92 protein-coding genes, 4 tRNA genes, 1 other RNA gene and 1 pseudogene are annotated in these 106,727 nt (G+C 39.6%); 21 read left to right on the forward strand and 77 right to left on the reverse strand.

Annotated elements, in window-relative coordinates; translation table 11 throughout:
• Positions 1-140: 140 nt before the first annotated feature.
• Positions 141-3,257, reverse strand: a complete 3,117-nt coding sequence (locus tag AAAY30_RS02570; protein WP_499215622.1) for an alpha-amylase family glycosyl hydrolase — start codon at positions 3,255-3,257, stop codon at positions 141-143.
• Between the two features lie 850 nt (positions 3,258-4,107).
• On the opposite strand from AAAY30_RS02570, the gene AAAY30_RS02575 reads away from it, so the two are divergent.
• The 4 genes from AAAY30_RS02575 to AAAY30_RS02590 all read left to right on the forward strand — a co-directional run bounded on the left by AAAY30_RS02575 (position 4,108) and on the right by AAAY30_RS02590 (position 7,739).
• Complete coding sequence (locus tag AAAY30_RS02575) at positions 4,108-5,175, forward strand: hypothetical protein (protein WP_499215621.1); 1,068 nt, start codon at positions 4,108-4,110, stop codon at positions 5,173-5,175.
• Between the two features lie 44 nt (positions 5,176-5,219).
• Positions 5,220-5,549 carry a hypothetical protein gene (locus AAAY30_RS02580; protein ID WP_195410267.1) on the forward strand — a complete coding sequence of 110 codons (330 nt, stop codon included), beginning with the start codon at positions 5,220-5,222 and terminating at the stop codon, positions 5,547-5,549.
• 568 nt (positions 5,550-6,117) lie between these two features.
• Complete coding sequence (locus AAAY30_RS02585; protein ID WP_195410268.1) at positions 6,118-6,420, forward strand: RHS repeat-associated core domain-containing protein; 303 nt, start codon at positions 6,118-6,120, stop codon at positions 6,418-6,420.
• A 785-nt stretch (positions 6,421-7,205) separates the two neighbouring features.
• The gene (locus AAAY30_RS02590) at positions 7,206-7,739 is read left to right on the forward strand and encodes a hypothetical protein (protein WP_486967818.1); all 534 of its coding nucleotides are present in this window, start codon (positions 7,206-7,208) and stop codon (positions 7,737-7,739) included.
• 467 nt (positions 7,740-8,206) lie between these two features.
• Here the strand turns inward: AAAY30_RS02590 and AAAY30_RS02595 are convergent.
• The 7 genes from AAAY30_RS02595 to AAAY30_RS02625 form a co-directional block, all read right to left on the reverse strand.
• Positions 8,207-8,296, reverse strand: a tRNA-Ser gene (locus tag AAAY30_RS02595).
• 32 nt (positions 8,297-8,328) lie between these two features.
• Positions 8,329-8,417, reverse strand: a tRNA-Ser gene (locus AAAY30_RS02600).
• A 133-nt stretch (positions 8,418-8,550) separates the two neighbouring features.
• Positions 8,551-8,639: transfer RNA gene (locus AAAY30_RS02605), tRNA-Ser, on the reverse strand.
• A 104-nt stretch (positions 8,640-8,743) separates the two neighbouring features.
• Positions 8,744-9,370: an epoxyqueuosine reductase QueH gene (locus AAAY30_RS02610; protein WP_499215620.1), complete on the reverse strand. Its 627-nt coding sequence runs from the start codon at positions 9,368-9,370 to the stop codon at positions 8,744-8,746.
• A 9-nt stretch (positions 9,371-9,379) separates the two neighbouring features.
• Positions 9,380-10,039: an HAD family hydrolase gene (locus tag AAAY30_RS02615; RefSeq protein ID WP_022235119.1), complete on the reverse strand. Its 660-nt coding sequence runs from the start codon at positions 10,037-10,039 to the stop codon at positions 9,380-9,382.
• Between the two features lies 1 nt (position 10,040).
• Positions 10,041-10,631 (reverse strand): cyclase family protein, encoded by a 591-nt coding sequence (locus tag AAAY30_RS02620; RefSeq protein WP_195410273.1) that lies wholly within the window; start codon positions 10,629-10,631, stop codon positions 10,041-10,043.
• A 108-nt stretch (positions 10,632-10,739) separates the two neighbouring features.
• Positions 10,740-11,912, reverse strand: a complete 1,173-nt coding sequence (locus tag AAAY30_RS02625; protein WP_195410274.1) for an NAD(P)-dependent malic enzyme — start codon at positions 11,910-11,912, stop codon at positions 10,740-10,742.
• 119 nt (positions 11,913-12,031) lie between these two features.
• Here AAAY30_RS02625 and rnpB point away from each other — a divergent pair.
• Positions 12,032-12,378: RNase P RNA component class A (gene rnpB, locus AAAY30_RS02630), an RNA gene on the forward strand.
• Between the two features lie 401 nt (positions 12,379-12,779).
• On the opposite strand, the gene AAAY30_RS02635 is transcribed toward rnpB, so the two are convergent.
• The 6 genes from AAAY30_RS02635 to feoB all read right to left on the reverse strand — a co-directional run bounded on the left by AAAY30_RS02635 (position 12,780) and on the right by feoB (position 18,238).
• The gene (locus tag AAAY30_RS02635) at positions 12,780-13,139 is read right to left on the reverse strand and encodes a helix-turn-helix domain-containing protein (protein ID WP_302601778.1); all 360 of its coding nucleotides are present in this window, start codon (positions 13,137-13,139) and stop codon (positions 12,780-12,782) included.
• A 166-nt stretch (positions 13,140-13,305) separates the two neighbouring features.
• Positions 13,306-14,661 (reverse strand): sodium-dependent transporter, encoded by a 1,356-nt coding sequence (locus AAAY30_RS02640; protein WP_195410275.1) that lies wholly within the window; start codon positions 14,659-14,661, stop codon positions 13,306-13,308.
• 86 nt (positions 14,662-14,747) lie between these two features.
• The gene (locus AAAY30_RS02645) at positions 14,748-15,059 is read right to left on the reverse strand and encodes a DUF5131 family protein (protein WP_195410276.1); all 312 of its coding nucleotides are present in this window, start codon (positions 15,057-15,059) and stop codon (positions 14,748-14,750) included.
• Between the two features lie 17 nt (positions 15,060-15,076).
• Positions 15,077-15,547, reverse strand: a complete 471-nt coding sequence (locus AAAY30_RS02650) for a flavodoxin (protein ID WP_249376840.1) — start codon at positions 15,545-15,547, stop codon at positions 15,077-15,079.
• Positions 15,548-15,700: 153 nt separating this feature from the next.
• Entirely contained in the window at positions 15,701-15,841 is a 141-nt protein-coding gene (locus AAAY30_RS02655) for a FeoB-associated Cys-rich membrane protein (protein WP_117704606.1), read from the reverse strand.
• A 12-nt stretch (positions 15,842-15,853) separates the two neighbouring features.
• Positions 15,854-18,238, reverse strand: coding sequence for a ferrous iron transport protein B (gene feoB / locus AAAY30_RS02660; RefSeq protein ID WP_252559682.1), 2,385 nt, complete (start codon positions 18,236-18,238; stop codon positions 15,854-15,856).
• Positions 18,239-18,417: 179 nt separating this feature from the next.
• On the opposite strand from feoB, the gene AAAY30_RS02665 reads away from it, so the two are divergent.
• A complete protein-coding gene (locus AAAY30_RS02665; RefSeq protein WP_499215619.1) occupies positions 18,418-19,800 on the forward strand; it encodes an MATE family efflux transporter in 1,383 nt (460 codons plus the stop codon).
• 150 nt (positions 19,801-19,950) lie between these two features.
• On the opposite strand, the gene AAAY30_RS02670 is transcribed toward AAAY30_RS02665, so the two are convergent.
• The 7 genes from AAAY30_RS02670 to AAAY30_RS02700 form a co-directional block, all read right to left on the reverse strand.
• On the reverse strand, positions 19,951-20,481 hold the full coding sequence (locus AAAY30_RS02670) for an HdeD family acid-resistance protein (RefSeq protein ID WP_294665933.1): 531 nt from the start codon (positions 20,479-20,481) through the stop codon (positions 19,951-19,953).
• A gap of 2 nt (positions 20,482-20,483) precedes the next feature.
• Positions 20,484-20,780 (reverse strand): hypothetical protein, encoded by a 297-nt coding sequence (locus AAAY30_RS02675; protein ID WP_195410280.1) that lies wholly within the window; start codon positions 20,778-20,780, stop codon positions 20,484-20,486.
• 7 nt (positions 20,781-20,787) lie between these two features.
• Entirely contained in the window at positions 20,788-21,399 is a 612-nt protein-coding gene (locus AAAY30_RS02680) for a hypothetical protein (RefSeq protein WP_337781999.1), read from the reverse strand.
• Positions 21,400-21,441: 42 nt separating this feature from the next.
• Positions 21,442-21,945 carry a hypothetical protein gene (locus tag AAAY30_RS02685; RefSeq protein WP_337781998.1) on the reverse strand — a complete coding sequence of 168 codons (504 nt, stop codon included), beginning with the start codon at positions 21,943-21,945 and terminating at the stop codon, positions 21,442-21,444.
• Positions 21,935-22,171 (reverse strand): hypothetical protein, encoded by a 237-nt coding sequence (locus AAAY30_RS02690; protein ID WP_499215618.1) that lies wholly within the window; start codon positions 22,169-22,171, stop codon positions 21,935-21,937. The genes AAAY30_RS02685 and AAAY30_RS02690 overlap by 11 nt, the downstream gene beginning before the upstream one ends.
• On the reverse strand, positions 22,155-22,739 hold the full coding sequence (locus AAAY30_RS02695; RefSeq protein WP_499215617.1) for a DUF6935 domain-containing protein: 585 nt from the start codon (positions 22,737-22,739) through the stop codon (positions 22,155-22,157). Before AAAY30_RS02695 ends, AAAY30_RS02690 begins: the two co-directional genes overlap by 17 nt.
• Positions 22,740-22,856: 117 nt before the next feature.
• Positions 22,857-27,641: a phosphatidylinositol-specific phospholipase C domain-containing protein gene (locus AAAY30_RS02700; RefSeq protein WP_499215616.1), complete on the reverse strand. Its 4,785-nt coding sequence runs from the start codon at positions 27,639-27,641 to the stop codon at positions 22,857-22,859.
• A gap of 180 nt (positions 27,642-27,821) precedes the next feature.
• Between AAAY30_RS02700 and AAAY30_RS02705 the strand changes: the two genes are divergently transcribed.
• Positions 27,822-28,535, forward strand: coding sequence for a LytR/AlgR family response regulator transcription factor (locus AAAY30_RS02705; protein ID WP_186934841.1), 714 nt, complete (start codon positions 27,822-27,824; stop codon positions 28,533-28,535).
• A 13-nt stretch (positions 28,536-28,548) separates the two neighbouring features.
• A complete protein-coding gene (locus tag AAAY30_RS02710) occupies positions 28,549-29,856 on the forward strand; it encodes a sensor histidine kinase (RefSeq protein ID WP_499215637.1) in 1,308 nt (435 codons plus the stop codon).
• 163 nt (positions 29,857-30,019) lie between these two features.
• Here the strand turns inward: AAAY30_RS02710 and AAAY30_RS02715 are convergent.
• The 3 genes and pseudogenes from AAAY30_RS02715 to AAAY30_RS02725 all read right to left on the reverse strand — a co-directional run bounded on the left by AAAY30_RS02715 (position 30,020) and on the right by AAAY30_RS02725 (position 34,161).
• Positions 30,020-31,323, reverse strand: a pseudogene (locus tag AAAY30_RS02715) (recombinase family protein).
• A gap of 162 nt (positions 31,324-31,485) precedes the next feature.
• Entirely contained in the window at positions 31,486-33,963 is a 2,478-nt protein-coding gene (locus AAAY30_RS02720; RefSeq protein WP_337781993.1) for a UvrD-helicase domain-containing protein, read from the reverse strand.
• Between the two features lie 12 nt (positions 33,964-33,975).
• The gene (locus AAAY30_RS02725; RefSeq protein ID WP_302484072.1) at positions 33,976-34,161 is read right to left on the reverse strand and encodes a helix-turn-helix domain-containing protein; all 186 of its coding nucleotides are present in this window, start codon (positions 34,159-34,161) and stop codon (positions 33,976-33,978) included.
• A 327-nt stretch (positions 34,162-34,488) separates the two neighbouring features.
• Here AAAY30_RS02725 and AAAY30_RS02730 point away from each other — a divergent pair, with 327 nt between their 5' ends.
• Positions 34,489-34,815 carry a hypothetical protein gene (locus AAAY30_RS02730; RefSeq protein ID WP_302484071.1) on the forward strand — a complete coding sequence of 109 codons (327 nt, stop codon included), beginning with the start codon at positions 34,489-34,491 and terminating at the stop codon, positions 34,813-34,815.
• Here the strand turns inward: AAAY30_RS02730 and AAAY30_RS02735 are convergent.
• From AAAY30_RS02735 to AAAY30_RS02755, 5 genes are all read right to left on the reverse strand, one after another.
• Positions 34,801-35,097: a TnpV protein gene (locus AAAY30_RS02735; protein ID WP_302484070.1), complete on the reverse strand. Its 297-nt coding sequence runs from the start codon at positions 35,095-35,097 to the stop codon at positions 34,801-34,803. The genes AAAY30_RS02730 and AAAY30_RS02735 overlap by 15 nt on opposite strands.
• Positions 35,098-35,211: 114 nt before the next feature.
• Positions 35,212-35,298 (reverse strand) — tRNA-Leu (locus AAAY30_RS02740).
• A 660-nt stretch (positions 35,299-35,958) separates the two neighbouring features.
• On the reverse strand, positions 35,959-36,588 hold the full coding sequence (gene upp, locus AAAY30_RS02745) for a uracil phosphoribosyltransferase (protein ID WP_370744007.1): 630 nt from the start codon (positions 36,586-36,588) through the stop codon (positions 35,959-35,961).
• 83 nt (positions 36,589-36,671) lie between these two features.
• Positions 36,672-38,231, reverse strand: coding sequence for a glycoside hydrolase family 32 protein (locus AAAY30_RS02750; RefSeq protein ID WP_337781720.1), 1,560 nt, complete (start codon positions 38,229-38,231; stop codon positions 36,672-36,674).
• A 116-nt stretch (positions 38,232-38,347) separates the two neighbouring features.
• Positions 38,348-40,930 (reverse strand): NYN domain-containing protein, encoded by a 2,583-nt coding sequence (locus tag AAAY30_RS02755; protein WP_418331499.1) that lies wholly within the window; start codon positions 40,928-40,930, stop codon positions 38,348-38,350.
• A gap of 452 nt (positions 40,931-41,382) precedes the next feature.
• Between AAAY30_RS02755 and AAAY30_RS02760 the strand changes: the two genes are divergently transcribed.
• Complete coding sequence (locus AAAY30_RS02760) at positions 41,383-41,595, forward strand: hypothetical protein (RefSeq protein ID WP_022235137.1); 213 nt, start codon at positions 41,383-41,385, stop codon at positions 41,593-41,595.
• On the opposite strand, the gene AAAY30_RS02765 is transcribed toward AAAY30_RS02760, so the two are convergent.
• Together AAAY30_RS02765 and AAAY30_RS02770 are read right to left on the reverse strand one after the other, a co-directional pair.
• A complete protein-coding gene (locus AAAY30_RS02765; protein WP_412609006.1) occupies positions 41,590-42,489 on the reverse strand; it encodes an RluA family pseudouridine synthase in 900 nt (299 codons plus the stop codon). The genes AAAY30_RS02760 and AAAY30_RS02765 overlap by 6 nt on opposite strands.
• Entirely contained in the window at positions 42,482-42,766 is a 285-nt protein-coding gene (locus AAAY30_RS02770) for a DUF1294 domain-containing protein (protein WP_499215615.1), read from the reverse strand. Before AAAY30_RS02770 ends, AAAY30_RS02765 begins: the two co-directional genes overlap by 8 nt.
• Positions 42,767-42,792: 26 nt before the next feature.
• Here AAAY30_RS02770 and AAAY30_RS02775 point away from each other — a divergent pair, with 26 nt between their 5' ends.
• On the forward strand, positions 42,793-44,067 hold the full coding sequence (locus tag AAAY30_RS02775; protein WP_499215614.1) for a glycoside hydrolase family 10-like protein: 1,275 nt from the start codon (positions 42,793-42,795) through the stop codon (positions 44,065-44,067).
• On the opposite strand, the gene mtaB is transcribed toward AAAY30_RS02775, so the two are convergent.
• Positions 44,043-45,335 carry a tRNA (N(6)-L-threonylcarbamoyladenosine(37)-C(2))-methylthiotransferase MtaB gene (gene mtaB, locus AAAY30_RS02780; RefSeq protein ID WP_499215613.1) on the reverse strand — a complete coding sequence of 431 codons (1,293 nt, stop codon included), beginning with the start codon at positions 45,333-45,335 and terminating at the stop codon, positions 44,043-44,045. The genes AAAY30_RS02775 and mtaB overlap by 25 nt on opposite strands.
• A 120-nt stretch (positions 45,336-45,455) precedes the next feature.
• On the opposite strand from mtaB, the gene AAAY30_RS02785 reads away from it, so the two are divergent.
• The gene (locus AAAY30_RS02785; RefSeq protein ID WP_022235142.1) at positions 45,456-45,692 is read left to right on the forward strand and encodes a hypothetical protein; all 237 of its coding nucleotides are present in this window, start codon (positions 45,456-45,458) and stop codon (positions 45,690-45,692) included.
• 55 nt (positions 45,693-45,747) lie between these two features.
• Here AAAY30_RS02785 and hisE read toward each other — a convergent pair whose 3' ends face one another.
• From hisE to AAAY30_RS02925, 28 genes are all read right to left on the reverse strand, one after another.
• Positions 45,748-46,080, reverse strand: a complete 333-nt coding sequence (hisE, locus tag AAAY30_RS02790) for a phosphoribosyl-ATP diphosphatase (RefSeq protein ID WP_022235143.1) — start codon at positions 46,078-46,080, stop codon at positions 45,748-45,750.
• A 20-nt stretch (positions 46,081-46,100) separates the two neighbouring features.
• Positions 46,101-46,427 carry a phosphoribosyl-AMP cyclohydrolase gene (gene hisI / locus AAAY30_RS02795; RefSeq protein ID WP_302484066.1) on the reverse strand — a complete coding sequence of 109 codons (327 nt, stop codon included), beginning with the start codon at positions 46,425-46,427 and terminating at the stop codon, positions 46,101-46,103.
• A gap of 10 nt (positions 46,428-46,437) precedes the next feature.
• Positions 46,438-47,157: a 1-(5-phosphoribosyl)-5-[(5-phosphoribosylamino)methylideneamino]imidazole-4-carboxamide isomerase gene (gene hisA / locus AAAY30_RS02800; RefSeq protein WP_022235145.1), complete on the reverse strand. Its 720-nt coding sequence runs from the start codon at positions 47,155-47,157 to the stop codon at positions 46,438-46,440.
• Positions 47,158-47,736: an imidazoleglycerol-phosphate dehydratase HisB gene (gene hisB / locus AAAY30_RS02805; protein ID WP_186934855.1), complete on the reverse strand. Its 579-nt coding sequence runs from the start codon at positions 47,734-47,736 to the stop codon at positions 47,158-47,160.
• A 181-nt stretch (positions 47,737-47,917) separates the two neighbouring features.
• Positions 47,918-49,219: a histidinol dehydrogenase gene (gene hisD, locus AAAY30_RS02810; protein WP_337781715.1), complete on the reverse strand. Its 1,302-nt coding sequence runs from the start codon at positions 49,217-49,219 to the stop codon at positions 47,918-47,920.
• Positions 49,216-49,845 (reverse strand): ATP phosphoribosyltransferase, encoded by a 630-nt coding sequence (gene hisG / locus AAAY30_RS02815; RefSeq protein ID WP_022235148.1) that lies wholly within the window; start codon positions 49,843-49,845, stop codon positions 49,216-49,218. Before hisG ends, hisD begins: the two co-directional genes overlap by 4 nt.
• A 19-nt stretch (positions 49,846-49,864) precedes the next feature.
• Positions 49,865-51,034, reverse strand: a complete 1,170-nt coding sequence (gene hisZ / locus AAAY30_RS02820; protein ID WP_419563717.1) for an ATP phosphoribosyltransferase regulatory subunit — start codon at positions 51,032-51,034, stop codon at positions 49,865-49,867.
• Positions 51,035-51,171: 137 nt separating this feature from the next.
• Complete coding sequence (locus AAAY30_RS02825; RefSeq protein ID WP_337781713.1) at positions 51,172-52,500, reverse strand: AI-2E family transporter; 1,329 nt, start codon at positions 52,498-52,500, stop codon at positions 51,172-51,174.
• A gap of 15 nt (positions 52,501-52,515) precedes the next feature.
• A complete protein-coding gene (locus AAAY30_RS02830; RefSeq protein WP_499215612.1) occupies positions 52,516-56,886 on the reverse strand; it encodes a PolC-type DNA polymerase III in 4,371 nt (1,456 codons plus the stop codon).
• A 17-nt stretch (positions 56,887-56,903) separates the two neighbouring features.
• Positions 56,904-57,947 (reverse strand): flavodoxin-dependent (E)-4-hydroxy-3-methylbut-2-enyl-diphosphate synthase, encoded by a 1,044-nt coding sequence (ispG, locus tag AAAY30_RS02835; protein WP_337781711.1) that lies wholly within the window; start codon positions 57,945-57,947, stop codon positions 56,904-56,906.
• Between the two features lie 16 nt (positions 57,948-57,963).
• Positions 57,964-59,337 carry an RIP metalloprotease RseP gene (gene rseP / locus AAAY30_RS02840; protein ID WP_178586776.1) on the reverse strand — a complete coding sequence of 458 codons (1,374 nt, stop codon included), beginning with the start codon at positions 59,335-59,337 and terminating at the stop codon, positions 57,964-57,966.
• A gap of 42 nt (positions 59,338-59,379) precedes the next feature.
• The gene (locus AAAY30_RS02845) at positions 59,380-60,531 is read right to left on the reverse strand and encodes a 1-deoxy-D-xylulose-5-phosphate reductoisomerase (RefSeq protein WP_302685562.1); all 1,152 of its coding nucleotides are present in this window, start codon (positions 60,529-60,531) and stop codon (positions 59,380-59,382) included.
• A gap of 3 nt (positions 60,532-60,534) precedes the next feature.
• A complete protein-coding gene (locus tag AAAY30_RS02850) occupies positions 60,535-61,365 on the reverse strand; it encodes a phosphatidate cytidylyltransferase (protein ID WP_186934862.1) in 831 nt (276 codons plus the stop codon).
• Positions 61,366-61,384: 19 nt separating this feature from the next.
• Positions 61,385-62,128 (reverse strand): undecaprenyl pyrophosphate synthase, encoded by a 744-nt coding sequence (gene uppS, locus AAAY30_RS02855; protein WP_302685563.1) that lies wholly within the window; start codon positions 62,126-62,128, stop codon positions 61,385-61,387.
• 1 nt (position 62,129) lies between these two features.
• Entirely contained in the window at positions 62,130-62,684 is a 555-nt protein-coding gene (gene frr / locus AAAY30_RS02860; RefSeq protein ID WP_302685564.1) for a ribosome recycling factor, read from the reverse strand.
• A gap of 31 nt (positions 62,685-62,715) precedes the next feature.
• A complete protein-coding gene (gene pyrH / locus AAAY30_RS02865; protein ID WP_022235158.1) occupies positions 62,716-63,429 on the reverse strand; it encodes a UMP kinase in 714 nt (237 codons plus the stop codon).
• Positions 63,430-63,527: 98 nt separating this feature from the next.
• On the reverse strand, positions 63,528-63,986 hold the full coding sequence (locus AAAY30_RS02870) for a YaiI/YqxD family protein (protein ID WP_022235159.1): 459 nt from the start codon (positions 63,984-63,986) through the stop codon (positions 63,528-63,530).
• 113 nt (positions 63,987-64,099) lie between these two features.
• On the reverse strand, positions 64,100-65,443 hold the full coding sequence (locus AAAY30_RS02875; RefSeq protein WP_368483792.1) for a peptidylprolyl isomerase: 1,344 nt from the start codon (positions 65,441-65,443) through the stop codon (positions 64,100-64,102).
• A gap of 281 nt (positions 65,444-65,724) precedes the next feature.
• Positions 65,725-66,141, reverse strand: coding sequence for a hypothetical protein (locus AAAY30_RS02880; protein ID WP_022235161.1), 417 nt, complete (start codon positions 66,139-66,141; stop codon positions 65,725-65,727).
• A 40-nt stretch (positions 66,142-66,181) separates the two neighbouring features.
• Positions 66,182-67,519: a glucose-6-phosphate isomerase gene (locus AAAY30_RS02885; RefSeq protein ID WP_022235162.1), complete on the reverse strand. Its 1,338-nt coding sequence runs from the start codon at positions 67,517-67,519 to the stop codon at positions 66,182-66,184.
• 149 nt (positions 67,520-67,668) lie between these two features.
• Entirely contained in the window at positions 67,669-68,817 is a 1,149-nt protein-coding gene (locus AAAY30_RS02890) for a D-alanyl-D-alanine carboxypeptidase family protein (protein ID WP_499215611.1), read from the reverse strand.
• A gap of 56 nt (positions 68,818-68,873) precedes the next feature.
• Positions 68,874-69,374: a zinc-ribbon domain-containing protein gene (locus AAAY30_RS02895; RefSeq protein WP_022235164.1), complete on the reverse strand. Its 501-nt coding sequence runs from the start codon at positions 69,372-69,374 to the stop codon at positions 68,874-68,876.
• A gap of 81 nt (positions 69,375-69,455) precedes the next feature.
• Positions 69,456-69,923, reverse strand: coding sequence for a 2-C-methyl-D-erythritol 2,4-cyclodiphosphate synthase (ispF, locus tag AAAY30_RS02900; protein WP_022235165.1), 468 nt, complete (start codon positions 69,921-69,923; stop codon positions 69,456-69,458).
• Between the two features lie 15 nt (positions 69,924-69,938).
• Positions 69,939-70,646 (reverse strand): 2-C-methyl-D-erythritol 4-phosphate cytidylyltransferase, encoded by a 708-nt coding sequence (gene ispD, locus AAAY30_RS02905; RefSeq protein ID WP_302484057.1) that lies wholly within the window; start codon positions 70,644-70,646, stop codon positions 69,939-69,941.
• A gap of 24 nt (positions 70,647-70,670) precedes the next feature.
• Positions 70,671-71,942 carry an O-acetylhomoserine aminocarboxypropyltransferase/cysteine synthase family protein gene (locus AAAY30_RS02910; protein WP_294656099.1) on the reverse strand — a complete coding sequence of 424 codons (1,272 nt, stop codon included), beginning with the start codon at positions 71,940-71,942 and terminating at the stop codon, positions 70,671-70,673.
• A gap of 24 nt (positions 71,943-71,966) precedes the next feature.
• Positions 71,967-72,482, reverse strand: coding sequence for a hypothetical protein (locus tag AAAY30_RS02915; RefSeq protein WP_302488271.1), 516 nt, complete (start codon positions 72,480-72,482; stop codon positions 71,967-71,969).
• Between the two features lie 226 nt (positions 72,483-72,708).
• Positions 72,709-75,918 carry a leucine-rich repeat protein gene (locus AAAY30_RS02920; RefSeq protein WP_302488270.1) on the reverse strand — a complete coding sequence of 1,070 codons (3,210 nt, stop codon included), beginning with the start codon at positions 75,916-75,918 and terminating at the stop codon, positions 72,709-72,711.
• Positions 75,919-75,951: 33 nt separating this feature from the next.
• The gene (locus AAAY30_RS02925; protein ID WP_302488269.1) at positions 75,952-77,157 is read right to left on the reverse strand and encodes a leucine-rich repeat protein; all 1,206 of its coding nucleotides are present in this window, start codon (positions 77,155-77,157) and stop codon (positions 75,952-75,954) included.
• A gap of 116 nt (positions 77,158-77,273) precedes the next feature.
• On the opposite strand from AAAY30_RS02925, the gene AAAY30_RS02930 reads away from it, so the two are divergent.
• A complete protein-coding gene (locus AAAY30_RS02930) occupies positions 77,274-77,489 on the forward strand; it encodes a helix-turn-helix domain-containing protein (RefSeq protein WP_249376836.1) in 216 nt (71 codons plus the stop codon).
• A 292-nt stretch (positions 77,490-77,781) separates the two neighbouring features.
• Here AAAY30_RS02930 and AAAY30_RS02935 read toward each other — a convergent pair whose 3' ends face one another.
• The 7 genes from AAAY30_RS02935 to murD form a co-directional block, all read right to left on the reverse strand.
• A complete protein-coding gene (locus AAAY30_RS02935) occupies positions 77,782-78,354 on the reverse strand; it encodes a dipicolinate synthase subunit B (protein ID WP_022235170.1) in 573 nt (190 codons plus the stop codon).
• The gene (gene dpsA, locus AAAY30_RS02940; RefSeq protein WP_294663371.1) at positions 78,351-79,226 is read right to left on the reverse strand and encodes a dipicolinate synthase subunit DpsA; all 876 of its coding nucleotides are present in this window, start codon (positions 79,224-79,226) and stop codon (positions 78,351-78,353) included. The genes AAAY30_RS02935 and dpsA overlap by 4 nt, the downstream gene beginning before the upstream one ends.
• Positions 79,227-79,342: 116 nt before the next feature.
• Entirely contained in the window at positions 79,343-80,608 is a 1,266-nt protein-coding gene (locus AAAY30_RS02945) for a methionine gamma-lyase family protein (protein WP_022235172.1), read from the reverse strand.
• Between the two features lie 6 nt (positions 80,609-80,614).
• Entirely contained in the window at positions 80,615-81,391 is a 777-nt protein-coding gene (locus tag AAAY30_RS02950) for a GNAT family N-acetyltransferase (protein WP_295057197.1), read from the reverse strand.
• Between the two features lie 18 nt (positions 81,392-81,409).
• The gene (locus tag AAAY30_RS02955) at positions 81,410-82,441 is read right to left on the reverse strand and encodes a M42 family metallopeptidase (protein WP_499215610.1); all 1,032 of its coding nucleotides are present in this window, start codon (positions 82,439-82,441) and stop codon (positions 81,410-81,412) included.
• A complete protein-coding gene (locus tag AAAY30_RS02960; protein WP_499215609.1) occupies positions 82,434-83,456 on the reverse strand; it encodes a M20/M25/M40 family metallo-hydrolase in 1,023 nt (340 codons plus the stop codon). Before AAAY30_RS02960 ends, AAAY30_RS02955 begins: the two co-directional genes overlap by 8 nt.
• A 7-nt stretch (positions 83,457-83,463) precedes the next feature.
• Positions 83,464-84,855, reverse strand: a complete 1,392-nt coding sequence (gene murD / locus AAAY30_RS02965) for a UDP-N-acetylmuramoyl-L-alanine--D-glutamate ligase (protein WP_186934873.1) — start codon at positions 84,853-84,855, stop codon at positions 83,464-83,466.
• Positions 84,856-85,048: 193 nt separating this feature from the next.
• Here murD and AAAY30_RS02970 point away from each other — a divergent pair, with 193 nt between their 5' ends.
• Together AAAY30_RS02970 and pdxR are read left to right on the forward strand one after the other, a co-directional pair.
• Positions 85,049-85,807, forward strand: a complete 759-nt coding sequence (locus tag AAAY30_RS02970; RefSeq protein WP_186934874.1) for an SDR family NAD(P)-dependent oxidoreductase — start codon at positions 85,049-85,051, stop codon at positions 85,805-85,807.
• 38 nt (positions 85,808-85,845) lie between these two features.
• Positions 85,846-87,294, forward strand: coding sequence for a MocR-like pyridoxine biosynthesis transcription factor PdxR (pdxR, locus tag AAAY30_RS02975; RefSeq protein ID WP_499215608.1), 1,449 nt, complete (start codon positions 85,846-85,848; stop codon positions 87,292-87,294).
• A 123-nt stretch (positions 87,295-87,417) separates the two neighbouring features.
• On the opposite strand, the gene AAAY30_RS02980 is transcribed toward pdxR, so the two are convergent.
• Positions 87,418-87,678: a helix-turn-helix domain-containing protein gene (locus tag AAAY30_RS02980; RefSeq protein ID WP_022235179.1), complete on the reverse strand. Its 261-nt coding sequence runs from the start codon at positions 87,676-87,678 to the stop codon at positions 87,418-87,420.
• A 434-nt stretch (positions 87,679-88,112) separates the two neighbouring features.
• Here AAAY30_RS02980 and dinB point away from each other — a divergent pair, with 434 nt between their 5' ends.
• From dinB to AAAY30_RS02995, 3 genes are read left to right on the forward strand one after another with little or no spacing between them, the layout of a single operon-like run.
• Complete coding sequence (gene dinB / locus AAAY30_RS02985; RefSeq protein ID WP_302190752.1) at positions 88,113-89,387, forward strand: DNA polymerase IV; 1,275 nt, start codon at positions 88,113-88,115, stop codon at positions 89,385-89,387.
• 23 nt (positions 89,388-89,410) lie between these two features.
• On the forward strand, positions 89,411-89,650 hold the full coding sequence (locus tag AAAY30_RS02990; RefSeq protein ID WP_337566325.1) for a hypothetical protein: 240 nt from the start codon (positions 89,411-89,413) through the stop codon (positions 89,648-89,650).
• An 8-nt stretch (positions 89,651-89,658) separates the two neighbouring features.
• A complete protein-coding gene (locus tag AAAY30_RS02995) occupies positions 89,659-90,543 on the forward strand; it encodes an SPL family radical SAM protein (protein WP_249376754.1) in 885 nt (294 codons plus the stop codon).
• 91 nt (positions 90,544-90,634) lie between these two features.
• Here the strand turns inward: AAAY30_RS02995 and AAAY30_RS03000 are convergent, their stop codons facing one another.
• The 9 genes from AAAY30_RS03000 to AAAY30_RS03040 form a co-directional block, all read right to left on the reverse strand.
• On the reverse strand, positions 90,635-91,126 hold the full coding sequence (locus tag AAAY30_RS03000; RefSeq protein WP_249376753.1) for a DUF2798 domain-containing protein: 492 nt from the start codon (positions 91,124-91,126) through the stop codon (positions 90,635-90,637).
• A gap of 310 nt (positions 91,127-91,436) precedes the next feature.
• On the reverse strand, positions 91,437-94,265 hold the full coding sequence (gene uvrA, locus AAAY30_RS03005; RefSeq protein ID WP_499215607.1) for an excinuclease ABC subunit UvrA: 2,829 nt from the start codon (positions 94,263-94,265) through the stop codon (positions 91,437-91,439).
• 64 nt (positions 94,266-94,329) lie between these two features.
• Positions 94,330-96,291, reverse strand: coding sequence for an ATP-dependent zinc metalloprotease FtsH (gene ftsH / locus AAAY30_RS03010; RefSeq protein ID WP_499222342.1), 1,962 nt, complete (start codon positions 96,289-96,291; stop codon positions 94,330-94,332).
• 91 nt (positions 96,292-96,382) lie between these two features.
• On the reverse strand, positions 96,383-96,928 hold the full coding sequence (hpt, locus tag AAAY30_RS03015; protein WP_022235186.1) for a hypoxanthine phosphoribosyltransferase: 546 nt from the start codon (positions 96,926-96,928) through the stop codon (positions 96,383-96,385).
• Positions 96,921-98,264, reverse strand: a complete 1,344-nt coding sequence (gene tilS, locus AAAY30_RS03020) for a tRNA lysidine(34) synthetase TilS (RefSeq protein ID WP_337781704.1) — start codon at positions 98,262-98,264, stop codon at positions 96,921-96,923. The genes hpt and tilS overlap by 8 nt, the downstream gene beginning before the upstream one ends.
• Entirely contained in the window at positions 98,257-99,624 is a 1,368-nt protein-coding gene (gene dnaB / locus AAAY30_RS03025) for a replicative DNA helicase (protein WP_022235188.1), read from the reverse strand. The genes tilS and dnaB overlap by 8 nt, the downstream gene beginning before the upstream one ends.
• Positions 99,625-99,656: 32 nt before the next feature.
• Positions 99,657-100,103 carry a 50S ribosomal protein L9 gene (gene rplI, locus AAAY30_RS03030; protein WP_022235189.1) on the reverse strand — a complete coding sequence of 149 codons (447 nt, stop codon included), beginning with the start codon at positions 100,101-100,103 and terminating at the stop codon, positions 99,657-99,659.
• A gap of 18 nt (positions 100,104-100,121) precedes the next feature.
• On the reverse strand, positions 100,122-102,074 hold the full coding sequence (locus tag AAAY30_RS03035) for a GGDEF domain-containing protein (protein WP_412122282.1): 1,953 nt from the start codon (positions 102,072-102,074) through the stop codon (positions 100,122-100,124).
• Between the two features lie 29 nt (positions 102,075-102,103).
• The gene (locus AAAY30_RS03040; protein WP_022234885.1) at positions 102,104-103,987 is read right to left on the reverse strand and encodes a ribonuclease J; all 1,884 of its coding nucleotides are present in this window, start codon (positions 103,985-103,987) and stop codon (positions 102,104-102,106) included.
• Positions 103,988-104,496: 509 nt separating this feature from the next.
• On the opposite strand from AAAY30_RS03040, the gene rnhA reads away from it, so the two are divergent.
• The 3 genes from rnhA to nifU are packed head-to-tail and all read left to right on the forward strand — an operon-like array spanning position 104,497 to position 106,626.
• Positions 104,497-104,940: a ribonuclease HI gene (gene rnhA / locus AAAY30_RS03045; RefSeq protein ID WP_499215606.1), complete on the forward strand. Its 444-nt coding sequence runs from the start codon at positions 104,497-104,499 to the stop codon at positions 104,938-104,940.
• Positions 104,941-104,982: 42 nt separating this feature from the next.
• Complete coding sequence (nifS, locus tag AAAY30_RS03050; RefSeq protein ID WP_022234883.1) at positions 104,983-106,182, forward strand: cysteine desulfurase NifS; 1,200 nt, start codon at positions 104,983-104,985, stop codon at positions 106,180-106,182.
• Positions 106,183-106,197: 15 nt separating this feature from the next.
• Complete coding sequence (nifU, locus tag AAAY30_RS03055; protein ID WP_022234882.1) at positions 106,198-106,626, forward strand: Fe-S cluster assembly scaffold protein NifU; 429 nt, start codon at positions 106,198-106,200, stop codon at positions 106,624-106,626.
• The last annotated feature ends 101 nt before the right edge of the window (positions 106,627-106,727 follow it).

A 106,727-nucleotide genomic window follows, 5' to 3' on the forward strand; every position in this document is an offset into this window, starting at 1 on the left:
ATCTAACTTTTATAATTGCTTGATAAAGCAATCAGCCAAACCATAATTTACCACAACTTTTGATAAAAAACCAAAATTTTCACATAAAAATGCGAGCATACTTTTGGTATGCCCGCAAAATTAGAATTTAAACTTTAAAATCACTCTTCGTAAGTGCCTGACCAAGCCTGTGCTTTTCCGTCGTAAAGATTTTTACCTTCTACAACCTTTACATTCTTAGTCTTTTTAACCCAAGTGCTTTCTGTATTCTTAAAAAGGAAACTTTCTGTACCCGGATAAATAGGTTCGGGAAGTTCGTATTTCCAGATGTCTGTGCCCTCAATTTGAGTCATTTTATATGCCTCTTCGTAAAGACCGTTGCCCCAACCGTAAATATAAACTTCTCCCCACTTTGTTTTTGAATTATCAAAATATACTACATCAAGTGTCCATTCGGGAGCCTCTTCTTTTACATACGGACCGACTGTTGCTGTTGCTTTGTCTGTTGCTTCATCAACGCTTTCAAGGTTGTAGCAATTGTTTGTGCTGCTTACAGTTGCTGACCAAGCGTTGTATACAGGGCCTGAACTTGACGCCTTTGTCATTTCGTCAACCATATCTAATGCTCTGTAGAAAGTAACACTTGTAAGTGTGTTTGCTACCTCTGCCTTAAATACATTCGGATAATCGTCGGTATCCTGCTCAAGCAGATAAGACTTCTTTGTATTGTTATCAAAAGCATAGAGATTTGTACCCATTGATGTCATCCAAGGAAGCTGTGTCTTTAAGTAAAGTGTGTAAGTAGAAGGTGCGGGAGCAGTTGTCGGCTGTGTAGAAGGCTTGGTTGCCTCTGTAGGTTTTGCAGGCTGTGTAGGCTGTGTAGGTTGTTCAGCCTTATAAACTTCGCCTGTTTTGCCTGTGTCCTCTCTAATACCGGAAATATATCTCTGGATCATTGTTACATCTCTGATATCTACAACACCGTCAGCTGTAACATCGCTCAATGCATATATAAGCTGTGACGGCTTTACGGACTCTGCAACAATAAACTGGAGTGAGGTTACATCCTGAACATTAAATTTTCCGTCTGTGTTTACATCGCCGTATTTATATGTTTTGTCGCCTCTTGTAACTTCGGTTGCAGGCTGTGATTCAACTGTAGGTACAAGTGTTGTTTCTTCCCATGAAGTTGTCTTTGTAAGACCGAAAATTCTAGAAGTTCCTTTTAATTTAAGGCCTTTTTCCGACGGATACTGACGAGGAGCAGAGTTTACATTTGAGCTGTCGCAGAAGATAACTCTTGTGTTTGCAGAGTGTGCAAGGTCAAAATTTGACTCAGACTCGTTTTCATCTGCATCTGTTGCAATACAGGTTGTAGGAATTTCTGCATAGTAATAACCTGTTGCCTTATCATAGTTCATCTTTGTACCCGGCCAGTTTGATGCCTTATAAGTTTCTTCCTTTGAAGATTCCTCGTCATAGATGTAAACATAGTAAGGAGCTTTCCATTTTGAGCTTGTTTCTCTTTTTTCAGAAGCAAAGAATACATACACACCTGAACTTGCAGATTTCTGCTTGGTATATTTGTAAGTAGTGGTTGTTGTATTTTTGCCGTCTGTTGCTGTAAGAGTAAGGTGGATTGTTTCGCCGTAAGCGTAGTCTGAACCTACTCTGATTGCAATGTCACCTGTGTAAGTTACAGGCTTAGAATTGTCAATGCAGTATGTACCTGATACTGCGTTGTCAAGACCGAGGTTGATTGTAATTGTGTCACCCTTGAAATCACCGCTCTCTACAGAACAAGTATTTCTCGGAGTTGTTGTGCCGTTGTAAACAACAGCTACACCTGTTGAACCGATATTACCTGTAAGAACGCCGTTAGCTACAGTGAATTTAGCGCCTGAAACTGTATCTGTGTAAGTACCGTTTGCAAGGCCTGTGCCTGAAATACTTACAGACTTTTCGTTGCCGTCGCAGTTAGCAAGAACTACACCGCTTGTGCCTCTTGCAACATAAGCTACATTGTCAACGGCTCCGAGTTTTTCACTCTGACCAACAAAGAGGTTATGGAATTTATTAATTTCAGAAACAGCTGTGCTCTTATAAGTTATATCGCCTGCTGCCTCACCCATTAACGATGCACCCGGACGGGCAAAGTAAAGAGAAGTAGCGTCTTTTCTTGCGGCTATGATAGCCCATGCTTTAGTGATGTTTTCGTCAGATACTTTAGAGGTATTGCTGATACCGCCTGCACCCGAATCGCCCTCGTATGTATCGTGCGACTCTGCCCAAAGAACTACATCGGAAGCGTCAACGCCTGACTTGTAGCTTGAGTTTGCGGCATTTGATGCCTTGCCTTTTACCACATTTGCGAGTACAGAGTCACCAGTTTTGTTATCTGTTACATTAATGTACTTTGTGTAAGAACTGTAACTTCTGCCGGAACCGCAGTTGTTAAGAATCTCACCGTAAATATAAAGATTGTCGCCTGTTTTTGCTTTGTAATATGAGCCTGCAGACTCTGTAATGTTCTTCCAATAATCAGAAGCATAGTCACCGTCATCGGGAGTTTCAATGTGTTTTGCCGCATCAAAACGGAAACCGTCAACACCGCAGTCGATACATTCCTTAAGGAGTGAGATAACCTTATCCTGAACAACTTTGCTGTTTGTTTTGAGGTCAGGGCAGGAAGTAACATGTCCCTGAACTACATTTTTTACACTGCTGTCTGATGCAACAATATCGTTGTTACGGAAGAAAGCACTTGCATTGTCGTAAATTTCAGGATCATATGTTTTAACCTGTGAGCTTACAACATTAGGTGTATCTTCGCTTTCATTGCCCATATGGTTAGAAACAATGTCGCAAATAATTTTTACACCGTACTTTTCAGCCTCTGTACAAAGGTCTTTGAGTTCGTCTTTTGTACCGAACCATGCGTTTTTAGCTACAGAAAGGCTTACAGGCTGATAAAGTTTCCACCACTGACCTGTAACATCTCTTGATGTTGAGTAGTCTTTCGGCTGCTGAACAGGTGAAGTCTGAACTGTAGAATAACCGGCTGCTGCAATTGCAGGCAGGTTTTCCTTAATTGTTTTGTATGACCAGTTAAAAGCGTGTAAAATTACGCCGTCCTGAACATTTCTTTGCAGATTATTGTCCGCTGCGGAAACCGCATTATCATTTTCAACTGCGGATGCGGTCAATGCCATTGCAGATGCAGAAGAAACGATAGTTGCCGCAAGCACAATGCTTGTCAGCTTTTTAAGTTTACTCATAAACGAAATCCGTCCTTTCCAATTATTTGATTTCCTTTTAATTATACCAAAATACTCCACAAAAATATATGTTTTATTTTAACAAATTAACCGCAGTATTTTTAGTTATTATAACAAAGAAACGCTTTATTATATACGCAAGAAACAAGCATAGTAAATAACTTTATTTTTTATTTGAATCGGGCAAAAAATTCGGCTCACTCCGCAAGTTTCTCGTGGTAGTTATTTCTTGTCTGTTTGTATTCTTATTTTACTCTCCGTACATTTTCAAATGAAGTGCAGAGCAGAAATAGATGGTAAAACCCACAAAGCCGAGATTACAGTAAACTAATAACTATTTGGTATATATAAATGAAAGCACGGATTAATATGAAATTTAAAAGAGTTTGCATAGCATTGATAATATAAAAAGGCTTGTGAAAAAATTAGATGTAAGCTATGATCATCTGTTTTTGCAGTTTCAAGATTAGAAAACAGAAAAAAGATAAATGAAATTGTGAACGATAAAATAAGATTTTAAAAGGCTGTTACAAAATTTGTAGCAGCCTAAAATATTGCACAATTAAAACAATAATACATAGTGTAATAAGATGAATTTATGCAAAATAATTAATTGTTGTTGCGTATTTATCTTTTATATGGTAGAATTATGCTGAGGTTAAATATGGAAATGTTACTGGTAAATTTCACGGAACCGTTAATAAACAAATTATTACGAATACAGCCTTATCTGTGTTTTGGCAGAATAAATTAAATTGTAGCTGTTATGAATTTGATATATTAAAAGTTTCAGAGTAATTAATACATAATGATTACTGTATTTGTAAATTTCTAAGGAGAAAGTGATATTATGAAAGTAAAAAAGAAATTGTCGCCGTTACTCATATGTTTAATTATATTATCTGCTTTACTTTTGGTTATTGCTTTTTTTGTTCTGACCAAAGAAAAAGTTGACCTTAAACAAGATAGCGATACTTCGTACTATAACAGCTATGAATACGGTTGTAACAGTATGCGTATTTATAACGGTAAAAGGTTTCCTATGTCAGATGATTATATGGTATATAAGGACGGCAATTTATATGTAAAAGACCCTATGTATTATAGGGCTGATATTTATTATTCTGACAGAAAAGAAAATGTTTCAACTTCAATTACTTCGCAAAGAATAGAGAATATTGAAGTTTATTGCGATGACGGCAGTTTGTATATGGAAAATCACGCAACACAAGAAAAGCAAAAATTAGATGAACAAAGCCAAATCCTTTTCTTTGATGGCGACAGGGTTTTATATTCAGTTGACAAAAAGAAACTTGTAATTGTTGATGCTAAGAATATAAACGACAGGAAAGAAATAGATTATATCGGTGAAATATTCTATATTTCTATAAACAGCAATACACTTAATGTTATTACAAAAAATGAATACAAATATGAAATTTTTCAATATGATGTGGATACATATTTGCAGAAATCACACTTCGAACATAGTACATTGAGTAACTTGGACGAGCCGGCTATTATTAATGATTACTTTTTATATTGCTGCAAAGATCTGATAAACACTTCTGAAGAATGTACTTTCTTAAAATACAATTTAAAAACCGGAGTAATATCACGAGCAGCCTTACATAATTATGTTCAATCAGTTACTTACAATAATAATAAAATTTATTTTTCGGCTGAAAAGTCAGAGTGGAATATAGTAAGAACAACCGTTGAGGATGAAAATAACGGTTTGTGGGAGGTCGATATAGAAACCGGAACTAAAAAGAAGCTTTCTGACGAATGTGTATTTGACGATTTGCTTGCAACAGAAAATTATCTTTATTGCTACAGAAAAGACTATTTACTGCCACGAGGAATGGATAACGCTCGGTATAAGGGATATATTTTAAAGCAAATTCCAATTAATTAGCAAAAATTTAATATTGTAATTGTGATTATAAAAAGTTAATAAAAATGTATTCTTGGTCAAATGCCAATAATCTAAAATTCACTTGCTACGAAAACGGTAAACGCATAGTAATTTATGATGTTTGTCAAATAGCCCGTGATTATAGGACTGGCAATGAATGGCTTAATGATTTACATATTACTAATTACGAATTAAATAGAGAATATGATTTAGATAGTTATAATTGTGTTCAATCTTCAATGGATATATTACTTCAAGGAACCTTTAGTAGTGAAAGTAAAAAATACAAGGATAAAATCAAAAGTATATATGGTAATGTATTTAAGCTTGATTTTTATCCCAATAAAGTTTACAACAAATTAATTGATTGTTAAAAGTTTAGAGGTGTTAAATATGATGCATTACATATACACTCCGATTATTACACTGTTTTTTATAATCGTTATAGCATTTTTGGAAACAATTTTAGCAAATTGCGTATCTGTATATATAATTAATTCCAAATTACCAAAGCCACTTCTAAGTAGTGAATACAATAATACAATTTGGAAAATTTTAGGCTGTTGCTTTTTAGCAGAATCGATTTCAATGGTTATTCTTTCGATATTATTTCCTTTAATTTTAGGTGAATCCATTAAATATGCAGTACAAAATTCCGTTATACTACTTATATATATGATAACAACAGGAACTAACTATTCAAATTTACAGAGTATATTATTTACTATTTCGACCATATTTTTATCATCTGTAATAATATTCTTACTTTGCAGATTTTTTATATTTAAAAATCTTGATTTATTAGAAAAAAAGAAACGATATTCATTACTTATTGCAATTATGTCGGCTCCATATTTTTTGTTAATTCCGTTCGGAAATATTTTGAATTTTATTATTATGATATTATATGGCGTGTAAAAACTTTAAATTATTGACTCTGATATGACTAAAGCACATACCTCGGACTGTGATCTTGCAAATATAAATCCGTTCCGTTATCGAGGATATGTGTATGACAGTGAAACCGGTTTGTATTATCTCAAGAGCCGTTACTATGACCCGGTTACAGGCAGATTTTTAAATGCAGATATGTATTGTGACACTCAATCAAATATCTTTGGAACAAATATGTTTGCATACTGCAACAATAACCCTGTAAATCAAAGAGACCCTGAGGGTACAGATGCTTATTGGGTACAATTCGGTAATGCGGTTAGATTATTTGATACTTCAATTACGAATTAAAAGGACTTTAAAAGTGAAGGTGATTTTACTATGGATATAATTTTATATATATATTACCGGTTTTTCTCATAGTTTTGCTTTTGCCAAAATATTTTATGGTACTGTTGGCAAAATGCGTGGATAACGCTTTGTTTAGAGAAAAAATAATTGATAAAGAAATCAGGAGAAAACTTTACCGCAATGGAGTGTTTGCTGATCTAATAGCATCTTTTAGTATGATTGTGATTGGCTTTATTCAGAACATAATTGAGTCCCCAAGCTATTACTTTACAGATTTAGAAGACTATTTTGAGTGTTTTAATCTTAATGTTTTTTCATTTTTTAACGCACCTTTTTACTCCAGCCAAAGTATGTTTAAAGGTTCTTTTCTTTTTATTTTAGTGACAATTATAATATCAGCTCTAATCAGTCTGTATTTTGATTATTTTACAATTTTCAGAAACCCGGATCTAACAAAAAAGCAAAAAACTTGTACTCTGATTATTTTTGTGTTAATGACTGCTCCATACTATTTCCTGATTTCTCCTACTTTATTTTATAATTGATATATATAATAAAATCCTTTTTATAAATACAATTTGATAACCGGAGGTTTTTCACGAATAGTTGAACATAATTATCTTACTAAGAGCAGAGAAAAACAAGGTTATGATGAAGAAGATATATTTACACTAATGATGATTTATGCTTCCAAATATGGTTTTGATGAAAGGTTGAACCTTTTGGAAACGCTGATTAAATATAAGCCATACAAAAAGCTAAAATCAAATTAAGTAGGTGATTTAATGAATATTACATTTATGGTAGTAACAGTATTTTTATTTTTCTTTGGATTAATATTTTTAGGCAAGCTTATAATTTCCGGCTATGTTACATACCTCCTTTCGGTTAAGTTTGGCGATGAATACATAACTTCTCAGATGAAGAGAGATACCTATATATTTGGCATTGTGGCTGACTTAGCAGCGATTGGCATTGTTTCTTTAGTTTTAATAATTTTAAGCAATACTACAAATATCTCTGTAATTGAAATTGATGGTATAACATTTCTGCAGTATTACTTCTGTCTGTTCATCTATGCCATTTATCCTCAATATTCATACTTGGGCGATGACAATCAAGCATTTGCTGAGAGCTTTTACATTATTCTTGCCTTGATTGCGGTTTCTCTCATAGCAAGCTGTATTATGTATTACTTTTTCGTGTTCAGAAAATCCGAATTAAGCAAGCCAAAAAAATTCTATTCGGTTTTTATTTTAACTATTACAACCGCACCGTATTATTTCCTATTTTCATTTGCAAGTTTTGGAAACTTATAAGTCATAGAACAGTAGATTAATATCAGCGGATAATAGTTGGTATAAGGAATATTGTTTAAAGCAAATTCCAATTAATTAGCAAAAATTACAACTTAAAATCAAAAATTCAACTAAGAAAAGGCTGCTACAAAATTTGTAGCAGCCTTTAATACTATGATAATAATTAAAACCCGACTTTTCTACATAAAGTCTAAAAGTGTGATACAATACAAAATAATGTGAGCCTGTCAAAAGTGTGAAGGAATAGAGATAAAAAGACTCTATTCGAGCCAACTTGTGAAAGTTCGCATAAAACCGCCAATAGAACAATCACCCTGTTGGGAGATAGTGTGACATAGACTGTAGAGTATGAAAGCGTTATTCACCTACACCTGTTCATTGTCGAGGAAAGTTTTTCCTGAACGCCAAAAAACAATTATTAGTTAATAAAAAGGATAGTCTGAAGTATAAAACCTCAGACTATCCTTTGGCGGAGGACAAGGGATTTGAACCCTCGCGCCGCGTTAGCGACCTACTCCCTTAGCAGGGGAGCCTCTTAACCACTTGAGTAATCCTCCGTGTAGTTAAACTACAAAAAATATTGAATAAATGGCGGAGAGAAAGGGATTCGAACCCTTGGTCCCTTGCGGGATCACTAGTTTTCAAGACTAGCTCCTTAAACCACTCGGACATCTCTCCGTATTGAATATTATCACAACTCAACGATATTTATTATATCACTTTGTGATATATTTGTCAACAGTTAAAATAAATTTTTATATAAAATATTTTAAACCGTATATATAAAGCGATAAGAAAATCGGCAATCAAGTGGCGGAGAGAAAGGGATTCGAACCCTTGGTCCCTTGCGGGATCACTAGTTTTCAAGACTAGCTCCTTAAACCACTCGGACATCTCTCCGTATTGCCGATTATCTTACGCAACGATATATTTTATACCATTTTTTCAGCCGTTTGTCAAGATTTTTTTGAATTTTTTTCAAACTTTTTCAAAATTCTGTAAATTTATTCTTTTTCCGCCGCCTCACGCTTTGAAAAAACACAGCCGCAGTAATTCTGTCTGTACAAATTATGCTCGGCAGAAAGTACGATTGAGCGTTTGTAACCCTCTTTTTTCTTAAAATCACTGTTTAACCACTTTAAATCGTAAACATCAGCGAAACGCTCGCCTATTTGATTCAGTAACGGTGCGTTTTTCAGCGGACTTATCGTCAAAGTGGTTGTAAAGTAATCGAAATTCATTTCCCGGGCAATGCGGGCGGTCTTTTCAAGGCGCAGTTCAAAGCATTTTTTACACCTTTCCCCTCCCTCGGGTTCGTTTTCAAGACCTTTTACGGCAGAAAAATATTCTAAAGGAGAATATTCGCCCTCAATAATATTTACGGGATACTTAAAATTCATTTCGGAAATAAAGCGTTTTTCTTCGTTTAATCTGTGCTGATATTCAGCCCTTTCAGAAATATTGGGATTATAAAAGAAAACCGTGATTTTAAAATACTGCGACAAATACTCAAGACAATAGCTTGAACAAGGCGCACAACAGACATGCAAAAGCAGTGTCGGAACAGTATTTGTCTTTTGAAGATTTGAGATTATTCCGTCAAGGATTTTCTGATAATTTACCTTGTTCATCGTTCGTCCTTATTTCTGTGCCAAAATCATATTCAAAAGTTCGTCGGCGGTTGCGGCAACCTGCGGAGCGCCTGCCTCCGTAAGCTCTTTCCTGCCTCTGAATCCCCATTCAACGCCAAGCATACTTACGCCTGCATTCTTTGCGGTGAACACATCAACATCGCTGTCGCCGATATAAATACACTCGCTCTGCTTTACATTGTGCTTGCTCAAAATTGCGTTTAAAGCCTCGCCGTCGGGTTTGCACTTATATTCCTTTTTGTTGCCCCAAGCCTCGGTGAACTTATGGTTCGGGAACACTTTTGCAAGGATAGCGCCTACAAATTCATCGGGTTTGTTTGAAAGTACGGCCGTCATAATGCCGTTTTTGTCGAGCTGCTCCAAAAGTTCGGTACAGCCCTTGTACTCGGCTGTATGGTCGTTGCTGTGAGCGCCGTAGTAAGTGTTAAATCCGTTCATAACCGTATCAAAAAGTGCCTTATCTTCGCTTTTCTCGCCCATTGCACGCTTTACAAGCATTTCTCTGCCGTTGCCTACAAAATGATTGTAATTCTCCATAGGATGTACAGGCAAGCCTGCCTGCTTAAGTCCCTCATTGGTGGCAATACCAAGGTCAACAAGAGAATTTACAAGTGTGCCGTCCAAATCAAATACTACCATTTTTACCATATCAAAGACCTCTTTCCTGTTCAAACAAAATTGCACGGCAAGGTGCCGCCTCCAGACCGCCAAGCTTAATAGGAAATGCAAAAAGCTCATAGTCGCCGTCTGCTATATCCGATAAATCAAGGTTTTCCAAAATCGCAATGCCTGCATTTGCAAGGATTTTGTGCGTTTCGTTCTCGTCATATTCGGGTGCGATTGACTGTGCGTCCGTGCCAATCATAACCACGTCGCTGTCAGCGAGCACTCTGGCGGCAAAAGCAGACACAAAAGCCTTGCAGTTGCCGTGCAAAAGCAGTTTCTTACGGCTGTGCGCAAGAATTTTGTCCATATCTTCGCCCGTAAGAATACCGTTGACCGTGACTACCGTACATTTGCCCGTAAAGGTATTAAGGCGCATTTTGGATATAGAACTGCCGTCGCTCGAAAAATGCAGAGGAGCGTCAATATGAGTGCCTGTGTGGGTGCTCATACTAATGGCAGAAAGATTGTAATCATCGCCGTTTTCAATACTTTTTATTCTGTTTACCTCGGTCTGCGGGTCACCCTCGTAGACCTTGCTTGTGAGAATATCCCTTGAAATATCGTGAATTATCAAGCTATGCACCAACTTTTTGTCTTAATACATCTATTATACTATATAATTACAAAAAATTCAAATACAAAAGGGACTGCCTTTCGACAGCCCCGTAAATTTATACATTTATCAAATTCTTGCAACGCCTGTTTCAATAGCGGCTTTTTTAACAGCCTCGGCAACAGTCTTACCGATTCTCTTATCGAAAGCCTCGGGAAGAATGTAGTCGGCATTAAGCTCACTGTCGCTTACGAGTGAAGCGATTGCAAATGAAGCGGCAACTTTCATCTCTTCGTTGATGTCGCTTGCACGGCAATCAAGAGCACCTCTGAAAATGCCCGGGAAAGCGAGAACATTGTTAATCTGGTTCGGAAAGTCACTTCTGCCTGTACCTACAACGGCAGCGCCTGCTTTCTTGGCAAGGTCAGGCATAATTTCAGGAGTAGGATTAGCCATAGCAAAGAGGATTGGGTCTTTTGCCATAGAAGCAACCATTTCTTCGCTTACACAGCCTGCGGCTGAAATACCGAGAAATACATCTGCGCCCTTCATAGCGTCTGCGAGTGTGCCTGTCATATGCTCAAGGTTAGTAATCTCTGCCATTTCACGCTTAACGGCATTAAGTCTTTCGTCACCCTTGCAGATGATACCCTTACTGTCGCAAAGAGTAATGTTCTTAACGCCCATATTGAGGAGGTGCTTGGCAATGGCAATGCCTGCTGCGCCTGCGCCGTTCATAACAACCTTTATGTCCTCAAACTTTTTGCCTACAAGCTTTAAAGAATTGATAAGTCCTGCGGCAACGATTACGGCTGTACCGTGCTGGTCATCGTGGAAAATCGGAATATCGCACTTTTCCTTAAGCTTTTTCTCAATTTCAAAGCAACGGGGAGCGGCAATATCCTCAAGGTTAATACCGCCGAATGAACCGCTGATAAGGTAAATTGCATTTACGATTTCGTCAACATCTTTACTTCTTACGCAGATAGGAAATGCGTCAACATCGCCGAACTCTTTAAAGAGAGCGCATTTGCCCTCCATAACAGGCATACCTGCCTCGGGGCCGATGTCGCCAAGACCGAGAACCGCTGTACCGTCTGTTACTACTGCAACAAGATTGTTTCTTCTTGTAAGCTCAAAAGACTTGTCGTAATCTTTCTGAATTTCAAGGCAAGGCTCGGCAACACCCGGTGTATATGCAAGAGATAAATCCTCGGCATTAGAAATAGGAACTCGTGATACTACCTCGATTTTACCGTTCCATTCGTAATGCTTTTCGAGTGATTTCTGTCTTATGTCCATTATAAACTCTCCTTTGTTACAAATCTTTATTTATTATAAACTGAAAAATCGGATATATCAAGCTATTTTATGAAAATTTAAGTTGACATTTTGCAAAAAATCATATAGTATTATAGATATGAGTGTATTGAACAGCTGCGGGAAATTGCCGAAAGGCGTTTTGCGAGGAAAGTCCGGGCTTCACAGAGCAAAAATAACGGCTAACGGCCGCCGGAGGCGACTCCAGGGATAGTGCAACAGAAAATTACCGCCACTTTTGTGGTAAGGATGGAAAGGTGAGGTAAGAGCTCACCGGAGATAGCGAGAGTTATCTGCCGTGTAAACCCTATTTGAAGCAACACCGTGGTAGGACATTATACGCTTGCTCGGCGTGTCCTTAGGAGGTGGCATTGAGCAGTTCCGGCAACGGGCTGCCAAGATAGATAGCTGTTCACGACAGAACCCGGCTTACAGATACAGTCATATTTTTTAAAGACTGCTGCATTTTTGCAGTGGTTTTTATTTTTTTGCTTTTTGCGTTCTGTTCTGAATGTCAGCATTAGTAAATTATGGTTTAGCGGAGTGTCGGTCGGGCATTGAAATTTAGCTAACGCTAAATTATCCTCCAAAAAACAAAAAAGTTTACTCGATTTTTTCAAAAATAATGCTTTTCAGCATATAAAATTCACTGTTATATTGCAGTAAAAATACTTAAACGGAGAAAATACAAAAAGCACTCACAATCGGCGACCGACTGCGAATGTTCGGTTAGTATTTTTTAATAAGTTTTCTTTATTTAGTTTTATTAGGGTTCAGATTATGAAGCAGGCAGGTGCAAAAATAAAGCGGTTATCCTCAATATTTTAAGCACCCTACTGCATTGATTTTTTAAGGTTGAGCGTTTCTCTTTGTAAAATAATCCACAAGATTTGCTCTTGCAAAACCTTCGTTGTAAAAATTCGGGTTGAGTTCATATATAAAAGAAGTGTTCTGCTCCTTGCCGAATTTGCTCGCACGAAAGCCGCCGGACTTTGAGATAATCTCTCTGTCCTCAAGTTTTCGCACACACTTGCGTACTGTATTGTCTGACATTGCGCAAGCTGTTGCAATTGTATGAATAGACGGATAGCAAATGCCTGTATCGTCACTGCAACGCACAAGATAGCTTAAAACGGCAAGCTCGGACGGAGTGAGCATAAGGCAGAAAACCTCGTTTGGTAATGTAAAAAAGTTTTTAATGTTTTTCAAAATATCACCTCAATTACATTGCAAAAAAGGTAAAAGTTGCACTAATTGCAATAATTTTTCTGAAAATATTTTTGAAAATTTTAGAATTACGGTTTAACTAACTGTTTAGACAAAAAAATCTCCCGATACGCAAGATTAATGCAATATCGGGAGATTTGATTTTAAATTATTTTATAAAGCCCTGTACAAGTACAATAAGCACAAGAATCGGGAGTACGAATTGGAAATAAGGCTTTAAAAATCTTGCAAATTTCATACCCTTGCCTGTATTACATTCAGTAAGGTAATTGTCAAATCCCCAACCGAATTTTGTAACGCAGAACAGCAGATAAATAAGCGAGCCGACAGGCAACAAAATATTGCTTACAAGGAAGTCCTCCATACCGAGAACATTCTGACCAAACAGCTCAAAACCGCTCCAAATATTAAATCCGAAAACGCAAGGCAGGCTTGCAATCAGAATTATAACGGCGTTGATAATCACTGATTTTGTGCGGCTGATTTTGAACATATCAATGCAGAACGAAATAATATTTTCAAACACGGCAATGATTGTTGAGAAACAGGCAAATGTCATAAAGAGGAAGAACAGCGTGCCCCAAATTCTTCCGCCTGCCATATTTACAAATACATTTGGCAAGGTAATGAATATGAGTGCAGGGCCTTGGTCGGGCTCAACTCCGTATGAGAAACACGCAGGGAAAATAATAAGTCCCGCCATAATTGCCACAAAAGTATCGAGTGCGCAGATTTTCACGGACTCGCCCGGAAGAGTATCGTCCTTTGACATATAACTTCCGAAAATTTCCATAGCCGCAATACCGAGGCTCAAAGTAAAGAAACTCTGATTCATAGCGGCGGAAACAATGTTGCCGATACCTATTTCGGATACTTTTTCAAAATCGGGAACAAGGTAAAACTTAAGTCCCTCGCCTGCACCGCTAAGCAAAATGCTGTTTACGGCAAGTGCGAGAATGAGCACAAGCAAAGCAATCATCATAACCTTGCTCACCTTTTCTATTCCCTTTTGAATACCTCTGCTACACACCAAAAAGCCGAGTATGGTAATAATAGCCATCCATATAACCATTTCAATCGGGTTTGACTGCAACTGAGAGAATACACCGCTGACTTGCTCAGAGGTCATTCCGCTTTCAAAAGTGCCTGTTGCAAATTTGTAAAAATAGCTTGTCATCCACCCTGAAACGGTTGTGTAGTACATCATCAGCAGATAACAGCCAAGCATACAGAACCAACCGTGAATATGCCATTTGCTTTTTGGCTTTTCAAGTTTTTTGTAGCCGAGTACGGCGCTTTTTCGGCTTGCTCTGCCCACTGCAAGCTCCATTGTCAATACGGGAATACCCATAAGAACAAGGAAAACGAGGTAAAGCAAAACGAACAGACCGCCTCCGTTTTCGCCTGCAACATACGGGAATCGCCATACATTGCCGATACCGATTGCACAGCCCGCACTTACAAGAATAAATCCAAGCCGTGACTTAAAACTTTCTCTTTCCATAGAAACTCTCCTAAAAACAAACTGTTACAATTATATAAAAAATAATCATACACTGTCAAGCATAATGTAAAATATTTATCTGTATTTTAATTTTCGCTTAATGGCACATAGAGCTTATTTTTCGGGATTTTGTCACCGAAGTTATCGCAAAGTTTCCATTCGATCGGTTTTTCGCTTAAATTCATTTTAGATTTATAAGCCATCTTGCTTTGAAGCTGTTTTTTCGGCATAAGATAAGTTTTGCTGTCTTTGATAAACACAGTACCCGTTTCTATAAAGCAAAAAGTGACATTGTACTTTTCACATTCCTCTCTAAGGTGTTTTACCCAATCAAAATTACACGGTCGTGCGCCGTCATAGTTTTCTCCGCCGCACCAACACTCATACAGCCTATGCATAGCTTTACCTTATTAAATTAAAGTTTTTCTGCCCAATCGGCAAGGGCTTTTTCGCTCATACCGTTAATTACTTTACCCTCAACCCAATTTGCGCCCGGGCAGCTCGGCTTTAGATTTGCCAAAGTCTTACCCATTCCGCTGCCGCCGGAAGTTGCAAACGGAATAACCTTTTTACCGTCTAAGTCAACATTTTCTACAAATGTGTTGATAATTGTTGGAGCAACATACCACCAGATTGGGAAACCGATAAAAATTGTATCGTAATTCGCAAGACTGTTAGGAAGCTGGGCAATCTGCGGACGATAGCTTTTATCGTTCATTTCAACCGAAGAACGGCTGTTTTTGTTTGTCCAGTCGAGGTCGGCTCTTGTGTAAGGCGTCTGCGGCTTTATTTCAAACAAGTCTGCGCCTGTTGCCTTTGCAAGCTTTTCTGCCATTGCCTTAGTGTTACCGCTTGGTGAAAAATATGCTATTAACTTTTTCATTATAATCAACCTTTCAAAGAAATTCAGCTTGTATTTAAACTGTATTTATATTATACTCCTTTGTTTTACAAATGTCTAATGCCTATTTCAAATTGCTTGCTATGCCATTTGGTAATCACAAAAAAGCAAGGCGGAAATTAAACCGCCTTGCTTAAATTATTTTTTATTGCATTTTAGCGTGCAGGCTGAGCAATTACCGCCACACTTTGAAATCATCTTATCCTTTTTAGCTTTTCTTACGGCGAGAATAACCAAAAGAGCTACAATTACTAAAATTATAATACTCGGTATATCCATATTCGCCCTCCGTTAAGCCAAGCCAAAGGCAAGACCGACTGCGTGAATAAGAAAAGCCACACACCATGCGATTGCGCACTGAATAATAACAGTTGCGACAGCCGCCTTAGTACCGCCCATTTCTCGCTTTACGGTTGCAATAGCGGCAACGCAAGGAGTGTAAAGCAAAGTAAATACAAGGAATACAGCGGCGGTAAAAGGAGTAAACAATGTACTTACAAGCTCGGCATCTCCGCCCATAAGTACAGTAAGTGTAGACACAACGCTTTCTTTTGCTGTAAAGCCTGTAATGAGAGCTGTTGATACTCGCCAATCGCCAAATCCGAGCGGAGCAAAAATAGGAGCAACCAAGCTGCCAATCATTGCAAGCAGGCTCTGTTCGGGTGATTCGGCAACATTAAATCTTGCGTCAAAGGTCTGCAAAAACCAAATTATAATTGACGCTACAAAAATAATTGTAAATGCCTTTTCTATAAATCCCTTTGCCTTTTCCCAAATGAGATGCACAACGCTCTTTGCCGATGGAAGTCGGTAATTAGGCAGCTCCATTACAAACGGAACAGGCTCGCCCTTGAACTTTGTGCTTTTTAAAATCAAAGCATAAATAATGGCACAAATAATGCCGAATATGTATAGTCCCACCATTACAAGCGCCTGATACTGCCTTGGGAAAAATACGCTTATAATCAGCGAATAAATCGGCAGTTTTGCACTGCAACTCATAAACGGAGTGAGCAGGATTGTCATTTTTCTATCTCTTTCGCTTGAGAGTGTTCGTGTTGACATAATTGCAGGAACAGAACAGCCAAAGCCTATAAGCATTGGCACAAAACTTCTGCCCGACAGTCCTATTTTTCTTAACAGCTTATCCATTACAAAGGCAACCCTTGCCATATAACCTGTATCCTCAAGAATAGACAAAAAGAAAAACAGAGTTACGATTGTAGGCAAAAAGCTGATTACACTGCCCACACCGTTGCATATGCCGTCTACCACAAGCGAATGCACAACAGGGTTAATCTGTACGGCGGTGAGTGCGTTGTCTATAAGCGATATAACAGAATCTACGCCTAAACTCATTAGGTCAGAGAGCCATGCGCCCACAAGGTTAAAGGTCATAACGAATATGAGTGCCATAATTGCAATAAAGCAAGGAATAGCGGTATATCTGCCTGTAAGCAATCGGTCAATTTTCATACTTCGCTTATGCTCTTTGCTTTCGTGCGGACGGACAACTGTTTTTTGACACATTTTTTCTATAAAGCTGAATCGCATATTTGAAATGGCGGCCTCTCGGTCAAGTCCCGTTTCATCTTCCATTACGGATACAATGTGCTCAAATGCCTGCTTTTTGTCATCGGTCAGGTTAAGCAGCTTTTCAATAGGCACATCGTTTTCTATCAGCTTTGTTGCGGCAAATCGCAGCGGCAGTCCCGATTGCTTTGCCTCAGGCTCTATCATATGCACTACGGCGTGTATGCAGCGGTGAACCGCTCCGACAGGGTCTTTTTTATCTACACTGTCTGTGCAAAAATCTATTCGCCCCGGCTTTTCCATAAATCTTGCCACATGAAGTGCGTGACTTACAAGCTCGTCTATACCCTCATTTTTTACGGCTGAAATAGGAATAACAGGTATTCCGAGAATTTGCTCAAGCTCGTTTACTCTGATACTTCCGCCGTTTTCTCGCACCTCGTCCATCATATTCAGCGCAAGCACCATAGGAATACCAAGTTCCATAAGCTGCATAGTAAGGCATAGATTTCGCTCAAGGTTTGAGGCGTCTACAATATTTATAATTCCGCTCGGCTTATCTTTTATCAAGAAATCTCGTGTAACTATTTCTTCGCTCGAATACGGCGACAATGAGTAAATACCCGGCAAGTCGGTAACTGTTGCCTCAGGGTGATTTTTAATTGTGCCGTCTTTTCTGTCTACGGTAACACCCGGAAAATTGCCCACATGCTGATTAGCGCCCGTAAGCTGATTAAACAAAGTGGTTTTGCCGCAGTTTTGGTTTCCTGCAAGCGCAAATGTAAGTTTGCTGTCTTTCGGCAGTGCTTTGCTTTCATCGTGAATATGATAATCGTTTGCCTCGCCAAGCTCGCCTACTCGTGGATGCGGAATAGATTTATGCCTTTGCGGTTTGCTGTCGGCAACAACTTTTCGTTCGTGTATGTTTTCAATTTCAATTTTCTTAGCCTCATCAAGTCGGAGCGTAAGCTCATAGCCTCTCACTTCAATTTGAATCGGATCGCCCATCGGCGCTATTTTCTGCAAAGTAATTTCAGTGCCGGGTGTAAGTCCCATATCAAGCAAATGGTGTCTTAATGCTCCGTCACCGCCAACCCTTGTAATAAAAGCACTTTGTTTTGGCTTTAGTTTATCCATTTCCATAAATAATGCCACCCCTATAAATGCAAATGTTCATTTCATTTTTTCATTTCATAATTTTTCTTTCCTTATATTATAATAAAACTTATGTCTATATGCAACCATTTAACAGTTGAAAATTGTAAAAATTAGGAATATAATCTATATAGTATGAATTTATGTGAAACAAAAAGGTGGATTTAATGGAAAAAGAATTAAAAAAGCAAAAGCTTGATATGCTCAACGGCAGTATATGGAACAAACTGCCTGTTTTTGCCCTGCCGATTGCGGCAACGGGAATACTCGAACAGCTTTTTAATGCGTCCGATATAGCAATAGTAGGCAACTTTGCACAAACCGACAAAACCGCAGCGGTAGCGGCAGTAGGAGCAAACAGCCCGATTATCGGTCTGATACTGAACTTATTTATCGGCATAGCGCTCGGCGCAAATGTTGTAATAGCAAACGCCATAGGACGAGATGACAGGCAGACCGTACAAAAGGCGGTACATACCTCAATGGTAGTGTCGGTAATCGGCGGTGTATTGGTTGCGATAATCGGCGAACTTATAGCCGAGCCGTTGCTTACGGTGCTGAATGTACCCGATGATGTGCTTGAGCTTGCACTGTTGTACTTGAGAATATATTTTCTCGGAATGCCTGTCATACTGCTGTACAACTTTGAGGCGGCGATTTTCAGAAGTATAGGTGAAACCAAAATGCCGCTTATTGCGCTTACGCTGTCGGGAATTTTGAATGTACTGCTTAATCTGTTCTTCGTAATCGTACTTAAAATGTCGGTAAACGGAGTAGCAACCGCAACGGTACTTGCAAATGTTGTGAGCGCAGGTATTCTTTATATAAAGCTCGTAAAAAGCGACAAATACATAAAAGTAGAATTTAAAAAGCTAAGAATAGACGGAAAAGTCTTTGCGAAAATTATGCAGATAGGACTTCCGGCAGGAATACAGAGTGCGGTGTTTGCGGTTGCGAATATTGTAATTCAAGGTGCGATTAACAGCCTCGGCACTGTTGTAATTGCGGCGTCAAGTGCGGCATTCAACATAGAGATTATCGCTTACAATGTGATGAACTCGTTTAGTCAGGCTTGCACAACATTTGTCGGACAAAACTTTGGTGCAAATAAGATTGACCGTTGTAAAAAAACTCTTTTCCTTTGCCTTATCGAAGACGCAATTGCATCGGGCACGGCAATACTTATAGTGCTTATAACAGGAAAATTTTTGCTGTCAATATTCAACAACAACCCCGAAGTAATAGAAATAGGCTATACAAGACTTGTAATTATTTTTATAGCTTACATATTCTCAATGCTGTATGAGGTAATGTCGGGATACTTAAGAGGATTCGGATTTTCGCTTGTTCCTGCAATTCTCACTACCGTAGGCGTATGCGTGTTGCGAATAATATGGATAAATACCGTATTCCCCGCAAACAGAACTTTTGTAACGATAATGACCGCTTACCCTGTCAGCTTATCCACAACAGCAGTGCTGATATTTATAGCGTTGATTATCTACAGACCGTCAAAAAGATTTGCAAATAAGGGTAAAGAAAAAGCGTAATTGATTGATAAAGCAATCTGCTAAAATATAATTTACCGATATTACTCCAACATTTACTCCGGAACCAAATATAAAAAAGCACAACAGCCTCTTGATGTAAAAACACCGAGAGGCTGTTGTTTTATATAAGGGAAATGAGTGGATAGCAAATTAATTTTTAAATGCCGAAAGAATCAGTCTTATACCGTATGTCATAAGCAAAATGCCCATAAACAGTCCGAGTGTTTGCGCTGTGAATATAAGATTAAATATTCCGTATATGCCTGCAAGCAGTACGAGCACTCCGCATATAAGCGGAAGTACCCATACACTTGAACCTGATTTTTTAACCTTGAATGATGTTGCTATAGAGGAGATTCCGTCTACAATAAGCCATACCGCAAAAATCGCAAGGATTAATATATCAAACATCACTCTTATGCCGGGCATAAACATTGCGAGCGCAGACACAACCGCCGCAGCTATGCCTGCTATAAGACCTAAAGTTCCCATTAAAGCTTTTTCTTTATTATTACCGTCGTTGCGTGAAGCTGCATACGAAACAATTGAGGAAATTCCCCATAATCCGAGAATTATCGTTACAATCCAACCGATGTTAAGAAATGTAAGTCCGGGATAAAATATGCAATAAATTGACGCAAGAACAGTCAAAATACCCAAAATACAATTAAATACTTTCATAGTCACCTCATATGTTTATTGTGAATAAAAAATAATAATATAACAAAAGCAAGCAATGCAATGCACAACAGCAAGGCTATCAGCAAATATGTTTGTGTTCCCGTTACCATACTCGTGTTATCCTGTACGGGTACGGTCGGGACTGTGGAATACGGTTGAGTTGTCGGTGATAAAATGTTAGCCGTAATCTGCGTACTGCCCTCATCCCTTGCCGTTACCGAAACGGTAGCCGTTATAAAGACTGCGGCAATCACCGTACAAACCGCAATTGCGCTAAGCAATTTTTTAAAATCAGTCATTTCATAATCATATTGTTACAATTGAGCTGTGGAATGTCATTGTACCGCTGTAATCGCCTGCAATAGCGTCAAGGTCTTGTCCGTAGAGTGCCTGCTGATTAAGTACAAGTGTACCCTCCTGAACCTGACCCTGTGAATCGGCGCTGAAGGTTGTAAAGTGGAAACCTTTTGCTCCCGGAGCACCTGCGTCATTGATAGGGATTTTGTCGGCAACATTATCGTCATTTACTTTTTCCGAATAAATATCATACTTAATTTTGAACGGGTTGGTTGCGTCTTTCTGCGTAATGTAGAACTTATCGTCAATGTCCTGACCGTTAATATAAACAGATACAAAGTTGTTATCGTTAAGTTTAAGTTCTGTTGCAGTCACATCAAAGTTGAGATACTTGTTGCTCTGTGTATCTGTCTGCGGCTGTGCAAGAGTGCCGAAATCAACCATATCGGGGATTGTAATAACATAGCTTACATCTCCCGGTTGTGTACCCTCAATTCTTGCGGTAACTTCTGTGGAAGAATCGGGATTTTCGTTTGTAAGGGTTGCCGCCGATGCGGAAACCACGCCTGTTGCGGCGAGCATAGCCGCCATAATTGCCGATATAAATTTTATTTTTTTCATATAAACACTTCTTTCTTTATTTTTACCGAATTTATCGGTATTTTACTTAACTTTAAGTGTGAACTCCGATTCCGCCGAATTGAGTTTTTGATGCGAATCGTCAAGAGTTACACATTCATACAAAACCATTGCTTGATACTCGCCTTTCTCAAGCGACTTTAAAAGCGGTACATCTGTAAGACCGCTGCCGGGTTCAAGCAAATCCGATTTATAAAGCACAGTTCCGTCGGAAAGTCTTAGCGTTGCGTATAAGCCGCAGGTGTTTGACTTTGGATTGCCGATACTGATGTGCAGAGAGGTATCGCCCGCATTCATTTCAGCAGTGCTGTAGCCGGGTATCTGCACGCCTGTTTTTTTGGTATTGTCACTGCCTTTTGAGTTTTCGTCTATGCCTGTATCCCAATCAGTGCGTACCTCCCCTACCACACCCTGTGTGGGTGCGGCAGGTTGAGAGTTTATGTTATTGTAGATTAATACTGCGCTTAGCGCTCCGATTGCAACAATAAGTGCCGCTATAATTGCAATATATATTTTTTTATTTTTCAATGCGTCCTCTTTTCTTCAATACAGCAAAGGCAAGCAAAGCGATAATTGCCGTAAATGAAATTGTATAAATCACGGTTGCGCCCGTTTTTATTGTTGTAATGCATTTACGGTTACGGCTGTAATCGGAAGAGCCGTTAAAAGCATAAGCACACAGGGCAACACTCGAAATACGCTTTGCTTTTTTCTTGATTTTAATAAAAATCTCTCCTTTATGCCCAAGGGTCATTCGAAGCGGGAGTTCGTATGTCGGAGAGTGCAAGATTGCGCCACAAGAACCATTGATCGCCCTTTCTGCGAAGCTCAATCGGGCGAGGTGAGTCCGCTCCCGACGACTGAACCTGAACCTTTGCATAACCCTCGCTCTGATAGGTATATGCATACTCGGAAACGGTTATTTTGTACGGAACATTCGGTGTATAATCGTTCTTCACGGATGAACCCTCAAAATACGAGCGAGGAATATATCCCCTGCCCTTGATTCTGTCACGCAAAAACTGAATATCCATCCCGTTCATCGGCTGAGGTCCTTTTAATACATTGAGCATTTCTATTGTGTTTTCCGGACTTTCATCATATTCAAGCAACACAAGCATTGCAAATGCCGCTGTTGAAAGAGGTGACGAAAAGTCAAGCTCCGGCATTTTTTTGAGTTCATCTGCATTTTTCGGATAATCGGCAAATACAAATGTTTTGCTTTTGTACATTGCATTGTTTACTGCTCCCGAAACAGCATTTGAAACACTGTTTTTTACAGTCTGATTTGTCATATTTTTTAAGCTGTCAAATATACCCATAAATAGTACCTCCTTATTAAAGTGCGGCAGGTTGAGAGTTTATGTTATTGTAGATTAATACTGCGTTTAGCACTCCGATTACAGCAATAAGTGCCGCTGTAATTGCAATATATTTTTTTATTTTTCAATCCGTCCTCTTTTCTTCAATACAGCAAAGGCAAGCAAAGCGATAATTGCCGTAAATGAAATTGTATAAATCACGGTTGCGCCCGTCTTTATTGTTGTATTGTCAATCTGTGTATTGCCTGTGTTGCTAGCGCCGCTTGACGAGGTTTCTACAAGTGCAAAATCAGTCGGCTGTGATAATGTAAACACTGCTTTTCCGTTTTCAAAAGAGTCGGGCTTTATGTATTTTATGCCGCCGTCGCCGTCAAGTACCGCAAGGCTTACATTTTTGCCGCTTACCGGCAAGGTGAGTTTTAAATTATTGTCACACCAAAATTCCGCAAATGCAGAGTTTCCGTTATTGTCCGAAAGTGTGCCCTTGTAAAAATCAAGAATTTTTCCGTCCTTAATAAGCGACTCGAATTTTTTATACTGTTCGTCATCTGTTGAATAAGCAGTGTAGCTTACATTGAGTGACGAGTGCATATTGCCCGAAAGAGTAATGCCGTTGCCTACAGATTTAACGCTGTACTTTAGGAAGCTGCCTTTGATGTACGGATAACCTCTGTTAAAGTCAGAGCAAATAAAGTTTATGCTGTCATCTGTAACACTGTTTAACTTATCCGCAAGGCTTGCACTTGCCATTTCAACCGTTCTTTCGTATGCAATATTTGTACTGTCGGCTTTTGCCTGTGAATCAGTGCCTACTGCATTGAGTGAATTTTGTGCTGTGTAAAATACATTCTTGACTGTTACACCGTCAGTTTCCGCAATGCCGTTCAAGCCGACAATCGAACCCTTTGCAGAATTGATTTTGCAAAGTACATTGCCGCAGTTATAGGAGCTTTCGATTTTGCCGCTGTTCTTGCCGACTAAACCGCCTGCAACTGTTGAAGTATCGAGTCCTGTCTTGCCTGTGTTTGCACAACCGTAAATTTTGCCTGTGTTAATTGCCGAAATACCGCCGCACTCGTTGCCCTTTACGATTGAGCAATTTCGTGTGCCTGTAATTTTACCGTTGTTAATACCCGCAACACCGCCGCAGACATCTGCGTTAAGAATCGAGTTAAGATCCGATGCGTTGATTTTTAAATTTTTGATAAAGATTGTACCCGATACAGCGTTTATACCGCTTACGCAATGGTCAATCACACCGTCATTTACAGCCGCAATTCCGCCGCCTGTTTTTGCACTGCCCTTAAAGTCGCAGTCATAAACAAACAAATCTTTTACAATGCCTTTTTCTCCGATAAATTCAAACAGTCCGCCGTACTCGCCTGCGGAAATATTAAGTGCGCCTATGCTGTAGCCGTTGCCGTCAAATGTGCCGTTAAACGGTTTGTTTTCAGCAACAGAGCCGATTCCCTGTGCCCAGCTTGAATTTTCATCTGCGTAAATATTATTTACAAGAATATAATTCTTGTCGCCGTATCGCTTGTAATCGGTTCTTACAACCTGTGAAAGTTTTACAAGGTCGCTGTAGGTTTTTATAATAAATCTGCCGTCGTCGTCCTTGTCAAACTCATCGGGTGTTCTCTCAAAGTTTGAATATGTATTGTCAAAGTCCGCATAATAAACCGTACCGCCGTTAAATACGGGGTAATCGTCAGGAGTAAGACCGTTGTCTATGTTCTGATACCAAGCCTGTGTGCCGTCGGTAACACCGTTGTTGAGTTTAAATGCAACTTCACCGCACTTAAATTCGGAAATTGTTTTTTCGTTTGCCGATAACCCCAACTTGCTGTCTGTACCGAACGGAGTGTTTCCCGTATCTTTGTTGTAATAATTGTTTGCGATATTCGACTTGTTAAAATTCCTTGCCCAACCGATAATTGCGCCGCAATGTATGCCACTGCCGTTATCGCTTATCTTTGCGTAATTGTAGCAGTTTTCGATTGTCGGGTTTGTATTGTTAAGGTAGCCGAGAATACCGCCGACATATGCGCCGCTTTGCGTTGCTGTAACTGTGCCTAAGTTTGCGCAGTTTTTAACTCTTGCGCCGCCGTTTGAATAAGCTATTACGCCGCCGATACAATCGGAAGAATTATTGAGGTGAATGTTTCCGTAGTACATACATTTCTCAATATCTGTTTTATCATTTCCTACAGAGCCGATAATGCCGCCTGCGTGCGTTACCTGCGAACCGTATTTGTCATTATTTATATTTACATAAGAAACTACATTTTTGACAGAACCCAAATTAATGTTGCCGACAACACCGCCGATATGACTTGCGGAATTTTTGACTGTAATGTCGCCGTAAACCGTAATATCGGAAACACTGCCCTCATTTACAGAACCGAAAAGTCCTGTGTAATCTGAAACCTTGCTTATATTAAGATTTAAAATACTGTGTCCTTTGCCGTTAAAATTGCCTTTATAATTATTGACAGGCGCCCATTCCTTATTTTCAAGGTCAATGTTTGCGGCAAGTTCTGCGTTTGCACCTGCATTTTGCTTATCAAAATCAGCATAGCTGTGGTCGCCGTTTACAAGTGATGAGAACCAGAAAAGCTGACCTGCGTTGTTTATCGTATACACATCGGTGCTCTTATTATAAACGGCAGGCTGATACTGACCGCAAATTGTGCAAAAGCCCTTTTCATTATATGTATGAGTGTGTTGGGATACAAAGTTTGTCATATAAATTCTTTCGCTTAGTTTTGCGTCAATATAGTTTGCCATAACAAAACCAATGCTTTGTATAGCGCTTGATGTGGCAGGCTGTGACAAAAAGCTGTCCTCCATAAGCGACCTGTTTACTATTCTTGGCTGATTAATATTATCCTTAGCACCCGAATAGTTAAAAAGATAATTTCCTTGCTCAGTGTATTTATTATTAGTAGCATCGGAAATTGTGCTGTAAAAATAAAGGAGTTTTGTATCTGCGTCGCGCTCGCCGTAATTATCCTGTACATAAATATTGCTGTTTCCTACACGAACGGCATTTTTATTAAGAGAATAATCATTATCGTCCCATCTGCTTGCATCCATACCGAAAGCGTCCATTACAGAAAAGCCTAAATCTTTGCTTTCTGCTTTTTTAATGTAACTGTCCGAAAAATCAAGTCTGCGAATAAATACAATTTTTCCTCTTACATCCTTGAGCTTAGGCGAATACTCACTTCCGCCCTTCTGCGGTTTGTAAATCGGATAATTTTTATTATTCAGATATTGCTTTAAAACAATATCACCGATAATTTCGTCGCTGCCGTTTGAATCTCCTTTCAAGGTCATCACAACAGTTTCGTAAGGATGTTCTTTAAGAAAATCTTTGGCAGTGTCCATTATGTTACGCAGAGTCATATCACTGCCGTCCCTGTTGTGGCAGTCGTAATAATTCAATCCGTGAATAATAGTAGGATTACTGTCTTCGTTAATTGATTTTCTTCTGTTAATTCTTATGTCCCATGCTCTTACTCCCGAATTAAGCTGTTCGTCGGGATAAAGCTGCTGACAACATACTTTTGAAACCTGTTCTGCGACATCAGTCATATAAGTTGCGCCTGTGTCATGCGTTCCGGGCATATTAACCTCTGAAAGATACATATCATCAGGCAAATGTGACATCCAATTGCCGCTGTTTATTGCATAGCTTTTATCGGTTTTGTTTTTTACATCTTCGGCAGTATATGAATTTAATGAATTCATATTAAGGAATTTCAAATCCCACTTAAAAGCTTTTTTGGAAAGAATAAGTTTTACATCATTGTTATCGTTTTTATTTTCATATCCCTCAATCGAAAGATACAGCTTGTTGCCTACATTATAAATGTAATAAACATTAGCTTCGGAATCAACAGGAATAAATCTCCAAAGCTGACTCAAATGATTGTCGCCTGAATTATTCCAAACATGAATAACAGCCTTATCGGGGTTATTCGTACCGTCTACATCCCATACGGCGTCATACGAGAGTGACGGATCATAAATGTTATACGGAACATTCTCGTTAATATCATAGCTTCTCAGTCTGTAAGCTCTTCTTGAGCTGACCCATTCCGCAGTAATTTTAGGAGTTGTGCCGGTGTAATAAAGCTGCAGGCAGTTACCTTGAACCACTGCGTCATTATTTACATTTACTTCACTGATATAATCTTTTGGATAAAGCATAAAAACAGGAGCGTTTTCCTGCGGCTTTGTTTTATTGGAATCTCCGCCGGGAATCTGCTGTTCTCCGAAATTTTCGGATACATCGTCCGTAGCCCTAACAACCCACTCTGTTTTTTTAGATGTCAATGCAATTTTTGATTCTTGTTTATAAGCATTATTCTCCGTACCGACATAAAGATTGTTGTTTTTTTGGTCGGTAATTTTAGCAATTATGTAGTATGTATCTGCTTTGTTCGGTACAGGCTCAAATCTGAAATATTGATTATCATTTTTCAATGTGTCGTCCCATTGATGAATAACATTACCTACCTCCGACTTTTTATGTTCAACATCGAGCCATTTTTTAAAATCATCACATTTTATACCGTAATAATCACCTTTTTGCTGAAGCTTCATCTTACATTGCTTACCGCCGAGATAATCAAGATGAGCTACATTTGCTCCATATCCTGTACCGTTGATGTTCCAACGGAACTCGTTGCGGGCAAGCGGCTTATCGGTGTAATTATCAGGCAAATTAAGATAAATATAATACAGCTTGGCTGTGTCAAACTTTGCCGATTTTGAGGCATCCATACTTTTTAGCTCTGCCGCATTTGCAGTCACTGCAAAAGTGCCGAGCGTAATAATCGCTGTGAGCAGCAGTGCCGTGAACGATTTAGTCAGTCTGATTGCTTTGTTCATTTGTTTCCCTTCTTTAACAATATTTTTATTTTTTATAATTATACCTATATTTTGCGATTTATTCTATACAAATAGCACGAATTGCAGAAATCCGTCACAAATTGATATGCAAAGACAAGATTTTTACAAAAAAATGTGGTACAATGTTGAATATAGTTATATCATACCGAGGGGATTACAATGCGCATTGCTGTTATTGACGATCTGAAAAGTGACAGACAATTGCTGATAAGCAGGCTTAACAAGTTACTTTCGGATAATAGCATTAACGGAGAAATATACGAATTTGAAAAAGGAATTGATTTTATAAATGCCTCAAAGCAAACAGCATTTGAAGTTGCATTTATGGATATTTACATAGATAAAGAAAACGGAATAGAAATTTCAAAACTGCTTAGAGAATTTGATAAGGAATGTATCCTGATTTTTACAACCACTTCGTCGGACTACGCACTCGAGGGCTTTAAAGTAAGGGCATTTGACTACCTTGTCAAACCATATACGACAGATGAACTTAAAATTGCATTTACGGATATTTTAAACCGCCTGCCGTCATCGGACAAATATATAGAAGTAAAAGTAATAGGCGGCACACAGAGAATCAGGCTGAATGAAATAATCTACGCCGAACATTTTAAGCACTGCATCAACATATACAAAAGCGACTGTGCAACCACCGTGGTTCGCAGTACATTTGCGGAGTTCAGCAAACAGCTTGAAAGCGACGAAAGATTTTTTATGTGCAACCGTGGAGTAATTCTTAATTTTGATTACGCAAGCGATTTTGACGGAACGGAATTTATACTGAACAACGGAGTGAGAATTTCGGTCAGCCGAAGTCTTACAAAATCCGCAAAAAGTCGGTTCGCCGATTTTATTTTTAACAAGAGGTGATATTGTGACGGAAATGCTACGACCTATGCTTGAGCTTGCCGTGCTGATACCCGGCACTTTACTTGCATACCTGCCTATGAAACAGCATTTAAAAATAAAAATGGGCGCATTGACGGCAATTTGGCTGTCAACACTCCTTATGCTTTGCATAGTGGGCGGACTGTTTTGTTATTCGTTTGAAATAAAAACAATTTCTTTAATCCTGCCTGCCTTTATGCTTATGAGCGTTGCCTACTGCGCAACGCTTAGGACATCTATATTGAAATCCGCAAATATTGCACTTGCCGTGTGCGGCGTTTATGCCTGCCTTGCAAGCATAACACGAGCCATTGACTCAATAGTTTATCCTAAAAATATCGAGCCTTGGTTCGGGCTTACGGGCGGAATTGTTTTCAATATTTTTTGCTGGATATTTGTAATGCTTGCGTTTTACCCTGCCTCTCACGCAGTATGCGACCTAATAGACGACGAAAACATTGCTCACACATGGTATGCGTTCTGGATATTGCCCGCTGTTTTTATCGCCATAAACATATTTATAATACCGTGGAATCCAAACATTCTGCATACAGGAAGAATTATGCAGGGATATATTGTAATCTGTTGTACGATGCTCGGTTTGCTTTTGCTTTTTTACGCTTTGTTTTACATAATGGCAAAAAGCCTTAATAACAATCACAAGCTCACGCAGGAAAACACAATTCTGTATATGCAGCAAGAGCAGTACAACACGCTTAATAAGGCGATTGAAGAAACCCGACATGCCCGTCACGATATGCGGCATCATCTGTCGATTCTTAATTCGTTTGTCAAACGAAAAGATTGGGCATACCTTGAAAATTATTTAAGCGAAATGAGCAAGAGCATTCCGAGTTCGGAACTCAAGCTGTGCGAAAACAATGCGATTGACGGAGTAGCGGGGCATTATTATCATAGGTATAAAGATTTGGAAATACCGTGTGTATTCAAGCTCGAACTTCCAAAAGAACTTTCCGTATCTGAAATTGATATTTGCCTTGTGCTCTCTAATTTGCTTGAAAATGCGCTTGAGGCAAGTATGCGAACCGCACCAGACAAACGACGAATAACCGTGTTTGCAAGAATGCACTCGGATAATGTAGTGCTTATTAAAGTAGAAAACTTCTACAACGGAGTTGTAAAAGAAAAGAACGGAATTTTTGAATCAAGCAAACACAGCGGCGAAGGCATCGGCACACAATCCGTCCGCCGCATAGCCGAAAAGGGCGGCGGCTACTGCCGTTTCACGCAAAAAGACGGCATCTTCACCGCCGATGTAATGCTTAGAGGAAATAGTAAATAGATACAGGAAAATAAAAAGCACAGACTTTCGTTATTTTGAAAAGCCTGTGCTTTTTAATACTGAATTTTATTCATATCCCCTTATCCTTACCACAAGAACCGTTTTTAAATTTTCCGAAATATTATAATTAGTTTTTCAGAAAAGAAAAAAGAGCAGTTAAAAACTACTCTTTTGGTGCACCAAGCGAAGTCAAATCCGAACACAAGTCCGAGTTTTCTATATCGTCAAAGGTTATGGTTCTGCTTTCGTCTTTATAATTGAATGTAAATACTATCCTGTCGTCGAATAAGTATATTGCGTTAATGAAGCTGTCAACAAGTCGTTTCCTGTGCTCAAAATTAGTTGTATCAAGTTTGCGGAAACGAGTAAGACAAAATACGATTTTGTCCTTGTCAATAGGCGGTTTAACCATTTCCTCCTGCATAATGCGGACACTCAAATCACTTTTCTGTTGTTCAAGTTCTTCAAGTCTTACCTTTGTTGATTTAGTGAAGATGCCTTGCTGGATTGCATTCAGCATATTATCAATGCTTTTTTCAACATCTGAAAGCTGTTTTTTCAATAACGGTAAAACCGTACTTTCTTTACTGAGTGCCTCAATTAAAGTATCTGCAAGGTCGTTTATCAGATTATCATCGAAAATTATATCCTTGATGACTTTGATAACAAGGTTTTCTATCCAGTCTTTTTTAACGGTTTTCTTATCACAGCCATTGTGATTTTTTACGCTTGCACATTTGTAATAACGGTGAACCTTGTTCCTGCCTGTTCCGCTTTCACCGACCATAAAAGATTTACATTTGCCACAGTATAGTTTTGGAGTAAGAAGATAATCATCCTCCGACTTGTGCCGTGCAGGAGCTTTTTTATTTTTAGCCAGTTTTTCCTGAACTCTGTCAAATAAATCCTTTGTTACTATTGCAGGAATACCGTCAGGCACACCACATCACGATATTTGTATTCGCCGATATATTTTCTGTTGTGAAGCATTCTTGTCAGGCTGTTGATTGAAATCTCGCCGTTGTATTTACATTTTAGTGCATTCTCTTTCATACCACGAATGACCTTTTTGGAAAGCTTGGCAGAGTAGTATTCGACATAACCCTCAAGTAAAGATTCAAGCAAAATGGCTTCTGCACCTTGTGAAATGATTTCAGTTGCAGAAATAACCTTTACGCCGTTTCTTTTGAGAATGGATTTATAATGTGCGGAGTCATAGCGATTGCGTGCAAAACGGTCAAGCTTCCATACAAGTACAACATCAAACATATTCTTTTCACTGTCTTTTATCATTCGCTGAAAGTCAGGACGGCGGTCGGTTCTCACAGAAAACGCACGGTCGATGTAGGTTTCTACAATTTGAATATCATTCTTCTCAGCAAAGGCCTTACATTAGCGAAGCTGTCCTTCAATAGATTTTTCACGCTGATTATCCGAAGAATATCTTGCATAGATTACGCCTTTCATTTTCTTCACCCGCCTTTCTTTTGGAGTGTATAACACAAGTTTTCCTTGATGTTATCTGGATTTTGGGGTGTTAGAGATCTCCCTAACAAGCGAATTTGCTGTAGCAAATTCAGCGCTTGCTGCGACAATGCCCGCAAAACTGATTTCTCTGGACTGATTATTTTAATTAAACCTTCTTTTATATCTACATCCTGTAGTCTTATAATTTGAACATCCAAAGAATTCTCCATACGGTCCTCTCTTTTTCAACAATTTCCCGCCACATAACGGGCATTCCCATTGTTCTCGTTTAAGTTCGTTACCGTAGCGTTCTTTGAGTTCCATAGCAAATTCGGATTCTTGATTATTAACAGTAACAAGAAACGCTTTTTTCTTTGCTCTTGTCAATGCAACATAAAAAAGACGGCGTTCCTCTGCATATGGGTATTGATCACAATTATCGAGTAATAAGTTTAGTATAGCAGCATCTTGTATTTTGCTGGGAAAACCCATTCTTGATTTTTTATTATTAATAATAAAGATATAATCTGCCTGTAAGCCCTTTGATTTGTGTGCAGTTATAAAACTCATTTTTAGATCTATTCGCTTTCGGTATTTTACTCCCACGTATCCGCTAACATTATTAAATTGACATTCAAACAATCCACTATCACTCAACAATTTTGCATCAAAGGAGTATCTTCCAATGAAGAACACGCTACTATCTCTCGGCAAATCTTCGAGTTTTTTAGCCATAAACTCAATGGAGAACTTATCGGTATATCCGCTAATTTCACCTAAAGCAAACCCTACAGCATCAGTTTTCCCTTTGATGGACTTTTTGATCTGAACTGGATTTTGCATTATGAAATTTCCGCTAATTTCTATAAGTTTTTGAGTAAAACGATAGGTTGTTTCAATTTTACTGATTTCGGTAGAACCCCAGTATTTTTCAAAGTTCAAAATATATCCGATATCACTGCCTGCGAAACGATAAATGCTCTGCCAATCATCGCCCACGCAAAACAGATCATAATCATTAGATTTTCTCATACTGTTTAACAATGAGAAACGAGCCTTGGAAATATCTTGATACTCGTCAACAATAACATATTTGTAAGGACTGATATATTTCCTTTGTTCAACAAACTGGGTTGCCATATTGATCATATCATTGAAATCAATTTCCTTGTGTTCGTGCAAATAAGCACAATATGAATTAAATATTGGTTCAAGAAGTGCCAAAATGGTATTATTATTTTGAGCATTACTATTTCCAACATTTAACTGACGCACAGTAGCAATTGAATATCCATTGCTTTTTATAAGATTGATAACTGTTTCAAACAACTCAATAACGCCATCAAGAATAGAATCGCCGTCAGCAGACACTTGTTTCCATAATTCTTTTGTAGATTTTAGTGTTAGTTTTACGCCGTTTAAAATAAGTTTTTCTTTTAAGTTTTCAAGCAAGAGACCATCGAATTTTTCATAAGCATAACATTCAATCAAGACAGTATTATTAGCAGTATGGGTTTCTCGCTTCCATTTCATAGATGCTTGATATGATTGGCTTGCTGTCATTCCGTTAGCGCCTTTGAAATAAGTTGGAACTTCGCCGTTCTTGTTTATACCAAAATACTCAATATAGATATCATATTCAGGTAAATAAAAGTCCGGGTTATATTGGCCGTATTCACTTGTGCGTGTATCGATTTTATAAGGGTTCTCATAGATATATTGTATTCCGTTTTGTGTTAAAAAGTTAGCTATATCCATTTCACCATAACTTTTTACTGTTTCATTATTTATAGTTCTTGGCGGATTTAATCGCAAATATTCTTCATATTCGGCCTGCGTTTTAAACTCAAACTCGGACTTAGAAACAACGCGATTATACAATAAATACGAACTTAACAGATTTAAGTATGCTTCTGATTGCATATTCAACAACAACTGCTCTTTAACGAACTTCCGCAAATTTAATTGCGTAATTTTAGGGACGATGCCATTTACTTTAGTAATAATATTCAACCCAAGTTTGTGAAAGGTAGATGCATCTATGTTACAACCGGTTTCTTTGTTAATTCGTTGGCTCATCTCACTTGCTGAAACATTTGTAAAAGACAATACCAAAATATCTTCCAGTTTATATTTTCCCGATTTTAACAGGAATTTAATTTTACCAACTACTGTAGTTGTTTTACCTGTTCCTGCTCCAGCAATCACAAGATGATTATGAGCGTCTTTGACAATACAAGTCATTTGTTGTTTGTCTAATCTTCGCCCTTCAACATCACCAATCAAGGTATACGCATTTTGAATTTTGGCATCGGCAACCCTATCGTTATGAATACTAATTTGTTGTTTAAGAGAGTTAGCACTACGATATAGTTCAGCTTGTTTCTCCAATAGTTTTTTATAGTGTACTGCCTTTTTTATTTTTTGAGTATTAGTTAAAGCGACGTTTGTCATTAGAGAAGAATTACGATTATGCCATTCTGATTCTTTGCTTGGCTCAACAAAAGACTGCAAATCCGAAAATATGATAGTTATTTCTTGTAGAGCTGTATCAATCTGCATAATTAGGTTGTCGCACATATCATTACGGGCTTTTACTTTTTCTTTATGTTTGGAAATTATTTTTTGAATTATTCCCATAAAACAGTCTCCCTACTCTTCCACCTTGTCGCTATTCACCCATTCGTCAATTTCGGAAACCTTGAACTTCCACTTCTTCCCGACTTTATGCGCAGGCATCTCTTTTGTGGCAATCCAACGCAACGCTGTATCTCTGCTGATTCCGAGATATTTCATGATTTCAGGCATGGAATAATAACGGTCTTCTATTTCAGGCATAAAAATCACCTCAACATAATGTTTTTTATATTATAACACAAGATTTGTGGTTAGTAAATATATTGTATGATATTGTACGATTTAGAACAACAATTTGATGTTTATATTATCTGGACATTTTTTGATATAATAAGCAATAACAAAGTACATTCATTATGATTGTATCTCAGCAACCACTGAATTTGGCTATCCAAATTTTGGGATGCTGCTACGGCATTACCTTAGCAAGCATCGTCTTTGTGTCCACACTTGGCTTAGCAAGCCGCCGCCTGTGTCCACACGACATTGTTAGGGCAAATTCCTAAAACCCTTTGAACGGAGAATTCTATGGATATAAATGAACTCAAAAAACAGCTGATTCCGTATTGGCATGACATTTACAATCTGCAATACGGCAACATTCTCAAGCAACTATTTGTTCGTATCAAATACAGAATATTAGGAAACCGTTTCGGAACATCGGAGATTCCGGATAATATTCTTGAAACCATTGCTCGTACAATGCTGCCGGATATTCGCAAATTTTTCCTTTCCAAAGAGGGACAGGAGGAGTTTGCCGCTTGGAAAGCGGAATATGAAAAGAATAAGAAAAAAGAGCATAAAGCAAAAGGCGAGGGTGAAACCCCCGCCTTTTCGTCACTATTGATAGATTAGCTCATTCAAGATTAATTCCCGTACTCTGCTTTGAATGTTATTCATTCGTCTGATCCATTCAATTTGATTGGTTGATTTGAACTGTTCGGTTACGCCCTCATTTTCAGCCGTTTGCCGGACTAAAGAATCAAACATTTCGCAGGCATTACGATCCATGTCGGCAAGGTAATTGTTTAGAGTTCCGTTTAGCCGCATAACATTGATGTCCGTCCGATTATTGCGGTAAAGAAAATCATAATGCAGTCTGCCCCAAGCGCCGATGATTTTAAGTTCTGTTTTCATAATTAGAAACCTCCGAATTTAATTTTTGCGTTTTGAATTAAAGTTCGGATAGTCTATGAAAATGACAAATCCGAACCCGTCTCCAATCGGAGTAAGGTTCGGATTATTTTCGTTTGGTGCAGGTAACAGGACTTGAACCTGCATGAAATTGCTTTCATATGGACCTGAACCATACGCGTCTGCCAATTCCGCCATACCTGCATATTTATTAATTTGTGTTCTTGCGACAGGTTATTCTGCCTACAAAATCTATTAAAATAGATTTTGCATAAGTTCGTATTGCCAAATCACAGATTTGGATACTCACTTAAATTCCGCCATACCTGCATATTTATTAATTTGTGCTCTTGCGACAGGTTGGTCTGCCTACAAAATCTATTAAAATAGATTTTGCATAAGTTCGTATTGCCAAATCACAGATTTGGATACTCACTTAAATTCCGCCATACCTGCATATCTATTAATTTGTATTCTTGCGACAGGTTAGCGATACTCAAAAATATCATACTAACAGATTTATTATATCAAATCTATTAATAAAAGTCAATCGGATAGGCGAGATTTTTATATTTTGTTTTACAGCAGACAGCACAAAAATGCTGTCCGCCTTAATCAAATATAATTTAGACCGTAAGAATAAATATCATTCCAATTTCTGTGTATAACTATATCGGCTGTCAGGTCAGTATCATTATACACTATATTATATCAAAGAGGATTGACCTACTGCTTAGAAGGCAGTTGTTCTGTCATAAAAAGGAGTAACCGTAAATTTGAGCCGCCCCAAAAAGTTAGACTGAAAATCTAACTTTTTGTAGGTCGGTTTTTTATGGCTACTCCTATATTTATCAGCGTTTTTTATTATTTAGTACCGAAAATTCTGTCGCCGGCATCACCGAGGCCCGGACGGATATATGCGTTATCGTCAAGTTCACGATCGAGTGCGCCAACATAAAGCTGAATGTCAGGGTGCGCTTTCATAAGGGTTTCAACGCCCTTAGGCGCTGCGATAATTGACATAAATTTAATTTTTTGACCGCCGTGCTCTTTGATGTAATCTACAGCCGCAACTGCCGAACCGCCTGTTGCAAGCATAGGGTCTACAACAACAATCTGTCTTTGGTCGATCGGCTCGGGAAGTTTGCAGTAATATTCGTGAGGCTCGTGGGTAACAGGGTCACGATAAAGTCCGATGTGACCTACTCTTGCTGACGGTACAAGTGCGAGAATACCGTTTACCATACCAAGACCGGCTCTTAAAATCGGTACTACGGCAAGTTTTTTACCTGAAATTACAGGCTGTTTTGACTCTTCAAGCGGAGTTTTAATATTAATTTCCTGTGTTTCAAGGTCAGAAAGTGCCTCGTATCCCATAAGCATAGCAATCTCTTCGACAAGTTTTCTAAACTCGTTTGTAGATGTGCTCTCTTTTCTGAGCAATGTGATTTTGTGTCGGATAAGCGGGTGTGTCATATATGAAACAGACATAATTTTCCTCCGTATTTTTAAATATTTTATAGACTTTATATATAATATCACATTTTGTAAATATATTCAAGCAGTAAATAAAAATTTTAGTGAATTGAATTTAACTCGGAAACTCTTATATTTTGAATTGTTGCGTTTTTTGATTCGATACTCAAGCTGTTCAGATTACTGTCGGCGATATATGTCATACCCATAAATACAGTGCCGAAGTCAGCGAAAATTTCAGTATATAAAGTATCAAAAATTATTCTCAAATCTACTGTGCCGTTCACAGATTTAAGCGGTGCGGATTTATCAAGACACTGCAATATTTTATCATCTGCATTAAAAGATATTTTAAGACCGAAAAGCTCCAAAGAAAAAGAATTTTCCGCACTTGCAGAAACAGAAATATCGCAGGCTTTGCTTTGAATACTCTTAATAAACGGCATATCCGAATTAATCACAACATCTGTTTTGACATCTCTGTTTTTATAAAGCGTTTCAAATTCTTTTACAGGCAATGCCGATAGATACGGTTCACCGTTAATTGTTTTTATAGTCATATTTTGCGGTATGTTAAGACAACTGCCAAACGGATTATTCGGTATTACAAATGACGCAAAAGCAGTTCTCACTCGTCTGCCGTTAGGTATATCCGACCAGGATTGAGCGGCATATGATGCATTACCGAAATTCAGTCTTTTTTGTTCGGTTTCAATAATAAATTTATTGCCGTCAAACGAGCCGATATAATACCTGTCGGAGGCGGCTGAAAATATCCATTTAATATTTTTGCTGTCACCATCTGCGCAAAGCGGATAAAAGTCGGGACATTCACCATCGTCGGGTAATGCAATTTCCTGTATTTGCGACCAATCAAGCAGATTTTTGGATTTTAAAATTGCAAAGCTGTGACTGTCAAGGAACAGCACCATAATATAACTGTCATCAGGTTCACAGTATATTACTTTCGGGTCACGGTTTTCTTTTATAATATTTTTAATTATAGGATTTTTGTCATATTTAATCAGCGTTTTGCCGCCGTCATTACTGTAAGCAAGACATTGTGTAAACGGTTTGCCTTTAGAGGTTTCTGATGTATTTCCCGCAGAAGTATAAAAATACAAGATTGCAGGCTCATTACCTCTCTGTAATTCTGTCAGATTTTTCTTGTCAATTATTGCACTGCCCGAAAACATTGTGCCGTCTTTATCGGGAAAAAGTACATCTCCGATTTCTTGCCAATGTATAAGGTCATCACTTACTGCGCCGCCCCAATGCATATTTTCCCATGTTGTGGCAACCGGATTGTGCTGAAAATACATTAGATATTTTCCGTTTGCATACACAAGTCCGTTCGGGTCGTTTATCCAGCCTTTTGAAGCCGTAAAGTGCACCGATGGTCTGTATTTTCCGTCATAATCGAATTTTATTTTATCGGCTTTTTCAAAGCAAATATTCATCATAGGATTTGATATAATTTTCACCTTGTTACCCTTAAATCTTCTCATATTAACAGGAAATTTATAATCGGGAGAATCATTGTCAAGTTTTAAAACTATATCAAAAACAAGTTCATTGTCAATATAAAAATACAGCCTTTTGTTTTGTGCGTTATCGCTTGTCGGGAACAATATATAATTAGTATCACATAAAAATTCCATTTTATCACCTTGAAAAATCGGTAATATTAATAACAATTTAATTATATTATCAGTATTTATATTTGTCAATACTTCACAAAGTGAAAGCCGACAGATTGTATTCTGCCAACTTTCGTTTAATCGTTATTTATAATATTTCTGATTTCTTCTTCCGCCTGTCTTACTTCTTCAAGAAAAGCGAGTGAGGATACACGCAATGCGCCGTTTCCGAGAATTATCATTTGCTCAAGTGCGTCAGAAGTGACAACACGCACTCTGTTGTTTTTCGCAAGTTTATGCGATACTTTCTCTATGTACATATCTGCCGTTTCCGCCTCTTTGGTGTAAACAATGCTGATTCCGTTCACGGTTTCCACTTCTCTGTACTGCCCTTTTACACGGTAAGCATCAAATACGAGAATGAGATTGCACTTGCTGTATCCCTGATAATTGCAAAGAATATTTATAAGCACCTGCCTTGCACCGTCAAGACTGCGTTCCGTCAATTCTTTGAGATGCTCCCAGGCAAAAATCACATTGTATCCGTCTACAAGCAAATATTCCGTGCCGTTGTACTGCGGATTTTTCATTAATTTTTCGGCCGCCTTATCTATTGCGGAAACCGCAGTAACCTTTCGCTTTTCGGGTGCTTTTTTATGAGTAATTGGGCCGTAAGTCTGTTCAAAAATTTGCATAAGTTCTTTGTCAAGAGCAAAAACATCGTCCTGATTTTTGCATTTTTCAAAGGCGTTTTTTCTGTTTGTACTTACGCTGTCCTCCTTAACGGGTTCAAGAATACTCGGCAAATGCATATGCTGTGCAACTTCATTCCACGGCACATTGTAACCTGCACCGTGCGAGCAAAAGACAGAGCCGCAGGGATTTTCCAAGTCGGCATCGCAGTCATAACCGATACCTTCAATAACTTCTTCTGCATTGTGACACGGCTCATATCCCTTTAAAATACACGCAAGTTTGCCCTTGCCGTGAGTGTATTGCATAACCTCTTTTGTGTAACTTCCCATTTCCGAAACAGGGCAGGTGCCGCTCAAAACCGTAACATCTCCCCTGCTTTCCGGTGATGAAAATGTACCGTTCATACGCTGAATATCCGTCATTGCCCTGCCGATATTTTCATTGGGAACTTCAAGCGTAAATTCATAAACAGGTTCAAGCAAAACGCATTTTGCCGAGCGCAAGCCTTGTCTTACAGCTCTGTAAGTTGCCTGTCTGAAATCTCCGCCCTCGGTATGCTTTGCGTGCGCTTTGCCCGATACAAGCGTAATTTCAACATCAGTAATCGGTGAACCTGTCAACACTCCGATGTGCGTTTTTTCGTGCAGATGAGTAAGAATAAGCCTTTGCCAATTACGGTCAAGCAAATCTTCTTTACAGCGTGAATTTATGATAATTCCACTGCCACGCTTAAGCGGTTTTATAAGCAGATGAACCTCCGCATAGTGCTTGAGCGGTTCAAAATGGCCTACTCCCTCAACGGTATTTTCAACGGTTTCTTTATAAATAATACTGCCTGTGCTGAATTCAACCTTCATACCAAAGCGTTCGTAAATTATACTTTTGAGCACTTCAAGCTGAATTTCGCCCATAAGCTGAATATGAATTTCCGCAAGTCGGCTGTTCCAAACCACATTAAGCTGTGGGTCTTCATTCTCTATAATCTTAAGTTTTGTAAGGGCAGTGTGTGGGTCTGTTCCGTCCAAAAGGTCGACACGATAAGTGAGAACAGGCTCAAGCATTGGCAAATCGGAATCCGCTTGTGCACCGAGCCCGTCACCGGGTTTTGCAAAGGTAATGCCTGTTACTGCGCAGACAGTACCTGCCGCCGCCTCGTCAATCGCAGTGAATTTCTCTCCCGAATACACTCTGATTCGGTTCACTTTTTCGGCATTGACATTTTTGTCGCTCTTAAGCACTTCACGCACCTTTAAACTTCCGCCCGTCACTTTTAAAAAAGTAAGTCTGTTGCCCTGATTATCCTCTGCGATTTTAAAGACTTTCGCACCAAATTCATCGGGATAATCGGGCATTTGTGTATATAAGTCAAAGCAATCTATAAATTCACGCACGCCGTCAAGCTTCAGTGCCGAACCGAACATACACGGAAAAATTTTGCGCTGTTTAATCGCTCTTACAATATCCGAATTTTCAACGCTGTCGGTTTCGTAAAATTTCTCGAGAATTTTATCGTCACATACAGCAACGCTCTCACGAAAAGCATCCGTATTTCGGTATGTGAAATCAATGCAGTTTTCATCAAGATTTGTTCTAAGCTGTGCCATAACCGCAAGTTTATCCGCACCGTCAAGATCCATTTTATTTACAAAAATAAAACACGGCACATTGTATCTTTTAAGGAGTTTCCAGAGTGTTGCAGTGTGACTTTGCACACCGTTTGTACCGCTGATTACAAGAATTGCATAATCGAGAACCTGCAAGGTGCGCTCCGCCTCGGCTGAAAAATCAATATGCCCCGGGGTGTCAAGCAGAGTAAATTCGGTATCGTTGTACTTCATTACAGCCTGTTTTGAAAATATGGTAATGCCTCTGTCACGCTCAAGCGAAAATGTGTCGAGAAAAGAATCCCTGTGGTCAACTCTGCCAAGTTTTGTAATATTGCCCGAACAGTACATAAGCGCCTCTGAAAGCGTAGTTTTTCCCGAGTCAACATGAGCAAGTATTCCGACTGCGATTTTCTTCATTTTATCACCGTACCCTGCAAAATAATACAAAAATCAATTAATAAAATTATATCACAGCAAACGCAAGTTGTAAATTATCCAATTGTATTTTTATAACTTAGCAATCATCGGTCTGGTAAACACAGCAAAAGCCAAGCCAATCTTCTTTAACTCGTTTTCCGATAAATTTGTAACTTTAATCATTTTCTTAACTTCTTTTAAAGTTATTTTCATCAAGTAAGTTTTAACTAACTTTTCCTTTTAAGAAAAGCTGTGTGTAAAGCATCGTGTAAATACTTGTCCACACAGGTTATGTTTTTAGATATTATGGTTTATACTATATAATTAGCACTTACAGTTTTTTCTGCGTAAACGGCTAACCTTTTGCCGATTTGCGACATTTCACCGACAAGATTAAAAATATCACCGAATTATTACGGCATTGCGTAAAATAATAACTACGGGGTGATTTTATGAAAAGTAAAAATAAAACAAATAATGCGGCAAAAGAAAATGAATTTGCAAACGCAAATAAAAATCTTGAGCGCTGTCTTGACCAAATGGCGAACGCTTATTCAACCTACGACTGCACAGGGCTAATTCCGAGCAAGCCCGAAAACGAGGCACAGCTTGAGTCATACAAAGAAGTTTACAACTACCTGCCGACCGATGCGGACACTTTATAAAACAATGTTGTTTTCGAGAGCGGCATTTATTTCCCGAGAAATATTTTTCATATCATCGGGAATCGGCGCAGTGACAGTAATCGGCTGTTTTGTTATCGGGTGCACAAAATCAAGTTTACCGCAGTGTAAAGCCTGCCTTTGAATTTTATCGAGTCTGCCTCCGTACAAATCATCGCCCTCAAGCGGATGACCGAGGTATGCCATATGGCAACGAATCTGATGCGTTCTGCCTGTTTCAAGCACAAGACTTACCAGCGTGCAGTCTTTGCCCTTTACAAGGACTTTGTAATGCGTAACGGACGGTGCGCCGTCTGATGTGACCTCTCGCACCATTTTGGAGTCTTTTTTTAACGCAATCGGTGCATTTACAGTGCCGTTTTCATTTATAATTCCCGAGCAGACTGCAATATATGTTTTATTAAGAGCAAATTTTACAGCATTTGCCGTGTATCGGTCTTTGGCAATAAAAACTATACCGGAAGTATCCTTGTCGAGCCTGTTGATTGCACGAAAAGTGAATTCCTTACCTTTGCTCTGCGCATAAAATGCCACAAGATTGGCAAGCGTGTCGCTTTGGTGCTGTTTTACAGGGTGAACAGGCATTGAATACGGCTTGTTTACAATTAAAATATAGTCGTCTTCGTACAAAATGTCAAGCTCGCCCTCGACAGGCTCAATACCGATTTTTTCATCGGGCAGACTGATTTCTACAGTTTTTCCTGCCGACACAGTATCTATCGTACGCAAAATTTTTCCGTCCATCAAAATACCGTCTTTTTCACGCTTTAATCGTGTTATCATTCTTGATGAAAGTCCGCAGAACGAGCGCAGAAAGCTAAGGGCATTCACCCCGTTATATTCGGTTGGAACGGTAAAAATCAGCTTATCAGACATAAATATATCTCCATATCAGAAATACTAAAATACATTGAAGTGCAAAAATTACAGGAATACCAATCATAAATTTCGGATGTTTGGTTTTGTGGCGGATAATCAGCATAGTTATATACATAGACACACTGCCGCCGAGCGCTGAAAGCAAAAGCAAGGTGCTTTCGGGAATTCTCCACTTTCTTTTAATTGCTTTTACTTTATCTGATATTGTTACAATGATTGATACAAGGTTTATCAGTACAAGATAAATCGGTAACAATTGTGAATAAATTTCCATATTACACCTCAAAAGGAAGGATTTAGATGTCTGTAAAAAAACTTGCACCTGTAATTGTATCTGCCGTTCTGCTGATAACCGCCCTTGTGGCACGAGCGTACTCGGTGAAAAACGAAGTAAAACCAACCTCAACCGCAACGGTTGACACTGCCACAATCGACAGTGCAGTCGATGAGCAGCCGAAAAAAGCCGAAAAAGAAATGCGTGGCGTGTGGGTTTCTTACATAGAACTTGATATGCAGAACGAAACCGACAAAAGTGAAGCCTCATTCAGAGAAAAATTTAAAAACATAGCAATCACCAGTAAGAATGCAGGATTTAACACGCTTATAGTACAAGTCCGTCCGTTTTGTGACGCACTGTACGATTCAAAGTTTTTTCCGTATTCGCACATTTTGAGCGGCGAACAGGGAGTAAATCCGGGTTATGACGCACTTGAGGTAATGTGCGAGGTCTGTTCGCAGCTTGACCTTGATATTCACGCATGGGTGAACCCGTACAGAATCAGCACAGACAGCACTCCGCAAGCCTTGAGTGAAACCAATCCGTATGTGATTGACAACGAAATAGGCGAAGAAACCGAAAACGGAATTTTTTTAAATCCCGCAAACAAAATGGCACGAAACCTTATAATCGACGGTGTAACCGAAATTGTAAGAAATTACGATGTTGACGGAATACAATTTGACGATTATTTTTATCCCACGCAAGACAGTGATTTTGACGATACGGAATATGCCGATTATGTGGAAACCGTAGGCGAAATGAACTGTATGTCAATTGATAATTGGCGGCTTGCCAATGTAAACACTCTGATTTGTGATACTTACAGGGCAATACATAAAATCAGTGATGATGTGGAATTCGGCATTTCCCCACAGGGAAATATCGACAACAATGCACAGATTTACGCCGATGTAAAGACATGGTGTATCTGCAAAGGTTTTGTGGACTATATCTGCCCGCAGCTTTATTACAGCCTTGACAATCCCGCATTGACATTTGAAGATTCCCTCACCGCATGGTCTGAGCTTGATATTAATAAATCGGTAAAACTATATGTCGGATTGGCAGGCTATAAAGCAAACAGCGATGCCGACGAGGGCACTTGGCTTTACAGCAACAATATTCTTGCCGACGAATATAAAATAGCTGTTAATAACGAAAAAGTCAGCGGAATTATGCTCTACTCATACTCTGCACTTAAAGACGAAAACGCAAGTACGGAAATTGCTAATCTTTCAAAGGCTATGAGCAATAATTTTGATGCTGAAAATCAAACAACAGTACCCATACAGTAATCATCTTCGGCAGATGTAATTTTAACATTCACAATCTGACCGCAAAGGTTTTCGTCGTCGGATATAATATGAACAGGTGTGTAGTTTTTTGTGTAACCCTCAAGATAGCCGTGGCGAAGTCGCTCAATAAGCACAGACTCAGTAAGACCGACCTGTGTTTTCAGAAATTCCGCTCTTGACTCGGCAACAAGCTCGCCCATCTCTTTGGCTCTCTGCTCCTTGATATTCGGCGCTATCTGGTTAGGCGCTTTGTCGGCAACCGTGCCTTTTCTTCTTGAATACGGGAACACATGTACCTTTGCAAAGCCTGTCTGCTTTACAAAATTCATAGAATCTTTAAAGTCTTCTTCGGTTTCCCCTGCAAATCCAACCATAACATCGGTGGTTATTGAAGAATTGTCAAATGTCTTTCTGATGTTAGATACAATCTTGCTGTACTCGGCGGTATCGTAATGTCTGTTCATTGCTTTTAATGTGTTGTCGCAGCCGCTCTGAAGTGAAAGGTGGAACTGCGGGCAAAACTTAGGTTGAGCGGCAAGCCTTTTTATCATCGGTTCGTCCATTTGCTCCGGCTCAACAGAACCAAGTCTGACACGCTCGATTCCCTCTTGTGCGCACACACATTCAACGGCATCGGCAAGGTTAAGTCCCTCGTCCTGACCGTATGCGGAAAGATTAATACCTACAAGCACAACCTCAAGATAACCGTTGTTTGCGATTTTTTCCACTTCGGCTTTAAGCGCCTCTATGCTCTTTGAACGAACTCTGCCTCTCGCAAAAGGAATAATGCAGTATGAGCAGAAGCGGTTACAGCCGTCCTCGATTTTTATAAATGCTCTTGTATGCTCGCCGAGAGAAGATATGGATAAATCTTCAAATTTCTCGTTTTTTACAGGGTGCGGTGATATAAAAACATTTTTCATATGATTTTCAATATATTCGTAAATTGCGGGAACAAGCTCCGCTCTTTTTGCGTTTCCGAGCACTATGTCGCAATTCTCAAAATTTTCCTGTCTGTCGGGAAAAGCCTGCGGCATACAGCCTGTAAGCACAATAATTCCGTCAGGATTTTCTCTGCGGATTTTATTGATAAGTTTACGGTTTTTAGCGTCGCTTGCCGAAGTTACGGTGCAGCTGTTTACAACAGTAATATCGGCAGGTGTGTTTGGCTTGGCAAGTTCGAATCCGTTTTTCAGAAGATCCTCACGCATTGCCTGTGATTCATACTGGTTTACTTTACAACCGAGGGTAATTATATTAAAATTCATACTGATTTTCCTTTTTTTCGTATAATATGTGGATTTTAAAATATTGCTTATTTTGTTATTGAATTAATGTCAAAAAAATGGTATTATAGTGCTGTTATTATTTTAACGAGGTGATATAAGATGTTTAATATTCCGATTACAATTACAAGTCAAAAAGAAATTATGGATGTATTTGAAATTTTCACAAAATTTCCCCACGAAACTATAATGATAAAAAACGGCGATGTCGCCATTGACGGACACTCTATTATGGGATTTTTCTCGTTAGATATTAACAAGCCTGTTGAGCTTGTTTTAAGCTCCGAGCCGACAGAAAGCTTTACAAATGCGCTTTCAAAATATATGGTTGCCGCATAAATAAAATTTACACATTTTTAAACCCTATGACATTTGCCATAGGGTTTTTGTTTTATCAGGAATTTTTATCAACAGTATGGAACTTCTTTAAGTTACCTGTCTTTTCGCTGCGCTTGTCAAGCTCTGCAAGCACATCTTCAAGAGGGATGTTCTGCTGAACCATCATAACCGTAAGATGATAAATAAGGTCTGCAATCTCATAAACAGTTTCGCTGTTGTCGCCGTTCTTTGCGGCAATAATTGTTTCACTGCACTCCTCGCCTACTTTTTTGAGAATTTTGTCAATTCCCTTGTCAAGCAGGTAACAAGTATATGAACCTTCCTTTGGATTATCTCGTCTGTTTACAACTGTCTGATAAAGTGCTGAAAGAATTTCATTCTCGTTCACTTGTATTCACCCTTTATATATTATTTTAATTGTGTATAAAAACAGGAATGATTGCCTGTATGACAAGCTGCGCCTGTCTGCTCAACCGTAATAAGCAAAGTATCGTCATCGCAATCTCCGAAAATTTCAATTACTTTTTGAAGATGTCCCGATATAGCGCCCTTGTTCCAAAGCTCCTGACGGCTTCTTGACCAAAACCATGTGTATCCTGTTTCAAAGGTCTTTTTCATACTCTCTTTATTCATATAGGCAAGCATAAGCACTTCACCTGTTGATTTTTCCTGAATAATTGCAGGAATTAAATCTGATTTCACAAAAAATTTATCAAAATCAATATTTTTTTCCATAGTGTTTTCCTTAAATCTTGCTTGTAATTTCAATAGCCTGTTTCAAATCGAGGTTGCCTGTGTAGATAGCCTTGCCGCAGATTGCGCCGTAAACATCAAGCTCCGCAAGGTTGATTATGTCTTTAAGAACAGATACGCCGCCGCTTGCAACTACTCGGCAGTTTACCTCGTGAACAAGGTCGTCAAGCTGCTTTAAATTAGGGCCTGCAAGTGTACCGTCCTGGTCAATATCGGTAAACACAATCTGACCAACGCCAATATCCTCCATACGCTTTGCAAGCTCTATGTAGTTGATTTCCGACTCGTCAATCCAACCCTCGGCACAAACCATACCGTTTTTAGCGTCAATGCCAACCACAATTTTGTCACCGAAAGCCTTTACCGCCTCAATTACAAAGTCAGGATTTTTTACAGCCGCCGAACCCAATATAACCTTGTCGATGCCGTTGTTGAGGTAGCGCTCAATAGCAGCCATATCACGAATACCGCCGCCTACTTCTACCTTAAGTCCGCTCTGCTTTGCCACATCAATGATGAGGTCTGCATTTGCGAGAGTAGCGTCCTTAGCGCCGTCAAGGTCAACCATATGCATATACTGTGCGCCTGCCGCTTTAAACTGTTCGGCAGCCTTATATGGTGTGTCGCACACCTTTTCTACTGTTGAGTAATCACCTTTAAAAAGTCTTACGCAGTTACCGTCTTTAATATCTATTGCAGGTAAAATAATCATTTATAACACTCCTTTAGTGGAAAGAGGCTTATTTGAAGTATTTTCCTTTACGGCAAGTCTTAATGCGTGAGCAACCGCTTTATAAATTGCTTCTGTAATATGGTGAGAATTGTCACCGTACAAAGACTTTATGTGCAGAGTAATGCCTGCATTGTAAGCAAGTGCTCTCATAAACTCAACAGTCATTGCACAATTGTACTGACCGCACATTTCCTGCGGAAATTCTGCGTCAAATACAAGGAAAGGTCTGCCGCTTATATCGACAGAGGCAAACGCAAGCGCCTCGTCCATCGGTACATAAAAACTGCCGAAACGGTCGATAGAAGATTTATCTTTTAAAATTTGAGAAAATGCCTTGCCGAGGACTATACCCGTATCCTCAACTGTATGATGCTCGTCAACATACAAATCGCCCTTAACCTTAAGCTCAAGACCAAAGCCTGCGTGTGTGGCAAACGAATTGAGCATATGGTCAAAAAATCCAATGCCTGTGTCAATTGAAATATCTCCGCCCTCAAGACAAAGTGAAAGCTTGATGTCGGTTTCTTTGGTTTTACGGCTGATTTCTGTTTGGCGCATTTTCTCACCTCAAATAAGTTATCTAAACAGAGCCTAAAAGCTCAGTCTATATGATTATATCCTTTTTAAAGACGATTTACAATAAATATTACAAAATTTTAATAATTTCCGTAAATTTAAATCAAATAATTTTTTGACAAAACACTCTGTCAAATCACTATTCATTTTAACTCAAAATCATTTATTCAAAATCAATGTCCTCAAATCTGACTTTGATTGAATTTGCGTGTGCTGTAAGTCCCTCTGTGTCCGCAAAGCGAACTACATCCTGCGCATCGTTTCTTAATGCCTCTTCTGTGTAGCAGATAAAGCTTGATTTCTTAACAAAGCTGTCAACAGAGAGCGGTGAGAAAAATCTTGCTGTACCGCTTGTAGGAAGAACATGGTTAGGACCTGCAAAATAGTCGCCGAGAGGTTCAGGTGAATAGTGGCCGAGGAATACCGAACCTGCGTTGTCGAGTTTGCCTACATACTCCATCGGATTTTCACAGCATACTTCGAGATGCTCCGGAGCAAGCTCGTTTGCGAAAAGTACGGCCTGTTTCATATCACTGCACACAATAATCGCACCGAAATTGTCAAGCGAAGAATTTATAATTTCATTTCTCGAAAGGGTCTGAACTTGTCTTTCAAGCTCTTTTACAGTCTGATTTGCAAGTTCTTCGCAGTCTGTAAGAAGAATTGCAGACGCAAGTTTGTCGTGCTCTGCCTGGCTCATAAGGTCGGCGGCAAGAAACTTAGGATTAGCCGATTTATCGGCAATAATAAGAATTTCGCTCGGGCCTGCAATCATATCAATATCAACTGTACCGTATAAGAGTTTTTTGGCTGTGGCAACAAAGATATTGCCCGGACCTACAATCTTGTCAACCTTAGGTACGCTCTCTGTGCCGTATGCCATAGCAGCAACAGCCTGTGCGCCGCCCATAAGGAAAATTCTGTCAACACCCGCAAGCTTGGCGGCAGCAAGAATATTTGGGTTTGGCTTGCCGTTTTTCATAGGAGGTGTGCACATTACAATTTCCTCAACACCTGCAATTTTAGCGGGAATTGCATTCATAAGTACAGATGACGGATACGCAGCTGTACCGCCGGGAACATAGATGCCGACACGCTTCAAACCTCTGATACGCTGTCCCATAATAACGCCGTTATTCTTTGTGGTAAGCCAGCTCTGCTGAACCTGACGCTTATGGAAATCCTCAATATTCTTTGCGGCTTTTCTTACTGTTTCGATATATTTAGGGTCACATTCAGAAATTACGGCGTCGATTTCATCAGCAGAAATCTCTGCTTTTTCAGGTGCTTTGCCGTCAAATTTAACGGTGTAGTCATATACCGCCTTGTCGCCGTTTGTCTTAACATTTTCAATGATTTCAGACACAATCGGAATAACATTCTTATCCGAGTTTTGTGCTCTGCTCTTGAGCAATTCTATAAAATCATATTCCTTTTTGCCGTCAGCAATTACAGTAGTAATCATTTTGTTACAGCCTCCAGTTTCTTTTGAAGTTCCTCAATTTCAGCCTTGCGAAGTTTAAGGCTTGCTGTGTTTGCAATCAGTCTTGCCGAAATTTCAGTTACCCACTCAATAACCTCAAGTCCGTTTGCCTTGAGTGTTGAACCTGTTTCTACAATATCAACAATGCCGTCAGAAAGTCCGACAAGCGGAGCAAGCTCTACAGAGCCTTCAATTTTAATAATTCTGACATCCATATTTTTATCGTCAAAAAATGCACGGGTTACATTCGGATATTTAGTTGCAATAGTCTTTGTGTTGTAGCCACTGTAAAAATCTGTGCCTTTTTTAGTAGCAAGGGCAAATCTGCATTTGCCAAAGCCTAAGTCGAGCAATTCATAAAAAGAATTGCCGTTTTCGAGAATGGTGTCTTTACCTACAACACCGAGGTCGCACACACCGTGCTCAACATATGTAATAACATCGGCCGCCTTTGCAAGCACAACCTCAAAGTCGTTGTCACCAATCGGAAGAATAAGTCTTCTGCCCTTATTGATAACCTCGTCGCAGTTGTAACCGATTTTTTGAAAAAGCTCAATAGTTGTTTTCTCAAGTCTGCCCTTTGTAAGAGCTATTCTTAATGGTTTCATTTGAAAAATCCTTTCACACTCAGCCGATAATCTGTACTTTTTCTATACCCATTTTTTCTGCAAAAGCCTTTGCCTCTTCAAGTGTTTCGAGCACGCAGAAACGGGCATTAATTCCGTTTTTCTGCATATCGGCAACAGCGTTGATTGCTTTAATCTCCGCACCGTCATTTGCATATACAAGAACATCGGGTATATCAGTATAGCTTGTGTTTTTGTCCGAGAGCAGTTTTTCTGTGATTGCGTCCGTATCAATCGCAAAACCCGCTGCGCCCATAGGAGCGTCAAATTCAGAAAGGAGGTCATCGTATCTGCCGCCCGAAAGAACTGCGTCGCCTATGCCTGAAATATATCCGCAGAAAACAAAACCTGTATAATAATCGTTTCTCTGTACAAGACCGAGGTCAACAATGAGTTTGTCCCCAAGTCCGAGAGTTTTAAGCGAATCGTAGAGTGTATGTAAATAATTGAGTGCGTCAACAGCCTTTGTGCCGCTGCAAAGCTCTGTTGCCTTGTCAAACACTTCGTCACCGCCAAAGAGCGACGGCAAACTTCTGATAGCGGTTACAGCCTTGCAAGGCTCAAGTTTGTCAAGCAGGTTATTAAGAGCAGAATAATTTTTGCCCTCAATGGTAACTCTGATTTTCTCTTTGAAATCCTCGTCAATATCTATTTCACTGATAAGTGCGTTAAATACCTGTGCGTGTCCAAGCTCGATTCTGAAATCGTCAGCTACGCTCATAATCGCTCTGATTGCTGTAGAGAGCACCTCAAGGTCTGCCCTCTTGCCCTTTACGCCGAGCAATTCAACGCCCATCTGCATAAATTCATTTCTTCTGCCCATAAGAGTAGGGTTATTTCTGTACACTGCCTGCTTATAGTAAAGTCTTACAGGCATAATGCTGTTTTTAAGTCTTGACGACACCATTCTTGCAATCGGAAGTGTTGAATCGGGACGCATAACAAGAAGTCTGCCTTTGTTGTCAACTGATTTAAACATTGACTGCTGGTCAATTCCGCTGCATTCCATTGAAAAAATATCGTAAAATTCAATGCCCGGTGTGATTACTTTCTTAAAACCACCCTTTGTAAATACCTTTTCTATTTTGCCGCATACATCGTCCATTGCCGAACACTCCGCAAAAAGAAAATCTTTCATTCCTTCGGGGGTAATTTTTAAATTCTTTTTCATAAAAACCTCTTTATAAAACGCTTTAGTGTGCTAATATGCTAATATAATAACATATAAAAATATACTTGTCAATTTTTTAACAAAAATATTTTTAATTACAGAGCAGCAAACAATTTTACTGCTCTGCAAAATAAATATTATTCTTTGTCGTCTTTATTATCGTCATCGCTTTCGGAATTTGTATGTTTATCGGGTTTGATAAACTTCAAAAGCTTTTCCTTTTGAGCGATTTCCTTTTCTTCTCTTATCTTCTTTTGTTCTGTGGCAATCTTTACATAATTCAGTACCTCAAAGTCAAGTGCCTCCTGAGCAATTTTGCCTTTGTTGTCAATAGCGTTTTTAACTCTTTTGCCGATCAGCGTATAAATTACCGCATATATAGGAGTACCTAAAATAAAGCCTACCATACCGAATAAACTTCCGCCGACGATAACGCTGAAAAGTACCCAGAAACTTGAAAGTCCGACCTGACTGCCGATAATCTTCGGCTTGAAAAGATTGCCGTCAAGCTGTTGAATAACAAATACAATCGCAATGAATATAATCATATCCCACGGGCTTTCAAGGAAAAGAATAATAGCACTCGGGATTGCACCTATGAAAGGTCCGAAAAAAGGAATAATATTTGTTACGCCGATAAGAACCGCAATCAATGCGGCATACGGCAATTGGAAAATAGACATTGTAATGAATGTGAGCACTCCGATAAAAGCGGCGTCAATAATGTCGCCAACAAGGAATCTACCGCATTTTGTATCGGTAATATCGACAATCTCATAAACTTTAGGCAAGAATTTTATCGGAATGAACGCAACGGCAAGGCGCTTTACCTGTCTGCACAGCATTTCCTTTGCTGACAGGAAGTAAACGGAAATTACAATACCCATAATAAAGTTATAAATTCCCGCCGTGGTGTTTGTAATCATAGGTAGAAGAGTATCAAACAACACATTTTTTGAGAAATTTGCAATTGTAGTGCCGTTTAAATTCTTTGCAATCTCTTTGCCGAGTTGAGCAAAAGATGCGTCAATATCAATGTTTGCATTATAAGTCTTATTAGCCCAATCGGCAACGTTTGAAAGCCATTCATATACTGAATTAAAATATGACGGCACTCTTTCAACAAGGCTCGAAATATTGTCGCCGATCTGCGGAACAAGAATGGCAATCAAAAATCCGAGTACGGCAATTACCGCCGTATATGTGCAAATTATAGATAACGGTTTGCGCATTTTCGCAAAAAAAGCTTTTTTGTTTTTCAAAAATCCGAATACTTTTGAATAAAAGAATTTGTAAGGAAAATTCAAAATATACGCAAACAAAAATCCTATGACAAACGGTGTCAGAATAGATGCAAACATACAAATTGCGTTCCATACCACACTGAAATTATCCTTTACAAACAGCAAAAATATTGTAAAAAGAATGCAAATCAGTACATTTTTTAATGTAAAAAGTTTTTTCATTTATTACGCCACTCCTTAAAACAATGACATCTGCGAGCTTTCCGGAAGTCCCTCAAGTGCGCCGATATTTTTCAGCGACTCAATAATAGACTTGGAAACCTTTGTCTTTATCTGCATTTCTTCAATGGAAAGGTATGTATTTACCTTTCCCGATTCAGCGAGAGATATTGCGGCGCTTTCGCCAAGTCCGGGAATTGTTGAAAACGGAAGTCTTATTTTGCCGTCCTCAACCTTGAACATTTTAGCCTCGGATTTGTAAATGTCAACAGGCAGAACTTCAATTTTTCTTGCAAGCATTTCATTTACAATCTGAAGTGTAGCGTACTCCTGATCTTCTTTTGTAGACGATTCGTGGGCGCTTTGCTTTTGCTTTATAAGTTTCATTCTGTTTTTAACAGCCTGATGTCCCTGCATAAGCACAACACCGTCAAGGTTTTCGCTTCGTACCGTAAAGTAAGCTGCGTAATATTCAACAGGCTTATGCACCTTGTACCAGCCAAGTCGCAATGTAGAAATCATATATGCGGCGGCGTGGGCTTTCGGGAACATATACTGAATTTTCATACAGGAATCAATGTACCATTCGGGAACATTGTTATCTCTCATCGCCTTGAAATGTTCTTCGGTAAGCAATTTTGTCGCATTACCTTTACGGACAATTTCCATTATCTTAAATGCCATACCCGGCTCAAGTCCCTTATGCATAAGGTAAGTCATAATGGAATCTCGAGTACCGATAACGCTTGAAATATCGCAGGTATGATTATGAATAAGCTCCTGCGCATTGCCAAGCCATACACCTGTTCCGTGTGACAAACCTGCAATCTGCAAAAGGTCGGTAAATGTTTTTGGCTTAGCCTCTACCAACATTCCTCGTACAAAGGAAGTACCGCATTCGGGCAAGCTGAATGTACCTGTTTCTGAGCCTATATCTTCGGGAGTTACACCGAGAGCTTTGGTTGATGTAAACAGGCTCATAACCTCGGGGTCACTCATTGATACTTTCATAACGGGAATACCCGTATAAAGTTCAAGATAGTGATAAATTGTCGGAACATCGTGTCCGAGCTCATCAAGTTTTGTAATTGTATCGTGAATAGAATGGAAGTCGAAGTGAGTGGTAATATTGTCGGACTTCATATCGTTTGCAGGGTGCTGAACAGGACAGAAGTCGTAAACTTCGCTTGTTCTCGGTACAACAACCATACCGCCCGGGTGCTGACCCGTTGTACGCTTAACGCCCGTACAGCCGAGAGCAAGTCGCTTGATTTCAGCCTTATGAAGAATCATACCCTTATCGTTGGCATAACCCTTTACATAGCCGATAGCGGTTTTTTCCGCAACGGTAGAAATAGTACCCGCCTTAAACACATTGTTTTTACCGAACAGTTCCTCCGTGTATCTGTGCGATTTTGACTGATACTCACCGCTGAAATTAAGGTCAATATCAGGTACTTTGTCGCCTTTAAATCCAAGGAATGTTTCAAACGGAATTTCGTGACCGTCCTGGTCCATAAGAGTGCCGCACTCGGGGCAATTCTTAGGAGGCATATCAAAACCCGAACCGTAACTGCCGTCTGTAATAAATTCGCTGTGTTTACATTTTGGGCATATATAGTGCGGACAAAGCGGATTTACTTCGGAAATACCAGACATTGTCGCAACGAATGACGAACCTACAGAACCTCTGGAACCTACAAGATAACCGTGTGCCTCGCTGTCGGCAACGAGTTTTTGAGCGGTCATATAAAGTACGGAGAAACCGTAGGTTGTAATTGAATTAAGTTCTTTGTCAAGACGAGCCTTAACAATTTCAGGAAGAGGGTCACCGTATTTTTCCTTTGCCCTTTCCCATGTGATAGAAACGAGTTCTTCCTCCGCACCCTCAATGTTAGGCGGGAAAGTTCCTTTCGGAATAGGTCTTATCGACTCGCACATATCGGCAATTTTGCGTGGATTTTTTACAACAACTTCGTATGCCTTTTCTTTGCCGAGGTACTCAAATTCTTTGAGCATTTCCGCTGTGGTTCTAAGGTAAAGCGGAGCTTGGTCTTCGGCATCTTTAAAGCCCTGACCCGCCATAAGAATTTTTCTGTAATCGGCGTCTTTCGGGTCCATAAAATGAACATCGCAAGTAGCACAAACAGGCTTGCCGAGTTCTTTGCCGAGTTTTACTATAGTCTTATCAATTTCGTGGAGTTCTGCCTCATTGGCAAATCTGCCCTCACGAATCATAAAATTATTGTTTCCCGCAGGCTGAATTTCAAGGTAGTCATAAAATGATGCAATTGCTTTGATTTCAGGCCACGGCTTTCCGAGAAGTATAGCCTGATACAGCTGACCTGCACAACAAGCCGAACCGATTATAAGTCCCTCACGGTGCTTAACAAGCTCACTCTTAGGTATTCTCGGTTTTTTATAAAAATATGTGAGATGAGCGTAAGAAATCAATTTATACAAATTCTTAAGACCTGTTAAATTCTTTACAAGAATTATTTGGTGATAAGTCGGCAGTTTTTTGAAGTCACCGCCGCCTGCAATCTGTGTATTGATTTCGTTGGTTTTTGTAATATTGTAGTCATCTTTAAGACGGGTACAAAGATTTATAAAAATTCTTGCAAGCATTTCCGCATCGTCGGTTGCACGGTGATGATTAAAGTCGCCAAGTCGCAAATACTTTGCAACGGTATCCAGCTTGCAGTTTTTAATATCGGTCAAAATGGCTCTTGAAATTGCAACGGTGTCAATGGAAGTGTAGTCGTACTCCCTGTTCATATTTTCGCAAGCCTTACGGATAAACGAGGTATCAAACGGTGCATTATGCGCAACAAGCACATTGTCGCCTGCAAATTCAAGAAATGCGCTAACAGCCTCGCTCTGTGACGGTGCGTCTTTTACCATAGCGTCGGTAATGCCCGTAAGCTCGGTTATCTTTGCGGGAATAGGCATACCCGGATTTGCAAAAGTTGAAAAAGTATCGGTTATCTGTCCGTTTTCAACCTTTACGGCACCGATTTCTGTGATTTTGTCACGATTTGCGGAAAGACCGGTAGTTTCAATATCAAAGCAGATAAATGTGCCGTCAAGCGGTTCTTCGCTTTTGCCCGAAACCGATTCTACAAGGTCATCCATAAAGTAAGCCTCTGTGCCATAAATAACCTTGATTTTTTCGCCGTCTTTATTAATTTTATCGGCGGCTTTCATAGCGTCAGGGAAAGCCTGTGCAACACCGTGGTCTGTGATTGCAACTGCCGGGTGTCCCCAATCGGCGGCTCTTTTTACAAGGTCGCCTGCCGAGGTTACTGCGTCCATCTGCGACATATTCGTATGCAAATGCAGTTCGACACGCTTCTCCTCCGCTTTATCCACAACCTTAACCTTATTTGCAGTGCCGATTGACCTTGCAATAAGCATAAGCTCGCCTGCGTAGCGGTCATATTCGACATCGCCCTGAACAACTACAGTGTCACCTTTTTTCAGGTTATCAAGAATTGCAGTGTCTTTGATTGTTCCGAAAACTTTTACGGATGTAGAACCCGAATAGTCGGTAATGTCGATTACAAAAATATTTTTATCTCCCGACTTTGTTACCTTTTTTTCAATATCAAAAATATCGCCCCATACGACTATTCTGCCTGTGTCGGCAACAATTGTGCTGATTGGCTCGATTTTACCTCGTATAGACCTGCCGTAAAAGGGTTTTATTGAGGCTTCAACAATCTGCGGCAGCAAAAACTTGCCCTCCCGCACTTCAATTTCCTGCACTGCATCGGAATTTCTCTTTTCCTTTACAGCTTTTGTAACAGCCTCATTGCTCGCAGTATCGTGCACGCTTTCTTCAATCTTTTGTCTTTCGATTTTTTCTGCGGCATTTTTCATTGCCTGCATATATTCTTCGCTCTGTCCGTCAACCTCAAGCGTACCTGTATATATAATGTTGATTTCAAGCGAAAATTCCTCTGCAACAAGCCTTTTAAGAGCCTTGTCAAAACCCTTGGCATCTAAAAGGCTTTTGCCGCCGTTATTAAGTGTGATTTGCAAATTACCTTCCTCATAGGTAACAAATGCGTTGTTAAGTGTGCCGTTAATACTCGGAATATCACGCTTAACCGCCTTATACAGCTCAGGAAAATAATCTGCTGAAAAAAGTTCAGAATCATAAATCGGATTAATTCTGACAGAGCCGAGATTTAATTCGGATTTGGAAATTTGTTTTTCGGCAGCAAAAAGGTTATCCCTCAACACAAGACCGCCAAATTTGGCTGTCATTGTGATTGAGCGATTATTACTGTTAATATTAAGTTTTAAAAGCTCGGCTGATGATATATCATCAGCGAGCGGTTTATCCGCAAGATACGGATTAAAGACTTCTCCGAGTGTTTTCATATTCTTCCTTATAAGAATTATAATTTATCGATTTCATCCATAAGAGCGTCAACAAGCTGCTCCTCGGGAACTTTTCTGATTACTTCACCTTTTTTGAATACAAGACCGCAGCCGTCACCGCCTGCAATTCCGATGTCAGCCTCTCTTGCTTCTCCGGGACCGTTTACAACACAGCCCATTACGGCTACTTTAATATTCTTTTTACAGTCTTTAAGTCTGTTTTCAACCTCTCCCGCAATTTTTACAAGGTCAATTCTTGTTCTGCCGCAGGTCGGGCAGGATACAAACTGCACACCGCTCTTTTTAAGTCCGAGCGCTTTTAAAATATCGTTAGCGGCATAGATTTCCTTTACAGGGTCAGCTGTAAGAGAAACTCTGATTGTGTCGCCGATTCCGTGAAGTAACAGCGAACCGATACCTGCAGCCGACTTGATAATGCCCATTCGTTCGGTACCTGCCTCGGTAACGCCAAGGTGGAGCGGATAATCGCACTGCTCGTTTGCAAGCTCATAAGCCTTAACCATAAACGGAACGGTTGAGCTTTTCATTGAAAGAACAATATCGTTAAAATCGAACTTTTCAAGCAAAGACGCATGATAAAGCGCACTGTCGCAAAGCGCCTGCGGTGTGGGGTGACCGTACTTTGCGAGAATTTCCTTTTCAAGCGAGCCGGAATTTACGCCGATTCTGATAGGAATATTTCTCTGACGGCAAGCGTTGGCAACCGCCTTTACCCTGTCATCAGAACCGATATTGCCCGGATTTATACGAATTTTGTCAACACCTGCGGCACAAGCCTCAAGCGCCAATTTATAATCGAAATGTATGTCGGCAACAACGGGAATTGTAAGAGCCTGCTTTAATGCCGGAATAAGTTTAACCGCATCCTTGTTAGGAATAGCGGCTCTTATAATCTGACAACCTGCTTTTTCAAGTTCAACCGCCTGTTTAACCGAACCCTCAATATCAGTTGACGGTACATTCAGCATTGACTGAACGCTTACTTCCGCGCCACCGCCGACAAGCACATTGCCGACTTTAACTTGTTTTTTACTTCCCACTGTAATTCCTCCTGTGCTACAGGCTTAGCTGTCCGGTAAACAACTGCCATATATCCTTACAGGTTACAACAACCATAAAGCCCATAAGAATAATAAAACCTGCCGCATTGATATATTTCTCAACCTTTCTCGGTATCGGCTTTCTGAATATCCACTCAATAAGCAAAAGCAAAAATCTTCCGCCGTCAAGTGCCGGGAACGGGAGCATATTGAATATACCGAGATTTATTGTAATCAAGGTCATAACATTTAAAATATTAAATACCGCAGAACCGAAGTTTGTTTCAAGTCCCTGTGAGGCAACCTGTGTTACCGCAGATGCAATGCCGACAGGACCTGACATATCTTTAAATCCAAATCTGCCCTGCACAATCCATACAACCGACTGCCATACCATTCTGCCGACTGACAAAGCTTCGGAAAATCCCTGTTTAATTACAGAAGTGAATGTCTTGTCGATTGGCTCAACATAAAAATCAAGAGAAACCGACGGCTTATCTGCCTCTTTATCCTCTTCGTTTTTATAGTAAGTAAAGAACTGAACATCGTTTAGCTCAACTTCTTTGCCGTCCCTTATTACCGTAACAGTTGCAGTATAACGCTGACGGGTATCTTTTTCGGTAATTGTCGGGAGAGTATAGTCTGTTACACCGATTGTATCATAAAGTTTTTTGACGGTATCGTCCATCACCTTTTTAGCCACGGTTTTGTCGGCGGAATTATTCACCGCCGTACAACCGTCGGTTGTGATATTGTAAAGTTTCAGGAGTGTATCGTCATCGGGCTTTTTATCGGTTGCAATTTTACTGTACTCCGTACAGATTGCATTTGCGCAGTCCTGCTTATATACGGATACAGACTTACCGTCAACATTTTCACAGTTTACACCTGCAAACGAAAAAGATAAATCCTTTGAATTGTAAATATCATATCCGTTGACCTTAACAATTTTATCGCCGATCTGTAAACCGCAGTTTGCGGAATAAGAGCGAGGGTCAAACTGTTCAACAGTCGTAGAAGAGTATGCCTCCTGCGGAATGACCATTATAAAAGAAAAAATTATGCCAAGAATTATATTCATTACCGCACCCGCAATAATGACTATCATTCGTTTCCAGACCTTTGCATTATTAAACGAGCGTGGCTCAGGACTGTCTTCGTCCTCGCCCTCCATTGCACAATATCCGCCAATCGGGAAAAGCCTGAGGGAATACTGAGTTTCGCCCTTTTTAAAACTAAAAAGCTTTGGCCCCATTCCAAGTGCAAATTCATTTACCTTAATGCCCGAAAGCTTTGCCGTAATGAAATGTCCGAACTCATGTAATCCTATAATCAGCTCAAAAAGCAGCACCGCAATTACTACCAAGGCTATAGTTACTAATATTTGCATATTTGGTCAATCAACTCCAGATAAAAATTCCGCAAAATCTAATTATTTGTTTACCGTTCTGCGTACAAACTCTCTTGCAAGTGCGTCTGCGTTCAGAACATCCTCAACATTTTTTTGATTAATTGTCTTTACGGCATTTAATGATTCCGTAACAAGACTGCCTATTTCAAGGAAAGATATTTTTCCCTGACGGAACAAAGCGTTTGCCTCTTCATTTGCGCCGTTTACCACAGCCGTAGCCGTACCGCCTGTATCAAGGGCTTTCTTGCATGCTGTAAGACATTCAAAGGTCTTGTAATCAGGCTCAAAAAATGTCATTTTGGCAATATCCGCAAGTTTAAGCTCGCCCACAGGCGACTCATAACGTTCGGGATATGTAACCGCATACTGAATAGGAATACGCATATCGGGCAAGCCGAGTTGAGCGATAACCGAATTATCGTCATACTCAACAAGCGAATGGATTATACTTTCTCTGTGAACCACAACATCAATTCTGTCGCCCTCAACATCAAAAAGTCTGCTTGCCTCTATAATTTCAAGTCCCTTATTCATCATTGAAGCAGAGTCTATGGTGATTTTAGCACCCATACTCCAATTCGGATGATTAAGAGCCTGCTCTACCGTAACATCTTTAAGTTCGTCACGGGTTCTGCCAAAGAAAGGACCGCCCGATGCCGTAAGTATCAGCTTTTTAAGCGCCTTATTCTGCGGCATCCCCTGCAAGCACTGAAAAATTGCCGAGTGCTCGCTGTCAACAGGCAAAAGCCTTACATTATTATCCCTGACAGCATCCGTAACAAGATGTCCGCCCGCAACAAGAGTTTCCTTATTTGCAAGCGCAATGTCTTTTTTGGCATTTGCCGCCGCAATTGTGGGCAGCAAGCCTACCATTCCCACAACGGAATTAAGTACAAGTTCGCAGCTTTTTTCGGTTGCCGCCGCAATAAGTCCGTCCATTCCGCCGAGAACTTTTGTATTGGTATCTTTGACCGCAAGCTGTAATTCTTTTGCTTTTTCTTCGTCAAAAAGCACTGCAATCTGCGGCTTATACTTTCTTATCTGCTGTTCCGTTAGCTTTACATTTGAATTTGCGGTAAGCGCTGTAACATTCAAATTAAGTTTATCGACAACATCAAGCGTTTGAGTACCGATTGAACCTGTTGAACCTAAAACGGAAATATTTTTAATCATAATTTACACCACCGTAGCAAAAGGCAAAAACTGATTGATTGCAAGCATAACAGGAGCGGTAAAAATAATGCTGTCAAATCTGTCGAGCATACCGCCGTGACCGGGAAATACAGAACTGTAGTCCTTAATGCCTACACTTCTCTTGATAAGAGAAAAACTCAAGTCGCCGAAAATAGAAACCACGGCGTCAACAACACCGAGAATGATAAGAGCAACAAAGTTAAACTTATATTCGGGAGCAATTACAAATGCAAAGAGCAAACCGAGTACAACGGCAGTCAATACGCAGAAAATTACTCCGCCGACTGCGCCCTCAACTGTTTTTTTAGGGCTGACATTCGGACAAAGTTTATGTTTGCCAAAGCTTGCGCCGATAAAAAATCCGCCTGCGTCCGCCATCCAAGGAAGTGAAAAAATAGTGGCAAAGTAAAAACTCAACGGCTTGCAATTAAGGCAAAGAGCCGAAAACGCACTCATTCCGAATGTGATAAGAAGTGTGCCGAACATCGCATACGCAAAGTCAAGATAATTGATTTGCTTGTGATTGTATATCAGCATAGCAAACCCCACTATCATAAAAACGGCAATAATCGGATATACCAAGCCCGTATTTAATACTATGGGAATTACTGCTGCAAATAGTATGCACGGAACCGAAATAAAATATTTTTTCAACAGCTTGTTAGCGTGTAAGTATTCGCCTGTCATAAACGCCGTAACCGCAGCTACCGCAAAGGCGATTACGAGCGGCTGTATTTCTCCCAAAAACAGCAAAACTAAAATTATGGAAATGCCGACAACCGCTGTAAGAAGTCTTGCTTTTAATGATTTCATAACTGATCTACCTGCTTCTTTATACTCCTCCAAAGCGCCTGTTGCGTTGAGAGTATATATTAATAGCCTCGTCAAGGTCTGACTTTTCAAAATCAGGCCAGAGCTTATTCATTATGACAAACTCGGTATAAGCAGCCTGCCATAGCATAAAGTTTGAAATTCTGTATTCACCGCTCGGTCTGATAATCAAATCGGGATCGGGCTGACCGGCGGTATAAAGATAATTTGAAAAAAGCGCTTCGTCAATATTTTCAATATCAATCTTACCGCTTTTTACATCTGTGCTTATATTTTTAACGGCACGCACAATTTCGTCACGGCTGCCGTAATTCATAGCAATATTAAGCACCATACCGTCACGGTCTTTTGAGCTTTCCTCGTTTTCAATCATAAGATTTTGCAAATCTAAGCTGAAATGAGATTTATCTCCGATAAATTTTACAACAATGCTGTCATCTTTGAAGTCCTCAAGCGCCTCATTAAGGTAAGACTTAAAAAGTTTCATAAGAGCGCTGACTTCATCCTCCGGGCGTTTCCAGTTTTCAGTTGAAAAAGCATAAACGGTAAGATATTTTATACCGATGTCCGAGCAATATCTTGTGATTTTTCTGAAAGTTTTTGCGCCCTCACGATGTCCGACAGAACGAGGCAGACTGCGCTTTTTTGCCCATCTGCCGTTACCGTCCATTATAATACCTATGTGTTCGGGTAAAATTATATCCGTTTTTTTAGCTTCTTCAGACTTTGAATTCCAAAAAGCCATATTACATCTCCAAAATTTCTTTCTGCTTTGCGGCTGAAATTGTGTCTATATTCTTGATATACTTGTCTGTAAGCTCCTGCGCTTTCTTTTCGCCCTGCTTTAAATCGTCCTCTGTAAGCTCGCCGCTCTTCTTCATAGCCTTAAGTTTGTCGATTAAGTCACGGCGAACATTTCTTACCTGTACCTTTGTATCTTCGGAAATCTTCATAATGTCTTTTACGATTTCCTTTCTTCTGTCCTCTGTAAGAGGCGGGAATACAAGGCGGATAACCTTACCGTCGTTCTGTGGGTTAATACCGATGTCAGATGTAAGAATAGCCTTTTCAATCTGTCTTAAAACAGACATATCCCAAGGCTGAACGGTGAGAGTTCTTGCCTCTGTTACCGAAACTGCCGCAAGCTGATTTACAGGAGTAGGTGCACCGTAATAATCAACCTTTACCTTATCGAGTACACCGGGGTTTGCTCTGCCGGCTCTGATTTCAGAAAACTCCTGCTGCATATGAGATACTCTTCTCTTCATTGATTCAGAAGCGTTTTTAATCTGTGTTTGCATAATGTTTCCTCCGTTAATTCATCATAAAATATTAGTCTATAGCATCAACTACAGTACCGATGTTTTCACCGCATACCGCACGATAAATATTCTCAGGGTCTTCAAGGCTGAAAACGAGAACAGGGAGCTTGTTGTCCTTACAAAGTGAAGCTGCTGTGCTGTCCATTACAGCAAGGTCCTTGTTGAGAACCTCGTGGAAAGAAACAACATCGTACTTCTTAGCGTTTGGATTTGTTTTAGGGTCGCTGTCATATACGCCGTCAACCATTGTAGCTTTCATCATAATGTCAGCCTCAATCTCGTTTGCACGAAGAGCGGCAGCTGTGTCTGTGCTGAAGAACGGGTTACCTGTACCGCAACCGAAGATTACAACCTTGCCTGATTGGAGATGGCACATAGCCTTGTTGCGAATGTAAGGCTCTGCAACCTGGCGCATTGAAATAGCGGTCTGAACTCTTACTACGCAGCCGAGCTGCTCAAGTGCGTCTGCTACGCCGAGAGCGTTGATTGCAGTTGCAAGCATACCCATATGGTCTGCTCTTGTTCTGTCCATATCACCTGAACTTCTGCCTCTCCAGAAGTTACCGCCGCCAACAACGATACCTACCTGAACGCCTGCGTCTACGCACTTTTTGATTGGTTTACATATTTCAACAACTTTGTCGAAGTCGATACCTGTTTTCTGATCACCTGCAAGTGATTCGCCTGAAAGTTTTAATAAAATTCTATTGTATTTTGGTTTCATAACTTAACACCCCACTGTGTAATATAATTACTATAATAATACTATAAAATGCCTGTTTTGTAAAGAAAATTAAGACAATATTTTCTATTTTGCGTTCTTTATTTTAAATCGTGTGACAATATTCCGCATAAAAGACTTTCAAATGCCGATTCAAACCTTAAATCATCCTCTTTTGTACGCTTTTTAGGCCCTTTGAGATGATTTTTTGAAGATGACATTCTTGCCTTTTTGTTGATATGGCGCTCCATTAAAAGTCCGTCGATATTCTCGTTTGTAAATATTTTTCCCGACTGATGAATTGCATAACCGCCTTTGCCGAGTACAAGAGCCGCAACTCCGTAATCCTGCGTAACAGCAATATCTCCGCTTTGACAAAGATTTGCAAGCGCAATGTCAACAGCGTCGGCGCCTGCACCGATTACTTTAATTTCACTGTAATTTGATGAAAGAATGTGGTTTGTATCACAAAGCAAAATGACAGGCACTCTGTGCTTTTTAGCAATCTTTTCAACTTGTTTTACAACGGGACAAGCGTCTGCATCTACCAATATTTTCAAGCGTTTACCTCCTTTTTATATCGTAATGTTTTTATTAAAGTTACACAAACATTGAAATAAACTCTAAGACAATAACCTAAAAACGGACTTGAAAAAAACAAGTCCGTTTAGTTTTAATCTGTAATTTTAATTGAATTTATAACAGGCTGATTTTCTGCGTCTACAGAACCGTTGCTGTCGGTTGTTACCGCATTTTTACAGATTTTATCGACAATATCCATACCGTCGGTTACATATCCGAAGCAAGCGTACTGACCGTCAAGATATGTGCTGTCTGACTGAACAATAAAGAACTGTGAACTTGCGCTGTCCATATCTGTTGAACGAGCCATAGAAATCGCACCTCTTGTATGTGAAAGGTTATTTTCTACGCCGTTCTGCGAAAATTCACCCTTGATTGTGTTATCCGAACCGCCTGTACCGTTTCCTAACGGGTCACCACCCTGCATCATAAAGCCGTCAATAATGCGGTGGAAAGTAAGACCGTCATAAAAATGGCTGTTTGCAAGATTTATGAAGTTAGCAACAGTAATAGGTGCAACATCGCCGTTAAGCTCTACCTTAATTACACCGTAGTCTTTAATATCAATTTCTGCGTGATGAGTGCCCTTTGCCTCATCGGTACCTATGGTGGCAGATGTATTTGTTCCGACAGTTACAGAAGCATCCGTAGCTGATGGGGTACTGTTATTTTTATTTGAAGTTACGGCAAAAACAACTATAACAGCAATAAGAAAAACAGCAACGGCTGAAATTGCAATCCACGCTTTCTTTTTATCCGATTTTTGCGGTTTAGTCAAAGACAGCACTATATCATCAACTGCTTTATCGGCAGTATCGGAAAGTTTTTTCTGTGCCGCAGCGCTTTTAACTATATCCGATGATGCAGTCATTAAGAAAACAATATCTCTTTTACTGAAATTTTCGTTTGACAGTCTTAACTGTTTTTTTACATTTTCTCTGCCGTAATCAAGAGAATTTTGCACTTTATCTTCAGAAATTTTTAAAACATCGGCAATTTTCTTTGCGTCATAATCGCATAATAAATTAAGAGCAAGTGCGATTCTTTGATTTGCTCCTACGGCTTTAAGAGCATTCACAAAAAGTTTTTTCTGTTCGGCTGTAATTGCAGATACAGATGATATTTTGTCTTTATCCGCAAAAGGCTGTAACTTTGCAGGAATATTGTCAGAGTTTTTTTCATCGGAAATAAAGCCTTTGCAAACTCTTGCGGTTTCGTATGTTACAATTTCGTCAAGGTTATCGACTTTAGGATTTTTTTCTATGGCAGAAAAAACAGCCTTAAAAGATTTTTTAAATGCATTTTCAGCTTTTTGACTGTCTGAAATTACAGTTGAACAGAAAAAGCAGACATAATTCTGATATTTTTCGGCAATAAAATCAAGTGATTTTTTATCGCCGAGTGACGCTTTTAAAATTAATTTTTTTAAATTCATCGTTATTCCCTTCCCATTTAGTTTTTCTGTAAAATTATATAAACTAAAACTGACAGCAAGATATAATTTTTGTGAATTTCAAGTGAAAAAGTTTTGGAAGTTGAAAAAAGTCAGATTTTAGCAGAATATTTTACTGCTTAATTATAAAAGTTTGGTCAACCTTATAATATCTAATGAAGTATTCAGCTAAACCATAATTTATCAATCTTACCGCAACGCAAAATTGCAGAAAAAACGGGCTGCCCTGCAAAAGAGAGCAGTCCGTTAAAACTTGAAATTAATTATACCTTCTGGCAAACAGCGTTGATAGATTCAGGAAGCTCTGACTCCTCTGCTGAAATAAGAAGAACGATGTTTGTCGATGAAGCCTCTGAAAGCTCTTGCAACTTCTTTGTGAAAGTTTCTACACCGTCAACACCTGTAGGGCAAATCTTGAATGTTGAGTCAACAAGAATGTCTGTAACATCATAGTTGCCTGCGCAGATACCGCTGATAAAACCGAAGAGCATATCGTAACCCTCAATGAGGTACTGCTCGGTATCAATAAGTCTTGCCTTGTGTGTTACATCGTAAGTAAGCTTTGCGCCCTTTTCGATTACAACAACATTACCTGCAGAAGCAGCAACTGCCTCATTAGCAAGAGCGATAAGTTTTTTTGTTTTGCCTGTTCCTTTTTTACCGATAAGTAAAGTAACCATATTAGTTCCTCCAGAATATTAAACTTATTTACAAAAGAAATTACTTGAGTCTTGCCTCAAGAGCAGCCTTCTGATCCTCATAACCCGGTTTGCCAAGGAGAGCAAACATATTCTTCTTGTAGCTTTCTACGCCGGGTTGGTTAAATGGATTTACGCCAAGCATATAGCCGGAAATAGCACAAGCCTTTTCAAAGAAATAGATGAGATAGCCAAGCTCTGATTCGTTCATCTCAGGAACATTGAGAACGATGTTAGGTACACCGCCGTCGTTATGAGCAAGAACCGTACCCTCAAAAGCTTTCTGATTTACATATCCCATTGTCTTTCCCGAAAGGAAGTTAAGACCATCAACATTAGTAGGATCTGTGCCGAGTGTAACTTCTTTTTTACATTTATCAAAGAGAACAACAGTTTCAAACATAGTTCTTCTGCCGTCCTGAATGTACTGACCGAGTGAGTGAAGATCTGTTGAGAAGATAACGCTTGCAGGGAAAATGCCCTTGTTATCCTTGCCCTCACTCTCTGCAAAAAGCTGCTTAAACCATTCAGACATCATTGTGTAAGCAGGCTCGTAAGATACCATAACCTCCATTGTTTTACCCTTACGGTAAAGAATGTTACGGAGTGCCGCATATTTGTAGCAATCGTTTGTAGCGAGGTCGTCATTGTCAAATTCTTTCTGTGCAGTTGCCGCACCCTGCATAAGAGCGTCAATGTCAGCGCCTGAAACAGCAATCGGAAGAAGACCTACTGCTGTAAGTACAGAGAAACGACCGCCTACATCATCAGGAACTACGAATGTTTCGTAACCCTCTTCGTCTGCAAGAGCCTTAAGTGTGCCCTTAGCCTTATCTGTTGTGCAGTAAATACGCTCTCTTGCACCCTCTTTGCCATACTTTTTCTCAAGCATTTCACGGAATACACGGAATGCGATGGCAGGCTCGGTTGTAGTACCTGATTTTGAAATCATATTTACAGATACATCTTTACCCTCGCAAAGCTCCATAATCTCTGCAAGTGCAGATGAGCTGATTGAGTTACCTGTAAAGTAAATCTGCGGTGTATCCTTACAAGTAAGGTTGTAGTTCTGTGAAGTAAGAAATTCAATTGCGGCTCTTGCACCGAGGTATGAACCGCCGATACCGATTACGATAAATACATCGGAATCTTTTTTAATCTTCTCGGCAGCAGCCTTAATTCTTGCAAACTCCTCTTTGTCATAATCTGTAGGAAGATTAAGCCAGCCAAGGAAATCGTTTCCAAGACCTGTACCGTCGTGAAGCACCTTGTGAGCAGCCTTTACTTCAGCAGCCACACCCTCATACTCGTGTTCATTAACGAAACCTTTTAAATATTTGTCTGTAAGTTTTGTAGCCATTATTAATTCCCCCAAAATTCCCTTTCGGAATAATACTGCGTAATATACCGTAAAAACGGTGATAAAAGCAACATAAAATCCGAAACAAGTATCTTTGCTGTCTTATTATACTATAATTCCCGACTTTTTGCAAGGTCATTTTGTATATTTTATAAAGAAATTATAGAATTTAATAAAACCGAGAAAACTGAGGCAAAAGAAATCTTTTCTGCGTCCTGCAAAGCGGTAATTTCAAAGCTTTTTACGGCATTGCCGTCAAGGCTGTATGTAACCGTGCCAAGCTTTTGTCCGCTCACAACGGGGGCTTCTATGCTTTCGGGCAAATCAATTTTTGAAACTATCTTTGAACTGCTGTTTTTATCAAGCACAATGCTTGCGTTTACATCACAGCCGATACCGATATTGCCCTGCATACCGTTTTCAACCTTAATTGTTTTCGGTAAATCTTCGGGTGCTTTCAACTGTGTTACCGAAAAGTTTGCAAAACCGTAATCGAGCAAAGCCGCTGCGTCCGAAAAACGCTCTTTACCCGAGTTACAGCCAAGAACTACCGCAACAAGGCTCATATCTCCCCTTTTTGCCGACGCCGACATACAACAGCCGGCATCATTTGTAGTGCCTGTTTTCAGTCCCGTTATGCCGTTATAAGTTTTCAGAAGTTTATTTGTATTTACAATCTGTGTTTTTCCGTCACGAAGATTATCAAGCCATATTGAAGTGTAATCAAAAATCATTTCGTGCCTCATAAGTTCTCTCGACATTACCGCGACATCATAAGCTGAGGTAATGTGTCCGTCCTCGTCAAGTCCGTTGCAGTTTTTAAATACCGTGTCTTTCATTCCGAGCTGACTTGCCTTTTCATTCATTTTCTCTACAAACACTTCTTCGCTACCGCACAGATGCTCTGCAAGCGCAACCGCCGCATCGTTTGCCGATGCAACAACCGTCGCTTTTATCATATCGTCTGCGCTCATAGTTTCGCCCTCTTCGAGCCATATGTCGCTGCCGCCCATTGACGCTGCGTGCGCCGAGGCGGTGATTGTATCGTCAAGTCTCAATTTTCCGTTGTCGATTGCCTCGCAAACAAGCAGCATTGTCATAACCTTTGTAATGGATGCGCAGGGACGCTGTTCGTGCGGATTTTTTTCAAACAATATTTTGCCCGATGAAGTTTCCATAAGCACGGCCGACGGCGCTGTAATCGTTTCTTCCGTCACAGCATTGACATCAACCGAAAATACAGGTATCGCCGTAAAAATTATTGCAATAATCAAAGCCAACGATAATTTTTTTATCATAAAAACACCTCGTTCAATAATATGAACGAGGTGTGGCTTGTATGATTTAAGTTAAATCATTTAAGAAAACCGAGGCTGCGAATAATCGGAATTTCGATTGACTTGTTGGCAAGTGACTTGAAAAGACAGATATAATTGCAAACAAGAACGATAACCTCACAAACAGCTGCCGCAATCGCAAAAATACAAGTCCATGATAAAACAGCTCCGATTACGCCGAGGAAAAACATTACAACAAATGATTTAAGTCCCTGCTTGATATGGAAATCAAGATACTTAGACTTTCTTGAGCTCTGTGCAATAAGTGCAACAATAATACCGAGTATGCTTGATACATAAATCACTGCTGCCAAAAGCTTGTTTTCAGAAACATCTTCGGCAGAAAATTCAGCTGTATGGTCATATTGATCTACAACAGGAGCGGGAGCTGCCGCATACTGATTGTACTGTGGCTGCTGTGCCTGTGGTTCTGCCTGCTGTGCAACAGAAAAACCGCAATTCTGGCAAAAAACAGCGTTGTCTTCCATCTGTGCGTTACATCTTGGACAATTTTTCATTTTTGTGTGCCTCCATTATTTTTGTGTATGATACAAACATTCATAGTTTAATATGTATGCTCAATATCCTTAATTAATTCATTATTCAATAATACAAACAGCGTGAGCGGAAATGCCCTCAAGCCTGCCTGTAAAACCGAGCTTTTCTTCTGTGGTTGCCTTTACGCTTACCTGCGAAATATCAATGCCGCAAGCATTCGCAATATTTTCTCTCATGGCATAGATATAATCCTTAAGCTTCGGCTTTTGGGCAATTACCGTAGAATCAATATTGCCGATTTTGTAGCCGTTTTCGTCAAGGATTCTGCAAACCTCTTTGAGCAAAGCGATGCTGTCTGCGCCTTTGTACCTTTCGTCGGTATCGGGAAAATGTTTGCCTATATCACCGAGAGCCGCAGCGCCGAGCAAGCTGTCCATTACTGCGTGAACAAGCACATCGGCATCGGAATGACCGAGCAGGCCAAACTCATACGGAATTTCTGTTCCGCCTAAAATGAGTTTTCTGTTTTCTGCAAATTTATGAACATCGTAACCGTGACCAATCCTCATATGTTATCCTTTCGTTCAGAAATTACCGTTCTTAATGCGGTTTTTAAGTATGCTTTCCGCAAGAATTACATCTACGGGAGTGGTGAGTTTAATATTTTCTTCACTGCCCTTTACAACGAGAACTTCGCCGCCCATATTTTCGATAAGAGCGCAGTCGTCGGTAAATTCAAGGCTGTTTTCTCCTGCATTTTCAAGAGCAAACATATACAAATCTCTTTCAAAAACCTGCGGAGTCTGCACTGCTCTAAGCTGTGAGCGGAGCGGTGTGCTCTCAATCTTATTAAATCCGTCAACGATTTTGATTGTATCCGTAACGGATGTTCCGAGGGTTGCCGCACCGGTTTCAAAAGCCGCCTCAACAACTCTTTCGATTTCGTCAACAGTAATAAGCGGACGGGCGCCGTCGTGAATAGCAAAATATTTTGCCTTTTCATTCGCCGACTTAATGCCGTTGCGCACGCTTGCGGAGCGTGAAGAACCGCCGAGCACAACTTTGCTGACCTTTGTAAATCCGTTTTGATTTACAAGTTCGTTAATGCGGTCAACATCCTGCTCACGGCAAACTATAACAATTTCTTTTATAAGGTAGCATTTCTGAAATGCTTTTAAAGTATATTCAATAGCCGGCTTGTCAAGAAGCGGAATAAACTGTTTGCTGTCTGCAATTCCCATTCTTACAGAGCCGCCCGCCGCAACTATTACAGCAGAAACATAAGCTGACATAAAATCAACTCCCGAGTATAATTTTTAAATTTTTTCAAACGCCTGTGCAAGGTCTGCGATAATATCATCCGCATTTTCAATACCTACAGAAAGGCGGATAAGGTCAGGAGCTACTCCTGCCTCAATAAGCTGTTCGTCTGTCATCTGGCGGTGTGTGTGGCTTGCGGGGTGAAGAATACATGACCTTGCGTCGGCAACATGAGTAACGATTGTGATAAACTTAAGCGAATCCATAAACTTTATTGATTCTTCTCTGCCGCCCTTGATACCGAAAGCAAGTACACCGCAAGAACCGTTCGGAAGATACTTTTTAGCAAGCTCGTGGTACTTGTCGTCTTCAAGGTCAGGATAGCAAACCCACGCTACATTTTCGTTGTTTTTAAGATATTTTGCAACGGCAAGTGCGTTCTCGCAATGCTTTTTCATTCTAAGGTGAAGTGACTCAAGACCGATATTGAGGTAATAAGCGTGCTGCGGTGACTGAATAGCGCCGAGGTCACGCATAAGCTGTGAAGTAGCCTTTGTGATGTAAGCCGCCTTACCGAAACGCTCGGCATAAACAATACCGTGGTATGAATCATCGGGAGTTGTAAGTCCCGGATATTTGTCAGCATGAGCAAGCCAGTCAAAATTACCGCTGTCAACAATACAGCCGCCAACCGCTGTTGCGTGACCGTCCATATACTTGGTTGTTGAGTGAGTAACAATGTCTGCACCGAACTCAAACGGACGGCAGTTTACGGGAGTGGCAAATGTGTTGTCTACAATAAGCGGAACACCGTGCGAATGTGCAAGTCTTGCAAATTTTTCAATATCAAAAACAGAAACAGTCGGATTAGTGATTGTTTCGCCGAATACAACCTTAGTGTTTGGCTTAAAGAGCTTGGCAAGTTCTTCTTCAGGGAGATCCTGGTCTACAAATGTGCATTCAATGCCCATCTTCTTGAGGGTAGTACCAAAGAGATTGTATGTACCGCCGTAAATTGAAGATGAGGCGATAAGATGGTCGCCTGCCTCGCAGATATTAAACACAGCAAAGAAGTTTGCAGCCTGACCGCTTGAAGTGAGCATTGCAGCCACGCCGCCCTCCATAGCGCAGATTTTAGCGGCTACGCTGTCATTGGTAGGGTTTTGAAGTCTTGTGTAAAAATATCCCTCTGCCTCAAGGTCAAAGAGTTTACCCATTTCTTCGCTTGTGTCGTACTTAAAAGTAGTGCTCTGATAAATCGGCAATTCTCTCGGCTCGCCTTTGTGCGGCTGCCAGCCTGCCTGCACGCATTTTGTTTCAATATTCATAGTTTTTCCTCCAAAATAATTAATTTAACCAAATAAACCTTTTATAAAACCCGTTATAAAATCTGTGCCGTACACTGCAAGAGCAACAAGCGCAAGAAAAGCAATGGCTGAAAGAACTCTTATGGTGGTGCGTTTAACGCCGCTCATCTTCTCGAATTTTTCGTCAAGAGTAGGCTCGTTACTGTCTTTTTGCTCAACCGCATCTTCAAGAACCTGAGTATCATCTTCTTTAATTGCGCCGATTCCTATACATATATCGTAGGCTTTTTCATATGCGGCATAAGGAACCAAAATATCGCTTTCGGCAGAATTTTTATTTATAAATTCCTGCTTTTTAAGCTGTTTGTCCTTAATAACGCTGTCACAAGGGATAGAATTGTCTTCAAGTGCGGTTTTAACACGCTCAAGCTCAAATCCCTCGGCAGAAAGGAGATATACGGGAGTATTCTCGTCGGTAATGCTCTCAAGAGGAGAATTACAGTTACTGCACACTGCGTCCTCATCATTGTGCAAATGCTTGCATTTAGTACATAGCTTCATAAAAATGTTTCCTTTTTTTATAAAAAATATCACAATAATTTATTTGCAATTCGTATTATTTACCATTTTATCACAAAAAAGCATATGTAGCAATACCTCACCGTAAACTATTTGTGATTTTATAGGAATTATTTTTTTATTTACGCAAAATTCAAATTTTTCATACACAAAGCAAAAGGCGGCAAGTCTGTGCCTGCCGCCTTATCAAGAAAGGGTTTGTTGTTGTTTAATTATTCTGTGATATATAAATCTGCAGTGCAGTTACATCGGCAACGGAGAGTTTGCCGTCTTTGTTCATATCAACGCAGTCAAACAACTGCTTGTTTGTTTCGTCAATAAGTGACGAACCGTCGGTGTTTTTTTTGCCTGCAATGTGCATTTGTAAGTATGTAACATCGTTTACATTTACAATACCGTCTTGGTTTGCGTCGCCTGTGAGAATTGTTTTATCCTGTACCAATGCATAAACGCTTAAATGGTCTGTGGTAAATACATAACAGCCGTCTGTATATTTTGCGTTCATATCTTCGGCTGTGCCGTCATCCTTTAGCCACATTACCTTGCAATCTTTTACATCACTTGGAATTTTTATTGTTATTGCTCCGTCAGGCTGTATAGCTATGCCGTCCTTTTGCAGGGTTATGTCATATGTTGCAACAGAATTTTCAAAGGTGTTTTCAAGCTTGCTTACATTTAAATCGGCATTACTGTTTACCACACCGCTGACTGATATGCTTGAAGCTTTGTCGGTTAATGTTCTTTCCTCAGCAAGATTTATAAATTCAAATCCATTATTAAGAGCATATTCTTCTGCAGCAGTATTTTTATAGCCGTAAATTTTAAAACTCTCGACCTTTAATTTATCATTAACATATCCTAAAGACCTATATCCTATATATTCTACGCTTTTCGGTATTGCTATACTTTTCAGACTTGAACAACCTCTAAATACTCCATCCCCTATATGCTTAACACTATCAGGGATGTTTATACTTGTTAAACTTCTACAATCTGAAAAGGCATCATCATTAAACCAAATAACACCATCCGGAATAGTTATGCTTGTTAAACTTGTACAGCCTGAAAATGCGAAAAAAGGAAAAACTGTAATATTATTTGAGATTTTTACATTCGATAAACTTTCGCAACCTGCAAATGCAAGATCACCAATGATTGTAACGCTATCCGAAATTGTTATGTTTCTAAGACTTGAGCATCCATTAAACTCACATTCACCTATAATTGTAACACCGTCCGGAATTGTTATGCTTGTTAAACTTGTGCAATCTTCAAATGTCCCATAACCAATGCTTGTAACACTGTCAGGAATTGTTATATTTGTTAAATTTGAACAATTCTCAAAAGCACAACTAGAAATGGAAATTATTCCTTCAGGAATAATTATATCAGTATTATCTGGCATATATCCTTTGTACTTATATAATACTTTACCGGCATACACCAAACCATCAGACTGATTATTATACCAAGGAGTATGGCAAAAAGCATTCTCTTCGATACTCATAACACTATTTGGAATTGTTATACTCTCCAGGTTTGAACAATCATAAAAAGCATCCGCTCCGATGCTTGTAACACTATCAGGAATTGCTATATTTGTAAGATTTGTGCAACGATAAAATGTATTTTCACCTATTCTTGTAATGCCACTGCAAATCTTTACACATTTTATATCTTCTGTATATGAAGGCCAGGGACTATAATATTGGTATGAATTATAATCTTTTATGTCGCCTTCACCTGATATATATAATTTTCCGTCGCTATAAAGAGTCCAATAAGCATCATATCCACATTTTCCTTTATCTATTACAGTAGACGGTAAGTTATATCCAACATTTACCGTCTGCGTTGCGGTAAAGCCGCCGTCTTCTGTTGTTGCGGTTACAATAACCGTACCTTTGCCCTTTTGTGAGGCAAAGCCTCCGTCGGACGGAACACTGAGTATAGACGGGTCAGAGCTTGTGTACACTACTTTTTTATTGGTAGCATTTTGAGGATAAACATCAGCATTAATTAAACAGATATCCTCTGTACTGTTTAAAGTAATTTCAGAATTTTTAAAGGAAATACCCGTAACAGGGATATTTACTTCCGAGTCACCTGATTGAATAGCATCAACAAGCTCGTCAAGTCCGGTAGATTTATAATAATTATCGGCTGATTTTTCTAATAATTCAAGAAGTCTTTTTCTGTTATTTATCTGAGTGTCGCAAAAATTATTAAGCTCGGCGGCATTTTCTATGTTTTCCTTGAAAAATATCTGCTCAACTATGCTATGAATCGGTCCGCCGTCAACAATACCGTCAATAAAGGTTTTTGTATAATCCAATCCATACACCTGATACTCTATGTATGCTTTGTAACACTGAATAAGAATTTCTGCATTTTCAACGGTTCCGTTGCTTTTATAATCGTTATACGATTTATCTAATGCACTTCTGAAATATGTATCAACTATATACAATACAAGTAATTTGAAATTATTTGAGGCAGTTTCGCTGGAGTTAAACAATACATCCAATGTCATTTTTTCAATATCTATCGCAGCTAATATCGGAGCAATCGGACTGTCTTTTACAATTAAGTCCCAGGCTGTATCCAAAAAATTATTCCAGATTTTTTCCATTAATTTACCGCTTACATAATCTATTGATGTTTCTTCCATATGTGCTATTATATCATCAACAGCCTTTGTAAAGTATTCATTGTCTGTAACTTTTGATTTCGCCAATTTTAACATCTCAATGCGCTCAGATTTTGCATTAAGCAAAACTTGATATTCAGAAACTACTTCAACTAACTCAACAGCATTTGAGCAGCCTGATGACAATGTACCCAATAGCTCTTTACTTATTTTTATGTCATCAATATTTGAAATAATGTTTTCATACTCATCTTTTGGTATTTCTTTTAGCTGTTTTAAAAAATCCTTATATGACGGATTTTCAAATTTATCAATATATTTATCAGCTAACTTGTCATATATTGATGTAGCTAAACTCATTTCCTGACTGTTCAAAACTCCGGAAGTATCTAACTGCTTTTGATCATATTTTAAAAAGCCCATAAGCATAACTTCATAAAAATATGATGGATTTCTTTGAAAATCAGAATTAAATGCAGCATTCCAAAAGTTTGAAGTCCAACAAAGCACACCATCATCTAACATAAGCTCCGTTAGAGTGTAGTAAAGCGGATCCTGCATACTTTTTAATAAGTTATAATAACTATCTCCATCATTGTTATAACCGTTTGCTATAATATTTGCCTGAAATAATGGTACACCGGTTTTTTCAACACCGCTGCTTTGAACATTCGTTGTAGTTTCTGCGGCATTTACTGATGTAGGAATAAGCCACATACTACTGAAAGTAATTATTCCAGCAAGTAATATTGATAATATTTTTTTCAAAGTTAATTCCTCCTTAAAATAATATTAAATAAATTAGCCTTTTGTTGAAATATAAACCTGAAGTTCGGTTACATCTGCAACTGTGAGCTTGCCGTCCTTATTCAAATCCAAGCAGTCAAATAATGCTTTGCTTGTTTCATCAATAAGGGCAGAACCATCTGTATTTAAGCAGCCGGCAAGATGTCTTTGCAAATATGTAACATCGTTTACATTTACTATACCGTCTTGGTTTGAGTCGCCTGTAACGGCTTCATCATCCAATGCAATAAATTCAAATCCATTATCCAGAGCATATTTTTCGGCAGCAGTATTATTGTAGCCGTAAATTTTAAAACCTTCAATTTTTTGAGGACTCAAGCTGTCCATATTATCATATCCAAAAGCTAATTCTTCAATAGTGGTTACGCTTTTAGGAATATATATTTCCTTAAAATTACAATTTACAAAGGCATATTTCAAAATACACTCCACACCTTCATTTAAAATAACTTTATCAAGATTACTGTGAGCAGCTGTCCACTTTTTTAAGGTTTTAACACTTCCCGGTATAGTCAATGTCTTTAATTTTGCCGTTCCTCTAAAAAAAGCATAATAATCTATCCCTGTTGTTCCGTCAGGAATTGTGTATTCGGTTCGTTCATTACCATAAGGATATAATAAGAGAACATTATCTGATTTTCTAAATAAGCATCCATCTTTGCTGTAATAATTTTTATTGTTTTCGTCAACAGTAATTTCTTTTAGTATATTAAAATCGAATAAATGGTCGCAGTACTTAACGCTCTCTGGTATAAACAGTTTTTCTAAAGCTGTACCGCCAAAAGCACCGCCGCCGATTGTTTCAACGCCATTAGGAATAGTTATTTCCTTTATATTATCATTCCAAAATGCCATTTTCCCAATATTTTTTAGTGTAGTGGGAAGATTAACGGTTATTATAACATCACGGTCAAAGCTATACGTACCTGAAAATGATTCATCACCTATACTTGCGACATCTCTGCCATCTATCGTATCAGGAATGGTTATATCAGTATCACTACCTACATACCCAGCAATTTCAACTGTACCGTCATCAAGAACAGAGTATTTAAAATCTCCACTTACTAAATTATCATCTGTCGAAACAACAGGTGCATTGCTGTCAACAGTAGCCGCACTTACTGATAAAGCCGAAAATGCACTTGTCATTATAAGTGCAGACAGTATTACTGCTGTTAATCTTTTTGCTTTTTTCATTACAATCTCTCCTTTGTAAAAATTTTTTGCTAAAGCCTGTATAATTACTGCATTTTGCAGTAATTATTAATACAACAATGTGCGGTATGCTATACTAAAACAGAAGTGATACAATTATGTATAGACGCATACGAGAATTGCGTGAAGACGCCGATTTGACTCAAAAACAAATGAGTGCTATTCTTCACTGTTCTAAGCAAGTATATAGTAATTACGAACTCGGTCAGCGTGATATACCTACATCTATACTAATCGCCCTTGCAAAGCATTTTGAAACCAGCATCGATTATATACTCAGCTTAACAGATAAAAAAGAAAATAATTCTCAATAATAGCAAAAAATTTTGAAAGATTTGCTGTTATTTTTATCTAAATTTTACTGTATTTTGCGGTATTTGTCAATATATTTTATAATATTATCAAAAATTATCTTTTTCATAAGTCATTCTCTTCTTTTCTGTCTTTAGAATATATCGGCAATCGTGTCAATTATTTATAAAAAACACTTTTTTGCCATAAAAATCCCCTTTATGGTAATTTTGATTGCATTATACCGTAAAGGGGCGTTTTGTATATTTTCTGTTTTTGACTGACTTATTCAGAAATCGGAACTGTCGTTTTATATCATATAAATATCGGCTGATGTTGTTTGCCTTGCAGTGCAAGCTCTACACATTCTTCTATTTTAGAAAAATCAGCCACAAGTGAATTTGGCTTTTTAATGCAATTATCCTGCCGCATCGGGACAAAATAAATGTTCTTTGTGTTCATAAGTCTGCCTATGTTCTGCGCAGACGCTCCGAGTGCGTCGTTTGTTGCAACGCACAAAAGTACAGGCCGCAGAATACGCAGATGTGATTTTGCCGCCATTGTTACCGAGGTGTCGGTTACGCCGAGCGACAGCTTTGCAAGTGTGTTGCCTGTGCAAGGTGCTATCAGAAGTAAATCGCACATTTTTTTCGGTCCTATCGGCTCTGTCTGCACCGAGGTGTGAAGTACCTTTTCTCCTGTTATATCCTCGCAAGTTTTAACCATTTCCTCTGCCTTGCCAAATCGAGTATCTGTTGAGTAGGCGTTACCTGACATTATCGGAAGTACCCTGTAGCCTGAATCAACAAGCTTCTGCATTTGTTCAAAGGCTTGTGAAAAGGTGCAAAAGGAACCGCACATTGCATAGCCTATGGTTGCTTTTGTCACCTGTAAACCTCCTTGATTATGTTAAAAATCGTTTTTCTGATAATTTCTCCCGCTGCCTTTGGTGCGGTTCTGCCGGGCAATGACAAGGCACGAACGGCATCGGTTTTGTACCTGCGTGCCGCCTCAAAATCCACTCCTCCCGGAAGTGAGGCAAGGTCTATTATAATGGTGTTGCGGTCTGTGTTCATAAGCAAGTCGCTGTCAAAAATCATAACGGGAATTGTGTTGAAAACAAGGTCGTATCCCTTTACGCTTTTGAGAGCATTTGTGTTGATGTGTTTGCAGCCGAGTGCCTCTATATACGCAAAATCAACCTCGTTTCTTGCGCTTACCGTGACCTGTGCATTAAGAGATTTCAGCATTTTTGCAAGCATTTTTCCTATTCTGCCAAATCCGCAAACAAGGCATTTGCTGTCAAAAATCGTACCCTCGTACTCATTCATCGCAATTTCAACCGCTCCCTCGGCGGTGAGCAACGCATTGGCAACCGCAAATTCCTCTTTTGCCGAATAATCGTAAACCTCGCAGTCTGCAAGCTGCGGATATGCTTTTAAAAATTTATTTTTCATTGCAACAAATATCGGCTTTTCTTTTAAAAGAGAAATCATTTCTTCGTCAAGCCTTGTTTTGTTGTCCGAAAACGGTGTGTTTACCGTACCGTCCGCACAAATTGACGGCAAAGGGAAAATTATTGCATCTGATTTTGAAATTGCGGTTTTTATGTCGGATATTTCAATCGCACCGAGGCTTTTCAGCTTATCAAAACCGCCGAGAATTACATCGTAACAACAGTCTGATATTGACTTTGCAAGAAAAAGCTGCCGTTTATCTCCACCAATTATGCCAAAGGCTTTTAGCTCTGATTTTTTCATTTTTAACACCCGCACAATAATTATTCTCTACAATGGTATATTATGCAAAGTCGGAATTTATGTGTTATTTAAAAGAAAAACTGCCCATATTCGTGTGAATACAGACAGTGTGTTAGTTAGTTTTCTTCGCTTTTCTTTAATATCTTATCCGCCGCAAGCATTACGCCGAGTTTGCCCGAACAGAAATTAAGTCCGCCCTGCATCCATACTGCGTACGGTTCTCTTAACGGTGCGTCTGCGGAAAGTTCGATTGACGAGCCGAGTGTAAATGCACCCGCCGCCATAATTACCTGACTTTCATAACCCGGCATATCCGACGGTTCGGGCTTTACAAAGCTGTCTACGGCAGAGCCGCTCTGTATTCCCTCGCAGAAACTGCAAAGCTTTTCTTCGTTTCCGAGCATTATAAGCTGAATAATATCTCCCCTGTTTTCACTGTATTTAGGGGTTGTATCATAACCGAGAATTTCAAAAAGAGCCGATGCAAACACTGCCGTCTTTAATGCCTCGCAAGACACAAACGGAGCGTGGTACGCACCCATAAAGAGTTCACGGTTGTTGCCGAGCGTTGCGCCGATTTCCTTACCCGTACCCGGAGTTGTAAGTCTGTATGCGCACATCTCGACAAGTTCTTTTTTACCTGCGATATATCCTCCCGTAGGAGCAATGCCGCCGCCTGCATTCTTAATGAGCGAACCTGCCATAATATCAACGCCGACAGACATTGGAGTAACCTTTTCAACAAACTCGCCATAGCAGTTATCGAGCATAATAATTGACTTTGGTGACGCTTTTTTGGAAATTTCACAAAGTTTTTTGATTTCTCTGTATGTAAGCGAAGGTCTTATGCTGTATCCTCTTGAGCGCTGAATATAAACCATTTTCGGCTTTTCTTCTCTGATTCTCTGCTCGACTGCCTCATAATCAACAGTGCCGTCAGCCTTTAAATCAACCATTTCAAAGTTAATGCCAAAATCTTTTAGCGACCCGGGATAATTGCCCTCAAGTCCGATTGCCGAGCGGATTGTATCATACGGCATACCTGTTACGGAAAGCATGGTATCGTTCGGTCTTAAAATACCAAAAAGAGCAACCGTAAGAGTATGTGTGCCGCTTGCAAAGTTATGTCTTACAAGTGCGTCCTCGGCGTCAAAAGCATAGGCATACACACGGTCGAGAGCATCTCTGCCGAAATCGTCATAGCCATAGCCTGTTGAACCCGAAAAATGACTTTCTCTTACCCCTGCCTCCTGAAAGGCTTTTATCATCTTTTGCTGATTGTATTCCTGAATATCGTTAATTTCATCAAGCTTGCTTTTGCAAAGCTCCATAGCCTTTTGCGAGGCCTCGATTATTCTGTTGTCTATATCAAAAAAACTCAAAATTTATCATCCTTTAAAATGGTATTCACACCAGCTGTCAAAGCAGTTGAATTTTAAATTATCGTAAAATGCCTTGTTTGCATTCTCCGCCCTGTGTACAAACACACTTCTGCCCTCTTTTACAAGAATATTTGTAAGGTGATTTACTATGTATGTACCGTAACCTTTGTTACGGAATTTCGGCAAACACGCAACCGCACCGATTACAGCGCCCTGCCTGCTTTCCGCAACAGTCATTGCAACAGCCGCAAGGTCGTTTCCGTCATACAACCCGAGAAGCCGCATTGTGCCGTGGCGCAGTTTGTGGTTTATATCCACATAAAAATCCTCAAATTTCGGCGGAGTAAAATATTTATCCGCCGCCTTTGCAATAAGCTCGTAAGCCTCTTTTATCTGCGGTGTGTCTATTCTTAAGTTATCGCTTTCAGATAATTCTTCTTTGCGTACAAGTATAGGACCTTGCGATTTTTCGTATCCGAACAAATCAAGGCTGTATTTATTACTGCAAATTACCGAAGCTGCACCTGCCACACGCATAAAAGTCGATACTTCGTCTATATCCGTTTTATCGGTCAGAAAAAGAATAAAATCCGTGCCGTTTCGTGCGATTGCTCCCGTTGCAGTGTTGCTTTCGTCATCAAAAACAGTCCAATAATCCACAAACGGAAGATGCGGATTGTAACTTGTACAAAGCGAAATTATGCGGCAGGCAAAAGGATCAAGTCCGTCAAGGCTTTCTATTGTGCTGATAAATTTATCGCAATTATCGGCAGTCAATATCATCTGTCATAATCCTTTCGTTTAATATTCTCCGCCTGCAATCTTATTTGCAAGTGCCGACACAATTTTTATAATATCATCGCAGTCGCTTACATTCGCAACTGTAACGCTGCTATGCAAATATCTGCAAGGAAGTGAAATTGCAAGGGTTTTTACTCCGCCTCTGCTCTGGTGAATTACGCCCGAATCGTTACCGCCTGCAATCGCTCTTTTATATTGAGCCTTTGCACCCGTTTTCTCGGCACATTCAAAAGCCATTTCAGACATTCTTTTATCGTAAATTGTGCGTCTGTCCATTACAGAAATAACCGCACCGTCGCCGAGATTGCACACCTGTCTTGTTTCTTCAACACCTGCAATATCCGCTGCGGTTGTGGTTTCCACAACAATGGCAAATTCAGGGTCTACGCTGTACGCTGCAACCTTTGCACCACGCAGTCCGACTTCTTCCTGTACGGCAAACACAAAGTGCATATCATACTCAAGTTCGCTTTTTATAAGCTCAATAAGCGCAAGACAGCCAAAACGGTCGTCAATAGCCTTTGATTTGATTGTATAGCCGTTATTTTCGTATATAGAATTAAAATTCACACTGTCGCCATAGCTTACAACGCTTAGCGCATCATCTTTGCTTGTTGCACCAATATCAATGTACATTTCGCCGTACTTCGGCACAGCGGTTCTTTCATCTGATTTGCTTAAATGAATAGGCTTTACACCGATTACACCGTTTACCTTATTTTTGCCTACGGTTACAGTTTTGCCGAGCACAACCCGTCTGTCAAGACCGCCGACTTCATCAAATTTAAGATAACCGTCAGAAGTAATATCCGTTACCATAAAGCCCACTTCGTCCATATGAGCCGAAAGCATAAGTTTTGCCTTTGCTCGGTTTTTGCCTTTTTTAAACACAATGATATTGCCGAGGTTATCCGTTTTGATTTCATCGGCAAACGGCTTTATTTCATTTATAATAATTTCTCTTACACTGCCCTCGTCACCCGAAATACCTTCGACAGTGCAGAGTTTTTCAAGCAATTTAAAATCAGTCATTAAAAGCACCTCCGCCGATAATATATTCAGCAAGCAGAGCTGCCGTATTTTCCACATCAGAAATATCAATAACTTCAATCGGAGTATGCATATATCTTTGCGGAATCGAAACAACGGCAGAAGCAACACCGCTTTTTGTAACAGAAATATGGTCAGCATTTGTGCCCGTTGTACCCGAAATAGGCTCATATTGAAAAGGAATGTTATTTTCCTTAGCGACAGAAATGAGTTTATCGCTCATAGCCTTGCTAAGAATCGGAGAAATGCAAATCATCGGACCTTTTGCAAGTTCAATGCCTGCATACTGACCGCTTACATCAGGCTGAGATGCAAAGCTGACATCAACGGCAATTGCCTCGTCGGCATTAATCCGGTAAGCACCTGTTTTCGCACCTGTTCCGTAAGTTTCCTCCTGAACGCTCAAAAGAATAACAACCTTGTACGAAAGTTCTTTTTTACCGATAAGCTCGGCGCATCTGATAAGAGCGGCAATACCGCATCTGTCATCAAGTGCGGGAGCGGTAATTCTGTTATTCATAAGTTCCTTCGGTTCGCCGTAAAATGTAAGAACATCACCGATTTTGATTTTCTCGGCTACCTTTTCATAAGGTAAACCGAAGTCAATCCATACCTTGTCAATAGGAGTTGCTTTATCTTCTCCGCCGTCAGACAGGTGCGGAGGCATACAACATACCACTCCTTTAACAGGCTCGTCCGAACAAGATACAAGTACAGCGTCTGACAATACCCTTACATCAATTCCGCCGCAGGAGGCAACCTTAACAAAACCGTTTTCATTAATTGAAGTAACCATAAAGCCTATTCTGTCAAGGTGAGCGTCAAGCAAAATCGTTTTGTCTGCATTTGCATTGCCGAGTGTAGCGATTACATTTCCGTTTTTATCTATAGTTGTATCTGCAAAGGCAGAGAGTTTTTCGGCACAGAACTTTGCGATTGGCTCTTCACTGCCCGATACTCCGCCTATGCGGCATAAATCAAATAAAAGCTGTTTCATATTCACATTATTTCAAAGCGTTTACAATAGCCTTGAAATGATTTCCTCTTTCCTCAAAATTCTTGTACAAACCAAAACTTGCGCTTGCCGGAGAAAGCGAAACTATGTCGCCTTTTTCGGCGTGGTTTACGGCAGCCTCAACTGCCTCTTCCATATTTGTAACATTTATGATTGTAATTTCATTTTCGTTGTAGTTTTCAGCCTCAACAACGGCTTTTTCAATCTTCGGAGCAGTATCGCCGAGAAGAATGAGAACCTTAACCTTATCGTTGATTACAGGGCCGAGTGGCTCATAAGGAATATGCTTGTCGTAACCGCCTGCAATGATGATGATTTTTTCATCATAGAGCGAGAGCGTGCCGAGTGCTGTTCTTGTAGGGCTTGATGCAATGGAATCGTTGTAATACTTAACTCCGTTGTACTCCCTTACAAACTCCGCTCTGTGTTCAACACCGCCGAAAGTCTTTGCAACAGCCTTAATAGTTTCAATATCAACCATTCCCCATACAGCGGAAATAGCGGCAAGATAGTTTTCAACATTGTGCATACCCGGAATTTTAATATCCTTGATGTCCATAATCTTTGTAACCTTGCCGTAGTCGCTGTAGCAAACAGTTGTACCGTCAAGATAAGCGCCGTTTGCAAGGCTTTCTTTTACACTGAATTTTGCAAGCTGACCACGAACGCTGTCAGAGAAAGAATTTGCAATTTCATTGTCAAGGTTAAGCACCGCCTTTGAAAAAGCATTCTGGTGAAGTACGATGTTTTTCTTTGAATCCACATACTCCTGCATATCCTTATGTATGTCGAGGTGGTTAGGCGCAAGGTTTGTAACCACTGCAACATCAGGACTTTTTCTCATTGAAATAAGCTGAAAACTTGAAAGCTCAACCACTGCCACATCGTCCTCTTTAATGCTCTCGATTTCAGGGAGCAAAGGCTTGCCGATGTTGCCGCCGAGGTGTACATTCACACCGCTTGCTTTCAAAAATTCGGAGATAATTGTTGTGGTTGTGGTTTTGCCGTCGGAACCTGTAATTGCAATGATTTTACATGGGCAGAGGTCAAAGAACACTTCCATCTCGGAAGTGAGCACAACGCCTTTTTCTCTTAATGCAACAAGTTCAGGTCTGTAAAACGGTGTGCCCGGACTGCGGAAAATAATGTCGCCGTCAAGTTTTGAGAGGTAATCCTCGCCCAAAACAAGCTCTGCGCCGTATTCTTTGGCTTTTACGGCATTTTCGCCGAGTGATTCAAAATCTTTTTTGTCATATGCAGAAACTACTGCGCCTTTATCCGAAAACAGTTTTATCAAAGGCAAGTTACTTGTGCCGATACCGATAAAACCGACTTTTTTACCCTTTATACTTTCAAAAAACTTATCTGCTAAGTTGTTCATAGAACTATCCCCTTTTTATAAAGTAAGAATTACATACATATTTAATTATACCTTGTTATAACAGAAAATTCAACCGTAAACAGCATATTGCAATATAAATTTTCGCAAATGCTTTTCGACTTTAAAAACTTGATTTAAACAAGTACATATGATACAATTATTTTTACAGATACAGTACGCAAAAGGAGGATTTATGTATAATTTAAAAGGAAAAACCGCTGTAATTACAGGCGGTAATTCAGGAGTAGGTGCCGCAACGGCTATGCTCTTTGCAAAAAGCGGAGCAAATGTTGTAATCAGTGCACGCCGTCAGGCGGCTCTTGATGAGGTTGCATCTAAAATCAAAGCAGAAGGCGGTAATGTGCTTACCGTTTTGACCGACATTTCAAAAGATGAAGATTGCAAAAATCTTATGAAAGCAACCGTAGATAAATTCGGCGGTATTGATATTTTGGTAAACAATGCGGGTGTTCTCGACACCGGTCTTGCCCCTATCGATAAGTTTGACGATGTTGAAATTCAAAAATTGATTTCAATTAATCAGGTCGGTACAATGCAGTGTATTCGTGCGGCTCTTGAATATATGCAAGAGGGTTCGTCTATCGTAAATGTTGCTTCTGTTGCGGGAGTAAACGGCGGTGGCGGCGCTGCTTATGTTTCCACCAAATCCGCAATCATCGGTATTACAAAGCATACCGCTTTACTTCTTGCCGACAAATACATTCGCTGTAATGCAATTTGTCCGGGTACAATAGTTACACCTATGACTATGAATATGAAGCCTGAAAATCTTGATATGAAAATGTTTGGTGCAATGAGCAAACACGCTGACTTAAAGATAAAGCCTTGTATGGCAGAAGATGTTGCAAATATTATAGAATTTTTCGCATCCGATAATTCAAAGGCACTTACAGGTCAGATTTTAGTAAGCGATTTCGGTGCGTCGCTCTAATACTCTGTCACATACAATTAAATTTACGGGAGTAGGATTTGTCTTACTCTCGTTTTTTATTTTGCGTATTGCTTAAAAACAAGTTAAATGCTAAAATATCTAAGGGTGATAATATGCTCTATGACTTTATAATTATTGACAAAGCTTCTTCTGCTCCGCTTTATATGCAGATTTACGCTTCAATAAGGCGTTCCGTGGAAAACGGAAGTCTTGTAAAGAATACAAAGCTGCCGTCAGTGCGCCAGCTTTCAAGCGGACTTGAGGTATCAAAAACCACTGTATCCGCAGCTTACGAACAACTATGCGTTGAGGGGTACATCAAAAACAAGCCGCAAAGCGGATATTATGTTGAGGCACAGTTTGAAAACGCCCCAAAGAAAAGCGAAAATACGCACAGCTCCGCAATTACACACATTAAAAGATATGACTACGATTTCAGCGGCAAAAGCATTGACGATAAAATCATTAATATCGACGAATGGAAAAAGTATGTCAAAGAGGTAATAAACACGGGATATATGCTTATGTCATACGGCGAACCGCAGGGCGAAACCGTGCTTAGAAATGCACTGCAAAAATACAGCCTCGGAGTGCGGAGCGTAAATACAAGTGCCGAAAACATTGTTGTGGGCGCAGGAACACAGCTTTTGCTCTACCTTTTGTGTTCTCTTGTGGGCACGAACAAAACCGTTGCAATGGCAAAATCAAGCTACATTCAGGCGGAATTTATTTTTAAAACCTTAGGACTTGATATAAAGTATTTTGATACGGACAGCAAGGGAATTACCATATCATCTCTCGAAAAAATAAAGCCCGATATGGTGCTTATAAATCCGAATTTTATTGCGGAAAACGGTATGAGTATGCCCGTAAGCCGCAGACTTGAGCTTATTAAGTGGGCAAAAGAAAACGATTGCATTATCATTGAGGACGATTATAACGGCGAGCTCAGATACAGTACACACCCTATGCCGTGCGTACAGAATTACGACATTGAAAACACGGTATATCTCGGCTCATTTTCAAAAATTCTTTTGCCATCGGTCAGAATCAGCTATATGGTACTGCCCGACAAGCTGCTGAAAAAATACCGACAAATCAGCCCGTACATAAATCAGACCGCCTCAAAAACCGAGCAGAATGCACTTGCAAAATATCTTGAAAACCGCAGACTTGACGCTCATTTAAGAAAAGCAAGGCGAGTTTATCTTGAAAAAAGCAAACAAATAACAGACTGCGTATATAAGTATTTTGGCAGCGACACACAGATAATATTCAACGAAACCTCGCTTTATATTTCGGTAAAAATAAAAGGAATTTCCGATTATAACGAAATACGAAAAAAACTTGACGAAAACAACATTGCGGTAATGCCCGAAAAAGCAGAAATCAATGCACTGAACCTAAGTTTTTCGGGTATTTCCGTTGACAAAATAGACGCAGGTATAAAGAGAATATGCGATGTAATACAGCAAGAGAAAAAGTAAACTTTTTAAAGTCCGAATTTCTCATTTCGCAAGCAACCGTACAAAGCGAACAGGTGACCTTACTTTTGTAAAGTCACCTGTTTTAATGGTAGGAAATAATATAATAAAAACAATCAAGCAAAATTAATTTTTAATCTTCTCATCTCTGCCAAGAAGATAATCGACAGATACCTCAAGAATGTCTGCAAGCGCAACAAGCTCAACATCTGTTACAAATCTGATCTGTCCCTCGAGCTTAGAAAGACCCGATGCGTTCATATCTACTCCGCTTACCTGAAGCTGAGCAAGGAGTTCTTTTTGTTTCATTCCCTTTTGCTTACGAACGCTCTCAACTCTGTGTCCAATCAAGTTTCTGTCGCCCAAATCCTGTTTACGAAGTCTCATTTTTCTCTCTCCCCAAAATTTATATTTCTTTTTTAAAATTCTTTAAAAACATTGTAGACTTATTATATTACTTTATCAGAAAAAAAACAAGACTTTTTTGTAAATATTTTTAAAAAATTGAAATTTTTTTGAAATTTCAATTGCAACAGCATAATATTTAGCGAATACTAACAAATAAAGTTAATTTATATTGTCGATAATTCACAGATTATTAGATTTTTAGTTCATATGTGGAAAAATGTGAGTTATGTTAATATTCCTTTTTGGAATGTTGAAAGATGTTAAATACATAAAAACATATATTTAAGAGATATTCTTTACAAAAGTTACAAACGGTTACAAAATGTAATCATTTAGAAATTTTAAATTACCTCTTGACTTTTAAGAACATCTGTTCTATAATTTAATAAAACATTTGTTCGAGATGATTTTGTATGAAAATTTGTGACACAGTAAATTCAAAGCTATATAAAAATGACCGTGCTATTCTGCACAGCGACTGCAACTGTTTTTATGCAAGCGTGGAATGTCTTTTAAATCCGAATATAAGAGATTTACCCGTTGCGGTGAGCGGTGACGCCGAGAACAGACACGGAATTATCCTTGCGAAAAACGAAGAGGCAAAAAAGTACAATATAAAAACAGGAGAAGCTATATGGCAGGCAAAGAAAAAATGCCCTCAACTTCTGACTGTTCCCGCAAGACTTGATGTTTACAAGAAGTTTTCCGACAAGGTACGCCGAATTTACTCCGATTACACCGATATGGTCGAACCTTTCGGTCTTGATGAAGCGTGGCTTGACATTTCAGAAGACTATAAAAATGACGCACTCACCATTGCCGAGGAGATTTCACAGCGTATAAAGGACGAAATCGGTATCACGGTAAGCATAGGCGTCAGCTTTAACAAGATTTTTGCCAAATTCGGCAGTGATTACAAAAAGCCTGACGCAATCACCTGCATTACACGGGATAACTACAAGACGCTTGTATGGAATTCACCTGCCGGCGATTTGCTGTATGTAGGCGGTGCTACACGAAAAAAACTTGAACAGATAGGAATATACACCATAGGCGACATTGCAAATGCTCCGATCGGTCTGTTGAGGACTCACCTCGGCAAATGGGGCGACCTGATTTACGGCTTTGCAAACGGATATGATTCCTCACCCGTTGCTCGAATCGGTGAATATTCAGAGGTAAAATCTATCGGAAATTCAACCACGGCGGTGCGTGATTTAAAAAATCTTGACGACATCAAGGTTATAGCCTATGTCCTTTGTGACAGCGTATGCAGACGAATGCGTGAACAAGGATTTGTGGGCAAAACTGTGTGTGTGAGTATGCGTGACACGGGGCTTTCCACAATTACAAGGCAACATACTTTAAATACCTACACTTCCCTGACAAGCGACATTACAAAAGCCGCTATGTCACTGTTCAAAGAGAATTTTGACAATAAATCACCTCTAAGAAGCATCGGCGTATCAGTTACGGATTTTGCACACAATAACATTCCCAGACAAATGGATATTTTTTCGGACGAAAGAAAAATAATCGCAGAAGAAAAGCTTGATAAAACCTTGGATAAATTAAAGCAACGCTTTGGCAATTATATCATTCGTCCCGCATCACTTTTAACCGACAGAGGGCTGTCTGCCTTTAATCCAAAAGACGAACACACAATTCACCCTGTCGGTTATCTGTGAACTAACGCTTATCGGAGGCTATTATGTTTAAGAAATATGTTAAGGTTACTGCAACATTTGACTGTGACGGCAGCCTCGTACCGAATTATATTTTCTGGGATGACAACAAACGCTATTCCATCGACCGCATAACAGATGTACGCTATGCCACATCTTTAAAAGCAGGCGGTTGCGGTATTCGATATACCTGCAGAATTTTAGGAAAAGAAAGATATATTTTCCTCGAAGAAAATAAATGGTTTGTTGAAGTAAAAGAAAATTGAGGTATTTTATGCATAAAGTCAAAGCAAAGGGAATTTTATCCGCCTCAAACGGCATTAATATATACAGAGGTTGTCTGCACGGATGTATTTACTGTGATTCACGCAGTGACTGCTATCAGATGAAACATAAATTTGAAGATATTGAAGTAAAAGAAAACGCACCCGAACTTCTGGAAAAGGCTTTATCGTCTAAAAGAAAACCTTGTATGATTGGTACGGGCGCTATGAGCGACCCATACATTCCGCTTGAAAAAGATTTAAGAATTATGAGAAAATGCCTTGAAATTATAGAAAAATATTCTTTCGGAGTTACCGTTCATACTAAATCGTCAAGCGTTATGCGTGATATTGATATTCTTGAAAAAATTAATCGAAAGAGCAAATCCGTACTGCAAATGACTCTTACAACCGCCGACGAAAAACTTTGTAAAATTCTTGAACCCAATGTTTCGACAACTGAAGAAAGAGTAAATACTCTGAAAGAATTTCAAAAGGCTAAAATTCCGACTGTTGTATGGCTCTCTCCGTTTTTACCGTTTATAAATGACACAAAAGAAAATATAGACGCTTTGCTTGATTATTGTGTCAAATCGGGCGTTAAGGGCATTATTTGCTTTAACATAGGAGTTACACTGCGAAACGGCGACAGAGAATATTTTTACAGTCAACTCGACAGATTTTTCCCCGGTATGAAAGAACGATATATGAGAACCTACGGAAATTCATATGAAGTTTTAAGCCCGAACAGCGATTACCTTATGAAAAGGATTGAAAATGTCTGTCAAAATGAGGGCATTATGTTTGGGATTGACAGGGTGTTTTCATACCTTCACAAATACGAAAATAAATATGAAAATCAGAATATACAGCTAAGTTTGTTTGATAATTTATAAAAGGATAATTTAGCATCAACAAATTCTAATAAATAAAAAAGATATACAATGAAAATTAAATCAACTGTATATCTTTTGTAACTAAAATATATTAATCTTTTTCCGCAGAAATCTGCTTGTTTTCTTCTTTGTTTTTTCCTCTGCGGAAAATTAATCTGAAAATAAGACGAACAAACGGGCCGCAATAAAACATCTGATAACAAATAGCCATCGGAAAATTAAGCGCCCATGTCTGCACCCATGTACCGAATGACGGTATTTTGAACAAACAGGTTGCAATAAGGCTCATTATCGGACACATAATACAGCAAATACATATTGAAATTGCATATGTAATAAACTGCGGTCTGTCAGTGGGTTTCATTACCGTAAACGCAAGCTTTGCGGCAATTTTGCCGACTATAAAAAATTCAAGAATAAAAGCGATCGGAGCCATAAAAATCAGTTCGTGCGTTGCCGCAAGAAAAGTTGTTCCGTCAACCTTGCCCGTATTAAGTGCAACATTGTAAACAATCATTCCGTACACCATAACGGTCGCCATAATGGCGGTGAATACTGCATCTTCAAGTTTGTTTTTTGGCATAATAAAGTCCTCCCATGATAACATTGTTTATGTGTTGTTCGTTATCATCACGGAGGATGTGCGTTTCCAATAAGACCATATTATGTTGTATTTTGCTGAAATCAGCTTGAATATAATAGCATACTAACAAATAAATGTCAAGAATTTTTTTATTAAACGCAGGCAATACTTTGATTTCTAAGTATCAGCCTGCGTTTTGTTTAGTAATTTTTATTAAGTTTTTCAATAGTTGGGGTAAATTATGGTTTATAGAAATATTCATAAAACAATTATAAAAGTTTGTTAAACCATAATTATCCCACAACGCTGTTTAATTCATATTTAAAAACGGTTTTAAATACTGACCTGTAAATGAATTTTCATTTTTTGCAACTTCTTCGGGAGTACCCTCTGCAATTACAGTTCCGCCCATATCTCCGCCCTCGGGTCCAAGGTCAATAATATGGTCGGCAGTCTTTATAAGGTCAAGGTTATGCTCGATAACCACAACCGTATTTCCCGTATCAACCAGCTGTTGAAGAACATCAATAAGTCTGTGAACATCGGCAATATGAAGTCCCGTAGTCGGCTCATCAAGAATATACACCGTCTTGCCCGTCGGTCGCTTTGCAAGCTCGGTTGCGAGTTTTACACGCTGTGCCTCACCACCCGAAAGTGTAGTAGCAGGCTGACCGATTTTGATATAGCCAAGCCCCACTTCACAAAGCGTTTTCAGTTTACGGTAAATCCTTGGAATATTTGCAAAGAATTCCATTCCCTCTTCGGCAGTCATCTCTAAAACATCATTAATCGACTTGCCTTTGTACTTCACCTCAAGGGTTTCACGATTATATCTCTTGCCCTTACACACCTCACAAGGAACATAAACATCGGACAGGAAATGCATTTCGATTTTTATAATACCGTCGCCCTGACACGCCTCACATCTGCCTCCTTTTACATTAAAAGAAAATCTGCTTTGTGAAAAGCCTTTCATTTTAGCGTCTTGAGTTGTGGCAAAAAGTGCTCTTATGTCGGTAAACACACCCGTATAAGTTGCAGGATTTGAGCGTGGAGTTCTTCCGATCGGGCTTTGGTTGATGTCGATTACCTTATCAAGATTTTCAATGCCTTTTATGCCCTTGTTTTTACCCGGAATAATCTTGGCTTTGTTTAAATCACGGGCAAGAGTTTTGTATAAAATCTCATTAATCAGTGAACTTTTTCCCGAACCCGAAACGCCCGTTACGCAAACAAGTTTGCCGAGCGGAATCTTTACATTTACATTTTTAAGATTGTTTTCGGCGGCACCGAGAATTTCAATAAATTTTCCGTTGCCCTCCCTGCGTTTTTCGGGAACAGGAATAACTCTTTTGTGGCTTAGATACTGACCTGTAATTGATTTTTCGCAAGCCTTGATCTCATCAACATCGCCTACGCACACAATTTCTCCGCCGTGCACACCTGCACCGGGTCCGACATCGACAATACAGTCGGCAGCGTACATAGTATCCTCATCGTGCTCAACAACAATAACCGTATTGCCCAAGTCACGAAGTCTTTTAAGCGTGCTCAAAAGTTTTTCGTTGTCACGCTGGTGCAAACCGATACTCGGCTCGTCAAGAATATAAAGCACACCCATAAGACTGCTGCCGATTTGAGTTGCAAGTCTTATACGCTGACTTTCACCGCCGCTAAGCGTTCCTGCAGAACGGGAAAGCGTAAGATAGCCAAGTCCGACACGCTGTAAAAAGTTAAGTCGTTCACGGATTTCCTTTACAATCTCGGCAGAAATAATCTTTTCTTTTTCGGTAAACTCAATTGTATCAAGAAATTCAAGCGCAGATACAACGGATTTTTTACAGAAATCCGCAATATTAATTCTGCCGACCGTTACGGCAAGGCTCTCTTTTGACAGTCTGTCGCCGTTACATTCGTCACAATGAATTTCAGACATATAATTTTGTATTTCTTCCTTAATCCAATTGCTTGATGTATCTTTATATCTTCTTTCAAGATTATTTATAATACCCTCAAATTTTTGCTCATAACTGCCACTGCCGTAAACAGATTTACGGTGAATAGTCAAGGTTTCCTCACCTGTACCGTAAAGCAAAATTTTGATAATTTCAGGTGATAGTTCCGACAACGGTGCGTCAAGTGAAAAATTATATTTTTCGGCAAGTGCCTCAAAGTACATAGCCGCAATGGAACTGCCCTCCATTGCCCAGCCGCTTCCTTTTATAGCGCCCTGTCGCACACTTTTACTCATATCGGGAATAATTTTATTTTCGTCAATCTTAAGAAATACGCCCAAGCCCGTACATTTAGGGCAAGCACCGAACGGATTATTAAAAGAGAACATTCTCGGCGATAAATCTTCAATACTCACACCATGGTCGGGGCATGAATACTTCTGTGAGAACATTACATCTTCTCCGCCGACAATATTCACAAGAATGATACCGTTTGAAAGTTTAGAGGCGGTTTCTATACTGTCGGAAAGTCTTGAAGTAATTTCAGGCTTTACTACAAGTCGGTCAACAATTACTTCTATATTATGTTTTTTATTTTTCTCAAGCGGAATTTTCTCTGACAAATCATACACAATTCCGTCTGCTCTTACTCTCGCAAAACCCGATTTCCTTGCACTTTCGAGTACCTTTACATGCTCGCCTTTTCTGCCACGCACAACAGGAGCCAAAATCTGAATTTTTGTGCCCTCGTCATAAGACATAATTTTATCTACTATCTGGTCAACCGTCTGCTGTCTGATTTCTCTGCCGCAAACAGGGCAGTGCGGAACACCTACTCTTGCGTAAAGCAAACGCAGGTAATCGTAAATTTCGGTTACGGTGCCGACGGTTGAACGAGGATTTTTCGATGTGGTCTTTTGGTCAATGGAAATAGCAGGTGACAATCCCTCAATGCTCTCTACATTCGGTTTGTCCATTTGTCCCAAAAACATTCTTGCATAAGAAGAAAGGCTTTCTACATATCGTCTTTGTCCCTCGGCGTAGATGGTATCAAAAGCAAGCGAGCTTTTGCCCGAACCCGAAAGACCTGTTATTACAACAAGTTTATTTCTCGGAATTTCAACATTGACATTTTTCAGATTATGCTCTTTAGCTCCTCTTACTATAATTTTGTCGTGTTCCATCTCTTTCCCCTTTTTCCTTTATTTAGCAATTATAGCCTCTCATAAAGAGAGGCTATAAAAATTATTATTCGTTATCTTTGTTTTCGGCAGTATTTGCATTATCTTCTTCGGATTCGGCATCTTCTGCCTCAACAGGCTCAACATAAGTGCCGTTCATAACAGCCTCAAAGTCTTCGCCGCCCATTTTTTCATGCTTAATAAGGTAAGCTGCAACCTCATGAAGTTTATCAATATTATCCTTCAAAATGGTTTCTGCTCTGTCGTAAGCATTGTTGACAATCTCAAGAATAAGCTCGTCAATCTTAGCGGCAGTTTGCTCTGAATAATCTTGAGTATGACCCATATCTCTGCCAAGGAATACGGCACTGTTGTCTTTGCCGTAACAAAAACAGCCGAGTTCCTTAGTCATACCGTACTTTGTAACCATATCACGGGCAGTCTTTGTAGCCTTTTCAATATCGTTAGACGCACCGGTTGAAATATCGTCAAGAATGATTGCCTCCGCAACTCTACCGCCAAGACATACTACGATGTCTTCAAGCATTTCTGTACGTGAGTTGTAAGACTTATCTTCAGACGGCAACGGCATTGTATAACCGCCTGCCATACCTCTCGGAATAATTGAAATCTCGTGAACAGGGTCTTGTGTAGCAAGCTCGTGGAAACAGATTGCGTGACCTGCCTCGTGATAAGCGGTAAGTTTCTTTTCCTTGTCGCTCATAACTCTTGTCTTTTTCTCAGCACCAACTACAACCTTGATTGTAGCCTCTTCGATTTCTTCCATAGTAATGGCTTTTTTATTCTTTCTTGCAGCAAGCAAAGCTGCCTCGTTAAGGAGGTTTTCAAGGTCTGCACCTGTAAATCCTGCTGTTGTTTTAGCAATGGTCTTGAGCTTAACATCGGGAGCAAGCGGCTTTTTGCGAGCATGTACCTTAAGGATTGCTTCTCTGCCGTTGATGTCAGGATAGCTTACGATTACCTGTCTGTCAAATCTGCCCGGACGCATAAGAGCAGGATCGAGAACATCAGGTCTGTTAGTTGCGGCAATAAGGATAACGCCCTCGTTTGCTCCGAAGCCGTCCATCTCTACAAGCAACTGGTTAAGTGTCTGCTCACGCTCATCGTGACCGCCGCCAAGACCTGCGCCTCTCTGGCGACCTACAGCGTCAATCTCATCAATGAAGATGATACACGGTGAGTTTTTCTTAGCCTGTTCAAAGAGGTCACGAACTCTTGACGCACCGACGCCGACAAACATTTCTACAAAGTCGGAACCTGAAATTGAGAAGAACGGAACGCCTGCCTCGCCTGCAACTGCTCTTGCAAGCAATGTTTTACCTGTACCAGGAGGGCCTACAAGGAGTACACCCTTAGGGATTCTTGCGCCGAGTTTATTATACTTATCCGGAGCTTTAAGGAATTCAACGATTTCTTCAAGCTCTTCCTTTTCTTCGTCTGCGCCTGCAACATCTTCAAATGTGGTTTTGCGCTTTTCGTCATTTGTATTTTTGATTTTAGCCTTGCCGAAGTTCATTTCTTTTCCGCCAAGACCGCCGCCCATTTTCTTCATAATGAATATCCATACAACTACAAAGAGGATTCCCGTTACAAGTATAGGCAAAAATTCATATAAAAGTGTGTTGTCACTGCCTTTGATATAATCATAAGAAACAGCTTCGTCCGCCGATGCGGTGTAAACGGAAACATCGTCAATAAATCTTTCAATATCGGCAAGAGTACCTCTTACAACAACATTTTTTGCCGAGCTCTTGGCATTTTTTCCGTCAGGATCTGTAGCTGTGATATTATCATCCGTTGTATCCTGAATAATGCTGTCAGATGTAGCGATGTCCTTTGCGGGTTTAAGTTTTACACCCTCTTTAAGTGTAATTTCAATCGCACCTGTTCCGTAGTTGACGGTATAACTCTGAACCTTGTCCTCTTTAAAAAGATTTACCAGTTGAGAGGTTGTGTAACTTTCAGATGAATTTTGGGTCATCAAAAATGCCACACCGAGCACAACCATAACCGCAACAGTGATATAAATAATTATGTTACGCAGTTTTTTGTCCAATAGGAATCACTCCTTTTTATATTATGAATTTAAAAGCGTAATTTTATGTATCCTGTGAATAAACAGACTCCTTAAGAACGCCTACATAAGGGAGATTTCTGTAACGCTCCGCATAGTCAAGTCCGTAGCCTACAATAAATGCGTCGGGAATTACAGAACCGACATAAACAACATCAATATCTGTAACTCTTCTGTCAGGCTTGTTGAACAATGTGCAAATCTTTACAGACGCAGCATTTTTTGCATAAAGATACTGTGAAATAAAAGCAAGTGTTCTGCCCGAGTCCACAATATCCTCAACAATGAGAATATGCTTGCCGTCAACAGAAGTTGAAATATCTTTCTGAATATTAACTCTGCCCGAGCTTACGGTTGAGTTGCCGTAGCTTGAAACAGCAAGAAAATCTATGCTGAAATCAAGGTTTACTTCCCTCATTAAATCAACCATAAACGATACGCAGCCCTTAAGCAAGCCTACCATTATAAAGTCCTTGCCATTATAATCCTTTTCAATCTCTTTTGCAAGCCTTTTCACAATATTTTTAATATCCTGCTCGCTGTAAAGTATTTTTTCGATGTCCTTATGCACAAAAAATCCTCCCTTGTTCACATATTATAATAAATTTTCTTTTTTCTGCACTATAAGATGTCTGAACCGAATTCATCCCCTCACACCACAATATTTCATTATTCACTGCCACAAGCGGAAGTTTATCCCTCAATTCAGACGGAATTTTAAATTCATTCATAGCCTTTCTTAAAGGCTTGGTAATATTTCTGTCCTTGAAAAAAATTTTATCGCCCTGTCTGCGTGTGCGTATCACGGCATTTTTCGTTTCTTTTTCGGACAAATAAATCGGATTATCGGTTAAATCGTCAAAATCTGTAATTTCTTTTACAAAATATTTTATATTATCAAATGTAAATTCTTTATTAATAACATCGGCAAATAATATTTCTTCGCCGAAATTATTAATAGCATCGGTATTTTCTATCCGCAGTATTCCCTGTTTTACCACAGCTCGGAAATTACCGCACAAATCAACACAACCGCTTTTAAAAAGAGCATTATCAATAAGTTCGATATGAATATGCTCGGGAATATCGGCTCCGTTTTCAACACAAATTTTTTTGATTACATTCTGCCGTATGATTTTATCCTGCTCACAAATCTTTTTTGCCGAATATCCGAAAGCAAGTCTGCTGTCGGCAACCGCTTTATCTGTCTGTTTGTCAAGATAAACTGACAAAAGTTTTGCGTCGTCGCACAGTCGCTTTAAAGAAGCTTCAAAACTCGGATTTATCTTTTTCAGCTCGGTGATTACATTATGACGGATTTTGTTTCTTGTATAATCATCGGTAAGGTTTGTGCTGTCGGTCACATAATCAAGTGAATTTTCATGGCAGTAATTTTCAATGTACGCTCTGTCGCACAAAATCAGCGGTCTGATTATATAATCTCGCCTTTCGGGAATTGCACAAAGTCCGTTAAGCGATGTGCCCCTTACAAGGTTAATCATCAGCGTTTCCGCATTATCGGAAAGCGTGTGTGCAGTTGCGATTTTACAGTTAAGCTTTTTGGAAAGCTCGTCAAATTCTTTATATCTGACATTCCTTCCACAAAGCTCCGTACTGATTTTTTCTTTCTCCGCTATTGACGGAACATTTATTTTTTTTACAAAAAGTTTGACGGAAAGTTTTTTACAAAATTCTCTGCAAAATTCTTCATCTCGCTCTGCCTCTTCGCCCCGTATCATATGATTAATATGGATTGCGTATAATGTAAGATTATATTTTTCTTTTACAGAACAAAGCATATGAAGAAGTGAAACAGAATCTGCTCCGCCCGAAAGCGCAACGGCAACGGAATCATTTTTTTCAATCAGCTTATATTTATTTACAGCCGTCAAAAAAGGATTACTCACTTCTGTCCTCCGTACCTGTAAATCTCATAAACTCACCCTGCCAATGCATTTTTACCGTACGAGCCTCGCCGTGACGGTTTTTGGCTACAATACACTCACCCGAATTTTGATCTGCACCCTGCGGAGAATCGTCCTCGTTTTTATCGTAATATCCCTCACGGTAAAGAAAAAGTACTATGTCGGCATCCTGCTCGATAGAACCCGAATCACGCAAGTCGGAAAGCTGCGGTCTGTGGTCGGTACGCTGTTCGCTTGCACGGGAAAGCTGTGACAGTGTGATAACGGGAACATTCATTTCTTTTGCAAGAATTTTAAGATTTCTTGTGATTTCAGAAATTTCCTGAACTCGGTTATCTATTCTTCTGCCGCTGCCCATAAGCTGTAAGTAGTCAATAATTACAAGGTCAAGTTTTCTCATTCGTCTTAACTTTGATTTCATTTCGGTAATGGTAATACCCGGTGAATCGTCAAGATAAAGCTCCGACTTGCCGAGAATATCGCTTGCCGGAATAAGTCTGTCCCATTCCTCATCGTTTAGCTTACCTATTCTCAGCTTTGTACCTTCAATAAGAGCCTCTGCCGACAATAAACGGCTGGCAAGCTGTTCCTTTGACATTTCCAAAGAGAAAAAAGCAACCGTTTTTTTAGCCGTGCAGGCAACATATCGTGCAATATTCAGCGCAAAACTCGTTTTACCCATACCCGGACGGGCGGCGAGCAAAATAAGGTCGCTTCGGTTAAGACCCGTAATTACTCGGTCAAGGTCGCCGATACCCGTAGAAACAGGTTTCATACTGTCGTCTGTTGTGCTGTTGAGAGCGTCAAGTCTGTCAAAAGTCTGCATAATAACAGAGTTAATTCTCTCAAGTCCCTTTTTCTCGTTACCCTGTCTTATATCAAAGATTTTCTGCTCAGCAGAGTCGATAATAACAGATGTATCTTCCGTGCCTGCCGTAGCGTCATCAATGATTTCTCTTGCAGCGGTAATAAGCCTGCGGATATTGTATTTATCTCTTATAACCTCCGCATAAGCCTCGGCATTGGATATTGACGGACAGTTGTTTACAAGGTCATAAAGATATGTCTTGCCTGTCGTTTCGTCAAACGAACCTGTCTGCTTAAGTTTTTCAAGCAATGTGACAAAGTCGATTTTGCCGCCGAAGTTGACCATCTCGGTCATCGTCTTGAAAATCAGCTTATGCAGTGAAACATAAAAATAATCGGGGGACTTGATGTATTCAATTACTTTATCAAAAACATCGCTTTCAAGAATAATCGCACCAAGCAATGCCTGTTCAGCTTCGGGACTGTACGGCATATGAAGTCCGTCGTAGCTACTTGAAATTTGATTATCCGCCATGTGTCACCCCTCCTTTGCAATCATAAATAAAATCAAGCCTCTGATACCTTAACGGTAATGTTTGCAACAATACCCGAATAAAGTTTTACATCGGCTTTGTAAGAACCGAATTCTTTAATATCACTTTCAAGAACAACCTTACGCTTGTCTATGTTGATATTATACTGTTTTTTAATTTCCTCGGCAACCTGCTTTGCAGTAATGCTGCCGAAAAGTTTGCCGCCCTGACCGGCTTTTGCTTTCATCTCAAAGGTTTTGCCCTCAAGCTGTGCTTTATAACCCTCTGCCTGCTTTTTCTCGGTAGCAATCTTAAAGTTCTTTGAGTTTTCAGCGTTTCTATATTCATTCATAGCCTGTGCATTTGCCTCTCTTGCAAGGTTCTTAGGAAGAAGAAAATTTCTTGCATATCCGTCAGAAGCATTTACAAGGTCGCCTTTTTTGCCAAGTGCCTTAACATCCTGCAAAAGTATTACTTTCATAATTGTCGTTCCTTTCTGCTATTTGCAACTTGCATCCTCAAGATTTGTATCTATAACTTCGATAAGCATCTTGAGAGCCTGTTCTTTATTTATATCACTAAGTTGTGTAGCCGACATTGTCTGATGTCCGCCACCGCCGAGCTTTTCCATAATAATCTGCACATTTACAGCGCCAAAGCTGCGTGCGGAAATACAAATTTTACCGCCGCTTTCATAAATTACAAAAGAGGCTTTTACATTTTCAAGCGTGAGTAATTCGTCCGCTGCCTGCGCAGAGGCAAGTCTTACATCACCGTCAGCGCCCTTTGCGATTGAAATTGCGCAGTTTCTGTATATTTTTGCATCGCATACTATGCTTACTTTTTCACGGTAAGTTTCAATTGAATCGGAGAACATCTGCTTTACATTAATTGTAGTAGCGCCTCTTCTCCTCAAATATGCGGCTGCTTCAAAGGTTCTTACACCTGTTTTTAAAACAAAATTCTTTGTATCAAGCATAATGCCCGCAAGCAAAGCGTCCGCCTGTGCATATCCGATTGCTTTATCATCAATGCAGCTGATAATCTCGCTGCACATTTCACACGCAGACGAAGCAAACGGCTCGTGGCAGAAAACAAGTGCGTTATCTATATAATTAACCGCTCTGCGATGATGGTCAATAACAATGACCTTTTTACATTCATCGTAAAGCTGTGGACTTTCAAGAGAATTTCTCAAATGAGTATCAACAATGATAAGCAAAGTCTTTGGTGTAACCTGTTTCATTGCCTCATCGGGGGTAATAAATATATCTTTTCCTATGTTTTTCTCTGCATAATCAATCAGCTTTTCAGCCATAGTTTTTGTTTTATCAACAACTATTTTTGAATACAGATTAAAAGATTTTTCCATAACCGACTGCATACCGATAGCCGCACCGATACAGTCAAGGTCAGAAAATCTGTGCCCCATAACAAAAACTTTATCGCAATCGTTTATCGTACGCTTGATTGCATTTGCAATAACACGCATACGCACCTTGCTGACCTTTTCGGAAGTAGCGGAAGTACCTCCGAAAAATTCGTAAATATTGTTGCTTATAATAGCAACCTGATCTCCGCCTCTGCCAAGCGCCATATCAAGCGCCTTTCTCGCATTGGTTTCGCTGTCTTTGAGAGAGTTTATGCCTCTGCACAAACCGATAGATACCGTAGCGGTATGCTGACCCGCTTTTATGCCGTGAATTTCCTGTAATATTGGGAACTTTTGTTCAACAAGTTTGTCAACATCAGTTTCTTTAAAGATAATCATATAACGGTTATTGCCGATTATCTTAAACAAAGCGTTATACTCGTTCGCCCATCTCTGCAAGAACGACTGAACATTCAGAGAAACCTCGGAATAAATTTCATCGGATTCGTTTGAAAAGTCATCGCTGTTATCAAAAGTAATAATCGCTACACAAGGACGGGTTGCATTGTACTCACGCATAATTTGCCTGTAATATGTATTCTCCACAAAATAACAAACATATCCCTCGTTTGTAGAGATGACAAAGCCTACAAATTCATTGCCGTTGCAGGCGGTTTCAAATGTTTCGTGGTCGGCGACATCTGTTATTTTCTTGCCGCCTATGTAAGGCGAAATCATATCGCCTTCGGGATTTTTACCGTTGCAGAACTGCTTTCTGAACCTTGTATTGCTCCAAATTATCTCCCCCTCTGCACCAAGCACCGTGACGGGAATTTTGTATTTATCAAGAAATTCGGGATTAAATCCGTTGATTTTCTCGGCTGTACTGCGAACGGTGGCAGCTATATAGTTACGAAAGCGAAGGGTCGAAACGACAACTATACCTGCTGTTACAACCGACACGGCAATCTCAATGTAGCAAAGCATCGGGTCATAGCTGTACGATGCAAAAGACATAGCAAGCATTGCAACCGAAAATATAACAAATGTCGGCATAGTCGTAAAACTTTTCTTCTTCAATTCAAACCCTTCCTTTCGTAGATTTTTAATTATACTTCCTGTAAAATCGGAAGAATCATTGGGGTTCTGCGTGTTTTTTGTGAGATAAGTTTGGAAACATCATCTTTAATTCTGTTCTTGATTATACCCCACTCATGAATGTTGTTGTCTGCACAATCTTCAAGAATGTTGTTTGCAACCTGTCTTACCTCGTCAAGCAAACCCTCGCTCTCACGAACATATACAAAGCCTCTTGATACAATATCAGGGCCGCTGATAACATGACCGTCATAAACATCGAGAGATGCAACGATAATGATAAGTCCGTCCTGTCCGAGGTGCTTTCTGTCACGAAGTACAATACTTCCGACATCACCTACTCCAAGACCGTCAACAAATACCTTTCCCGCAGGTACGGCAGGCAATTCTTTCATATAGTTTTCGTTGATTTCAATGCAGCTGCCGACATCGCCGATATAAATATCTTTTCTGTCCATACCGAGGAACATAGCAAGATCGGCGTGTTTTCTTAGGTGCTTTTGCTCGCCGTGAACAGGGATAAAGTACTTCGGTTTTACAAGTTTATGAATAATCTTAAGTTCTTCCTGACAAGCATGTCCCGAAACATGAACTTCATACATTGATTCGTAAACGACCTTACAGCCCTTTTTGAGGAGTTCGTCAACAACATTTCCGACTGTTTTTTCGTTACCGGGAATAGGATTGGCAGAAATGATAATAAAGTCACCCTCGCCGACCATAACTTTGCGGTGGTCTGAATATGCCATTCTTGACAACGCACTCATCGGTTCGCCTTGACTGCCTGTAGTAACAAGAACAATTTGCTCTCTCGGGTATCTGTCAAGCATATCAAGGTCAATTAAAATATTTTCAGGCACGCTAAGATAGTCGAGCTCGCTTGCTACAGCCATATAATTGACCATACTTCTGCCCGAAAAAGCTACTTTTCTTCCGTATTTTTCCGCACAATTAATAATCTGCTGTACTCTGTTTACATTTGAAGCAAAGGTAGCAATAATAATTCTGTCGTGCTCCGCTCTTCTGAAAAGATTGTCAAAACTATCCGAAACCGTGCGTTCGGTCTGTGTGTAACCGGGACGCTCTGCGTTCGTGCTTTCAGCAAGAAGAGCCAATACGCCCTCATCGCCTACACGGGCAAACGCCGACAAATCAATCATATCGCCTGTAATAGGTGTGCAGTCAATTTTAAAGTCGCCTGTATGCACAATTGTGCCTGCGGGTGTGCGGATAGCAAATGCAACCGCATCCGGAATTGAGTGGTTTACATGGATAAACTCAACACTCATACAGCCGAGTTTAATTGTTTCACCTGCATTAACTCTGTTAAGGCTTGACTCATTATAAAGGCTGTGTTCCTTGAGTTTGTTGCCTACAAGTCCGAGAGTAAGCGCAGTTCCGTAAATCGGAATATTCACTCTGCCAAGTAAGAACGGAAGTCCGCCGATGTGGTCTTCGTGACCGTGAGTAAGCACAATACCTCTGATTTTGTCTTGATTCTGTTCGATATAAGTAAAATCAGGGATAACAAGGTCAACACCGAGCATATCTCCGTCAGGGAAAGCCATACCGCAGTCAACAAGAATTATATCGTTCTCGCACTCAATCATTGTAATGTTCTTTCCGATTTCGTTAAGCCCGCCAAGGAAAGCAATCTTTACAGACGGCTTGTTTTTAATCGGTTTAAACTGTTTTTGATAAGGCTTTTTGCGGTAATTCTTTGAATATTTAAAATTTTTATTACCGCCCTTAAAAGTACCTCCCTTAAAAGATTCGGACGCTCCCTTGCCCTGCGACGGCTTGTAAGAATACCCTCCGTAATTTTTTTTACCTTTTGAGTACTTATTGTAGCTGTTGCTTTTTCTTCGATTATCGTACTTAAATTCTGTACTCACAAATTTACCTCCATATTTCTTAAAATTTATTAAAATTAACATTTCACACAATACAGGCATAAATTCCTTTTGTATGTATCAAAATATAAAGCCTGAAAATTCGTAATAAATACAAAGTTCTGATATAAAACGGTCATATCAGCAAAATGAAATATTAATTATTATATATAGTATAAATATATTTTGAATCCGTATTTAATACAGATTAAATCCTAATTGTAATCTTCTTTATTGTACCGCAAATCAAAGAGCAATGTCAAGCGTGTTAAAGAATTAAAAGACAATTTTAATATTACATTTAAGTAAACATTCCATATATTTCTATTTTAGTATGCTCAATATTTGAATTTTAAAATCATAATTACGGAAGATTTTAAAATTAAGAATTATGATTTAATAAATTCCGTAAATAATATAATTAAATTGAAAAAATAAACATAAAATATGGTTGCATTTGGTGATTTTGCGTATTATAATATAGGTTGAACATCAGCTAAGGAGAATTGCAAATGAAACAAGTTAAAATTTTTACAGACGGAGCTTGCAGCGGCAATCCGGGACCCGGTGGCTGGGGTGCGATTTTGAGATATAATGAGCACGAAAAAGAAATCTCGGGAGGAGAAGCCGTCACCACAAACAACCGTATGGAAATTAGTGCCGTAATCGGTGCGCTTTCACTCCTTAAAGAGCCTTGCAATGTAACTCTGTACAGCGATTCTCAATATGTTTGCAACGCATTAAAGCTCGGTTGGGCTAAAAAATGGAAAGCAAACGGTTGGATGCGCAACAAAAAAGAAAAAGCACTTAATCCCGAGCTTTGGGACAAGCTGCTGTCTTTATGTGACATTCATAATGTTGATGTTGTATGGGTAAAAGGTCACGCAGGGCATCCCGAAAACGAGCGCTGCGACCGTTTGGCGGTTGCCGAGGCACACAAGTTTTCAAAAGCCTGACTGACCGATTTTTATATAGATATAGATAGGAGATTATCAAGTATGAGATATATTTATGCAGACAACTCCGCTACAACAGCTATATCGCCTACAGTGCTTGAAAAAATGATGCCTGTACTCACCGAGTACTACGGCAACCCGTCAAGCCTTTACAGAATAGGCGGTAAAGCCAAGGAAATTCTTGAAAACTCAAGAGAAAATATTGCAAAAAACCTTGGTGCTGCTAATGCTAATGAGATATACTTCACCTCAGGCGGCAGTGAATCTGACAACTGGGCATTAAAGGGCGTTTGCAGAGCCCTTAAGGCAAAAGGCAAAAAACACATTATCACTTCTAAGTTTGAGCATCACGCTATTCTTCACACATGCCAGACTCTTGAAAAAGAGGGCTTTGAGGTAACTTACCTTGATGTGTACGAAAACGGTATTGTTCACCCCGAAGATGTAGAAAACGCTATCAGAGAAGATACAGCTATTGTATCTATTATGTATGCAAACAATGAAATCGGTACTATCCAGCCAATTACCGAAATCGGAGCAATTTGCAAAAAGCACAAAGTAATTTTCCATACCGACGCTGTTCAGGCTGCCGGCTATGTAAAAATAAATGTTCAGGAGCAGAATATTGATATGCTTTCAATGACTGCTCATAAATTACACGGACCTAAGGGCATCGGACTTCTCTATGTAAGAAGAGGTATCAGATTAGAGAATTTAATTGACGGCGGTGCTCAGGAAAGAAATAAAAGAGCCGGTACAGAAAATGTTGCGGGAGTAGTAGGTCTTGACGCAGCTCTTCAGGAAGCCGTTGACACAATGGACGAAAGAAGAGAGCATCTTGAAAAATTGCGTGACAGACTTATTGACGGACTCCTCAAAATTGAGCGTTCAAGAGTAAACGGCGACAGAGTTCACCGCTTACCGGGCAATGTAAATATGTGCTTTGAGGGCATTGAAGGCGAAAGCCTGCTCTTAAGACTTGATATGAACGGAATTTCGGCATCTTCGGGTTCAGCTTGTACTTCGGGCAGCCTTGACCCAAGCCATGTTCTTCTCGCTATCGGTCTTCCTCACGAAATCGCACACGGCAGTATGCGTCTTTCTTTCTCGGCAGAGCTTACAGACGAAGATGTTGACTATATGCTCGAGGTTATTCCGCAGGTTGTAACATACTTAAGAAATATGTCACCTCTCTGGGAAAAAATTAAAAAGCAAGAGGCTCAAGAAGCCCTTAATAAATAAACAGGAGGCTTAGTTATGGCTTATTCAGAAAAGGTAATGGACCACTTTGCCAACCCAAGAAATGTTGGTGAAATTCCTGATGCCGACGGCATCGGTGAAGTTGGTAACTCAAAATGTGGCGACATTATGAAAATGTATATCAAAGTTAAGGACAACACTATTGTAGATGTTAAGTTCAAAACTTTTGGTTGCGGTGCGGCTATTGCTACAAGCAGTATGGCAACAGAGCTTATCAAGGGTAAATCCATTGATGAGGCTTTAAAACTTACAAACAAGGCAGTTATGGAGGCTCTTGACGGACTTCCGCCTGTAAAGGTTCACTGTTCTGTACTTGCCGAGCAGGCTATCAAGGCTGCTCTTGCAGACTACTACAAAAGAAACGGTATCGACCCAACTCCTATCGTAGGTGAAATCGGCGACTGCGACGATTGTCATTGCCATTAATCAAAATTTTAGGACAGGCTTTGTGCCTGTCCTTTTTTGTTGTTTCTTTATCAAAAGTTGAGATAAATTATAATTTAGCTGATTGCTTTATCAAGCAATTA

Origin of the sequence: Ruminococcoides bili (assembly GCF_040093295.1) — a bacterium.
GTDB classification, from domain to species: domain Bacteria; phylum Bacillota; class Clostridia; order Oscillospirales; family Acutalibacteraceae; genus Ruminococcoides; species Ruminococcoides intestinale_A.

Bases quoted from the DNA above. Each gene is read 5' to 3' on its own strand.
- ispD (WP_302484057.1), bottom strand. From the start codon at position 70,646: ATGTCAGCTTATGTTTCTGCTGTAATAGTTGCGGCGGGCGGCTCTGTA.
- nifS (WP_022234883.1), top strand. From the start codon at position 104,983: ATGAGATATATTTATGCAGACAACTCCGCTACAACAGCTATATCGCCT.
- feoB (WP_252559682.1), bottom strand. From the start codon at position 18,238: ATGGAAATGGATAAACTAAAGCCAAAACAAAGTGCTTTTATTACAAGG.
- AAAY30_RS02750 (WP_337781720.1), bottom strand. From the start codon at position 38,231: ATGGAATTTTTATGTGATACTAATTATATATTGTTCCCGACAAGCGAT.
- AAAY30_RS02895 (WP_022235164.1), bottom strand. From the start codon at position 69,374: ATGAAAAATTGTCCAAGATGTAACGCACAGATGGAAGACAACGCTGTT.
- AAAY30_RS02925 (WP_302488269.1), bottom strand. From the start codon at position 77,157: ATGAAAAAAGCAAAAAGATTAACAGCAGTAATACTGTCTGCACTTATA.
- AAAY30_RS02890 (WP_499215611.1), bottom strand. From the start codon at position 68,817: ATGATAAAAAAATTATCGTTGGCTTTGATTATTGCAATAATTTTTACG.
- hisB (WP_186934855.1), bottom strand. From the start codon at position 47,736: ATGCGCCAAACAGAAATCAGCCGTAAAACCAAAGAAACCGACATCAAG.
- ftsH (WP_499222342.1), bottom strand. From the start codon at position 96,291: ATGGTTGTGCTCGGTGTGGCATTTTTGATGACCCAAAATTCATCTGAA.
- AAAY30_RS02880 (WP_022235161.1), bottom strand. From the start codon at position 66,141: ATGGTTACTTTACTTATCGGTAAAAAAGGAACAGGCAAAACAAAAAAA.
- AAAY30_RS02610 (WP_499215620.1), bottom strand. From the start codon at position 9,370: ATGAACAAGGTAAATTATCAGAAAATCCTTGACGGAATAATCTCAAAT.
- AAAY30_RS02700 (WP_499215616.1), bottom strand. From the start codon at position 27,641: ATGAACAAAGCAATCAGACTGACTAAATCGTTCACGGCACTGCTGCTC.
- AAAY30_RS02585 (WP_195410268.1), top strand. From the start codon at position 6,118: ATGACTAAAGCACATACCTCGGACTGTGATCTTGCAAATATAAATCCG.
- pyrH (WP_022235158.1), bottom strand. From the start codon at position 63,429: ATGAAACCAAAATACAATAGAATTTTATTAAAACTTTCAGGCGAATCA.
- AAAY30_RS02845 (WP_302685562.1), bottom strand. From the start codon at position 60,531: ATGATTAAAAATATTTCCGTTTTAGGTTCAACAGGTTCAATCGGTACT.
- AAAY30_RS02695 (WP_499215617.1), bottom strand. From the start codon at position 22,739: ATGGGTATATTTGACAGCTTAAAAAATATGACAAATCAGACTGTAAAA.
- AAAY30_RS02850 (WP_186934862.1), bottom strand. From the start codon at position 61,365: ATGAAATCATTAAAAGCAAGACTTCTTACAGCGGTTGTCGGCATTTCC.
- AAAY30_RS02995 (WP_249376754.1), top strand. From the start codon at position 89,659: ATGCATAAAGTCAAAGCAAAGGGAATTTTATCCGCCTCAAACGGCATT.
- AAAY30_RS02580 (WP_195410267.1), top strand. From the start codon at position 5,220: ATGTATTCTTGGTCAAATGCCAATAATCTAAAATTCACTTGCTACGAA.
- AAAY30_RS02980 (WP_022235179.1), bottom strand. From the start codon at position 87,678: ATGAGACTTCGTAAACAGGATTTGGGCGACAGAAACTTGATTGGACAC.
- AAAY30_RS02640 (WP_195410275.1), bottom strand. From the start codon at position 14,661: ATGGAAAGAGAAAGTTTTAAGTCACGGCTTGGATTTATTCTTGTAAGT.
- AAAY30_RS02930 (WP_249376836.1), top strand. From the start codon at position 77,274: ATGTATAGACGCATACGAGAATTGCGTGAAGACGCCGATTTGACTCAA.
- AAAY30_RS02670 (WP_294665933.1), bottom strand. From the start codon at position 20,481: ATGAAAGTATTTAATTGTATTTTGGGTATTTTGACTGTTCTTGCGTCA.
- AAAY30_RS02690 (WP_499215618.1), bottom strand. From the start codon at position 22,171: ATGACCCTTGGGCATAAAGGAGAGATTTTTATTAAAATCAAGAAAAAA.
- AAAY30_RS02590 (WP_486967818.1), top strand. From the start codon at position 7,206: ATGAATATTACATTTATGGTAGTAACAGTATTTTTATTTTTCTTTGGA.
- hisI (WP_302484066.1), bottom strand. From the start codon at position 46,427: ATGGAAAAAAATATTGATTTTGATAAATTTTTTGTGAAATCAGATTTA.
- AAAY30_RS02830 (WP_499215612.1), bottom strand. From the start codon at position 56,886: ATGAAAACACTCGGAGAAGTCTTTAATCCGTATCTTGCGGATAAACCG.
- AAAY30_RS02825 (WP_337781713.1), bottom strand. From the start codon at position 52,500: ATGAAAAAACTTTTTACATTAAAAAATGTACTGATTTGCATTCTTTTT.
- AAAY30_RS03000 (WP_249376753.1), bottom strand. From the start codon at position 91,126: ATGCCAAAAAACAAACTTGAAGATGCAGTATTCACCGCCATTATGGCG.
- AAAY30_RS02915 (WP_302488271.1), bottom strand. From the start codon at position 72,482: ATGAAGCTATGTACTAAATGCAAGCATTTGCACAATGATGAGGACGCA.
- AAAY30_RS02885 (WP_022235162.1), bottom strand. From the start codon at position 67,519: ATGGCTACAAAACTTACAGACAAATATTTAAAAGGTTTCGTTAATGAA.
- AAAY30_RS02760 (WP_022235137.1), top strand. From the start codon at position 41,383: ATGAAAAGTAAAAATAAAACAAATAATGCGGCAAAAGAAAATGAATTT.
- AAAY30_RS02570 (WP_499215622.1), bottom strand. From the start codon at position 3,257: ATGAGTAAACTTAAAAAGCTGACAAGCATTGTGCTTGCGGCAACTATC.
- AAAY30_RS02990 (WP_337566325.1), top strand. From the start codon at position 89,411: ATGTTTAAGAAATATGTTAAGGTTACTGCAACATTTGACTGTGACGGC.
- AAAY30_RS02680 (WP_337781999.1), bottom strand. From the start codon at position 21,399: ATGAAAAAAATAAAATTTATATCGGCAATTATGGCGGCTATGCTCGCC.
- hisG (WP_022235148.1), bottom strand. From the start codon at position 49,845: ATGAAACCATTAAGAATAGCTCTTACAAAGGGCAGACTTGAGAAAACA.
- AAAY30_RS02710 (WP_499215637.1), top strand. From the start codon at position 28,549: ATGCTACGACCTATGCTTGAGCTTGCCGTGCTGATACCCGGCACTTTA.
- AAAY30_RS02705 (WP_186934841.1), top strand. From the start codon at position 27,822: ATGCGCATTGCTGTTATTGACGATCTGAAAAGTGACAGACAATTGCTG.
- AAAY30_RS02770 (WP_499215615.1), bottom strand. From the start codon at position 42,766: ATGGAAATTTATTCACAATTGTTACCGATTTATCTTGTACTGATAAAC.
- AAAY30_RS02765 (WP_412609006.1), bottom strand. From the start codon at position 42,489: ATGTCTGATAAGCTGATTTTTACCGTTCCAACCGAATATAACGGGGTG.
- AAAY30_RS02960 (WP_499215609.1), bottom strand. From the start codon at position 83,456: ATGAAACAGCTTTTATTTGATTTATGCCGCATAGGCGGAGTATCGGGC.
- nifU (WP_022234882.1), top strand. From the start codon at position 106,198: ATGGCTTATTCAGAAAAGGTAATGGACCACTTTGCCAACCCAAGAAAT.
- AAAY30_RS02675 (WP_195410280.1), bottom strand. From the start codon at position 20,780: ATGACTGATTTTAAAAAATTGCTTAGCGCAATTGCGGTTTGTACGGTG.
- frr (WP_302685564.1), bottom strand. From the start codon at position 62,684: ATGCAAACACAGATTAAAAACGCTTCTGAATCAATGAAGAGAAGAGTA.
- AAAY30_RS02655 (WP_117704606.1), bottom strand. From the start codon at position 15,841: ATGGATATACCGAGTATTATAATTTTAGTAATTGTAGCTCTTTTGGTT.
- AAAY30_RS02665 (WP_499215619.1), top strand. From the start codon at position 18,418: ATGGAAAAAGAATTAAAAAAGCAAAAGCTTGATATGCTCAACGGCAGT.
- AAAY30_RS02615 (WP_022235119.1), bottom strand. From the start codon at position 10,039: ATGGTAAAAATGGTAGTATTTGATTTGGACGGCACACTTGTAAATTCT.
- dinB (WP_302190752.1), top strand. From the start codon at position 88,113: ATGAAAATTTGTGACACAGTAAATTCAAAGCTATATAAAAATGACCGT.
- hisZ (WP_419563717.1), bottom strand. From the start codon at position 51,034: ATGAAAAAGAATTTAAAAATTACCCCCGAAGGAATGAAAGATTTTCTT.
- AAAY30_RS02755 (WP_418331499.1), bottom strand. From the start codon at position 40,930: ATGAAGAAAATCGCAGTCGGAATACTTGCTCATGTTGACTCGGGAAAA.
- AAAY30_RS02645 (WP_195410276.1), bottom strand. From the start codon at position 15,059: ATGCATAGGCTGTATGAGTGTTGGTGCGGCGGAGAAAACTATGACGGC.
- AAAY30_RS02775 (WP_499215614.1), top strand. From the start codon at position 42,793: ATGTCTGTAAAAAAACTTGCACCTGTAATTGTATCTGCCGTTCTGCTG.
- AAAY30_RS02875 (WP_368483792.1), bottom strand. From the start codon at position 65,443: ATGAATTTAAAAAAATTAATTTTAAAAGCGTCACTCGGCGATAAAAAA.
- AAAY30_RS02950 (WP_295057197.1), bottom strand. From the start codon at position 81,391: ATGATATTGACTGCCGATAATTGCGATAAATTTATCAGCACAATAGAA.
- rplI (WP_022235189.1), bottom strand. From the start codon at position 100,103: ATGAAAGTAATACTTTTGCAGGATGTTAAGGCACTTGGCAAAAAAGGC.
- AAAY30_RS02970 (WP_186934874.1), top strand. From the start codon at position 85,049: ATGTATAATTTAAAAGGAAAAACCGCTGTAATTACAGGCGGTAATTCA.
- dpsA (WP_294663371.1), bottom strand. From the start codon at position 79,226: ATGAAAAAATCAGAGCTAAAAGCCTTTGGCATAATTGGTGGAGATAAA.
- murD (WP_186934873.1), bottom strand. From the start codon at position 84,855: ATGAACAACTTAGCAGATAAGTTTTTTGAAAGTATAAAGGGTAAAAAA.
- AAAY30_RS02785 (WP_022235142.1), top strand. From the start codon at position 45,456: ATGTTTAATATTCCGATTACAATTACAAGTCAAAAAGAAATTATGGAT.
- AAAY30_RS02720 (WP_337781993.1), bottom strand. From the start codon at position 33,963: ATGGGAATAATTCAAAAAATAATTTCCAAACATAAAGAAAAAGTAAAA.
- AAAY30_RS02735 (WP_302484070.1), bottom strand. From the start codon at position 35,097: ATGAAAACAGAACTTAAAATCATCGGCGCTTGGGGCAGACTGCATTAT.
- rseP (WP_178586776.1), bottom strand. From the start codon at position 59,337: ATGCAAATATTAGTAACTATAGCCTTGGTAGTAATTGCGGTGCTGCTT.
- dnaB (WP_022235188.1), bottom strand. From the start codon at position 99,624: ATGGCGGATAATCAAATTTCAAGTAGCTACGACGGACTTCATATGCCG.
- uvrA (WP_499215607.1), bottom strand. From the start codon at position 94,265: ATGGAACACGACAAAATTATAGTAAGAGGAGCTAAAGAGCATAATCTG.
- AAAY30_RS02910 (WP_294656099.1), bottom strand. From the start codon at position 71,942: ATGAATATTGAAACAAAATGCGTGCAGGCAGGCTGGCAGCCGCACAAA.
- rnhA (WP_499215606.1), top strand. From the start codon at position 104,497: ATGAAACAAGTTAAAATTTTTACAGACGGAGCTTGCAGCGGCAATCCG.
- AAAY30_RS02575 (WP_499215621.1), top strand. From the start codon at position 4,108: ATGAAAGTAAAAAAGAAATTGTCGCCGTTACTCATATGTTTAATTATA.
- mtaB (WP_499215613.1), bottom strand. From the start codon at position 45,335: ATGAATTTTAATATAATTACCCTCGGTTGTAAAGTAAACCAGTATGAA.
- AAAY30_RS02955 (WP_499215610.1), bottom strand. From the start codon at position 82,441: ATGACTGATTTTAAATTGCTTGAAAAACTCTGCACTGTCGAAGGTATT.
- hisA (WP_022235145.1), bottom strand. From the start codon at position 47,157: ATGATTATTTTACCTGCAATAGATATTAAAGACGGTAACTGCGTAAGA.
- AAAY30_RS02730 (WP_302484071.1), top strand. From the start codon at position 34,489: ATGGATATAAATGAACTCAAAAAACAGCTGATTCCGTATTGGCATGAC.
- uppS (WP_302685563.1), bottom strand. From the start codon at position 62,128: ATGGCTTTTTGGAATTCAAAGTCTGAAGAAGCTAAAAAAACGGATATA.
- AAAY30_RS02725 (WP_302484072.1), bottom strand. From the start codon at position 34,161: ATGCCTGAAATAGAAGACCGTTATTATTCCATGCCTGAAATCATGAAA.
- AAAY30_RS02625 (WP_195410274.1), bottom strand. From the start codon at position 11,912: ATGGACATAAGACAGAAATCACTCGAAAAGCATTACGAATGGAACGGT.
- ispF (WP_022235165.1), bottom strand. From the start codon at position 69,923: ATGAGGATTGGTCACGGTTACGATGTTCATAAATTTGCAGAAAACAGA.
- hisD (WP_337781715.1), bottom strand. From the start codon at position 49,219: ATGATTACTACTGTAATTGCTGACGGCAAAAAGGAATATGATTTTATA.